This window comes from Leptospira selangorensis, from assembly GCF_004769405.1.
Classification (GTDB): Bacteria; Spirochaetota; Leptospiria; order Leptospirales; family Leptospiraceae; genus Leptospira_B; species Leptospira_B selangorensis.
On sequence record NZ_RQES01000005.1, the window covers coordinates 230,687 to 346,029 of the forward strand.

Annotated in this window: 109 protein-coding genes, 1 tRNA gene, 1 rRNA gene and 1 other RNA gene (2 of these 112 running past the window's edge); 70 read left to right on the forward strand and 42 right to left on the reverse strand. The window is 39.7% G+C overall.

Features of this window, described 5'->3' with window-relative positions; genetic code table 11:
- The 5 genes from flgK to EHO58_RS02695 form a co-directional block, all read left to right on the forward strand.
- A protein-coding gene (gene flgK / locus EHO58_RS02675; RefSeq protein WP_100708575.1) for a flagellar hook-associated protein FlgK crosses the window boundary here: on the forward strand, nucleotides 1-511 show its final stretch. The gene continues 1,400 nt to the left of window position 1, outside the view; 511 of the gene's 1,911 nt are visible here — the last part of the coding sequence; its start codon lies beyond the left edge, outside the window; its stop codon occupies nucleotides 509-511.
- A 32-nt stretch (nucleotides 512-543) separates the two neighbouring features.
- Complete coding sequence (locus tag EHO58_RS02680; protein WP_135628466.1) at nucleotides 544-1,809, forward strand: flagellar hook-associated protein 3; 1,266 nt, start codon at nucleotides 544-546, stop codon at nucleotides 1,807-1,809.
- A gap of 96 nt (nucleotides 1,810-1,905) precedes the next feature.
- Nucleotides 1,906-2,355, forward strand: a complete 450-nt coding sequence (gene fliW / locus EHO58_RS02685) for a flagellar assembly protein FliW (protein WP_135627853.1) — start codon at nucleotides 1,906-1,908, stop codon at nucleotides 2,353-2,355.
- Nucleotides 2,356-2,616 carry a carbon storage regulator CsrA gene (csrA, locus tag EHO58_RS02690; protein WP_020769544.1) on the forward strand — a complete coding sequence of 87 codons (261 nt, stop codon included), beginning with the start codon at nucleotides 2,356-2,358 and terminating at the stop codon, nucleotides 2,614-2,616.
- Complete coding sequence (locus EHO58_RS02695; RefSeq protein ID WP_425269422.1) at nucleotides 2,534-3,451, forward strand: SHOCT domain-containing protein; 918 nt, start codon at nucleotides 2,534-2,536, stop codon at nucleotides 3,449-3,451. The genes csrA and EHO58_RS02695 overlap by 83 nt, the downstream gene beginning before the upstream one ends.
- A 52-nt stretch (nucleotides 3,452-3,503) precedes the next feature.
- Here EHO58_RS02695 and EHO58_RS02700 read toward each other — a convergent pair whose 3' ends face one another.
- The 4 genes from EHO58_RS02700 to EHO58_RS02715 all read right to left on the reverse strand — a co-directional run bounded on the left by EHO58_RS02700 (nucleotide 3,504) and on the right by EHO58_RS02715 (nucleotide 9,547).
- Nucleotides 3,504-4,652: a hypothetical protein gene (locus EHO58_RS02700; protein ID WP_167483174.1), complete on the reverse strand. Its 1,149-nt coding sequence runs from the start codon at nucleotides 4,650-4,652 to the stop codon at nucleotides 3,504-3,506.
- A gap of 238 nt (nucleotides 4,653-4,890) precedes the next feature.
- The gene (locus EHO58_RS02705; protein ID WP_135627850.1) at nucleotides 4,891-5,574 is read right to left on the reverse strand and encodes an SIMPL domain-containing protein; all 684 of its coding nucleotides are present in this window, start codon (nucleotides 5,572-5,574) and stop codon (nucleotides 4,891-4,893) included.
- 108 nt (nucleotides 5,575-5,682) lie between these two features.
- A complete protein-coding gene (locus EHO58_RS02710) occupies nucleotides 5,683-6,567 on the reverse strand; it encodes a M48 family metallopeptidase (RefSeq protein WP_135678449.1) in 885 nt (294 codons plus the stop codon).
- Nucleotides 6,557-9,547, reverse strand: a complete 2,991-nt coding sequence (locus EHO58_RS02715; RefSeq protein ID WP_135678452.1) for a DUF2339 domain-containing protein — start codon at nucleotides 9,545-9,547, stop codon at nucleotides 6,557-6,559. Before EHO58_RS02715 ends, EHO58_RS02710 begins: the two co-directional genes overlap by 11 nt.
- Before the next feature lie 145 nt (nucleotides 9,548-9,692).
- Between EHO58_RS02715 and EHO58_RS02720 the strand changes: the two genes are divergently transcribed.
- Complete coding sequence (locus EHO58_RS02720; protein ID WP_135678454.1) at nucleotides 9,693-13,622, forward strand: PAS domain S-box protein; 3,930 nt, start codon at nucleotides 9,693-9,695, stop codon at nucleotides 13,620-13,622.
- Nucleotide 13,623: 1 nt separating this feature from the next.
- Here EHO58_RS02720 and EHO58_RS02725 read toward each other — a convergent pair whose 3' ends face one another.
- Nucleotides 13,624-15,426 (reverse strand): methyl-accepting chemotaxis protein, encoded by a 1,803-nt coding sequence (locus EHO58_RS02725; protein WP_167483175.1) that lies wholly within the window; start codon nucleotides 15,424-15,426, stop codon nucleotides 13,624-13,626.
- A 61-nt stretch (nucleotides 15,427-15,487) separates the two neighbouring features.
- On the opposite strand from EHO58_RS02725, the gene EHO58_RS02730 reads away from it, so the two are divergent.
- Nucleotides 15,488-16,849, forward strand: coding sequence for an alkaline phosphatase D family protein (locus EHO58_RS02730; protein WP_425269423.1), 1,362 nt, complete (start codon nucleotides 15,488-15,490; stop codon nucleotides 16,847-16,849).
- On the forward strand, nucleotides 16,846-17,703 hold the full coding sequence (locus EHO58_RS02735; protein ID WP_135678458.1) for an alpha/beta hydrolase: 858 nt from the start codon (nucleotides 16,846-16,848) through the stop codon (nucleotides 17,701-17,703). Before EHO58_RS02730 ends, EHO58_RS02735 begins: the two co-directional genes overlap by 4 nt.
- Here EHO58_RS02735 and mtnP read toward each other — a convergent pair.
- The 5 genes from mtnP to acs all read right to left on the reverse strand — a co-directional run bounded on the left by mtnP (nucleotide 17,694) and on the right by acs (nucleotide 24,714).
- Nucleotides 17,694-18,557, reverse strand: a complete 864-nt coding sequence (gene mtnP, locus EHO58_RS02740) for an S-methyl-5'-thioadenosine phosphorylase (RefSeq protein ID WP_100722441.1) — start codon at nucleotides 18,555-18,557, stop codon at nucleotides 17,694-17,696. The two genes, EHO58_RS02735 and mtnP, sit on opposite strands and share 10 nt — an antisense overlap.
- Before the next feature lie 79 nt (nucleotides 18,558-18,636).
- Nucleotides 18,637-20,226 carry a methyl-accepting chemotaxis protein gene (locus EHO58_RS02745; RefSeq protein ID WP_135678460.1) on the reverse strand — a complete coding sequence of 530 codons (1,590 nt, stop codon included), beginning with the start codon at nucleotides 20,224-20,226 and terminating at the stop codon, nucleotides 18,637-18,639.
- Between the two features lie 61 nt (nucleotides 20,227-20,287).
- Nucleotides 20,288-21,883 carry a methyl-accepting chemotaxis protein gene (locus EHO58_RS02750; protein ID WP_208728715.1) on the reverse strand — a complete coding sequence of 532 codons (1,596 nt, stop codon included), beginning with the start codon at nucleotides 21,881-21,883 and terminating at the stop codon, nucleotides 20,288-20,290.
- A 69-nt stretch (nucleotides 21,884-21,952) separates the two neighbouring features.
- Nucleotides 21,953-22,750, reverse strand: coding sequence for a cobalamin-binding protein (locus EHO58_RS02755; RefSeq protein ID WP_135678463.1), 798 nt, complete (start codon nucleotides 22,748-22,750; stop codon nucleotides 21,953-21,955).
- Nucleotides 22,747-24,714: an acetate--CoA ligase gene (gene acs / locus EHO58_RS02760; protein ID WP_135627840.1), complete on the reverse strand. Its 1,968-nt coding sequence runs from the start codon at nucleotides 24,712-24,714 to the stop codon at nucleotides 22,747-22,749. Before acs ends, EHO58_RS02755 begins: the two co-directional genes overlap by 4 nt.
- Nucleotides 24,715-24,868: 154 nt before the next feature.
- Between acs and EHO58_RS02765 the strand changes: the two genes are divergently transcribed.
- Nucleotides 24,869-25,609: a lysophospholipid acyltransferase family protein gene (locus EHO58_RS02765; RefSeq protein ID WP_135678465.1), complete on the forward strand. Its 741-nt coding sequence runs from the start codon at nucleotides 24,869-24,871 to the stop codon at nucleotides 25,607-25,609.
- On the opposite strand, the gene folE is transcribed toward EHO58_RS02765, so the two are convergent.
- On the reverse strand, nucleotides 25,566-26,117 hold the full coding sequence (gene folE / locus EHO58_RS02770) for a GTP cyclohydrolase I FolE (protein WP_008591026.1): 552 nt from the start codon (nucleotides 26,115-26,117) through the stop codon (nucleotides 25,566-25,568). The genes EHO58_RS02765 and folE overlap by 44 nt on opposite strands.
- A gap of 140 nt (nucleotides 26,118-26,257) precedes the next feature.
- Here folE and EHO58_RS02775 point away from each other — a divergent pair, with 140 nt between their 5' ends.
- Nucleotides 26,258-27,382, forward strand: coding sequence for a glycosyltransferase family 4 protein (locus tag EHO58_RS02775; RefSeq protein WP_135678467.1), 1,125 nt, complete (start codon nucleotides 26,258-26,260; stop codon nucleotides 27,380-27,382).
- 1 nt (nucleotide 27,383) lies between these two features.
- Here the strand turns inward: EHO58_RS02775 and EHO58_RS02780 are convergent, their stop codons facing one another.
- From EHO58_RS02780 to rocD, 4 genes are all read right to left on the reverse strand, one after another.
- Nucleotides 27,384-27,575, reverse strand: coding sequence for a DUF1289 domain-containing protein (locus tag EHO58_RS02780; protein WP_135678469.1), 192 nt, complete (start codon nucleotides 27,573-27,575; stop codon nucleotides 27,384-27,386).
- An 8-nt stretch (nucleotides 27,576-27,583) separates the two neighbouring features.
- On the reverse strand, nucleotides 27,584-29,362 hold the full coding sequence (locus EHO58_RS02785; protein WP_135678473.1) for a cation:proton antiporter: 1,779 nt from the start codon (nucleotides 29,360-29,362) through the stop codon (nucleotides 27,584-27,586).
- A 141-nt stretch (nucleotides 29,363-29,503) separates the two neighbouring features.
- On the reverse strand, nucleotides 29,504-29,833 hold the full coding sequence (locus EHO58_RS02790) for a hypothetical protein (RefSeq protein WP_135627835.1): 330 nt from the start codon (nucleotides 29,831-29,833) through the stop codon (nucleotides 29,504-29,506).
- A gap of 26 nt (nucleotides 29,834-29,859) precedes the next feature.
- A complete protein-coding gene (gene rocD, locus EHO58_RS02795) occupies nucleotides 29,860-31,095 on the reverse strand; it encodes an ornithine--oxo-acid transaminase (RefSeq protein ID WP_135678474.1) in 1,236 nt (411 codons plus the stop codon).
- Nucleotides 31,096-31,240: 145 nt separating this feature from the next.
- Between rocD and EHO58_RS02800 the strand changes: the two genes are divergently transcribed.
- From EHO58_RS02800 to EHO58_RS02810, 3 genes are read left to right on the forward strand one after another with little or no spacing between them, the layout of a single operon-like run.
- Nucleotides 31,241-31,567, forward strand: a complete 327-nt coding sequence (locus EHO58_RS02800) for a TRL-like family protein (RefSeq protein ID WP_425269428.1) — start codon at nucleotides 31,241-31,243, stop codon at nucleotides 31,565-31,567.
- On the forward strand, nucleotides 31,564-32,154 hold the full coding sequence (locus EHO58_RS02805; RefSeq protein ID WP_135627832.1) for a hypothetical protein: 591 nt from the start codon (nucleotides 31,564-31,566) through the stop codon (nucleotides 32,152-32,154). Before EHO58_RS02800 ends, EHO58_RS02805 begins: the two co-directional genes overlap by 4 nt.
- Nucleotides 32,135-32,524: a DUF423 domain-containing protein gene (locus tag EHO58_RS02810; protein WP_135678478.1), complete on the forward strand. Its 390-nt coding sequence runs from the start codon at nucleotides 32,135-32,137 to the stop codon at nucleotides 32,522-32,524. The genes EHO58_RS02805 and EHO58_RS02810 overlap by 20 nt, the downstream gene beginning before the upstream one ends.
- A gap of 5 nt (nucleotides 32,525-32,529) precedes the next feature.
- Here EHO58_RS02810 and EHO58_RS02815 read toward each other — a convergent pair whose 3' ends face one another.
- On the reverse strand, nucleotides 32,530-33,177 hold the full coding sequence (locus EHO58_RS02815) for an NADPH-dependent F420 reductase (protein WP_135678480.1): 648 nt from the start codon (nucleotides 33,175-33,177) through the stop codon (nucleotides 32,530-32,532).
- A 166-nt stretch (nucleotides 33,178-33,343) separates the two neighbouring features.
- Between EHO58_RS02815 and EHO58_RS02820 the strand changes: the two genes are divergently transcribed.
- Entirely contained in the window at nucleotides 33,344-34,159 is an 816-nt protein-coding gene (locus EHO58_RS02820; protein ID WP_135678482.1) for a PhzF family phenazine biosynthesis protein, read from the forward strand.
- Nucleotides 34,160-34,164: 5 nt separating this feature from the next.
- On the opposite strand, the gene EHO58_RS02825 is transcribed toward EHO58_RS02820, so the two are convergent.
- Nucleotides 34,165-34,815: a TetR/AcrR family transcriptional regulator gene (locus EHO58_RS02825; RefSeq protein ID WP_135678484.1), complete on the reverse strand. Its 651-nt coding sequence runs from the start codon at nucleotides 34,813-34,815 to the stop codon at nucleotides 34,165-34,167.
- Between the two features lie 121 nt (nucleotides 34,816-34,936).
- Between EHO58_RS02825 and EHO58_RS02830 the strand changes: the two genes are divergently transcribed.
- The 4 genes from EHO58_RS02830 to EHO58_RS02845 all read left to right on the forward strand — a co-directional run bounded on the left by EHO58_RS02830 (nucleotide 34,937) and on the right by EHO58_RS02845 (nucleotide 37,070).
- Nucleotides 34,937-35,362 carry an ABA4-like family protein gene (locus EHO58_RS02830; protein WP_135678486.1) on the forward strand — a complete coding sequence of 142 codons (426 nt, stop codon included), beginning with the start codon at nucleotides 34,937-34,939 and terminating at the stop codon, nucleotides 35,360-35,362.
- On the forward strand, nucleotides 35,349-36,158 hold the full coding sequence (locus EHO58_RS02835; RefSeq protein WP_135678488.1) for a hypothetical protein: 810 nt from the start codon (nucleotides 35,349-35,351) through the stop codon (nucleotides 36,156-36,158). Before EHO58_RS02830 ends, EHO58_RS02835 begins: the two co-directional genes overlap by 14 nt.
- Before the next feature lie 124 nt (nucleotides 36,159-36,282).
- Nucleotides 36,283-36,744, forward strand: coding sequence for a DUF1801 domain-containing protein (locus tag EHO58_RS02840; protein ID WP_135678490.1), 462 nt, complete (start codon nucleotides 36,283-36,285; stop codon nucleotides 36,742-36,744).
- Nucleotides 36,744-37,070, forward strand: a complete 327-nt coding sequence (locus EHO58_RS02845; protein ID WP_135678492.1) for a YnfA family protein — start codon at nucleotides 36,744-36,746, stop codon at nucleotides 37,068-37,070. The genes EHO58_RS02840 and EHO58_RS02845 overlap by 1 nt, the downstream gene beginning before the upstream one ends.
- A 19-nt stretch (nucleotides 37,071-37,089) precedes the next feature.
- On the opposite strand, the gene EHO58_RS19490 is transcribed toward EHO58_RS02845, so the two are convergent.
- Nucleotides 37,090-37,428 carry a hypothetical protein gene (locus EHO58_RS19490; RefSeq protein WP_167483176.1) on the reverse strand — a complete coding sequence of 113 codons (339 nt, stop codon included), beginning with the start codon at nucleotides 37,426-37,428 and terminating at the stop codon, nucleotides 37,090-37,092.
- On the reverse strand, nucleotides 37,425-38,957 hold the full coding sequence (locus tag EHO58_RS02850) for a carboxypeptidase M32 (protein WP_167483177.1): 1,533 nt from the start codon (nucleotides 38,955-38,957) through the stop codon (nucleotides 37,425-37,427). The genes EHO58_RS19490 and EHO58_RS02850 overlap by 4 nt, the downstream gene beginning before the upstream one ends.
- 64 nt (nucleotides 38,958-39,021) lie before the next feature.
- On the opposite strand from EHO58_RS02850, the gene EHO58_RS02855 reads away from it, so the two are divergent.
- A tRNA-Gly gene (locus EHO58_RS02855) sits at nucleotides 39,022-39,093 on the forward strand.
- Between the two features lie 63 nt (nucleotides 39,094-39,156).
- Here EHO58_RS02855 and EHO58_RS19705 read toward each other — a convergent pair.
- On the reverse strand, nucleotides 39,157-39,936 hold the full coding sequence (locus EHO58_RS19705; protein WP_135678494.1) for a ZIP family metal transporter: 780 nt from the start codon (nucleotides 39,934-39,936) through the stop codon (nucleotides 39,157-39,159).
- 132 nt (nucleotides 39,937-40,068) lie between these two features.
- Between EHO58_RS19705 and EHO58_RS02865 the strand changes: the two genes are divergently transcribed.
- Nucleotides 40,069-40,689 carry a DUF6935 domain-containing protein gene (locus EHO58_RS02865; protein WP_135678496.1) on the forward strand — a complete coding sequence of 207 codons (621 nt, stop codon included), beginning with the start codon at nucleotides 40,069-40,071 and terminating at the stop codon, nucleotides 40,687-40,689.
- A gap of 6 nt (nucleotides 40,690-40,695) precedes the next feature.
- On the opposite strand, the gene EHO58_RS02870 is transcribed toward EHO58_RS02865, so the two are convergent.
- On the reverse strand, nucleotides 40,696-42,489 hold the full coding sequence (locus EHO58_RS02870; protein ID WP_135678498.1) for a monovalent cation:proton antiporter-2 (CPA2) family protein: 1,794 nt from the start codon (nucleotides 42,487-42,489) through the stop codon (nucleotides 40,696-40,698).
- Nucleotides 42,490-42,584: 95 nt separating this feature from the next.
- On the opposite strand from EHO58_RS02870, the gene EHO58_RS02875 reads away from it, so the two are divergent.
- Nucleotides 42,585-43,868 (forward strand): porin, encoded by a 1,284-nt coding sequence (locus EHO58_RS02875; protein ID WP_244241043.1) that lies wholly within the window; start codon nucleotides 42,585-42,587, stop codon nucleotides 43,866-43,868.
- On the opposite strand, the gene EHO58_RS02880 is transcribed toward EHO58_RS02875, so the two are convergent.
- Nucleotides 43,858-44,217, reverse strand: a complete 360-nt coding sequence (locus EHO58_RS02880) for a hypothetical protein (protein ID WP_135627818.1) — start codon at nucleotides 44,215-44,217, stop codon at nucleotides 43,858-43,860. The genes EHO58_RS02875 and EHO58_RS02880 overlap by 11 nt on opposite strands.
- A gap of 208 nt (nucleotides 44,218-44,425) precedes the next feature.
- On the opposite strand from EHO58_RS02880, the gene EHO58_RS02885 reads away from it, so the two are divergent.
- The 3 genes from EHO58_RS02885 to EHO58_RS02895 all read left to right on the forward strand — a co-directional run bounded on the left by EHO58_RS02885 (nucleotide 44,426) and on the right by EHO58_RS02895 (nucleotide 45,789).
- Nucleotides 44,426-44,911 carry a glutathione peroxidase gene (locus tag EHO58_RS02885; protein WP_100708539.1) on the forward strand — a complete coding sequence of 162 codons (486 nt, stop codon included), beginning with the start codon at nucleotides 44,426-44,428 and terminating at the stop codon, nucleotides 44,909-44,911.
- A complete protein-coding gene (locus EHO58_RS02890) occupies nucleotides 44,908-45,357 on the forward strand; it encodes a MarR family winged helix-turn-helix transcriptional regulator (RefSeq protein WP_135627817.1) in 450 nt (149 codons plus the stop codon). The genes EHO58_RS02885 and EHO58_RS02890 overlap by 4 nt, the downstream gene beginning before the upstream one ends.
- A gap of 69 nt (nucleotides 45,358-45,426) precedes the next feature.
- Nucleotides 45,427-45,789 carry an LIC13410 family lipoprotein gene (locus EHO58_RS02895; RefSeq protein ID WP_100722467.1) on the forward strand — a complete coding sequence of 121 codons (363 nt, stop codon included), beginning with the start codon at nucleotides 45,427-45,429 and terminating at the stop codon, nucleotides 45,787-45,789.
- A gap of 58 nt (nucleotides 45,790-45,847) precedes the next feature.
- Here EHO58_RS02895 and EHO58_RS02900 read toward each other — a convergent pair whose 3' ends face one another.
- Entirely contained in the window at nucleotides 45,848-46,621 is a 774-nt protein-coding gene (locus tag EHO58_RS02900) for an LIC13411 family adhesin (RefSeq protein WP_208728717.1), read from the reverse strand.
- Between the two features lie 161 nt (nucleotides 46,622-46,782).
- On the opposite strand from EHO58_RS02900, the gene EHO58_RS02905 reads away from it, so the two are divergent.
- Entirely contained in the window at nucleotides 46,783-49,203 is a 2,421-nt protein-coding gene (locus tag EHO58_RS02905; RefSeq protein WP_135678504.1) for a 1-acyl-sn-glycerol-3-phosphate acyltransferase, read from the forward strand.
- A gap of 14 nt (nucleotides 49,204-49,217) precedes the next feature.
- Here EHO58_RS02905 and purT read toward each other — a convergent pair whose 3' ends face one another.
- Together purT and EHO58_RS02915 are read right to left on the reverse strand one after the other, a co-directional pair.
- A complete protein-coding gene (gene purT, locus EHO58_RS02910; RefSeq protein ID WP_135678506.1) occupies nucleotides 49,218-50,381 on the reverse strand; it encodes a formate-dependent phosphoribosylglycinamide formyltransferase in 1,164 nt (387 codons plus the stop codon).
- A gap of 96 nt (nucleotides 50,382-50,477) precedes the next feature.
- Nucleotides 50,478-51,593: a FecR family protein gene (locus tag EHO58_RS02915; protein WP_135678508.1), complete on the reverse strand. Its 1,116-nt coding sequence runs from the start codon at nucleotides 51,591-51,593 to the stop codon at nucleotides 50,478-50,480.
- A gap of 158 nt (nucleotides 51,594-51,751) precedes the next feature.
- Here EHO58_RS02915 and EHO58_RS02920 point away from each other — a divergent pair, with 158 nt between their 5' ends.
- Nucleotides 51,752-52,468, forward strand: coding sequence for a hypothetical protein (locus EHO58_RS02920; RefSeq protein ID WP_135678510.1), 717 nt, complete (start codon nucleotides 51,752-51,754; stop codon nucleotides 52,466-52,468).
- Nucleotides 52,469-52,472: 4 nt separating this feature from the next.
- Here EHO58_RS02920 and EHO58_RS02925 read toward each other — a convergent pair whose 3' ends face one another.
- Nucleotides 52,473-53,405: a glycosyl hydrolase family 18 protein gene (locus tag EHO58_RS02925; RefSeq protein WP_135678512.1), complete on the reverse strand. Its 933-nt coding sequence runs from the start codon at nucleotides 53,403-53,405 to the stop codon at nucleotides 52,473-52,475.
- Nucleotides 53,406-53,520: 115 nt separating this feature from the next.
- On the opposite strand from EHO58_RS02925, the gene EHO58_RS02930 reads away from it, so the two are divergent.
- The 6 genes from EHO58_RS02930 (at nucleotide 53,521) to EHO58_RS02955 (ending at nucleotide 58,893) form a co-directional block, all read left to right on the forward strand.
- The gene (locus EHO58_RS02930; RefSeq protein WP_135679096.1) at nucleotides 53,521-54,417 is read left to right on the forward strand and encodes a fructosamine kinase family protein; all 897 of its coding nucleotides are present in this window, start codon (nucleotides 53,521-53,523) and stop codon (nucleotides 54,415-54,417) included.
- 68 nt (nucleotides 54,418-54,485) lie between these two features.
- Nucleotides 54,486-55,175, forward strand: coding sequence for a TetR/AcrR family transcriptional regulator (locus tag EHO58_RS02935; protein ID WP_135678514.1), 690 nt, complete (start codon nucleotides 54,486-54,488; stop codon nucleotides 55,173-55,175).
- Nucleotides 55,172-55,834, forward strand: a complete 663-nt coding sequence (locus tag EHO58_RS02940; RefSeq protein WP_135678516.1) for a rhomboid family intramembrane serine protease — start codon at nucleotides 55,172-55,174, stop codon at nucleotides 55,832-55,834. Before EHO58_RS02935 ends, EHO58_RS02940 begins: the two co-directional genes overlap by 4 nt.
- Nucleotides 55,835-57,358, forward strand: a complete 1,524-nt coding sequence (locus EHO58_RS02945; protein WP_135678518.1) for an alcohol dehydrogenase catalytic domain-containing protein — start codon at nucleotides 55,835-55,837, stop codon at nucleotides 57,356-57,358. It begins immediately after the preceding gene.
- Between the two features lie 30 nt (nucleotides 57,359-57,388).
- On the forward strand, nucleotides 57,389-57,856 hold the full coding sequence (locus EHO58_RS02950; RefSeq protein ID WP_135678520.1) for an NUDIX hydrolase: 468 nt from the start codon (nucleotides 57,389-57,391) through the stop codon (nucleotides 57,854-57,856).
- The gene (locus EHO58_RS02955) at nucleotides 57,853-58,893 is read left to right on the forward strand and encodes a carbon-nitrogen hydrolase family protein (protein WP_135678522.1); all 1,041 of its coding nucleotides are present in this window, start codon (nucleotides 57,853-57,855) and stop codon (nucleotides 58,891-58,893) included. The genes EHO58_RS02950 and EHO58_RS02955 overlap by 4 nt, the downstream gene beginning before the upstream one ends.
- Before the next feature lie 4 nt (nucleotides 58,894-58,897).
- On the opposite strand, the gene EHO58_RS02960 is transcribed toward EHO58_RS02955, so the two are convergent.
- Nucleotides 58,898-59,998: a hypothetical protein gene (locus EHO58_RS02960; RefSeq protein ID WP_135678524.1), complete on the reverse strand. Its 1,101-nt coding sequence runs from the start codon at nucleotides 59,996-59,998 to the stop codon at nucleotides 58,898-58,900.
- 23 nt (nucleotides 59,999-60,021) lie between these two features.
- Nucleotides 60,022-60,645: a hypothetical protein gene (locus tag EHO58_RS02965; RefSeq protein WP_135627804.1), complete on the reverse strand. Its 624-nt coding sequence runs from the start codon at nucleotides 60,643-60,645 to the stop codon at nucleotides 60,022-60,024.
- A 40-nt stretch (nucleotides 60,646-60,685) separates the two neighbouring features.
- Between EHO58_RS02965 and prfA the strand changes: the two genes are divergently transcribed.
- Together prfA and EHO58_RS02975 are read left to right on the forward strand one after the other, a co-directional pair.
- On the forward strand, nucleotides 60,686-61,750 hold the full coding sequence (gene prfA / locus EHO58_RS02970; RefSeq protein WP_135678526.1) for a peptide chain release factor 1: 1,065 nt from the start codon (nucleotides 60,686-60,688) through the stop codon (nucleotides 61,748-61,750).
- A 77-nt stretch (nucleotides 61,751-61,827) separates the two neighbouring features.
- Complete coding sequence (locus tag EHO58_RS02975; RefSeq protein WP_135678528.1) at nucleotides 61,828-63,330, forward strand: aminotransferase class I/II-fold pyridoxal phosphate-dependent enzyme; 1,503 nt, start codon at nucleotides 61,828-61,830, stop codon at nucleotides 63,328-63,330.
- A gap of 53 nt (nucleotides 63,331-63,383) precedes the next feature.
- Here the strand turns inward: EHO58_RS02975 and EHO58_RS02980 are convergent, their stop codons facing one another.
- A complete protein-coding gene (locus EHO58_RS02980; protein ID WP_135678530.1) occupies nucleotides 63,384-64,280 on the reverse strand; it encodes a hypothetical protein in 897 nt (298 codons plus the stop codon).
- A gap of 167 nt (nucleotides 64,281-64,447) precedes the next feature.
- Between EHO58_RS02980 and EHO58_RS02985 the strand changes: the two genes are divergently transcribed.
- A complete protein-coding gene (locus EHO58_RS02985) occupies nucleotides 64,448-65,377 on the forward strand; it encodes an alpha/beta fold hydrolase (RefSeq protein WP_244241044.1) in 930 nt (309 codons plus the stop codon).
- 7 nt (nucleotides 65,378-65,384) lie between these two features.
- Here the strand turns inward: EHO58_RS02985 and EHO58_RS02990 are convergent, their stop codons facing one another.
- Complete coding sequence (locus tag EHO58_RS02990) at nucleotides 65,385-66,011, reverse strand: TetR/AcrR family transcriptional regulator (RefSeq protein ID WP_135678532.1); 627 nt, start codon at nucleotides 66,009-66,011, stop codon at nucleotides 65,385-65,387.
- A gap of 45 nt (nucleotides 66,012-66,056) precedes the next feature.
- A complete protein-coding gene (locus tag EHO58_RS02995) occupies nucleotides 66,057-68,183 on the reverse strand; it encodes a histidine kinase dimerization/phosphoacceptor domain -containing protein (RefSeq protein ID WP_244241045.1) in 2,127 nt (708 codons plus the stop codon).
- Between the two features lie 252 nt (nucleotides 68,184-68,435).
- Here EHO58_RS02995 and pabB point away from each other — a divergent pair, with 252 nt between their 5' ends.
- From pabB to EHO58_RS03020, 5 genes are all read left to right on the forward strand, one after another.
- Nucleotides 68,436-70,070 carry an aminodeoxychorismate synthase component I gene (pabB, locus tag EHO58_RS03000; protein ID WP_244241046.1) on the forward strand — a complete coding sequence of 545 codons (1,635 nt, stop codon included), beginning with the start codon at nucleotides 68,436-68,438 and terminating at the stop codon, nucleotides 70,068-70,070.
- The gene (thpR, locus tag EHO58_RS03005; RefSeq protein WP_135678538.1) at nucleotides 70,067-70,603 is read left to right on the forward strand and encodes an RNA 2',3'-cyclic phosphodiesterase; all 537 of its coding nucleotides are present in this window, start codon (nucleotides 70,067-70,069) and stop codon (nucleotides 70,601-70,603) included. Before pabB ends, thpR begins: the two co-directional genes overlap by 4 nt.
- A 33-nt stretch (nucleotides 70,604-70,636) precedes the next feature.
- Nucleotides 70,637-71,296 carry a leucyl/phenylalanyl-tRNA--protein transferase gene (gene aat / locus EHO58_RS03010; protein WP_167483187.1) on the forward strand — a complete coding sequence of 220 codons (660 nt, stop codon included), beginning with the start codon at nucleotides 70,637-70,639 and terminating at the stop codon, nucleotides 71,294-71,296.
- A gap of 81 nt (nucleotides 71,297-71,377) precedes the next feature.
- Nucleotides 71,378-71,665 carry a hypothetical protein gene (locus EHO58_RS03015; protein ID WP_100722490.1) on the forward strand — a complete coding sequence of 96 codons (288 nt, stop codon included), beginning with the start codon at nucleotides 71,378-71,380 and terminating at the stop codon, nucleotides 71,663-71,665.
- Nucleotides 71,666-71,862: 197 nt separating this feature from the next.
- Entirely contained in the window at nucleotides 71,863-73,920 is a 2,058-nt protein-coding gene (locus EHO58_RS03020; protein ID WP_135627796.1) for an AMP-dependent synthetase/ligase, read from the forward strand.
- A gap of 61 nt (nucleotides 73,921-73,981) precedes the next feature.
- Here the strand turns inward: EHO58_RS03020 and EHO58_RS03025 are convergent, their stop codons facing one another.
- Nucleotides 73,982-74,827 carry an MBL fold metallo-hydrolase gene (locus EHO58_RS03025; RefSeq protein ID WP_135678542.1) on the reverse strand — a complete coding sequence of 282 codons (846 nt, stop codon included), beginning with the start codon at nucleotides 74,825-74,827 and terminating at the stop codon, nucleotides 73,982-73,984.
- Nucleotides 74,828-74,906: 79 nt separating this feature from the next.
- On the opposite strand from EHO58_RS03025, the gene ssrA reads away from it, so the two are divergent.
- Nucleotides 74,907-75,253: a transfer-messenger RNA gene (gene ssrA, locus EHO58_RS03030) on the forward strand.
- 109 nt (nucleotides 75,254-75,362) lie between these two features.
- Here ssrA and EHO58_RS03035 read toward each other — a convergent pair.
- The 4 genes from EHO58_RS03035 to EHO58_RS03050 all read right to left on the reverse strand — a co-directional run bounded on the left by EHO58_RS03035 (nucleotide 75,363) and on the right by EHO58_RS03050 (nucleotide 79,560).
- Nucleotides 75,363-76,304: an alpha/beta hydrolase gene (locus tag EHO58_RS03035; RefSeq protein ID WP_135678544.1), complete on the reverse strand. Its 942-nt coding sequence runs from the start codon at nucleotides 76,302-76,304 to the stop codon at nucleotides 75,363-75,365.
- Nucleotides 76,305-76,367: 63 nt separating this feature from the next.
- The gene (locus EHO58_RS03040; RefSeq protein WP_135678546.1) at nucleotides 76,368-77,252 is read right to left on the reverse strand and encodes a patatin-like phospholipase family protein; all 885 of its coding nucleotides are present in this window, start codon (nucleotides 77,250-77,252) and stop codon (nucleotides 76,368-76,370) included.
- 8 nt (nucleotides 77,253-77,260) lie between these two features.
- Nucleotides 77,261-77,635 (reverse strand): transmembrane 220 family protein, encoded by a 375-nt coding sequence (locus EHO58_RS03045; RefSeq protein WP_135627792.1) that lies wholly within the window; start codon nucleotides 77,633-77,635, stop codon nucleotides 77,261-77,263.
- Nucleotides 77,632-79,560 (reverse strand): adenylate/guanylate cyclase domain-containing protein, encoded by a 1,929-nt coding sequence (locus EHO58_RS03050; RefSeq protein ID WP_135678548.1) that lies wholly within the window; start codon nucleotides 79,558-79,560, stop codon nucleotides 77,632-77,634. Before EHO58_RS03050 ends, EHO58_RS03045 begins: the two co-directional genes overlap by 4 nt.
- Before the next feature lie 99 nt (nucleotides 79,561-79,659).
- Between EHO58_RS03050 and EHO58_RS03055 the strand changes: the two genes are divergently transcribed.
- The 13 genes from EHO58_RS03055 to fumC all read left to right on the forward strand — a co-directional run bounded on the left by EHO58_RS03055 (nucleotide 79,660) and on the right by fumC (nucleotide 94,274).
- Nucleotides 79,660-80,916 (forward strand): pyridoxal phosphate-dependent aminotransferase, encoded by a 1,257-nt coding sequence (locus tag EHO58_RS03055; protein WP_135678550.1) that lies wholly within the window; start codon nucleotides 79,660-79,662, stop codon nucleotides 80,914-80,916.
- A 131-nt stretch (nucleotides 80,917-81,047) separates the two neighbouring features.
- A complete protein-coding gene (locus EHO58_RS03060; protein WP_135627789.1) occupies nucleotides 81,048-83,387 on the forward strand; it encodes a hypothetical protein in 2,340 nt (779 codons plus the stop codon).
- 9 nt (nucleotides 83,388-83,396) lie between these two features.
- A complete protein-coding gene (locus tag EHO58_RS03065; RefSeq protein WP_135678552.1) occupies nucleotides 83,397-84,230 on the forward strand; it encodes a DNA-formamidopyrimidine glycosylase family protein in 834 nt (277 codons plus the stop codon).
- Between the two features lie 57 nt (nucleotides 84,231-84,287).
- Nucleotides 84,288-84,404 (forward strand): 5S ribosomal RNA (gene rrf, locus EHO58_RS03070).
- A 139-nt stretch (nucleotides 84,405-84,543) separates the two neighbouring features.
- Nucleotides 84,544-84,705 carry a 50S ribosomal protein L34 gene (gene rpmH / locus EHO58_RS03075; protein ID WP_020769764.1) on the forward strand — a complete coding sequence of 54 codons (162 nt, stop codon included), beginning with the start codon at nucleotides 84,544-84,546 and terminating at the stop codon, nucleotides 84,703-84,705.
- A 9-nt stretch (nucleotides 84,706-84,714) separates the two neighbouring features.
- Nucleotides 84,715-85,035, forward strand: coding sequence for a ribonuclease P protein component (rnpA, locus tag EHO58_RS03080; protein WP_135678554.1), 321 nt, complete (start codon nucleotides 84,715-84,717; stop codon nucleotides 85,033-85,035).
- A complete protein-coding gene (gene yidD / locus EHO58_RS03085) occupies nucleotides 85,032-85,259 on the forward strand; it encodes a membrane protein insertion efficiency factor YidD (RefSeq protein WP_135627786.1) in 228 nt (75 codons plus the stop codon). The genes rnpA and yidD overlap by 4 nt, the downstream gene beginning before the upstream one ends.
- 2 nt (nucleotides 85,260-85,261) lie before the next feature.
- The gene (gene yidC, locus EHO58_RS03090; RefSeq protein WP_135678556.1) at nucleotides 85,262-87,115 is read left to right on the forward strand and encodes a membrane protein insertase YidC; all 1,854 of its coding nucleotides are present in this window, start codon (nucleotides 85,262-85,264) and stop codon (nucleotides 87,113-87,115) included.
- A 22-nt stretch (nucleotides 87,116-87,137) separates the two neighbouring features.
- On the forward strand, nucleotides 87,138-87,848 hold the full coding sequence (gene jag / locus EHO58_RS03095) for an RNA-binding cell elongation regulator Jag/EloR (protein WP_100722502.1): 711 nt from the start codon (nucleotides 87,138-87,140) through the stop codon (nucleotides 87,846-87,848).
- Between the two features lie 6 nt (nucleotides 87,849-87,854).
- A complete protein-coding gene (gene mnmE / locus EHO58_RS03100) occupies nucleotides 87,855-89,231 on the forward strand; it encodes a tRNA uridine-5-carboxymethylaminomethyl(34) synthesis GTPase MnmE (protein WP_135678558.1) in 1,377 nt (458 codons plus the stop codon).
- Nucleotides 89,232-89,290: 59 nt separating this feature from the next.
- Nucleotides 89,291-90,553: a malic enzyme-like NAD(P)-binding protein gene (locus EHO58_RS03105; RefSeq protein WP_135627783.1), complete on the forward strand. Its 1,263-nt coding sequence runs from the start codon at nucleotides 89,291-89,293 to the stop codon at nucleotides 90,551-90,553.
- A 137-nt stretch (nucleotides 90,554-90,690) separates the two neighbouring features.
- Complete coding sequence (locus tag EHO58_RS03110; RefSeq protein WP_135678560.1) at nucleotides 90,691-92,796, forward strand: hypothetical protein; 2,106 nt, start codon at nucleotides 90,691-90,693, stop codon at nucleotides 92,794-92,796.
- A gap of 83 nt (nucleotides 92,797-92,879) precedes the next feature.
- Nucleotides 92,880-94,274 (forward strand): class II fumarate hydratase, encoded by a 1,395-nt coding sequence (gene fumC, locus EHO58_RS03115; RefSeq protein WP_135627781.1) that lies wholly within the window; start codon nucleotides 92,880-92,882, stop codon nucleotides 94,272-94,274.
- Between the two features lie 89 nt (nucleotides 94,275-94,363).
- Here the strand turns inward: fumC and loa22 are convergent, their stop codons facing one another.
- Nucleotides 94,364-94,924: an OmpA family outer membrane lipoprotein Loa22 gene (gene loa22, locus EHO58_RS03120; protein ID WP_135627780.1), complete on the reverse strand. Its 561-nt coding sequence runs from the start codon at nucleotides 94,922-94,924 to the stop codon at nucleotides 94,364-94,366.
- Nucleotides 94,925-95,072: 148 nt separating this feature from the next.
- Between loa22 and EHO58_RS03125 the strand changes: the two genes are divergently transcribed.
- The 4 genes from EHO58_RS03125 to EHO58_RS03140 are packed head-to-tail and all read left to right on the forward strand — an operon-like array spanning nucleotide 95,073 to nucleotide 97,531.
- Entirely contained in the window at nucleotides 95,073-96,011 is a 939-nt protein-coding gene (locus EHO58_RS03125) for an RluA family pseudouridine synthase (protein WP_135678562.1), read from the forward strand.
- A gap of 33 nt (nucleotides 96,012-96,044) precedes the next feature.
- Nucleotides 96,045-96,386 (forward strand): YkvA family protein, encoded by a 342-nt coding sequence (locus EHO58_RS03130; RefSeq protein ID WP_135678565.1) that lies wholly within the window; start codon nucleotides 96,045-96,047, stop codon nucleotides 96,384-96,386.
- Nucleotides 96,387-96,398: 12 nt separating this feature from the next.
- The gene (locus EHO58_RS03135; protein ID WP_135678567.1) at nucleotides 96,399-97,214 is read left to right on the forward strand and encodes an inositol monophosphatase family protein; all 816 of its coding nucleotides are present in this window, start codon (nucleotides 96,399-96,401) and stop codon (nucleotides 97,212-97,214) included.
- Nucleotides 97,211-97,531 carry a DMT family transporter gene (locus EHO58_RS03140; protein ID WP_135627776.1) on the forward strand — a complete coding sequence of 107 codons (321 nt, stop codon included), beginning with the start codon at nucleotides 97,211-97,213 and terminating at the stop codon, nucleotides 97,529-97,531. Before EHO58_RS03135 ends, EHO58_RS03140 begins: the two co-directional genes overlap by 4 nt.
- A gap of 3 nt (nucleotides 97,532-97,534) precedes the next feature.
- Here the strand turns inward: EHO58_RS03140 and EHO58_RS03145 are convergent, their stop codons facing one another.
- Genes EHO58_RS03145 through EHO58_RS03160 form a run of 4 tightly spaced genes read right to left on the reverse strand, consistent with a single transcriptional unit; the run spans nucleotide 97,535 to nucleotide 101,985 of the window.
- Entirely contained in the window at nucleotides 97,535-98,830 is a 1,296-nt protein-coding gene (locus EHO58_RS03145) for a glycosyltransferase family 4 protein (protein WP_135678569.1), read from the reverse strand.
- Entirely contained in the window at nucleotides 98,814-99,887 is a 1,074-nt protein-coding gene (locus EHO58_RS03150) for a glycosyltransferase family 4 protein (RefSeq protein WP_135678571.1), read from the reverse strand. Before EHO58_RS03150 ends, EHO58_RS03145 begins: the two co-directional genes overlap by 17 nt.
- On the reverse strand, nucleotides 99,884-100,984 hold the full coding sequence (locus EHO58_RS03155) for a glycosyltransferase (RefSeq protein WP_135627773.1): 1,101 nt from the start codon (nucleotides 100,982-100,984) through the stop codon (nucleotides 99,884-99,886). Before EHO58_RS03155 ends, EHO58_RS03150 begins: the two co-directional genes overlap by 4 nt.
- The gene (locus EHO58_RS03160) at nucleotides 100,981-101,985 is read right to left on the reverse strand and encodes an LIC_10202 family protein (RefSeq protein ID WP_135627772.1); all 1,005 of its coding nucleotides are present in this window, start codon (nucleotides 101,983-101,985) and stop codon (nucleotides 100,981-100,983) included. Before EHO58_RS03160 ends, EHO58_RS03155 begins: the two co-directional genes overlap by 4 nt.
- Nucleotides 101,986-102,066: 81 nt before the next feature.
- On the opposite strand from EHO58_RS03160, the gene EHO58_RS03165 reads away from it, so the two are divergent.
- On the forward strand, nucleotides 102,067-103,011 hold the full coding sequence (locus tag EHO58_RS03165; protein WP_135678573.1) for a GDP-mannose 4,6-dehydratase: 945 nt from the start codon (nucleotides 102,067-102,069) through the stop codon (nucleotides 103,009-103,011).
- Here EHO58_RS03165 and EHO58_RS03170 read toward each other — a convergent pair.
- Nucleotides 103,008-103,670 carry a SanA/YdcF family protein gene (locus EHO58_RS03170; RefSeq protein ID WP_244241072.1) on the reverse strand — a complete coding sequence of 221 codons (663 nt, stop codon included), beginning with the start codon at nucleotides 103,668-103,670 and terminating at the stop codon, nucleotides 103,008-103,010. The genes EHO58_RS03165 and EHO58_RS03170 overlap by 4 nt on opposite strands.
- Nucleotides 103,671-103,919: 249 nt before the next feature.
- Between EHO58_RS03170 and EHO58_RS03175 the strand changes: the two genes are divergently transcribed.
- The 11 genes from EHO58_RS03175 to EHO58_RS03225 form a co-directional block, all read left to right on the forward strand.
- The gene (locus EHO58_RS03175; RefSeq protein WP_135627769.1) at nucleotides 103,920-104,498 is read left to right on the forward strand and encodes a hypothetical protein; all 579 of its coding nucleotides are present in this window, start codon (nucleotides 103,920-103,922) and stop codon (nucleotides 104,496-104,498) included.
- A 10-nt stretch (nucleotides 104,499-104,508) separates the two neighbouring features.
- Nucleotides 104,509-105,021 carry an RNA polymerase sigma factor gene (locus EHO58_RS03180; RefSeq protein WP_135627768.1) on the forward strand — a complete coding sequence of 171 codons (513 nt, stop codon included), beginning with the start codon at nucleotides 104,509-104,511 and terminating at the stop codon, nucleotides 105,019-105,021.
- A gap of 11 nt (nucleotides 105,022-105,032) precedes the next feature.
- Entirely contained in the window at nucleotides 105,033-105,413 is a 381-nt protein-coding gene (locus EHO58_RS03185; RefSeq protein ID WP_135627767.1) for a hypothetical protein, read from the forward strand.
- A 118-nt stretch (nucleotides 105,414-105,531) separates the two neighbouring features.
- Complete coding sequence (locus tag EHO58_RS03190) at nucleotides 105,532-106,902, forward strand: cytochrome P450 (RefSeq protein ID WP_135627766.1); 1,371 nt, start codon at nucleotides 105,532-105,534, stop codon at nucleotides 106,900-106,902.
- A gap of 46 nt (nucleotides 106,903-106,948) precedes the next feature.
- A complete protein-coding gene (locus tag EHO58_RS03195; RefSeq protein WP_135627765.1) occupies nucleotides 106,949-107,926 on the forward strand; it encodes a M23 family metallopeptidase in 978 nt (325 codons plus the stop codon).
- A gap of 16 nt (nucleotides 107,927-107,942) precedes the next feature.
- Complete coding sequence (gene ligA, locus EHO58_RS03200) at nucleotides 107,943-110,030, forward strand: NAD-dependent DNA ligase LigA (RefSeq protein WP_135678578.1); 2,088 nt, start codon at nucleotides 107,943-107,945, stop codon at nucleotides 110,028-110,030.
- A gap of 108 nt (nucleotides 110,031-110,138) precedes the next feature.
- Nucleotides 110,139-110,327, forward strand: coding sequence for a cysteine-rich CWC family protein (locus tag EHO58_RS19855; RefSeq protein ID WP_135678580.1), 189 nt, complete (start codon nucleotides 110,139-110,141; stop codon nucleotides 110,325-110,327).
- A gap of 147 nt (nucleotides 110,328-110,474) precedes the next feature.
- Nucleotides 110,475-112,367, forward strand: coding sequence for an AMP-dependent synthetase/ligase (locus EHO58_RS03210; RefSeq protein ID WP_135678582.1), 1,893 nt, complete (start codon nucleotides 110,475-110,477; stop codon nucleotides 112,365-112,367).
- Nucleotides 112,368-112,388: 21 nt separating this feature from the next.
- Nucleotides 112,389-114,011 (forward strand): acyl-CoA dehydrogenase family protein, encoded by a 1,623-nt coding sequence (locus EHO58_RS03215; protein WP_135627761.1) that lies wholly within the window; start codon nucleotides 112,389-112,391, stop codon nucleotides 114,009-114,011.
- Between the two features lie 27 nt (nucleotides 114,012-114,038).
- A complete protein-coding gene (locus EHO58_RS03220) occupies nucleotides 114,039-114,470 on the forward strand; it encodes a MaoC family dehydratase (protein ID WP_100708008.1) in 432 nt (143 codons plus the stop codon).
- An 18-nt stretch (nucleotides 114,471-114,488) separates the two neighbouring features.
- Nucleotides 114,489-115,343, forward strand: partial view of a thiolase C-terminal domain-containing protein gene (locus EHO58_RS03225; RefSeq protein WP_135678584.1) — the 5' portion only. The gene runs 687 nt beyond the window's last position; only the first 855 of its 1,542 coding nucleotides appear in the window; the start codon lies at nucleotides 114,489-114,491; the stop codon falls past the right edge of the window.

The following is a 115,343-nucleotide window of genomic DNA, read 5'->3' on the forward strand; positions in this document are numbered from 1 at the left end:
TTACAAACGTTTGGGTGAGATTACCAAACTTCAATCTAAGCCGGAAGATATTACTTTAACTCCACATTTCCATCCTTCTTCTCATTTTAAAGTGAATGAGCATATTGCGAATAACGTAGCAAATATCGCAGCAGCAAGAGGAAAGGACGTTGGTGGAACAGGAGATTATAATTCTCCTGGAGGTCATAAGGACGGTAGGAATGCTCTTTTAGTAGCTTCTTCCCTTAGAAATAATCCTGTGATGGTGGATTATTCCAAAACCACAGACGATTTTTATAATAGTCTGATCTCTAAACTTGCGACTGAAGCAAGAGAATCAAAACAAGAATTTGGGATCCAATCAGATCTTATGACCGAGCTCGAGAATATGAGACAGTCGGTGATGGGTGTAAGTTTGGACGAGGAAATGGCCAATATGGTCCAGTTCCAGCACTCGTACAATGCGTCTGCGAAGATGATCAATACTATGAATGAAATCTTAGATACGATCATCAATCGTTTGGGCGCGTAATTCCGCCGGAATAGCAAGGAGGCGAAGCCATGATGCGGATCACTAACATGATGCAAAATAACAGTCTGGTGAGGACGTTGAATCGTCACCAGTTGTCTTTGGACGAAACCCAAAACCAATTGGGTACTGGACAAAGAATTAGAACTCCTTCCGATGATCCTGGAAGAGCGACTAACCAAATGTTCTTCCGATCCAGGATGAACGAGTTGGATACTTTCCAAGCAAACATTGACGATGGCTTCGGAAGATTACAACAGATTGACGGAGAATTGGATAGAATAGGTAACCTATTCCAAAGAGCAAGAGTTCTTGCAGTCCAAGCTTCCAATGGTATTTACCAAGGTGATAAAGGTTTCGAATTAGAAGTCGCTGTCGGTAAAGAGATAGATGAATTACTAAGAGCGTTAGTCGATATTGCGAACACGAGAGATGCTACAGGAAGACCTCTTTTCGGTGGACATGTGATCGAAAGACCTCCTTTTGAACCGATTGAATCCAAAATTAAAGGACTCCAAGGATTGGAATTAAAGAACCAATACATCGGAGTAGAATACAGAGGAGATATCGGCGAGCAGATCAGAGAGATCGAAAAGGGAGAATATATCCCTGTTACTATTCCCGGAAACAAAGTGTTCTGGGGAACGAACATGAGCGTTACCAGTCGTGTGGATAACTCAGGTTACGTTGCGGTTTCCGATCAAAAGTTCAAGATAGACGGAGTAGAAGTTCAGGTTTCTGCCGGTGATACCATCGATGATATCATAGACAAGATCAATAACTCTCCGATCGAAGCTAAGGCAAATAAACTTGCCCAAGATAATATCAGTCTTAGTTCTACTGCTCCTCATCAGATCTGGTTGGAGGATGTGGATGGTGGAACAGTATTAAGAGATATCGGTTTGATCGATGCAGGCAATTCCGAACCTCCTAATAATTACAGCAAGTCTGCAACTGTTACCGGGCTTTCCGTATTCGATGTATTGATCCAGTTCAGGAACGATTTGATCCAGAAAGACCAAGAAAGAATTTCAGGTCGTGATATCCAGGACTTGGATCTTGCATTAGAAAATGTTCTTCGTTATAGATCCATAGTAGGTGCGAGGATGAATCGTATGGAGGAACATTCTCAAAGAGTTTCCTTCGATAAATCTTATATGACCGAACTGCTAGCTAAAAACGAAGGAATCGATTTCCCAGAAACTATCATGAACTTGAAGTGGCTGGAAACGATACATCAATATGCGCTTAACGTAGGATCCAAGGTAATTAAATCTACCTTGATGGATTTTCTAAGATAAGAGTGGAATTCACCGAAATTAAGTCGGGGAATTCTTCTTGTAGTGATTTGAAAAAAGTATAAACTTAGAGCCAAGCTCTGAAAAACAGGTCGGTCGATGTTAGAGATCCACAGCAAACCTTTCGGAAAAATAAAAGTTTCGGAGCGACAACTTATCAAATTTCCGGAAGGACTTCTAGGTTTCGGGGGATATAAAAGTTTTGCCCTAATCGAAGAAGATGAAGAGTCAGTATTCAAATGGCTGCAGTCCATCGACGAAGTGGACCTTGCTTTTGTAGTAATTCCACCTTCTCTATTTAAAAAAGAATATAAACCCGTTTTGAGCCAGGAAGAACTGTCTCAAATCGGGTTGCAGGATGTTTCGGAAGCTTTGACCTTAGTCATTGTGACGATTCCGAACGACGATCCGGCTTCTATGACAGCAAATCTACAGGGCCCTATTTTAATTAATAAGACTGATTTGACCGGTCGCCAATTCGTATCACGTAACGAGATCCATTCTGTTCGTGAAAGAATTTTGGAAAGCGCCACTGTGGAGATGTCCTAAGTGCTCGTACTAGCTAGGCGTACTAATGAATCCATTATTATAGGTGACGATATCGAGATCGTTATCGTGGATATCAAAGGGGATCAAGTAAAGATCGGGGTCAAGGCTCCTAAAGAAGTTTCCGTTCATAGAGCGGAAGTGTATCGTGAAATCCAGGCTGAGAATAAGAAAGCCGCCGGTGCGAAAATTAAGCCGGAGGAATTGGGAAAAATTGGCAGCATGCTTAAAAAAACCGATTCGGGCAAAAAAGAAAAATCTTAAACTTCTAAGTTTCTTTCTTACCCTTCTATTTACGATCTCCTGTTTGTCTTCCCAAAGAAAGGGAATGGCTTCCTCTTCGGATTCAATCGTATTATATTATCTTAAAAAAAGCTCGGAGACTCCTCTCTTCTTACAAGCAGGGACTTGGTTGCCTATTGCTTCGGGAGTTTTGGCCGGTGCCGGTCCGGATCAATTGGATAGGGCAGAGTTCATTTCGAGATGGGAAAAACTTTTTAAATTCACTGGAATTTCAAATACAGGCGTTTTTAATTCGGAACCGATCCGACTATTTACGGAAGATGAATCTTTTCGTTTGGGTGAATTATTATTCAGAGCAGAGTCTGAAATCCCGGACGGACTTCCGCAGGCATACCAAGTAATTATTAAAAGAGAAGATCCGATCCGTCCAGGACTCAGGATCAGAAGGACTATTTTTTATATTAGAAATAGCCCGGAAGGAATCGTATTAGAATTTTCTGAACTAGGACAGGTGCTCGATTTTCAGACTACTTATTCCTTTCAAGACTGGACATTAGTTCCTATCGTAAAGCCGGAACCTTCTTCCAATAACTCTATTTATCTTCCGGAGATCCGTCCTGAAGGTTTAGATTATCTTGTTTTACCAACGGAAGTAGAAGAAGTCAAAAATCGTATTCTTGTAAAAAACGGTTTTTGGACCGCAAATCCTTCTAAGAAAAACGTTGGAACTCCTACCAAAAAAATCCCTAAAACGATAGAAGATCGTTTGAGAACATTGCAGGAACTTTTGGATAAGGGATTGATCTCTAAACAGGAATACGAAAAGAAGAAGGCAGAAATTCTAAAAGAGCTGTAACAAAATAAAACCCGGAAACTTTTTCTGCCTCCGGGTTTTATCACGAAGAATATTAGAGATTTTTAACTAATCCTATGGTTCCGCCATAGTTTCCGAATTGTTCGTTGTCGGTAGTAGAGCTAAGGCTAGGCACTGCACCTGCCTCTACGATTTGGCCTCCAGAGATCGAAGGTCCTTTCACTTCTCCTACGCTAAAATAGGTAAGCTGGTAGAATCCACCGAATCGGATACCGAATGTTTCGAAAGGTTTAACTACGAAGCCTGTTTCGAAAGTCATGGTAAATCCGGAAGCTCCTGCAAAAAACCCGTCTTTCGATTTGAATGCATTAAAATCCAAACCGTTATACGCACCTGCAGTAGATCCGGTGTCTATACCGATCTGAGCTGAACTTAAAGATAAGGTTCCCCAGAAGAAGCTTGTATCTCCTCGGAAGTACCAGTTCATCCAGCTCGATATAGGGACTGCAACGCCATAATCTAAAGAGATAGTGGTGATATTATATCTAAGATCTCCGAATCCGATCGCATATCCCGAAATACCATCGGAACTTCCCGAACTAAAACCTGGAAGTTTGATCCCGAAGTTGGAATAATCTCCGCTAGTCTTTGCTTGTCCATAACCGATTGAAAATTCGTAACTTACATCATTCGAAGTGTTTAAGTTGAGAGGTCCCCAACCGTACTTTATCTTCCATTCATTAGTGGTTGTTGTAATTTTATCGGTGGTGTATCTGTTAGAAGTACTGGTAGTAGTGGTCTCCGTTGTGGACTTTTCTCCCAAAGAAGCGACGATACCTATGAACATATTATCAGATAGTTGATGAGAATATCGAATCTTCGGAAATCCTCCGCTCGGAGTAGTTTTACTATTTTCTTTGAAGAATTCAGGAGTTCCACCTAATGCGCTTCCGGCAATCCTTACACTATTTAAGATTCCGTTAATGGATTGAGGTCCGCCTTGGTTCAGACTTCCTGCGACTCCATCTAATTCTAAAATATGTAATAAACCGTTTCCGAGAGTACTACCATTTCCTGAGGAGGAGGAAGAAGAACCGGTGTCGCCGATAGGAGCTTGGTTCTGAGGTTGTTGGTTGTTCGTAGATTGATTTTTAGGTTGTCTTTGATTATTCGGAGGTGTTTGTCCGAACAAAGAAAAGCAAACTAGATAGGTTGCCAATAAAGCTAGGATCTTTTTTTTCATGAGGTGCCAGAGTAATAATTTTTTTCCCAAAACACCAATTATTCTGGAAGAGAGCAAGGAAAAAAACAAAAGACCGGAGCGGCCCCCGAAAGGGCCGCTCACGTAGTGAGAATAGTGAAGAGAATTGGATATATGTTAACTATTTACCGGGTTATTGGTACTTAGGTAACAATCCATAAATACCATACCCATATAACCGATTGAAAAGACAGATTTTTTTCACTTATTTACTGTTTTTTTAATAAGAAACCTTCAATAAGATCTTTGCTTCACGAAATAAATTTCCAGCTTCGATTGGAGTCGCAGATTTTGCGCTCATAGTTTGAAAACCATCCATGACAGGAAGTGGTTCGGAAATTTCTTGGAAGTCGGCTCTTATCTCTACAAAATCCTTAAATTTTAAACCGAGTGCTGAGAGAATTATATCAGCTTTTTTGCGAGCATCCTTCGCTGCTAATTGTAAAGCTTCTTGAGAAGCCTTTTCTAAATTTGCATCCGTTGCCTGTAATCGGATCCCTATGATTTGATTCGCTCCATTTTGTATGGATTCATCAATTAGTTTTCCTGCAGATTCTACTTTAGCTCTTATTAAAACTGTATTGGACGCTACATAACCTTTGATCTGTCGTCCTCCAGATTTAGGATATTCGTATATTGTTTGCAGACGGATTGCTTCCGTTTGTAATGAAAGTAAGGACTGCTTTTTGAGATATTTTACGAGAGTATCAGTCTTTGAAGAAGTTCTTTCATGAGCCTCTTCTGCTGTTTTAGATTCCGTTTCTACTCCGATACGGATCTCTACTAATTCCGCTGGTACTGCAACTTTGGAGAATCCGCTAACGATCAGGACTTTTTCTTGTTCTGCGAATGTGGAACCTAGGCTAGCGAATAATAATATGCACCCGAATAATATTTTTTTCATAAAAACTCCGAAGGTAAGACCTATTTCCATTCGGGAAAATTCCCGAATGGTTCGGATTTTTAGATTTTATTCCAAGTTATAAAAATTGAAATTTGTAAGAAGAATTTCTCAGTATTTTACGAATTCTTTATCAAGTTCGTCTTGGTAACGGCTAACCCGCTTTTTTAAGTTCTTCTTCCCTACATAATATTTTCCTTCTTCTTCTCGTTTCGCCTTCTCCGTAAATTTTTCGGAACGATGAGAAAGGTAAGGATGTGTCATAAAATATTCTTGGATGGGAGAAGTGGCATTTTCTTTTCCACCGCTTGCTTCTTGTAGTTTGAGGAAGGTCCTTCCCATTGCAAACGGATCATAATATTCTCTGAGCAGTAGGTCATAACCGTAGGAGTCGGCTTCATCTTCTTGATTTTTTCCGAAAGAAGGTTTTAGAAGTATGGCTGCGGTTAAATCTGCAAGCTCTCCTAGAGTAGAGGCACCGATCTTCTTCGCTAATAATTCTCCTCTCACCATGTCCATGCAGTGAGAAAGCTCTACATGGCCGATTTCATGTCCGATTACTGCGACCAATTCCGCTTCTGAATTTACCATGGAGAGAAGTCCCTTGGTTACGAATAAGACCCCACCGGGCATTGCATAGGCATTCGGAATGGAAGAATCCATTATAAAAATCCTATACTCGAATCTTTTATCTTTCCCGACAGTAAGATTGGAAACCAGACTTCTTAAATAGATCAGATCCGGATCTTTTTCATCTGCATAGGACTCGTAACGTAATGCAACTGAATCTCCTAACTTCTTCTCATCCAGATCGCTAATAGGCATAAGTTTTGTAAGAGAACGATCCAAGGTTTTGATCGGTTTTCCCAATAGTTGGAATGCGGGAGAAAGAGTGGCGGGCATTTCCACATTCGCCTTACTCTTTATCGCTAAAAATGAGATGGTGGCTCCGGACGCTAAAAGAATAACGAAGAATAATAATCGGTTACGGAGCATCTGTTTTCTCCTTATTTCCAAATTTGCCGTAAAGAGTGTTCATCAAGATCAGTATTCCCCCCACTCCTAAGAATACTAAAGCGCGAGTGATCGTGGAAGATTGAGAAAGATCCCAAAAGATCAATCTAAGTAAACATACGATCATTGCTACCAAGGATACATAACGAAAATGTTCTTTTTTCAGAATGAGTCCCATTGAGAAAACGATGAACACTTCTACCATCCATAACAGAGTTAATAAAGAAGAATCAAAACTCCAGAATAAGAAGAATGCTCCTGCTGCAAACAAAGGATAGAATATGGTATAGTCGGATCTTTGGTCCAATTTTTCGGAGAGGTTTCTGATCTTGCCGGGATAACCTTCTACTTCTATTCCTTGGAATGGAGGAAGAAGTTGGATCCTCACTAAATAAACAATCTGCAATGCGATCCCGATTAGTCCGCCTAACCATTCTTGGTTTGCCCAGTATTCAGAAGGAGTCAGTGCTGAACTGGAAATGAATGCCACATGAATACAAGAATACCAATAAAAGCAGAGAGAATAAAATCTAAATCTGGAAATTTCCCAAGAAGTTTTTAAACTGATCTGATTCAGGAAGAATGCCCAAACGACCCAGGCAACCGGCAACCATGTATTCGGAATTTCTAATGCGATGATGGCAGTGATAAATATTCCGGTTAATTCCCAGAACAAAGGCAAAAGAGAATTCCAGTAGTTTGGAGTTTCTTTTTTAGAATTCGGGCTTTTTGCCCAATATAAAAATACTCCGATGGCTAATGCTTGGATCAGGAATCTGATCTTGAAAATTCCCACATATAGTTCCGATTGAAGATGAACTAGAATATGAGCTCCTAAAAACAATCCTACGAATGTCAGTGCAAAAAATTGCCAAACGGGCCCTGCGGAATTAATAGAAGACTTCCAAGTGTTCTCCCATTCTTTCTCTCTTTCTGAGAAAAAGTTTTTTGTTTCCAAATATACCAACGAAAGAAGAAGCCAGAGTATTCCCGGTAAGAACGGAGAAAGGCTTTGGGTAGCCCAATATGCTAAGAATACGATATGTAAGGAAAGAAGTACAGCTCCTGGAGAAGAAAAATATCTGATCTTGTCTGGACTTAGTTTCACTTTGGAAAGTGGGATCATTAAGAAACAGAATAAGATCGTAGGAAGATCTCTAAGTAATACTTCCCATCTTTCCAAAGAATAAATTCTATAGATCACTTCAAAGTGTAATGCGGCGACAAAGAAGAATATTCCAACTCCTAAACCGTTCCAATTTCTGTTTTGTCGGATAACCAACAAAATGATTCCAAATGCAGGAAGATACAGCTCCGAATGTTTCCAGTCGAATAATTGGAAACAAATGGCAGATGCTAATAGCCCGGAAAAAAGACCTGCAGGAGAAATTCTATCATCTCCTCCTACTCCGTAAACATCGTCGCTTGCAGTGGAGCTTTCCTTATTTCTTATCTCATCATAGAATTGGATCAAGAATGTAAGGATGATCATTACGATCGTAGTGATGACGACTGGCCATGCTCCCAGATTCAATCCGCTGAAATACTTTATGATCAGAAGAAGAATATACCAGACCCAAGAGATATGAAGAAGCACTGCTCCTATATTCTTGAGTAGATTTTCTTTTTCTTCAGCACTCACAATAAAGAAGATAGAGAATAGAAGTGAAACATATACGTTAATCAGGAATAGATCCACTTCCCATCGAGTGAGTAATATTACTCCGATCGAAGCAAGGGCCAAGGATACTAAAGTATCAGTGAGGTAGAGCCAGCGTATATTTAACTTTTCTCGAGCGGTTCTTGCCCAGAAAAATAATCCGATCGAAACAGAGATTAGAACAGGAGGATTCCATTTGGATCCTGTCGAATACACCGATAAACCTAAGCCGATCCCTGCCCAAATGATCAAGTGAGTAATAAAAGGAAGTTTTTGGATATTTGCAGAAGAATATATTTTTCTATAATGAGCTAAGATGGATGGTATTCCGACTACAAGAGTTCCTAAAATTCCCCAGGTTCTGGAAAGAGGAGAATTTAACACATGTAATTGTTCTGTGAAATGTCCTTTATAAAGAAAATTTAAAATTAAAAAGGAGATCGCAGTTTGTATTAAATGAAATTCCCATTTAGTTCTATAAGATAAAACCACGCTAAAAGCGGAAACTCCAACTGCTAAGAAGAAGATCAAAGTGCTCAATGGAAGGATTGCCAGAGAGATTAAACTTAATACGATATGAAGACTTGCAAACTTTTGTTGAGAAGTCTGCCAAGCGAGTCCCAGGTTCACTAAAATTCCTGCAATGACTAAGATGAGCGCATAGAATTCAGACTCTATCCATTTCATTCCAGGAACGGAAACTGCAGCAATACAAGAGAATAATATGACTGCACCTGAACCGCTTCGGATCCAATATCCAATCTGCTCCCAGAATTCTTTTTTAACTAGAAGTATGGAAATAACGAATAAGCCGATTCCGATCCCTAATACCATTAAGAATCTAAAGAATGGTGACATGTTCAAGGCGGCATAAATTCCTAAGAATCCAACACCCATCACGAGTATGATTGTTCCTAAGATCCCGGTCCAATTGTTCGCGATTTGTTTTTCGAATTTTTCCCAAGCCTCTGATTTTTTAGCTATTAGTTGAGGTCCTTGTTTTATAATAGCAGGAGGTACTGCTGCAGGTTTTGGAACTTTCGGAACCGGCTTGGAAGAAGGGACTTCTTTTTTGGCTTCGGGGATTGTTTCCTTTACCAAGATAGGTTTTTCTTCTTTGATAGGCGGTTTTTTCTTTTCTGCTTGGGTTTCAGGAAGGGTAGAAGGTCCCTTCTCCTTTAATTGGTTCTCAAGATCTTGGATCCTTTCCAGGAGTCCGTTTATTTTGGATAGTAAAATGAATGGAATGATAAGGTAGAATATTCCCGCGAAGAATGCAAACAAACCGATCAAAAAATACATAATAGGTAGGCCTTTTCGAGTAACGCGTCCTTTAGGATCACAACTTTCTTAAATTTTAGAAAAAAAATGAAAGTTTTAGAAAAGTAGTTTCTAGCGTTATTTAGTCCATTAGTATTTGAGGGTTTATTCCCTTGGTGACAAAAGTTTGGAATCTTCCCTTTCACAGCTCAATATCCTCAAACAGTTTTTCGAAAGGATCGGGGACGGAGTTCTTGTATTCTCTTCTTCGGGAAATCTGATCGAAGCGAATCCTGCTGCATTACAGGTCTTGGGCTATTCTGCCAAAGAATTGAAAGAGATAGATTTTAATCTGATTTCCGATATTCGGAACGGGATCTTTGAAAGTCTCAAAAAAGAAGATAAAACAAATTGGTACTTAGGATATTTTTTACTTAAGAGTAAAGAGATCAGGACATTTTACTGCCAAGGTTTTAAGATCCAAGGTGAAACAGATTCAGAAACTACAACTTGGATCCATATTCGTTCTCCTAAACAACAAAGTGAACTTTCTAAAGAAGATATAACTCATCCGGAAATCGGATGGAGAGCTCTCGAAAAATTTTTCGATATGAATCCTTTGCCTATGGCGATCACAGAGATCGAAACAGGCAAATATCTAAAAGTAAACAGACAGTTTTGTATTCAGGTAAAATATTCCGAAGATGAAATCGTAGGCAAAAGTGCATTAGAACTTGGCTTTTGGAGTTCCGCAGAAACAAGAGCCGATATAGTAGAAGATATCAAAAAAGAAGGTTTCGTTCGAGATATAGAATTACGTTTTACGAATAAATTAGGGGAAGAATTTTGGGGACTCTTCTCCGCTCACCCTATCGAATATGCAGGTTCTTTAAAACTACTTACGATCACGGTTCCAATTACGGACAGAGTAAGAGAAGAAGTAGAAAAACAAAAACTTTTAGACGACCTAAAAGAGAACCAAGAGATCTTAAATCAGATCATCAAATTAAATCCTACCGCAATCACATTATCCAAATCTGACGGAACCTATTTGGACGCAAATGATGTGTTCTTAAGTTTGATCGGAAAAACCAATGAAGAGATCCTAGGTAAGTCTCCTGCCGATCTAGGCGTTTATTACGATCTAAGTGATAGAGAGATTATACGTGGGCTTCTAATCCAAAAAGGTGCAGTGGATAATCTAGAAGTGAAGATGGGGACGGCCGACGGAAAGATCCGGTCTATTCTATTTTCAGCTAGAGTGATAGATGCAGGCGGTGAAAAAAAGATCTTAGCTGTAGGTCACGACATTACTCATATCAAAGAAGCACAATCTGACTTGGAAAATCTTGCGACTGAACTTGAAAAGAGTAAGGAACTTTTCCAAAGATTATTCCAATTAATACCTTCGGCGGTTGTTCTTACGGATTTGGTCTCTAGAAAGATCATAGATGTGAACGAAAGATTTTTAGAACTTATAAAACTCAAAAGATCGGAAGTGATCGGAAAGCTCACTACTGATATTAAGATCTGGGACTATGATCCGGATAGAAGGGCTGAAATTTATAAAAATCTGGATGAGAAGGGAGAAGTCAGTAATATAGAAACGGTCTTCAGAACGGCAGATGGAATAGGGATGCCCGTTCTATATTCCGGAAGGATCGTAAAATTAAACGGAAGACCTCATGTTATTTCTCTCGCAACTGATATCAGAGAACGTCTAGAAGCGGAAGAAGAAACCAGAAGATTGAACGCAGAGGTCCGACATAATAAGGAGCTCTTTGAGAAAATTTTCCAAATGAATCCTGCCGCGGTTTCTCTTTCGGATCTGGAAACCGGAACCTACAGAGAGATCAACCAAGAATATTGCGAACTGATTGGATATACTAGAGAACAGATCATAGGAAAAACTTCCTTCGAGTTAGGGATATGGAAAGGTCCTTTAGATAGGGCAAAGATCCGTAAAGAATTAGAAGAATTCGGTTGGTCTAAAAATATAGAAGCAACCATCAATCGATCGGATAATACCGAAAGACATGTGATTTCGGGAAATAGGGTATTTAAGATCGGAGATAAGATGATGCTTTTGGCTCTTCTTATTGATGTTACGGATAAGAAAAAAGTGGAACAAGAAAGAGATCAGTATCTTCTACAACTAGAAGAAAGTAAGGATCTTTTCGAAAAAGTATTCGATCTAAACCCGGACACTATTTGTATTTCCGATCTGGAAACAGGCAAGTATATCAGTGTGAACTCGATGTTCTACGACTTATTCGGATATACAAAAGAAGAAGCAATAGGAAAGAACTCTGTAGATCTAGGAATTTGGCCTGATCCAAATCTAAAACGTAAATTAATCAACCAAATGAAAGAAGAAGGAATATTAAGAGATCTTGATATTCCATTTATTAGAAAAGACGGAAGTATTGTAGATTCAATTTTTTCAGGCCGTATCGTAAACTTAGTAGGAAGACCGGCGATAGTTGCGATTACAAAAGACAATACGGCTGGAAAAGCGGCAGCGAGGGAAAAAGAAGAAGAGAACTTAAAAGTTTCTGAACAGGCAAGAGTTCTTTTGAACATGGCGACCGATCCTGATTTTGCTTCAGGCAATATTTCCGCAGGTTTAAATAATATAGTCAAAATGTGCACGGAAACATTGGGTTGTGATCGTGCATCTATCTGGCTTTTTTCCGATAGAGAAAAAACAATCTGGTCTTTGGTCTCAGGATGGGATCAAAAATTTCTATCTTATATGGATCCATCCATAATGGATCTAAAAGAATATCCGAAATATTTCGCTTCGATGAAGACCGAAAGATTAGTGGATGCATACGATGTGTTGAACGATCCAAGAACTTCTGAATTTGCGGAGTCTTATAGTATTCCTCTTGAGATCCAATCCTTATTAAATGCTCCTATCTTTTTAAGAGGCGGAATTTACGGAGCCATTTGTTTAGAACATAGAGGTGCTCTTCGCAGATGGAAAGGTTTCGAGCAACAATTCGTAGTCACAGTTGCTGAACAAGTCACTCAACTAATATTAAATTCCGAAAGAAGAGAAGCTAAAGAAGAACTAGAAAATGCGGTTCGTATCCGAACTTCAGAGTTGGCTTCCGCTTTGGATAATTTGAAAAAAACTCAGGACCAACTTATCCTTTCCGAAAAAATGGCGGCGCTCGGACAGTTGGTTGCAGGTATCGCTCATGAGATCAATAATCCATTAGGAGCAATCTCAGCTTTGAGCGGCGAATTAAGGGCTTATTTAGATTCTTCCCCTGAACGTTTGAAAAAATTGGGTCCATTCTTTGCCGAAGCAGAACCAAGTTATATTAAACGATTATCCGAGTTTATTCGTGCAGGAATTTCAAATAAGGAAATTCAGGTCTCAAGAGAAGAAAGAAGGAATGTTCTCAAAAAATTAAAGAATACTCTAGGCGAACTTGGTTTTGAAAATTCATACGATCTTGCCGACAGACTGATGGATGTAGGCTTGTATCATTCTACTGAAGAATTCCCTGAAATTTTCGAAGCCAAAACAAATCTTGCTCTCTTGGATTTTGCGATCGAAGAGATCCAAACATATAAGAATGCAGCATCCATTCGTTTGGCGGTAGATAGAACTTCTAAAATAGTTTATGCTCTTAAAAGTTTTGCTCATATCGATTCTGGCGAAGGTAAGATCGAAACTGATCTTGCAGAGAATATAGAGACTGTTCTTACAATCTATCATAACCAGATCAAGAACGGAGTCGAAGTAGAATTGGATTTCCAAGCGAGACCGATCATCCATGCTTATCCGGATGATTTGATCCAGGTTTGGACAAACTTAATTTACAATTCCCTTCAGGCCATGCAGTTCAAAGGAAAGATCAAAATTTCGATTTTGGATTCTGACTCTGATGTTTCCGTTTTGATTTCAGACAATGGTCCAGGTATCCCTGCGGATATTAAATCTAAAATATTCGATCCTTTTTATACCACCAAGGCTCCTGGAGAAGGAAGCGGTCTGGGTCTGGATATTTCCAGAAGGATCGTTTTAAAACATGGAGGAAGAATAGAATTCAACTCCAAGCCAGGAAAGACGGTATTTAAGGTACTTCTTCCTAAGACTTGAATTAGGTTTTAAAGAATTCTACTTCTTTTTTCAAAGAGCTTGCCTGATGAGCAAGCTTCTCTGCAAGAGAATCAATATCGTTTACTATTCCGTTCAAAAACTCAGTAGCTTCTGAAATACTTCCGATCGTCTTAGAAAATTCCAAAGAAGTCTGGGATTGTTCTTTAGTATGATTTCGGATCTCCTCTGCAGATCGGATCAGTTCAGAAAACGCATTTTTTACCTGAGCGCTTGCCACCAATTGTGATTCAGATAAGGAAGAAACTTGTAATATTCTTTCGGAAGTATTTTGAGCAGTGTCGCCTATTCTTCTGAAAGCAACTTCCGTATTTCCTAAAACTTCTCTTCCAGAGTTGGTTGCCTTTACCGCTTCTGCCAATGTTGCCCGGATCCTTTTTGCATTCTCTTGGGTTTGTTCTCCCAATTTGGAGATCTCTTGGGCGACTACCGCAAAACCTTTCCCTGCTTCTCCTGCGCGAGCGGCTTCGATCGCAGCATTCAAGGAAAGAAGTCCGATCCTATCAGTAATCTCATGGATTACATTCACGCTCGCTTCCATTTTAGCAGTATTGGATTCTATCTCTGCCATTGCATCTCGAGTGGATTGTAAAGCGGATTCTCCATTAGAAGTTTCTAATCTCATTCTTTCCGCGTCGTTTTTTGTATCCATCAGTGAAGTATGAACATTTCGGATCCTATCCTCTAGTTCAGCGAGAGATGCAGATGCCTGTTTTACAGTATCTGATTGGCTCTCTGCTCTAGAAGAAGTGGATTGAATAGATGCAGCAATTTCTTCCACCCCAGAACTCATTTGTTCCGTAGAAGCAGCCTGTTCTTGCATTTTTATCGAAAGATCTTTTGTTTTTTCTTCTAAAACCTTGGAGCTCTGAGAAAGTTTTTCTGATTCTTTGATTACGGTTTTAACGACGATCCTAAGTCGTTTCACAAAATCATTTAACATCTTGCTACTTCTTCCTAACTCATCCGTAGAAACCATAGGAAGTAGGATATCTAACTCACCTTGGGACATCTCAGTAAATGCGTTCATCATATTTTTAGAGTTCCTGCGAATGCTAGAAGCTAACAGGTATGAAGAAATAGTGAGAGTGATCACCATAAAAAGTATGGTGAGAGAAAGAGCTAAAGTAACATCTCCCAATTTTAGCCAACCGGAAGTCTCCTCAACTAATAGATAACCGAAGATCACAACGGGTAATAAAGAGATGGACGCAATTGTAGAAATAATCCGCGCAAAAATAGAAACCTTACGAATATCTTTTTCTTCTAATGGAAGCCCATTCAATCTATCCGACTCCAATACTTCCGAGAGTACGGACTCAGTTAAAAAGAAATGTGAAATTCCCAAAGGAGGATAAATGATCAGAGGTAATAGTAAGAATGGAGCTGATTCGAAAAATTCCGGGATAAAGAAAAAATGCATTAATTTCCATGCAGCGGGAATTCCGTAACTCCATTGCACGATATAAAACGCCGTATTAAAAAGTGGGAAGTTTAGAAGTTTTTTCTTAACTTCTACTTTTCCTTTTGTGTTTAGCTTTTCCCAATTATTGGGTTCCAGGTTGGACAAAAGCCTTCCCAAATACAAAAATCGTATTGTGGGAACAATATAAGAGGTGGTAAGTACAACAGTGGAGGATCCGATCAAGGCGATCGCCTTATTGAAGTCATACGCTCCTGCTGCTATAATGAATAGAACTGCCAAAGGAACGGCAAGAATGGAAGTTAATAGCTCCAGACCTAAAGTCAGTCTCCATCTGAGTTTTCTAGATTCTCCCCTCGTCATTTCCGTTCTTTCCCTTTTTTTGATTTGAAAGAAGCATAAGGCTTCAAGATATTTCATGACAATGAGACGCAGATCGCTTTTATCATCCACCCCTTTGTTGATTTTACTGTTTGGATTCTTTTACATCGATTTTGCAATTTATGGAAAAAGTCAGTCAACCGACACAGCTTCGCCTTCTAGTATCCAATCGGGGCCTATGTTAGGTTACTCGACTCATAAAGAAGTGAAAATTTGGGTCCAGACTAAGAATCCTTCTAAAGTATATGCGAAATATTTTATTTCCGGAAGCCCGGAGCAAAGCCAAATAACTCGAGAAGTGAATACGGAACATCATAAAGGAAATGTCGCTCATCTGATCGCAGATGTGTTGGAACCCGGAAAAATATACGAATATATACTTTATATAAACGGAAAGTACCAAGAACCTAAGTCGGAGCAAAAATTTAGAACGCAACCTATTTGGATAGGCAAACAAAGCGGACCACCCGATATCAAATTCGCTCTGGGAAGTTGTGCATTTGTTAACGATCCTAAATATGATACACAAGCAAAACCATATGGAGGAGAATATTTTATCTACAAATCCATCTCGGCTCAAAAGCCGGACTTTATGCTTTGGATGGGAGATAATATTTATTTAAGAGAACCCGATTGGGAATCTAGGACAGGTTTCATTTATCGTTATACTGAGCAAAGATCCTTGGCGGAACTCCAACCGTTGCTCGCGAATGTTCACCATTATGCAGTTTGGGATGATCATGATTGGGGGCCTAATGATGGGGATGCTTCCTTTTGGATGGGAGCTACCGCCGAAGAAATTTTCAAACTATTCTGGGCGAATCCGAACTATTCGAAAAAAGGAATATACGGATCTTTCACTTGGGGAGATGCACAATTCTTTTTGATGGACGATCGTAGTTTTAGGACTGCGAATGATAATAAAACAGGATCCAGATTATTTTTCGGAGAAGAACAATTAGATTGGTTGGTGAACGGTTTGGCATTCTCCAAAGCGACTTTTAAGTTTGTGGTAGTAGGGGGCCAGGTCTTAAATCCGTTATCCGTTTTTGAAAATTATTCTACATATGCGGAAGAAAGGGAAAAACTTCTTTCCAAAATCGCCAAATTGAAGATAAAAAACCTGATATTTTTAACGGGAGATAGACATTTTACGGAATTATCATATATCCAGGAAGGATTCGAGTATCCAGTATATGATTTTACGGTTTCACCTTTAACTTCTTCTACTCATGCACCGATTACTGAAAAAAATCCTTTGAGGATCGAAGGTACAATGGTGGATGATAAAAGGAATTTTGGAACTATAGAAATTACAGGTCCTTTAAAACAAAGGAGCTTAGTGTTTAGAATTTTTGATTCTTCCGGAAAAGAACTTTGGTCCAGGGATATTAAGGCCAAATGAAAATCCAAAAGTTTATGTTATATCTTATCTCGGTTATATTCATCATTTTTCTGGGGCTTTTCGGGTTATTGTATTCGAACCAGGACAAACTGATCTTCTTTCCGGAAATTCTACCCGAGGACTTTCATTTCTCATTTTCTTATACATTTCAGGAAGTTTCTTTGGAGTTGGAAGACGGAGAGAAGATATATGCATTATTCTTCCCTGCCCAAGGACCTTCAAAAGGTACTGTTCTGTATTTTCATGGAAACGCAGGAAGTTTAAGAAGTTGGGGCGGAGTTGCAGAGGACTTTGTTCCGAGAGGCTGGGACCTTCTCATGACCGATTATAGGGGTTATGGTAAAAGTAGAGCCAAACTAACCGAGAAAGGAATGTACCAGGATGCAGAACGCTGGTACGAATATCTGAAAACGGATAAATTAAAAAAAGAGAATGAGATCATTCTTTATGGAAGATCCATCGGGACCGGAGTTGTTGTGGATTTAGGAACTAAAACGAATCCTGGCTATATTATATTAGAAACTCCTTATACTTCCTTGGCGGATCTCGCAAAGGAATATTATCCATTTGTGCCTGAATGGTTTTTGGCTTATTCTCTTAAATCGGAGGATAAGATCGGAAAATTACATTCGCCGGTCAGTATCATTCATGGGAATGAAGACGAGATTGTTCCTTTTAGACAAGGAAAGAAATTATTCAAAACCGCTTTGGAATCCGGAATAAAGATAGAATTTTTGGAAATAGAAGGGGGAAATCATAATAATCTCTCCTTCTATCCTGAATACCAAAAGGGGTTGGCTAATATTTTAGAGTCGGTCCATCTAAACCGAAGAAAATCAAACTCTCAGAGATAATCCGGAAATAAAACTTTTAGTTTTGCAACTGTGTCCGGATTTCTTCTCTCAGGAGCAGTAATGATAGAATACTTAGTGCTATTCTTCAGGCTCAAATCGTCTCCATTTCCAAGAGAAGGGATCAAAGCGCTCAAAAGTTTTTTAGCATTCTCTGCATTCTTTCCTAAGTTTGCCATTACCATTTCTGCAGTGACTGCTTCTTCATTCTCTCTCCAACAATCATAATCTGTGGACATACAGACCATTTGGTAAGCGATCTCGGCTTCTCTTGCAAGTTTAGCTTCCGGAAGAACACTCATATTAATGATATCTCCGCCCCAAGAACGATACATATGAGATTCAGCTCTTGTGGAGAATAAAGGACCTTCCATACAAACCAAAGTTTTGTTTTGGTGGATTGGAAGATTTACTTTTGCAGCAGCTTTATTAATTCTATCGCTTAAGTTTTGGGAAAAAGGATCAGCGAAAGGAGCATGAGCCACCACGCCTTTTCCGAAAAATGTAGACTCTCTTCCTCTGGTCCTGTCTATGATCTGACTTGGAAGCACAAAGTCCAAAGGTTTGATCTCTTCTCTCAAACTTCCGACGGAACTGAATGCTACGATCTCTTCTACACCTAAAATTTTAAGTGCACAGATATTTGCCTTCATAGGCACTTCGTGAGGCATAATAAAATGTCCCACACCATGTCGAGGGAGAAATGCGATTAATTTGTCGTGGATCTTTCCGATCTTGATCGTGTCGGAAGGTTTGCCCCAAGGAGTTTCCGGAAGAACTTCCTCTACAAGTTCCATTCCATCCAGACTATAGAGACCTGTGCCTCCGATAACTGCAGCTTTTACTTTAGTCCCCATATCTTCTCCTCTCGATTGGAATAAATTCCATATATCGAAATATGGGTCCGATTGTAAAGAAGAAGGAAACGAAAAGGTTTTAGGAATTATTGCTCAATACTTTTAGTTCAGAAGCCTTCGTTTTGATCCGATCAATTTCCGAGTTTAAGTTGGCTGAATCCTCGTTAATCTCATTAATATCTTTTTCTAATTGGGACATGGTCCGTATCATTTCCTTTTGCCCTAAGGATTGTTCTTTTTCGGATTCATGGATCTCATTCGAAACCGATTTGATACTTTCCAATTCACTTAAGAACTTACGGATAATGTTTCTCTGTTCCAGATAAAGTTTATTCATCTGGACGATCCTATCAGAAGTTTCCAGGATCTTAAATTTTTGTTTTTCAGTCAGATCTCCGGTTTCTGCAGAAGCGCTTTTTGCTTCTTGGATAAAACTCTGGGACTGCCTCACGATTGCTGAAATGGATTTTGCATTTTCTGAAGTGAAGTCCGCGAGTTTGCTGACCTCGTTTGCTACTACTGCAAATCCTCTTCCTGCTTCTCCTGCGCGGGCCGCCTCGATAGACGCGTTCAACGCGAGAAGGTTTGTTTTATCCGCAATTTCTCCCATGATTTGGTTGATCTGATCTACTTTGTCAAAGGAACCTGCAATGTCTGCCAAATAGGATTTTGTTTTTTCAGCGGCGATGGTAACATTCTCCATATCCGCCTTATTATCATTTGCGAATGTAGAAAGTGCTTCGCTATACCCCGTGATGTTTGAAACTATTTCCCCTAACTTTTTCGAATCATCCGCAAGCTCACCCAAACTTGCATTTTGTGATTTGATAGATCTAGAAGTATTTGTAGAGGCAGCGGAAAGTTCTTCTAATACAGCGTTGACTTCTTCCAAAGCTGCGGCTTGAGATTCCATCTTTTCTCCTGTCCGATTGATGAACTGAGCGAATTTAACGATAGAATCCTCTAAACTAATTGCAGAATCTTTAATGATTGTTTGGTTCTCACTTAACTTTTCGAGTAAATCTTTGGAATCGGTGTAGAGGCGATTTCCTTCTACAGTTAACCTTAAGAACAATCTCATTAGTTGGGCAAGTATCACGCTCGCAACAAATATGAATGCAATCTTGATTATCTCAGTAGAACCGCTCAGGTTATAGGGAAGTTTTGCTGCTTCCGGATCATTTACAAACCCTACTCCGTTCTGGAGTGCACATATAAGAGCGATGATAGCGCCTGCGGTGGAGAATGCTCCCACTATCAAAACGAAGATCCTTTCTCCTAAAAGGCAGGAGTAGATCATTATATAAAAATAAATGAAGAATAATACGACGTTCTTTAAAGTTCCGGCCGCCACATCAGGAGAAACAAAAGTATCTAAGATTAATGTGGCGCTTAGAACATTCACATCGAATAACACGAAAAGTTTGTGGAATCCGATGGACATATTCCTTTTGCGATTCACCGCAAAATTGAAGATACAGTAAAGGCCCATGAAAGCTGTGCCGCCTGCATGGACCATAAATTGTAGAGGCTGGAAACTTTTATAAGCTCCGGCTAAAGAAATGATAAAAAGTAAGACTAGGCCCAATCGTATTCTGTTAATAACGATAGCACCGTTCTTCCAGATCTGTAGGATCGTGGACTCCGTTTTTAGCTGGGAAGTTTCCATTCTTACCTCGATTAAGAGGAATAGACGGAATTTCCCTAGTCAGACTAACGTTGGTGTTCTTTTATTCGGAAGAATGTCCGCTCAGTACTCTTAACTCTGAAGCCTGGCTATTGATCTTGTCGATCTCAGTGTTTAGTTTAGTGGATTCTTCACTGATCTCGTTTATGTCTTTTTCCAACTGACTCATTGTTTTCATCAATTCGTTCTGGCCAAGAGTTTGCTCTTTGGTGGATTCCAGAATATCCGTGGAAGCAGACTTGATCGTATCCAATTCATTTAAGAAACTTTTAAGAATAAATTTTTGTTCCTTATAGAGTTCGTTCATTTGGACAATACGATCGGTTGTCTGGATCAATTTGAATTTTTGTTTTTCGGTAAGATCTCCGGTTTCTGCGGAAGCGACCTTTGCTTCATTGATAAAACTTTGGGATTGTTTCACGATAGAAGAAATGGATTTTGCATTTTCAGAAGTGAAGTCCGCGAGTTTACTGACCTCGTTTGCTACCACTGCAAATCCTCTTCCTGCGACACCTGCTCTTGCTGCTTCTATGGATGCGTTCAATGCGAGAAGGTTCGTTTTATCCGCAATCTCTCCCATGATCTGGTTGATCTCATCTACTCTGTTGAATGAATTTGCAATATCCGCGAGATAAGAATTCGTTCTCTCAGCGGCGATAGTAACATTCTCCATATCCGCTTTGTTCTCTTCTGCAAATACGGAAAGTGTTTCACTGTATTCAGTAATATCTCCGATGATCCCTCCCAGCTTTTGAGAGTTCGAAGAAAGCCCCGAAATACTTTCATTCTGAGTTTCAATCGACTGAGTATTATTAATAGAAGAAGCGGAAAGTTCTTCTAATACGGCGTTGACTTCTTCCAAAGCGGCGGCCTGGGATTCCATCTTCTCCCCGGTCCTTGCAATATAACCTGCAAATTCTTTAATAGATGTTTCTAAGTTTTCTGCTGAGTTGCGAATGATGTTTTGGTTATCTTTGATTTGAGTTAAGAATACTTGGGATTCTCCAAATAATCTAGAACCTTCTGCAGTTAGATTTTCGAATAATCTCATCAATTGATATAGGATCACGCTTGCAGTGATCATAAAACCGATCTTTACGATTTGAACAGAGAAGATCAGAGTGTCAGGATCTTTAGACTTGCTTGCATTCTCAGTTAATACCAGGCCACTTTTCCAGCCTACATAAAGTGCGATTGCAACTCCGATGGCGGTCAATAAGCCGACAAGAAGTACGAATTTTTTTTCTCCCAATAAAGAAGAATAGATCATTATATAAAAATAAATGAAGAATAGGATCATGTTTGCAAGGGTATCTCTCGCCACTATCGGACCGATACTACAGTCAGCAGCCATGATCGCAGAAAGAATGATTACGTCCAAAATCACTAATGTCTTTTGGAATCCGATCCCGACTCTTCCTCCTCTCGCTAGGAAAAATTCGAAGATACAATATAGTGCCATCAAACCTGTTCCGACAGAATGGGCAATTACCTGAGTAGGATGGTTTGTTTTAGAAACTCCGATCAGGGTTAGAATAAAAAGAACCACTAGTCCTAAGCGGATCCGGTTGATAACAATAGCACCGTTCGTCCAAATTTTTGCTATAGACGATTCTTTAGAGATCGCGGAATTTACCATGGAATTCATCATTCACCTTCCGGCAGATTTGATTTTGTTATTAAATTCGCCTAATATTATATCCGGAACTTAAGAAAGAGAGGTTCTCACTTCTTCTAAGATCCGGTTCATTTCCAGGATACCTTCTTCGAATAAGGCAGGCCCCGGTTGTAAAATGATCGCAGGATCCATTTCGAAAATTTTATCGTTTTTGATCGCAGGAATATCTTTCCATTCTTCCCTGGTGCGTACCCATTCGAAGTCCATAGGTTTTCCACACCAGCTTCCGATAATCAGATCCGGTTTTGCATCAGCTACTTCATGAAGACTTATAATCCTGTCTTTGGCCAAGGATTTTTCTTTCAAATGGCCGAAACAATCTACTGCTCCCACGATTTCCAATAATTCTGAAACCCATCTGATCCCTGTGATAATCGGATGATCCCATTCTTGGAAAAACACCTTAAGTTTTGGTTTAGAAGAAGAACGTTCTTTTATCTCGTTTAATCTTTTTTTATACGATTCAACAAGTTTAGAAACCTGTTCGGATTTTCCGATCAGCGATCCCACCATTAGAATGGTTTGGAAAATTTCCTCCAAACTTCTTTGGTTGGTGATCAGTACATTCAGTCCTTCTTTTACTAGATCATGGGAAAGTTGTGCCTGAATATCCGAAAAACCCACAACCAAATCAGGATCTAGTTCCTTGATCCTCTTTATGTTTCCGTTAATAAAAGCGGATACTCTAGGCTTTTCTTCTTTTGCCTGAGGAGGTCTTTCCGTATATGCGGAGATGCCTACGATCCTTTCTTCTTCCCCTAATAAATAGAGAAGTTCAGTAGTCTCTTCAGTTAAACATACGATTCTTTGCGGACCGATTTTACTCAACTGTGATACTTCTTCTTATCATCTATTAATTTTTCCACTACACTTGGATCGGCTAAGGTAGAGATATCTCCCAAACCTTCGAACTCACTTGAAGCGATCTTACGCAAGATCCTTCTCATAATTTTTCCGGATCTGGTTTTAGGAAGTCCAGGTGCCCAATGGATCACGTCAGGTCTTGCGATCTTTCCGATCATTTTTTCCACAGTTGCAATCAGTTCTTTTTTGAGAGAATCATTTGTAGTCACACCTTCTTTCACTGTGACGTATGCATAAATTCCCTGGCCCTTGATATCATGTGGAAATCCTACAACGGCTGCTTCTGCTACGGAAAGGTTCTCGACAAGTGCACTTTCCACTTCTGCGGAGCCGATCCTATGACCTGATACGTTAATCACGTCGTCCACACGACCGGTGATCCAATAATATCCGTCTTTGTCCCTTCTTGCCCCGTCTCCGGTAAAATAGTAACCTTTATAAATGGAGAAGTAGGTATCGAAAAATCTTTTCGGATCCTTAAACACTCCTCTCATCATGGAAGGCCAAGGAGATTTGATCGCTAAGTTTCCGGAAACTTCTCCCTTGGAGTTGATCTCTTTTCCTTCGTCATCTAAAAGAACAGGTTGTACCCCGAAGAATGGAAGAGTTGCAGATCCTGGCTTTTGAGCAATTGCACCGGGCAAAGGAGAGATCATGATCGCTCCGGTTTCTGTCTGCCACCAAGTGTCTACGATAGGACATTTGGATTTTCCGACATGTTTAAAATACCATTCCCATGCTTCCGGATTGATCGGTTCTCCTACGGATCCAATCAATCGGAGAGAACTCAGGTTTCTTTTTTCGATAGGATCTGTTCCTTCTCTCATTAAAGAACGGATAGCGGTAGGTGCCGTATAGAATACTGTGACTCCGTGTTTATCGATCACATCCCAGAATCTTCCCACATCTGGATAAGTAGGAACTCCTTCAAACATGATAGAAGTGGCACCATTTGAAAGTGGGCCATACACTAAATAACTATGACCTGTTACCCAACCGATATCCGCAGTACACCAATATGTATCCGTAGGTTTGATATCAAAAACATAATGAAAGGTCATATTGACCCCGAGAAGATATCCTCCAGTAGTATGAAGAACTCCTTTCGGTTTTCCGGTAGAACCTGAAGTATATAGAATGAACAAAGGGTCTTCCGAATCCATTTGTTCAGGCTTACAATATGCAGGAAGATCTGGATCATTCATTAGATAATGCCACCAACGATCTCTACCTTCTTTCCAATTCAGTTCCGTTTCTTGTCCGGTCCTTCTGACAACGATCACATTATTTACTTTTTCAGAAGATTGATCCAAAGCAGTGTCGACCGCTTTTTTGAGATCCAGACTTTTCCCACCTCTATAACCTCCGTCGGAAGTTATGATGAGTCTCGGTTTACAATCTTCTATCCTACTTTGTAGAGCTTCCGGAGAAAAACCTCCGAACACGACCGAGTGGATTGCACCGATACGAGTACATGCAAGAATTGTAATAGCAAGTTCCGGGATCATAGGCAGGTAAACCATGACCACGTCACCTTTTCGGATCCCTGAATTTTTCAGAACGTTTGCGAACTTATTTACTTCACGATAAAGATCGTAATAGGTATAAGTTTTAGATTCTTGAGGATTATCCCCTTCCCATATGATTGCAGCTTTGTTTTTTAAGGGAGTATCTATATAACGGTCCAGGCAATTATAAGAGACATTGATCTTGCCTCCTTCGAACCATTTTACTTTTGCATTCTTAAAATCGTGATCTAAAACCTTGTTCCATTTTTTGAACCAGGTAAGTCGGGTAGAAGCTTCTCTGGCCCAAAACTTTTTAGGGTTCTCTATGGATTCTTTGTATAATGCCTTATAATCTTTGAGGTTGATATTTGCCGTTTTTTTGAAATGAGCGAACGGCTGGACGATTCTTTCTTTCGACATGGCTTATTCCTTCGCAATCGAATACGAAACTTTTTAATTTCAGTATTGTCCACTCATTCTTCTCGTTAAATTGTATGAGAGTTTTTATATAAAATCGAGCCTGTTATGTAAAAAAAGAATTCTCCCCCGACCGCATTACAGCAGGCTCGCCTCAATGTCGGAAAAATTGGATACTCGGGAAAGTTTTAAGCGTAGGTTCTTAGTTTGGTTGGTGCCTACGATTGTAGTTTTTTTACAAAGGATCATCGGACTCACCTCAAGAAAGGTAGAATTAGGAAAGGAGCATTTTAATTCTCTTTATCCTCTGAAGAAGCCGTTTATCCTCTGCGTTTGGCATACGAACGTTCTTTATTCACCATACTTGAATAAGAATCGTAAATTAGCAGTATTGATCTCCGAATCTAAAGATGGGGATTTTATCACCGGAGTGGTGCATAGATTCGGTAACGGAAGTATTCGCGGGAGTTCCTCAAAAGGTGGATCCAAAGCTCTTAAGGCTATGATCGTTCACTTGAGAAAAAATCTTCCGGCAGCATTTACTCCCGACGGGCCTAGAGGTCCTGCTTGGATTGTTCAACCTGGAGTGATTGCTGCAGCACAAGTTTCCCAGGTTCCTATCTTACCTTTTCATTATGAATGTACAAAACAATGGATTGCGGAGAAGTCTTGGGACAAACATAGGATCCCAAAACCTTTCACAACTTTCGTGATCTCTTACGGTGAGCCTATTATGATTCCTAGAGATCTAGACGAGGCCGGCTTTGAAAGAGAAAGATTGAAAGTGGAGAAAGCAATGCTCGAAAATAAAAATCGAGCAGAGCAAAAGGCGGAAGAACTTAGATCTAAATCTTCTAGGTCGACCCGGTCCGAATTAAATCCAGAAACTCGCTCCTAGTAACCATATTCGTTTTAAATTCTCCGAGCATACAAGAGGTGAAAAGTTCTGAGTTTTGTTTTTCGACTCCTCTCATCATCATACAAAGATGTTTTGCTTTGATGACTACCGCAACGCCCAAAGGATCCAGAACTTCCATGAGGGCGTATGCTATTTGTTCAGTCATTCTTTCTTGAACCTGTAACCTTCTCGCAAATACGTCTACGATACGCGGGATCTTGGAAATCCCTATGATCTTTTTATTCGGGATATAACCTACGTGAGCCTTTCCAAAAAAAGGAAGAAGATGATGTTCGCAGAGAGAATACATTTCGATATCTCGGACAAGGACCATACCTTGGCTGTCCTCTTCGAAGATCGCTCCATTTACGATCGTATCAATGTCCGCTTTATAACCCGAGGTCAGGAATTCATAAGCTTTCCGGACCCTTTTAGGAGTGTTTAAAAGTCCTTCTCTATTCGGATCTTCTCCGATTGCTTTTAATATACTCGTTACTTCGTTTTCCAAGGTGTCTCTCCGTTCTTCGCTTCGAAAATGTATGTAGTTAGACTCGTCTGGACAAGTCTTGGTAATTTACTTCTCTTTTCAAGGGGAAAAGCGATTGGCTTGCCATTCCTACTTCAACTTGTACGATGGTTTAATTTTCAATGATGGCCAGAAGGATCAAAATCGGATTCGATGCAAGGATGATTGCCCATTCAGGGATCGGTTCCAGGATCAAAGGACTTTTGAATTGGTTAGGGGATACAGCCTCTAAAAAAGGGATTCAGATTATTCTTCTTGGAAATCCTGATCTTATAAAAAAGAATCTTTCTCCAAAGGTTTTATCTTCTTACGAAATTTTAGAATATAATGCAGGAATTTATTCTATCAAAGAATGGTTCGGCATTCCTGAGATGAAAGATTTCGATCTATTGGATATCCCACATTTTAACGCGCCTTTAAAATTCCTAGATCGTTGTGTTGTTACTATTCACGATATTATTCCATTTAGAATGAAACAGTTCCATTCTTCTTTTTTGAAACAATCCTATATGAAGATCGTATTTTTACTCATTAGGAAGAAGGCTAAAAAGATCATTACTGTTTCTGATTTTACGGCAAAAGATATTACTGAAGTTTTTTCATTTTCTCCATCTCAGATGAGGACCATCTATAACGGTTTAGATTCCAAAACGTTCTCCCCAAAGAGCGATTCAGAAAAGAAGAAGTTCCTGAAACAGTATGAACTCAAACCTGGATACTTGCTCAGCGTAGGGATAGGCAAAGAACATAAGAATTTAGGATTCGTACTTAGATCTCTCAAAAAACTTTGGTCCGAAAAAAGGATCAAAGCGGATTGGGTAATTGCAGGTTCGGGTGGAAAACTTCCCGACTATCTGGTTGAAGATGCAAAAGGTTGGGAAGATAGAATTAAATTGGTTCCTTACCTGTCTGAACAAGAATTGGCCACTTTATATTCTGCAGCAGAACTACTTGTTTATCCTTCCTTGTATGAAGGATTTGGATTTCCTCCTGTAGAAGCTCAGTCTTGCGGTTGCCCGGTATATTCTTCCAACTCAAGTGTTCTTCCTGAAATTTTAGAAGATACTGCATTCTTCTTTGACCCCAAAGATTCACTTTCATTTGAAACGGGCCTTGTTAAGTTATTGGATTCTCCTAAACTTCTAAGTTCTAAAACCAAAGAAGGTTTAAAAAATTCCAAGAGATTTGATTGGAAACAATCTGCAAACGAGATTGTAGAAGAATATTTGCAGTTATTGAAAAGCTGATTTAAGAATTTTTGAAAGAAGGTTTTCCGAGGGAAATTTTCCTTTCTTCTATTTTGAGTCGGATTGTCTTTCTTTCGTCTTCCGTATACATGGTCCATCTGCCGATCTCTTCTAGGGTGCGATAACAACCTTCGCAGAGACCGGTGTCATAGTCCATATTGCAAATTTTGATACATGGAGAGCGAACAATCATCCTAAGAACTACTTGGTCTTTTTGACCTTCTTCTTATTCGACGTTGTTTTTTTGGGTTTTGCTTTTGCAGATTTTACAATTGTAGCGCTTCCGTTTACATCCACCATTCCGGATAATTCCGTGAATAAAGAAAGTCCCGAAATTTTACCCGGAACGATCACGTGAGCCGCTCCGTTATTTCTAAGAACTTCCGCTTCTTTGGGATCATCCGTAGTTAAAATGATCTTAGGCTGGTGATGTCTACAGATACTTTTTAAGGATTCAAGCAATCTACGATTGGTAGTTCCTTTTAGGATCATATCGGAAACTGTACAAACAATATATCTTGCTTCTTCTATTCCTAAATGATGAAGGCTTTCCGGGTTCGCTAAGTCTCCGTATGCCCAACGAATACCTTTGGATTCCAAAGTTTGTCTATAGATTGGATTAAAATCCACAACCAACATTCTTTTGAGCCAGGAAGGTTTATCATCTTCTATCCCGTCGATCAAACCTTGAGCGATCCTGAAATATCCTAATACTACGATATCTCTTTTGGTCTCTCCGGTAACTTGAGACTCTAAAGGTTCTTTGTTTTCTTTCACTCCAAAGATAGATAAGAAGGAGATAATTCCTCTCGCGATCGTATCATTAAATAGGATCACATAAGTGGAAATGATAGAAGCAATGATCATAGAAGTGAGAACGATCGCTTGAAGTTCTTTTCCTATATGTTCCTTTTGTACGCCGAGCGCTAAGATCACCAAAGAGAATTCAGAAATTTGTGCCAAGTTCAGACCGGCAACAATCCCCGCTCTTAAACCCTTGCCTGAGAAAAATACTGTCGGAGCAATGATCAATACTCTGCTCACTAAAACGAATCCCACAGCTAAGAATGCTAATCCTAAATCACTCGCACTCGGAGCTTGGATTTTCATTCCAAGAGCTACGAAGAATAATGTAATGAAGAAGTCTCTGATCCCGGAAAGTTTGCTGATCACATCTGCGCCATAAGGAAAGGCTGCGATACTCACACCGGCGATCAATGCGCCCATCTCTTTAGAAAGTTGGAGTTTTTCCGCTACACCGCATAAGAAAAAACACCAAGCAATCGAAGTGATCAAAACCAATTCAGGTTTGGAAGCTGCGAATAGAAAAATTCTGGATAGAATATAACGGCTGACTACGAAAGCAACAGCAACAAGAGCGATACCTTTGACTAAAGAGCCAAGAACATTTAAGATTTGAGGATCTTGTAAGTCCGGTTGGATCCCCATAAATAGAATGGCCCAAATATCTTGTAAGACCAAAACACCTATCGTAAGTCGCCCGGCAACCGTACTGATCTCAAACTTATCATGCAGAAGTTTAACCACAATCATTGTGGAACTGAGAGAGAGTGCGATCGCAAAGTATAGAAGATCAAAATTTCCTGGAGCAGGAGGAAAGAATGTACGGAACGCAAACCAAGCGGCTGCAACACCCAAGAAAAATTGCAGAACTCCCAGAGCGAACATGGAACGACCCATTCTGGCCAATTCTTTTAGATCGATCTCTAAACCGATGATGAACAATAAAAGGATCAAACCGATCTCTGAGATCAGTTCTATACTTTCTTCACTTTTAACATAACCGATGGTTAGCTTTCCACCCACATAAGGTCCGAATAATGGGCCGATGATCAATCCAGCGATTACGTAACCTAAGACTAAAGGTTGTTTGAGTGCTTTTGCTATGATTGCGAAGAAAGTCGCGAAAATAATACTAAGGGCGATATCGACTAATAGAGTAAGTGAATGATGTTCCATCTTTTCGGTATGAATTCCCCTTAGATTAGTTTTGTTGGAAGGATATTACAAAAAGAAATTATTAAATGAATATAGTCCATTCACTTTTTAATACGAATTTTCGTATCCAGAGAAGGAGGGAGCAATGCCCCAAGAGAGATTTCAGTCGTTGGACTTAAATAAATCCTTAACGGCGTCTTTTGCTTTGGACAAAGTATAATCTTCTCTATCGATCAGTACAAAATCTAAATTCTCTTTTTCTATTCTAGCCAGAACTTTGGCGATGTCTGCAGGAGATTTTAAGTTCGTTGCCAGATATTTGAACTTGGTCCCACATTCAGGACATGACTTATCCTTAGTATAATTCAGTCCCAGATGTTTACATTTTCCGCAAGTTCCGTACAGATCATCTATGATCATCAATTGAGAAGAAACCTCGCTTACGCTCAGTTTTTGCCAAACTCGGATGTACTTTTTGTCTTCAGCCGACATTCTTTTAGAAAAACGAATTCGAAAGATTAGTCAAGGGTTTTACGGATTGTCTGAAGAATGAGAGAAGTCGCCTCTTCCAATTCAGTTTTGGAAATACAAAGAGGAGGAGCAAATCGGATCGTATGATCATGAGTTTGTTTTGCGAGAATTCCTGACTCTAACAGTTTATAGCAGATCTTTTTTGCTCTTGGTCCAGTCTCATCCGGAAAAAATTCCACTGCGTTTAACAATCCCTTCCCTCTGATCTCTTTCACTTTGCCAGGGTATTCCGATTTCAAAGTTTGCAAAGAAGAGCGGAATTCCGTTCCTCTAATATCCGAGTTCTCGGATAAATTCTCTTCTAGTAAGACTTGGATTGCGGTTTTGGCTACTGCTGCTGCCAAAGGATTTCCGCCGAATGTAGAGCCGTGAGTTCCCGGTTTTAAGGTAAGAATAATCTCATCAGAACCCAATACCGCGGAGACCGGCAGAGTTCCTCCCGATAATGCTTTGCCAAGCACGAGCAAATCCGGTTTTACATTCTCATGGTCAGCAGCCAAAAGTTTTCCGGTTCTACCTAAGCCGGTTTGCACCTCGTCCAAGATCAGAAGTACATTATGCTCTGAGCAAAGTTTACGTACTTCTTTGAGATAACCTTCTCTTGGGACGATTACTCCTGCTTCTCCCTGGATGGGTTCGACCATAAATGCGGCTACATTAGGATCTTCTAATTCTTTTTTTAAGGCTTCCGTATCGTTAAATGGAATGATAGAAAATCCGGGAACAAACGGACCAAAATCTCCTTTGCTAATGGGATCAGTGGATGCGGAAATTGCTCCTATACTTCTTCCCCAAAAATTTCCGGAAGCAAAAACGATCCTAGCTTTGTCAGTGGGAACTTTTTTAACTTGGTATGCCCATCTTCTTGCAAGTTTTACAGAAGTTTCTGCTGCCTCTACTCCTGTGTTCATTGGGACCATTCTATCGAATCCGAATGTATCACATAAAAATTTTTCCATAGGACCTAGTTGGTCATTATAGAATGCTCTGGAAGTAAGAGTTAATTTTTCGGATTGGGCCTTTAATGTTTCTATAATTTTAGGATGGCAATGGCCTTGGTTCACAGCGCTGTAAGCGGATAGAAAATCGAAATATTTTTTTCCATCCGTATCCCAAAGAAAGATACCTTTCCCTCTTTCCAGCACCACGGGAAGAGGTTCATAGTTATATGCTCCGTACTCTTTTTCGGTATCGAAGTAAAATTGGGAAGTTTGCGTATGCATCGTACTCGATTCTAACCGGTTCAAGAGTCACACAAGGAGATTTCGGTATTTTACCTTGACTTTTGTGTTTCAACTTGTTGAAATTTATCACATGCAATTCTCTTTCTGGAAAATATCCGCTTCCATACCGATCGTTTTTGCGATTATGTTCCTTACGAACTGTCTTTATACGAATATCAAATCTCCAGGTTGGTACTATTCTCAAAGTTATTCCGACGTAAGAGGAATGGAACCGGTAGGAAAATTAGAAGGTACATCCTGCGGAACTAGCTGGCTTTGGATGGTTTATACGGGAGACGAGAGTTACGAAGCAGCTGTCCAAAATGCGGTTAAGGATAAAGCGGACCTTCTATTCGATGTTCAAACGGACTATAGTTATAAATCCTTTATATTCGCTCTTTATTTTGAAAAATGCACCCGCGTTACCGGGATTGGAGTGAAACTTCCTCAAAGACTTCTGAAAAAAGAATGAAACCGATTCCTTATAAACGGATCCTTTTTCTAATTCTGATCTTAGCTGAGTTAGTCGGTTGTATCCAGATGGGAGCAAGTGGTAGGGCCTTGGTCCGCAGGAATCCAGAACCTTATCCAACCGGGATTGGAATTCCACCGGACAATGATGTTCATCTAAATGGTGCAAACTTCAGAGACCCTTCTATCCATTACGGAGAGTCATCCACTAAGTTGAGGACGGGAGGTTTTGACGGTTATATCCGAACTACAACTTCTTTTCCTCATAAGGATATGTTTCACGCTTCCTTAGATGGTTGGGATTGGTCTGAGCATAGGATCGTAAAATTCGAAGGAGAAAGTAAGGGCTGCCAATTCGGTGTACGTTTGTTTCTTCCGATTAAACGAGGGTCTAACGATGCATTCATTCCGATCCACTTTACTTTCGGAAATAAAAGTTTTTACGAAGACTTGGGTGAGCAGATGAAGGCGAATTCTATTGAAGCTTTATTTGATAGTAGGCTGGACGTGGAGTACACCGCCTATATCTTTGGATTATTCAGAAGAAAATGTCTGAGGTTTCAAAGTTATGGCATCCAAAAATTCTAACTCTATTCCATTATTCTTATCTGCTATATTAGGATTTTTAGCAGTGGCTCTAGGTGCATTTGGAGCTCATGGGTTAAAATCAATATTAACTCCTGACTTACTTGCGATTTACGAAACCGGAGCAAGATATCATCTCATTCATGCAGTAGTTTTACTCGTACTAGCATTGAGTGGAAAACTTTCAGAATCCAAGTTTAGAAGGATCGGTTTTTGGCTGATCTTCAGTGGGATCTTAATCTTCTCCGGTTCATTATATGCACTTTCTTTAACTGGGATCAGAGTTTTAGGTGCAATCACTCCTTTTGGAGGATTGGCATTTTTGACCGGTTGGGCATCGATCGCTTACTCCGCTTTTTCTGATAAAGAATAAGTTTTTTATCGGGTAATATGGAAATTAAAATCCGTATTGCCAAAAGTTCCGTATAATCTTAACCAAATTGGGAGTATCATTTCGGTTGCTCTTGCACCGGTGATATCTCCTAGGTCTATAATATTTTTCCAACCGAAATCCTTCGCGAGAAGGTCCGAAACTTTTTTCTTCGCTTCCGAATCGTTTCCGCAAACGAATACATCATGCTCTCCCGGAACTGCAGAAGCGTTTACCATAATAGTACAATTCATCGTGTTAAGTGTCTTAACTACTTTTAGATCTGGAAAAGATTTTTGAATTGTTTCTCCTAAAGAATCATTTGTGCCAAAAATTAAACCTGGTGGTCTTCCTTTAGAGAAATCGAGTGCGTTTGCGAGATCTACTAAAACTTTTCCTTTAAGTGTTTCTTCTCCGGCGGATTTTAAAACTTCTACACTGATCTCTCCTTTGGTACAATTAAATAGAATGTCTCCGAAAGAGGCTGCGTCTTTAAAAGTTCCTTGAGAAGCTTTACTTCCGGATCTAGAAACCCACTGAGCTGCTTTTTCATTTGTAGCGGAACGAGATCCCATTTTAACCTCGTGCCCTTTTTCGATTAGTTTACTACCGATGGTTTCTCCTACCATTCCGGTTCCTAAAACTCCGATTTTCATTTATTTCTCCAAAGATATAATTTCAAAATTGTCAAACCGGATCGGTTTAACTGTTCTTAGACAAAGGATCTAATGTATTGTTCTTTCTATTCTTTTTCTGTATTGGAAAAAAGAAATAAAACTGTAACTGTATTCCTTGTTAAAATTAGGTAATGATAACCAACGTATGAAATCAGAATATACTATTTTCCAAATAGATGCATTTACGGATTCCTTATTCAAAGGAAATCCTGCGGCGGTTGTTCCCTGGGAAGGAGAATGGTTGCCGGACTCCAAACTCATTGAGTTAGCAGCTGAGAATAATTTATCAGAGACTGCATTCTTTCGCCCCAGAAAAGAAAAGGGGGAATACGATCTGAGATGGTTTACTCCTGGTGTTGAAGTGGATCTTTGTGGTCATGCAACTTTGGCGACTGCATTTGCAATTTACGAGGTGATTGAAAATAGATCGGATATTTCTTCTTTAAAGTTCCATACGAAGAGCGGGGTCTTGGAAGTGTTTCGGGAAAATGGAACATACTATTTGGATTTTCCTGCGAGGCCCCCTGTAAAGACCGAATATTCTCAGGATGATGTGGCTTCTTGTTTTAATATAAAAGCAAAAGAGATTTTGAAAGCTCGAGATATCTTATTCGTTTTTGAAAAAGAATCAGATATTATAAATTTAATTCCGAATCATGACGCTCTTACAAAACTTCCATTCTTTGCTGCGATTGTGACCGCTCCGGCAGACAGCGGGAAGTCTTATGATTTTGTTTCCAGATTTTTTGCTCCAGCTAAAGGAGTTCCGGAAGATCCGGTGACCGGTTCTTCTCATTGTACATTGATCCCTTTTTGGTCGGAAAAATTCGGGAAGAAGGAACTAAATGCGTATCAAACTTCTGCAAGAGGTGGCCATTTAGTTTGCGAGAATAGAGGAGAAAGAGTTCGTATAGGCGGAAACTGCAAACTTTATCTAAAAGGATCTTTTTATTTAGAGTAGAAGTTTTACTTGTAAGATTTATTCTTCAAACCGGATTCTAAAATTTGCAAAATTTTATCTGCTTCTTTCATTGCATTGTTCTTATCTATTTGTAAGATAACATTGTTCAATTGGCATTCGTTTAACAAGACTGAATATCCATGAACGATGGACCAACTTGCAGTAGCCATTTCCCTTGCTTCGAATTTTGTTATCTTTTCGGACTCACAAGCGAGTACGGTTTCCCAAAGTTTTAAAAAAGCATTCTTGCCCGCTTCCGAAAGATCTTCCGAATTTCCTATTGGCCCAAGATCTATATGCCACATTGCTCTATAATAACCCGTGTTTTCTAAACAAAAAGAAATATAGGCTAAACCGATCTTTCTTAAACGTTCGAATGGGTCTTTTGTAGAAACTTCTTTTTCTGCCTTAGTGAATTCTTCAGTGATTTTTATGAATCCGTCTTTGGAAATTTCCTCCAGAAGATCTCGATGAGAAGGAAAATGTCTGTATGCTGCGGCATGGCTGACTCCGGCTTCTCTTGCGATTTCGCGGATCGTAAACGCAGAATCTTTACTTGTTTCTATTCGTTTTAACGCCAATGCTTTTAAGGTTTCCGCCAGATTCCCATGATGATAGGAACCTTCCGGTTTTTTCATTTTTTTCTTTGTCGGCATAAAAAATTTCCTAAAAAATGTTGACGTTGGTAACATTTGGTGTTACCAATAGTAACATTATCGGACCGACAATAGATTTTTCAAGTAAATCCCGGATTAAATCGGGAAATTAAGAGGTTTTATGACTCCAGAACTAACATTTAAACTAGCCAGCAATTTTGCGATTATAGGCTGGTTATTACTCGCTGGTCTGCCAAATGCAAAGGTAACCAAATTATTGGTAAGGAATGGTATATGGCCTTTGATCCTTTCCGGATTGTATTTGTTGATACTTGTATTACATGCAAGAGGAGGATTCGATTTCGGATCTTTAGAAGGTGTGACAAAACTCTTTTCTAATCCTTGGGTCTTGCTCGCGGGTTGGGTTCATTATCTTGCATTCGATTTATTCGTTGGAATTTGGGAAACAAAGGAAGCAGAAGTTTTGGGAATCTCCAGATGGATACTTATCCCTTGTTTGTTCTTTACTTTAATGTTCGGACCAATCGGTTATTTATTATTTCAAATCGTTCGTTGGAGAAAAGGAGGAAGCCATGCAAGCATCTAATGTTTTAAATTATAATAATGCAACTGGAGTAAATTTCTTTTCTTCAATCAGAAAGAATCGCCCTCTTAGTTTTTACGTGGGGCTGGTTTCCTTTTTAATGATACCGGTCTTTATCTTTTTTTCTCAAATAGATTCTAGAACCGTTTTGGGAATTAACACTTGGATAAAGCCGATCAAATTTGCCATTTCGATTGGGACCTTTCTTTGGACTATGGCTTGGTTTTTGGAATTGCTGGGAGATTTTCCAAAATTCAGAGATAGAGTAGAAAAATATTTTGTCATCTCTACCGCTGTGGAATTGGTGCTTATAACTTTACAATCAGCGAGAGGAGTACAGTCACACTTCAACCAATCTTCTGCACTTGATGGAGCGATTTATAGTATTATGGGAATGTTTATCTTTCCAATGATCCCTGTTTCGATCTGGATGGATAGAAAGTTCAAGTTATTAGTTTCTAAATTGGATTCTAGAACTCTTTTAGCTATCCGGTCCTCTCTTTGGATATTTGCAATCGCATCTATCATTGGAGTCTTTATATCGGCGAGACTTGCTCATTCAGTAGGAGTTCCTGACGGAGGTCCAGGTTTACCTTTGGTGAATTGGAGTAGAAACGGGGGAGATATTCGAATTGCACATTTTGCAGGAATACACGCGCTTCAAGTTCTTCCTTTGTTCGCGTTCTTTGCGATTCGAAAAGATTGGAAAACTACAAGTGTCAAAATCGTTTCTATAGGATACGCGCTATTGGTTGGATTTGTATTTATCCATGCAATGCTTGGAAGGCCTCTGATTTAAATAAAACCCGATCCGAATCTGTCATGTTTTGATTTGGTTCGGATCGATTTTATTATTCTAATTTTTCACTATATTCTAAATTTGATTTCCGATTCTTTTCTTCTTGATTAGTTTCGGAAATTGAATGGTTTCTAAAAAACTCAAACAAACTAAAGATAATTCTGAGATCATTTCAGAAATACTAAAGCCACATACAAAGGGGGTTTTAGAGATTGTAAATTCTCTCAGGAGTAAAATCAAAAAAGAATTTTCTGAATTCGAAGAAAGGGGTTATCCGGTTTGGAAGGCGATCGGTTTTAGAGATAAAAATTCGGGTTATGTATGTGGTATATTTCCATTTGCGGAAAATGTACGTTTAATCTTTGAGTGGGGAGTTTTGCTCAAAGACCCCGATAGAATTTTGTTAGGAGATACAAAACAGATTCGTTATTTAGAATATTCTTCTAGCAAAGAAATAGATATAAATGTTATCAGAAACTTTTTGGAGCAAAGCTTGGGATTGCCAAAAGGTAAAAAAGAAAAAGAAATGATCATAGATAGTATGAATTCTATAAAAAAACCTGTTCTTAAAAAAAGGAAATCATAATGGAATATTTTAAATCAATAATGATCTTTCTGTTCGCAGGTCTATGTGAGATAGGCGGCGGGTATCTTGTTTGGCTTTGGTATAAGGAATCCAAATCGGTAATCTATTTGATTGTTGGTGGATTGATCTTGGCCTTGTATGGAATAGTCGCCGCTTTACAATCTTCTTCTTTTGGAAGAGTGTATGCTACTTATGGTGGGTTTTTTATTGTGATGTCTTTGCTTTGGGCCTGGAAGATGGATGGGTTCCAACCGGACAGATACGATATAATCGGATCATTAATCGCTCTATTCGGTGTAGCAGTGATTTATTATACACCCAGATGAAGATCTGTCGGCTTAAGACTTAATCTCTTTCTGTTCCGAAATAAAATTTTCCCTGTTTACGGATCAGGTTTCTTTGGATCAATCCGTCAGCGATAATGAGTAATCCTTGCGCGGCCGCATGTTTCTTTTCATCCGGAACATCGTTTTGTTTGGACATCAATTCGTGAACATAAGCCCTACGTTTTGCATCCATAACTCCCAGCATGGAGCCGCAAACTTTTTTATCTCCTACCAAGAATGCTAATGCCAAGGTTTGAGGTGGAGTTTCATTGCATAAATAAAACAATGCAAGATTATCAAAGAAGGACAATTCTTCGAAAGATTTTAAAGTTAATTCTTCCTTATCTTCTCCGCTCATACTGACTCCTGTTCTTTGATCTTAGAATCCAGATATTCTACTAAATATTTGGAATTTGGTTCTTCTCCAGTTGCTTGTCGGATCAGTTCCTTTGCTTCCAAACTTCTACCCTTACTGTGAACATGTTTTCTAAGCCAATCAAGGAGAGAAGAAGTTTCTTTGTTTTTCAATTCATCCTTAAACCTAGGATTTTGTTTGAGGAAGGCAGAATAGAGTTGGGCCGCATAAATATTCCCCAAAGAATAAGTGGGGAAGTAACCGAAAGCTCCACCACTCCAATGAACATCCTGTAAAAATCCTTTGGAATCATCCGGAACATCAACACCTAGCAAAGATTTCATTCCATCTTTCCAAGCGCCCGAAAGAGCTTTTAATGCAAGTTCCTTTTTGAAAATTGCTCTTTCGATCTGGAATCGTAAGAGCACATGCAGATTATAAGTGATCTGGTCAGCTTCCACTCGTATCAAAGAAGGTTTGGATTTATTCACAAAAGAATAAAGTTTAGAAAAAGGAAGAGAAGATTCCGAAATACCCAAGTTTTTCAGAAATAAAGGATAGATCCCTTCCCAAAATTCTTTAGATCTTCCCACTTGGTTTTCCCAAAGACGGCTTTGGGATTCGTGAATACCTAAAGAAACGGAATCTTTTAAAGGAGAAGGACCTCCTAGAATCAAAGAAATGCCTGCCTCATACAATGCGTGACCGGTCTCATGCAAAACGGAATAGACGGAAGAAAGAGGATCAGACTCTTCATAACGAGTAGTAATCCTTTTATCAAAAGAACCTAAGGAAGTAGAGAAAGGATGAGCGCTTGAATCTAAACGAAATCCGGATTCAGGCAAACCTAAAAGAACAGGAAGACTTGTATTAAAAGGAATCTGAGAATCGATCGGAAAATTTCCCTGAAAAGGAAAACTTGCGTCTTTCGCTTTTGCAATCAAAGGCACTAAAGATTTTCTAAGATCGGCAAATAGAACTTCTAAATCGGCTGCTTTAGCTTCCGGTTCATATTCATCTAAGAGAGCGTCATACACTTCTGTAGAATAACCGAAATAGTCGGCCTTCTGAAAGACTAGATCTACTATCTTTTGTAAGATAGGAAGAAAAGAAGAAGCATCATTCTTCTTTCTTGCATCTACCCAAATAGAATGAGCCTGGCTAGTGACCTTAGAAAACTCTTCTACCCAAGAAATTGGTAAACAAGAAGAACGATCTAAATCTTTGAATAATAAATGTAGTTCTCTTTCTCTAAGAGATTTACCCGGAGCATCAGAGCGAGAGTTTTCTTCTCTGGCCTTCTCCGCTAGACTGCGAAATGAATCGCCGATAAAAGATTTATGAGCAAGCCCGGAAAGAAAACTAAGTTGATCACCTCTTTCGCCTAAGCCGTCGCTTGGGATACCGATTTCCATATCCCAATGTAATACACTTCCAATGTTTCTAAGATGATATATATTATGGAATTCATCCCTATAGGCTTTGAATGCCGGAAGGATATTTTCCCAATTTTGAAGCTCAGATTCCCACATACTTAAAAAACATTCTTTTCGATTGACATCTCGCCCACCAACCAAAAACTGACTTTTGTCTATCGCGGGCATGGTGTAATGGCTAGCACCGTAGCCTTCCAAGCTTCTAGTGAGGGTTCGAGTCCCTCTGCCCGCAAAAATTTTCCCCTTTAAATCAAAACGAAATTTTCAAGTTCATCTCTATTTGAGGGACTCGAACTTACCCAAAAATCGTATCTAAATACATCATAAACACAAACCCAAAGATCAGGGTCAAAGCAGAGAAGTCATGAAATCCTCGCTTATGAGTTTCCGGAATGATCTCACCTACTATAATAAACAACATAGCACCTGCGGCAAATCCCATCGTCCAAGGCATCATCGGTCCTGCGATAGAGACCGCAAAACTTCCGACCAATCCTCCGATCGGTTCTATCAATCCGGTTAAGAACGCGATGGTGAAAGATTGAAGTTTAGAATATTTTACGGATAGAAGTGAAACTGCAACCGCCAATCCTTCCGGAATATTTTGGATACCTATACCTGTTGCAAGAGAGATCCCTGAAGATAAACCGTCTCCAGCGAATCCAACCCCAACCGCCATTCCCTCCGGAAAATTATGAAGGGTGATTGCTACTACAAATAACCAGATCCTGCTGAGGGCTTTTGTATCAGGTCCTTCTTTTCCTGAAATGAAATGTTCGTGAGGAGAATATTTGTGGATCAGAAATAGAATTCCAACTCCAAAGAGTAAGCCTAAGATTACGATACCAGCAGCAGAACTTTTGTCCTGAAAATGAATTTCACCAATCTCTAATGCAGGTAATAATAAAGAGAAGAACGATGCAGAAAGCATGATCCCCGCTGCAAAACTTAAAAGCCCGTCTTCTAATTTTGTAGAAAGTTGTCTGATCGCAAAAACACCTGCTGCTCCAAGACCAGTGCAGAGTCCTGCGACTAAACTTGCTAAAAATCCGGATAATATGATATTAGAAGACATGGACCAGGTTTGGATTTTCCCAAATGAATCCGCAATAGAATTTCCAAATCTTATTTTGTCAGAAAGTTTTTTCTGGACTTGTTTTTACTTCCTGTTTAAATCTGACCTCATTCTTTATATTGGTGGGGAATTATGGATCGAATTCTAAAATACGTTTCTATTCTTTCGATTTTATTGTTCGCGGCGACTTTATCCGCTCAAAATGAAACCTATACTGTAACAGCAAATTCTTGGCCTGCTGATTTTTCTTCTTTCGAGTCGTTTAGAGATGCGAATGCAAGTACTTCCCAAGGAGCGGTTATCGTTCTTTTGGCTGCACTTTCTATCTATTCCAAAAATGCGGAAGAAGGTAAGAAGGCGTTAATCATCTGCTTGGACGCTAATTCTCTCATCTCGGATACTTCTCCCAATGGGTACAAAGGTTTTAATATCAATCGAAACACGATCGATTTAGTGAAAAGACAGTTAGAGCAGCATCCTTATTTAATAGGTTCTTATCTTCCTGGCTCTTCTTTCCAAAACGGTTACAAACCTTCTAACCCTCCATATAACTTTACCCTGACTTCTAATCGATTCAGTGGAACAGAAGAATCCGGACAGAAAAAATTATTTCTTCCTTCTTCCGGCGCGGACACTCCAAGGCCTGTAACTGTAAAAAGAAACGCGAAAGGTGTGTGGAAAGCTTCCGAGTTTTCCAGTTTATTAGTAGGAATTAAAAAGCCTGCGACTTCTAATCCTGCGGACGATCTTTGATCGTCCTTAAGAAGCTTCTTTCTGTAACATATCCGCAGCGAAAGCTTCTTCTAATTGACGAACCGCATTTTTGGAATAAGCGATCAGTTCTTTTTCGTTATGTCTGAGTTTGAATTGATCTTCGACCATTTTCTCATCATAATCCCTGAACTTTTGGATAAAGTATTTTACTTCCGAAGGTAAAAATCCCAGATCTTTTAAAGTTTCTTCTGCAAGTTCTAAGGAAGAAGCAAAGGTATCCCTTCGTATTGTTTCAATACCCAGTTCCATTAGATCGAAGTAATGGGATCTATTTCTGGCTCTAGCAACGATCCTTAAGTTTGGAAAATTTTCTTTAGCGATCTTGGCGATTTTTACGGATAACTCTGCATCTTGAATGGCAAGTACAAGTATTTCAGCTTGGGCTGCTCCTGCAGCATTCAATAGATCTAGTCTACTTGCATCTCCATAATAGATCTTATGACCGAATTTTCTGGCAGCATTTACCTGGTCTGCATTATGCTCTAATGCGGTGAATCGGATCTTATGCAGATACAACATCCTGGAGATGATTTGTCCGACCCGTCCGAAACCAGCAATGATCACACGGTTCTTTTCATAAATAGGATCAGCCGGTCTTTCTTCTTCTTCGTGTATATAAGGATCTATTACTTTTTCTTTAATAATCCCTACAAAAGGAGTGAGTATCATAGAGGCAGTAACGATTACGATAGAATAATCGGTCGTTTCTTTAGAAAGAACACTGAGTTGAGCAGCCACATTCAGGATCACGAACGCGAATTCTCCACCCTGGGAAATACTTACCGCAAGATTGGAAGAAGAATCGGAAGTAAGTTTTGCGATCTTTCCTAATACAAAAAGAACAATCCCTTTAACCGACATTAGTCCGATCGCAAGACCGAAAATCAAGAACGGATGATTGATCAGAATTTCCAGATTCATGGACATTCCAACCGCAAGAAAGAAGAGCCCTAATAATAATCCTTTAAAAGGTTCTAAGTTTGCCTCTAACTCATGTCTGTATTCGGAATCTGCGAGTAATACTCCCCCCAAAAAAGAACCGAGCGCCATGGAAAGCCCAACCTTCTCCATTGCAAAAGAAACTCCGAGCACTAGCACCAAAGAGAGAGCTACGAAAATTTCGTGATTACCGGTTGCGGCGATCATTCTGAAAAGAGGTCTCATCAAAAAACGCCCGCTTAGGATCACTAAAAGAATAGCTGCAACCGCAGTTCCTAATTTATAAAAATTTAATCCATTATGAGCGGTTTGTCCAGGTTCTAAAGCTGCCAAAGGAAGAATTGCCATTACGGGGATCACTGCTAAATCCTGGAAGAGAAGGATCGCAAATGCAGATCTTCCATAAGAAGTATTGAGTTGGTTTTTTTCCGCCAAGGATTGAAGAGCAAATGCAGTAGAAGAAAGTGATAAACTAATCCCTAATATGATCGAAGGAATAAGACCTAATTGGAATAGATACCCGATCAATCCACCTAATAAAAGTGAAGAAACTGCTACTTGGAAAAATCCCATTCCAAAAACTGGTTTTCGAAGCACCCAAAGAGTTTGAGGTCGGAGTTCTAGCCCGATTAAAAAAAGAAGAAGGACCACACCGAATTCTGCAAAATGCATGATCTCGGTCCCACCGGTCACAAGTCGGACTCCATGGGGGCCGATCAGAATTCCTCCTACGACATAACCTATGATGGATCCTATTCCTAACTTTTTGAAAACAGGAACACATAGAACGGCTGTGCTTAATAGAATAATGGCGGTAACGAGTAGACTTTTCTCTTCCATCAATGCTCTTCCTTTTGATTTGAATTAATTTTCATTAGACATTTTACGGATATGGAATAAAACCACTTTTCCAAGACATGTTCCAGAAATTGCGATTGTCCAGGTTTATTTTTTTACTTTGTGTTTACTCGTTTTTGGAGCCTATTTTTTCCGAAGAACTTAGGACCCAGGAAACCTCAGATAAACCTAAAGACAAAATTGTTCAGAATAAAGAAGAAAAGACAGATCTTAAAAATTCTTCGGAAGGAAAAGAAGAAGAAGAAGTAGAAGGTCTTAAAGCGGAAGAATTAAATCCTAAAAAGAAAGAGAATCTGGTAATCCCGATCCAATTCGGTTTTTTCGTTGATGGCTATTATAATGCAAGTTTGAACCGACCTGCATCTAAAGAACTATTATATACAACCCAAGCAACTCGAACCAACGAATACAATATCAACCTGGCATATCTAGATGCCAAAGTGGAAACCGATAAATACAGAGGAAGATTTGCAGTCCAATTCGGTACATCGGTCGTAGCAAATTATTCGGGAGAAGGGACCACAGGCAAAACTTCTAATGAATCTTCTATCCGAAATATGCAAGAAGCGTATGGAGGTGTTCGATTAGGAAAATCCACTTGGCTGGATGCGGGGATCTATTTCGGACATTTAGGATACGAGTCTTGGATTTCTCATGAGAATTTCGTTTATACTCGCGCATTCTCTCTCGATTACGTACCTTATTATGTTTCAGGAGCAAGATTGAGTGGTAAGATCACAGATAAACTTTCTTACCAACTTCATTTGAATAATGGATACCAGGTAGTCACGGACAATAACAAGGATATCTCTGGCGGTTTTCGATTGGAATGGAATCCTCTTGGAAACTTGATGTTTCGTTGGAATACCTTTATAGGCAACGAACAACCGACTACTACCCCGAAAGAAACCAGATATTATAATAATTTTATCGCAGAATGGAAACCATTCCAACGACTTACATTAGCTTCTTCTTTTGATGTGGCTTACCAGGAAAGAGCAAGCAGAGAAGATCTGGTATATACTCCTGAGGGTCCAATCTATCTTCGTCGAGATGGCACAGCATTTAGACAAACCTATGTGGGAAACTTCTGGCTCGCGTATCGTTTTTTACCCGATTGGAGAATCGGTATGCGATTGGAAAGATATCTAGATCGGGAACAAATGATCATTGTCACGAATACTAAGGATGGTTTCCAAACAAGCGGTGCAACTGCTACCTTGGATTATCATCCAGATCCTGCCATTTTAGTAAGATTTACCTACCAGTACAGAAGATCCATGGATTCCATATATCCTCATGAGAATAATACATCCAAACTAGATCGTATGTTTATCTTCTCACTTTCTATTAAGATCTAAATCGATCCGGTAAAATTATGGGGAGAAGTTTTTTCCCGGATATGCCGGGAGGGGATAGAAGAATATTCTTACCCATTTTAGAATTTACACTGGAACCGATCGCAATGCGATTTCTTTCGCAAACATCTAAGCACGAAACTTCTAGAACCTTAACTCCGTGGATCCCTTCCGACCGAAGAGCGTCTTTTAACTCGGATTTCAGACGGGTTTTTCTACCATTCGTTTCCCCGTTTATTTTCATCGCACATTTGCTACATACGAAAATTGCTTCTTCCCAATCTGCTGAAACAGATTCCACATTTTGTATCTGGCCTTCTTCTCTTCCTTGAAATAAAGAAATTAAATTCATTTTGATTCCTCTTACATCATGTTGGAAGAAGAGCCCGATCCTTGGATTTATTTTGCGCCTTTTTATTGAATTCCGATTTTTTCAGCTAGACTCAGGTCTTAAATTTTTTCGTTTTTTCAATATATACTTTTAGAATTTTTCTAAAAAAGATTGAACAAAATTAAATTGTATGCAATCTATTTACTACGTAACTAGGAGGTGCCCAACTGTGGCCCAGAATTTATACGAACTAACCGCTACTTTAAACAATGGATCCGAAAAAAAATTACAAGATTATAAAGGAAAGGTCCTATTGATCGTTAATACAGCGAGCCAATGCGGATTTACTCCTCAATATAAAGGCCTTCAGGAAATGTACGATAAGTACAAGGGAAAAGGTCTGGAGATATTAGGATTCCCTTGTGACCAATTCGGTCACCAAGAGCCGGGAAGTGACGCTGAGATCGAAAGTTTCTGCCAGGTGAATTTCGGAGTGAATTTTCCTCTTTTCAAAAAGATAGAAGTGAATGGAGACGGAGCTCATCCGGTTTACCAATATCTTAAAAAACAAGCTCCAGGGCTTTTGGGAAAATCCATTAAATGGAACTTTACCAAATTTTTGATAGATAAACAAGGAAACGTGATCAAAAGATTCGCTCCGATGACTCCTCCGGAAAAATTGGACAAACAGATCGAGGAACTTCTTTCCAAGTGAATTACGAATCCTTAAAGTTAGAGAAACAGATTTGTTTCCCACTTTACGCCTCTTCCAGAGCGGTGACTGCTTTATACAGACCGCTTTTGGAAGAGTTCGATATTACTTACCCTCAATATCTTGTTCTTCTGGTCCTTTGGGAAACCGATAGAATCCCTCTAAAAGAAATTGGGGATAAATTATTTCTGGACTCCGGGACTCTGACTCCTCTTCTCAAAAAAATGGAATCTTCCGGTCTTTTGACTAGAGATAGATCGGATCTGGACGAACGTTCTCTTGTGGTTAGCCTGACCACAAAAGGAAAAAAATTGCAAAAAAAAGCGGTTTGTATTCCGGAACGATTGTTGGAAGAATCAGGTCTCACCGCTGAAAAGGTGCAAGGCCTGAAACGGGATCTGGACGACCTTCTTATTATCCTAGAACAAAAATTAAGAAATTCGGCGTGACAAATCCGTTTTATCGAAAACTATAGAGCCGCTTTTTTAAATAGTGCGCTCGCGCTAAGGAGTTTAAAAATGAAACGCCAATTATCCGCAATATCATTTGCTGCGGTACTTATTTTCGGAGCTTGTTCTTCCGAACAAAAAAAATCGGAGCCGGCTTACGTTCCGAATTCGGATATTCGTGTTGTAGAAGCGAATATGATCAAGGAAGGAGATAAAAGAATTAAAGCAGAAGCTGTTTTAGGAACTCCTACTTTCGAAGAAAACACCCAAGACGGATCCGTTTTAGAATGGTATCTTGAATCTACTACTTACCAAAAAAATTCTTACAAAACTTTGGCAGAGAAACCTTCCAGAGTTGATGATAGTACTAAGTATATCAAAGTGATCGTTGATAAAAAAGGTGTGATCAAAAAATACGAATACAAACTCTAATTCGAATATAGATTAACATCTACAAAAAAGGCCGCAGGTATAGCGGCCTTTTTTATTTTTAGATATCGTCTTCCATTAGATCGATTCCGGCAAATCCCAAGAGAAAGTCTAAAAATTCCCCGAAATTAAATCCTAATCTGATCCCATATCGAATGGAAATATATAACTCCACTTCGAATAAAAACGCGGAAGGATAATCGTCTTTATTTTTAGGGTTTTGGGCTAAGAATGTTTGGATCGCTTCGTTCCTTTTATCCGGATCTAAACTTTCCAAGTATTTTCGAAAGAATGCTTCCTTTTTGGCCTTTCTTCTTTCGGAGACTGGATTATTATAAAAACGTAAATATCTGATTTCATAACTTTTAGAATTTAATCTTTCGTCTGAAAGTTCCGGTGTAGGGTTTGGATCCTGTTCCGATTCCGGTGTTTCAGGCAGAAGTAAAAAGTTATCGCTTGTTGAAGAATTTGATGCAGGCGTTTTGGTTTCTTCTTTTTTGGGAGAAGTTTCTATGGGAGGCATGGAGTGGAACTTTTCCCCACCTAAAAACCCAAAGATCAATTGTTGAGATCTGTAAGGTCCGTAAGTTCCACCTCTTAATCCGTATCCGGTTCCTAGGTCTCTTTTACCCGGTTCGGATTCCCCACCTTGAAAAACAAATCCGGTTGCAAGAGGTCCTATTCTAACTCCGATCCCATAACCTGGAGTTTCTACTCCTGCGGTAAAAACGTCCCCTAAATCTTTTTTTCGATGGGACCAGTATGTTGAACAATCGATCACTATGAGACCCAAAAGAAAAATACAGAAAAAATGTATGCTGAGTCTTTTTTTCATTTCGGGAAATAGTCTGACTTTAGTCGCCAAGATCGGCTTTCCGCTAAGCTCTCGGTTTCATCAGGAAACGCAATCGTAAAAGTGGAGAAATTTTATTGGTTTTCTTCCTCTAGTCTTATTGAAAAGTATCCCGATAGAAAAATTAAAATTGGAATGAATAGATGAACGAATTGGAAGAAACTCGAGTCCGTCATAAAAACATCGCCGTCTTTGGAGGCGGGCCGATGGGAGTTCATCTTTCTGTATCCCTAGCCGAAAGAGCTGATAGACTTTTTCTTTGGTACTTTGATAAGAAGAAGGCGGATCGACTTCAAAAAGATAGGTCCGCAGAATTATTGGAAGAATTTGTTCCTCTTGCTGATAATATAATTGTTACAAACGATTTCGATTTTTTATCACAAGGTTCTTGGGTCATTGTTATCGCAGTTCCTTCCAGACAAAAAGAAAATGTGATCGATAAGATCTCTTCTTATCTTTCAGAACAAGAAGAACATACGATCATTTCTTTTACTAAAGGTCTGGTTTCCACTTCTACTCGTAAAAAAACAAATGCTATTACTTTCTCGGACTATGTGATCAAGGTCAGAGAGATGAAAGAAAGTCTGAACATGGAATATGTTGCCGTGGCTGGACCTAATCTTCTTTCAGAGATGGCAAAAGGAAAACATAGTTTTTTCTCGATCGCATCTACTGGTGAAAAAGCTTCCGAAGTCATGGAAGATCTTTTTTCAGGACCTAGAAATCATATTAAAACTTTTGAGGATATCAGGACCTTAGAATTATTCGGAGTGATGAAAAATCCGATCGCGATTGCCTGTGGTCTTGTGAATGGAATCCCTGAATGTGGATCCAATTTTGAAGGTGAATTGATCAGTTTAGGTTTTTCGGAAATATTAACTTTATTAAATGCATTAGAACTTCCGATAAAACCTGCGATGGAATTCGGGTTGGCAGATCTGATTACCACTGCAACTTCTCGATCCAGTCGGAACAGAGCTTATGGACAAAGATTTATCCGTAAACTAATCTCCGGAGAAGACTCTCCCAATTTACTCGAAAGAATTGAACTATTCTTAAATCCAAAAGAATTCATCCAAAAGGAAATGAGCCAGAGTGAAACACATGTAGAAGGAGCATATGCACTTTCTACCATTCTGGATCTGGCTGAAGAGAAAAAAGTGGAACTCCCACTTTTTACTACTCTTTTCGAAGTTCTTACGAGAAAAGTTTCTCCTACGGAAATGATCCGATTCGTTTCCAAATCTACTAGCGACGATATCAGAAATATTTCGAGAACAGCTCGCAAAAGATTCGGTCTGTCTTTAGCATCCGGGAAGGAATTCCAACAGGCTTTAAGAAGAAGGGTGCTTCGACATGTTCATTCTCAACCTGGATTGTCAGATCGGATCTTAAAACAATCCGGATTACAGATCAAATCTTTGGAAAAAAGATATTCCGAAGCAGTGGAGACTGAAGCTGGAACTGATCTAATGCTTCTTCCTCGAGAAATTGCGTTATGGCAAGAAACGGAAGCCGCCTACGAAAACGGAAAGAGTAGAAACTTGGAACGTTTAGTAGAATTTTATGTTTCTGAAATTGCGGACGAATACAGTCCTCTTTTTAGAGAATCTCTTATTCATTTAGTAGCTCCTGCACGTTTTGCAATAGGTGGTTTTAAACCTGGAGGAGGACTTCCTAAGATCGGAGGTAATATAAAAGAGATCAAAGCTTTAGCTTCCAGATACGATATCTTATATACTCCGACTCATAGATCTCATTTGGATTCTATCGAAGTAGCTTTCGGTTTAAGATGGCTTGGACTTCCTGTTCCAAGATATGCAGCTGATAAAAAAGTAATGGGAACACCGGGACTTGCCAGGGTTTTAAAATCCTTGGGTGCTTACATGGTGGATCGAAAAAGAAATCGAAATCTTCTCTATTTGGAATGTTTGACCCAATATTCTACAATGATGTTAGAAGCTGGAATTCCAACATTGGTATATCCTGAGGGAACCAGATCTAGAACCGGCGGGATCATTCCGATCAAAACCGGAATTCTTTCCACATCCGTAGATGCATTTAAACATACTGGAAGTGAAGTGATCGTAGTTCCTATCGTTCTTTCCTATGAGAATGTTCCGGAAGATGTGGAGTTTGCAGGAAAGGACACCCATCTTTCTTTTAGGGATTTTTTATTCAAAAGAACAGAAGTGTATATGGATCTTTGCGAACCGATCCCTGTTTCCAGATATATCCAAGAAGATGATCCTACTCTTTCCATTTCTATGGAGATTTCCAGATCTTGGCAGGCCCATCATAAAATTCTTCCGAATCATATAGTAGCAAAACTTTTGATGGAAGCGGATGGAGAAATCAGTTCTTCCGATCTAAATAAAATGATAGAAGAAATGATCCTGACTAGAAAAGGAAATTATCTGACCAAGGATGTTTCTGAAATTTTAGATCGGGGACTCAAGGTTTTAAATTCCAGAAAGTTTATCAAAAAAGAAAACGGCCAGATCAAGGCATTAGAGCCTGAACTTCTGCAGTATTACGGAAATATGGTACCGGACCCGACCTAGTCGGGTCGGTTTCGTTAATCCACTTTGATCTTAGATGCGATCAATACCGCTCTTTTGCGAAGCATAGAAATGGATTCATCCTTATCTGAATAAGTAAGCGCCACTCCCATCCTTCTGTATTTTTTAGTGACCGGTTTTCCAAAAATCCTAAGATCCGATTCAGGCATCTCGCAAGCCTTGTCTAATCCTTGGATATTAGGGATCTGACCTTCTGTTTGAGCAAGAATTACAGCGCTTGCTCCTTTTCTCACTAAAAGAATTTCAGGAATTGGAAGACCTAAAACTGTTCTAACATGTAACTCGAATTCGTTAAAACTTTGAGTTCCAGCTAAGGTAACCATTCCAGTATCATGAGGTCTTGGAGAAAGTTCCGAAAAATAAACATCATCCTTCGTTAAGAAAAATTCTACTCCCCAGATACCTGCGCCGCCTAACTCTTTAGTGACCTTCTCCGCCATTTCCTGAGCAGACTTAAGTTGAGAATCACTGATCTCCGCAGGTTGCCAACTTTCTTGGTAATCTCCTCTTTCCTGTCTATGACCGATCGGAGGACAAAACAAAGTTCTTCCGGATTTTTGAGTTACGGTTAACAAAGTGATCTCGGATTCGAAAGAGATAAATTCTTCGACTATGATCTCGGAAGCACCGGTTCTTCCTTTAGTTTGAGAAGCGATCCATGCCGGTTCAATATCTGATTCGGTTTTAATTACGGATTGCCCTTTGCCGGAAGAAGACATCAAAGGTTTTACAACACAAGGAATTCCTATGGTTGAAATTGCCTCTTTCAAACCTTCTAAGGTAGAAGCATATTTATACTTTGCTGTTTTTAGAGCCAAGGTTTGAGAAGCAAGGTCTCTGATCGCTTTACGGTTCATCGTAAAGTTTGCAGCCTTAGCGCTTGGAACTACTTGGTAGCCTTGTTTTTCGTATTCGTAAAATCTTTCGGTTCGAATTGCTTCAATTTCTGGAACGATCAGATCGGGTTTATGTTTGGCAACGACTCTATCTAATGCGTCCCCATCCAACATATCGATGACTTCTTTTTCATGAGCTACCTGCATTGCGGGTGCGCCGTCATAACTATCAACCGTAATTACATATTGGCCTAATCTTTGGGCTGCGATTACGAATTCTTTTCCAAGCTCACCTGAGCCGAGTAGAAGTATTTTCTTTCTCATAGGTTCTTGGAAGAATTTCCGAAGAGGAAGGAGAATGGAAAGGAAAAAATGAGGACTTGGCCGATTTGCATTGAATACAAACCGGCCTTAAGGAGTTTACTTTTTCTTTTTAGTGATCACGTCAAAGTTTTTGTATTTGATGTATTCCACTTCGGAGACATCCAAACGAAAGGTCCCTTTGGTGGAATGGACCAACATCGTATTTCCTACTTGAGTTACTACAGCTCCGTGTAAAACCGTTTTGTCCAGTTTATGAATGGATTCTAAGACGCTGTAATATTTTTTGATCTCTTCTTCCGAGTCCAGTTTTTGGGAACCTGCTATCGACTCTACTTTGTCCAAGGCGATATTCAGTTTTTCGCTTTGGTCTTTCTCTATTTCTTTTGTTAAGGACTTGTTGTTTAAGCTACCCGAGATCAGATCCTCGTCTATTTTTACTAAGGTTTCCAGATCAGCACTTTCTCTAGGATCTCTTTCGAATTTTCCTCTTTGGACAGTGCGAACTAAATCGTCTCTAAAACTTTCAATACTTTGCGCGATCGCAGCGTCATCCAATTGATTCAAAATTGTTTGAGCAAGTTGGTCGAATTCAGGTTTAACTTCCGCCTCTTCTTCCTCGGAGATCACGATCTCGTTTTCTTCCAATAATTTCTGGAGTTTTTGGTAGTTTGGATTTTCTGAAATTTTATCCGCAGAGATTACCTGACTGACCGGAGCCTTTAAGGTCATGGCAACCATTCCCTCATAAACTTTGATCTTAGGAAGTGTACCTTGAACTACTTCGAAGGAGAAAGCAGTTCCTCGAACTCCGGCGATAGCAGTAGGAGTCGAAATTTTGAACTGCTCTTTCTGGCTTAATTTATTGGTTTTTACAAGTAGAAGTCCCGTTCTAACGGCGAGGGAAGTTTCTTCCGAGAGATCTCCGTGAAGAGACTCAATGCTTAGATTTGTATAAGGTTTTAAACGGATTACATGGCCAAGGCTTGTTTGAAGATCCAAGGTCCCGCTATTCGTTTTGATGGTATCGTTCTTTTGAAGGACACTTCCTAAAGAAAGAGAGACGAGTTTTCCATTTCTTTCTACTTCAACTTTTCCGGTTAAGAATATGACTACTAAACCTGGTTTGGATTTAGTGTTTAGAATTTTAGAGCAGAAGTTTGAAGATCCGATGAATGTTACAATTAGGAACAGAAGAAAGAGTTTTCGATTCATTTGTTTATTCCGCCTGGAAATAGAATTGTTCTGATCTATTTGGAACGAACAAAATATATTTCCAATTATAAGTAACAAACTGAGACTTACGTTTTTGCAAAAATTTTGAAAATTCGTTTTTATAGAATAGTTTTCTCCGGTAAATAGGTTTTACCCATATGTATAACTCGATTTTCCTCCTTATCTTTCTGTTTTTAGTATTTCCTCTCGGCTCTAATGATCTGGGAAAAATTAGATTTAACGGAACTGCAACCGATTTGGAAACCGGCAATTTGCTGTATAAGGATTTTCATGAGGAAACTTGGGAAAATGGAAAACACGTTAGTTCTATTATCCTATATAAGGATCCGGAAGGAAAAATTTTCGCAAAGAAAAAGATCAATTTTCTAAAGAATAGAACTCTTCCGGAATTTCAATTGGAGGATTATAGAGACGGATATCTGGAAGGAGGCGTGTTACAGAACGGGAATTCGGTTAAATTATTCGTCCGCAGAAAACTTGAAGATATAATCCAAGAGAAGGTTATAGAGGCTGGGAACTTATCCGCCTTAGATGGAGGTTTTGATTATTTCGTGATCGATCATTGGGAAGAACTCAAGTCCGGCAAAAAAATAAATTTTCATTTTTTAGTTCCGTCAGAAAGAGATAAGTTCCTCTTCTCGGTAGAAAAAACAAAAGAAGGGGAATATAAAGGTAAACCCGCTATGTTTCTAAGACTGAAAATAGCGAGCACTATTCTTTCCATGTTCGTGAAACCGATTGATTTAGTATATGATATAGAATCCAAAAGAATTATGGAGTACAAAGGTACCAGTAATATTAACGATGAAAACGGGAAGAGTTATAAAGTAAAAATCGTTTACGGGTTTAGATAAAATTCTAAAACCCAAGTCTCCAAAATGCCAGTCCTTTTAATTTTATGTTTTTTGCATATTCTTCCCAGAGTTTAAGATCCAAAATTAGGCTGCCTTCTCCTTTGTCCGTATGGATCAGATAGATCCCGTCCTTTTCTTTTCCGTTTTGGATTACGAAGTTTTCGTCAGAGGATTGGGTTAGAAGTTTAGGGCGTTTTGCATCCTTCTTCCAATAATAGCCATAAAGAGGAATTCCAAACCAAATCTGCTCCGGCTTGTAAGTTTTAAGAAGATATTCAATATTTCGTTTTGCCCAACTGATTTCGGTCACAGGTCCCGGAGCAGTTTTAGTAGAATGTAGATCGTAAGCCATGAGCACGATCTCATCTGCGAGATTCTTTTTGTAAATTGCGGAGTGAAAGCCGGAAAGTTTAGGATCGAATCCTTCTGCCGGAAATACAGCCAATGTAAGAAGTTTACTTTTTTTCCTTAAAGCCGGTTGGAGTTCCAACAAGAGCTCTTTATAATCAGAAGAGTATTCCGGTCCTAAACCTTCAAAATCCAAATGAATGCCTGAATAGAAAGAATGATTCTCCAAATAGAATTCTAGATTTCGAACGAGGGCCTTTCTGAGTTGAGGAGAAGATAGGACCTTCTTCCCAACAGATTCTGATCTAAAAGTAATGAGAGGAAACCACCGGATCTCATTCTTATTTCCAATTGTTTGAAGAGCAGAAGGTACCGAAACCCCGGTAACTTCTCCATTAGCTCCGATATAATTCCCTGTAAAACAAATGCTGGTTCCGGGTTTGAATACCTTCTCCCAATAAGTTGACGGCTTGGAGCTTAGATCCTGACTTATAGTATACTTCCAGGTATTCTCCTGAGCCGATAAGGGACATAGGGAAAAACAAATGATGTAGGTAAAAATGGATCTGGGTCTTGAAAAGATCTTCATTTATCCGTCCTGTAATATTAAGGAAACCGATCCTTGATTTTTCTTCAATCCTGAAGGTTTGTTCTCCGATTTTAAATACATAGCCAGGGTCGAAAAATTAGGTAGGATGCGAATGATGGCAATCACGAATACAGGAATGGGCGAATTGATCCGAGACGGATTAGATCGTCTTGGTATTTTATCCTCCTCCAAAAGGGCGGAGATTACCCATCATTCTACCAGCTTATTCGAGCTCTATAAGGCAAGATTGCCTGACGGTTCTCAACTTGCCATTAAGATCATTCCTAAAAAAGAAATGGCCGAGACTGAGGCAGAAGGTTTGGAGCAACTTTGCAGACTTGGTGTGAGGGTGCCTGAATATCTAGGAACTGTTCACCTAGGAAAAGTTTCACTTCTTGCAATGGAATTTGTACAAACAGGTTCTTCTGCCGGGTTTAGAGAAGATCTAATTGCCAGTTTAAAAAATTTATATAAAAACGAATTCGGTTCCTGGGGTTGGAAGAAGGATAACTTTATCGGAACACTCAACCAAGCTAACGGATGGTTTTCCACCTTCCGTGAATTTTATTGGGAAAGAAGATTAAAACCTCAGATTGAACTTGCACAAGCTCGAAAACTTCTGACAGACAAAGACTTATCGGCAATCCGTGGGATCTTTGATAAGTTTTCGGAAGATTGGGGATTGAATCATGTAAAACCTAGAATGGTCCATGGAGATCTTTGGTCCGGGAATGTTTTGCAAGGTAAGAACGGTTTCGCTTATTTGATAGATCCGTCTGTGGCTTATTCTCATCCGGAGCAAGACCTTGCAATGTTGCAATTATTCGGAAGTCCTTTAAATTTGGAAGAGATGCAAGATATTCTGGCCACTGCAGGCTTAGATGATCCCGGCAATTTGAAGGATAGGATCCAGTTCTGGCAATTATATCCGGTGCTTGTTCATATCAATTTATTCGGAGCCTCTTACCTGACTAGTCTCCGGCATATTCTTCGCTATTATGGCGTGAAATAGTTTTCTTGATAGAATCCAAGTTTTCTGTTCTTTAGTAAGAAACCGACTTAGAACCGGGGAATAACTCTTTGCCCAAAATCGCAAAAAAGAAAACGCAAACTTCCTCTAAACCAAAAGAGAAAAACTCTAAGTTAAATCTGAGAAAATCACCTTCTCAAAAAAGAGCTATAGAGAGGGTCCAGTATATCCTGGATATAGTCGCAGATCTTTTGGATGAAGTCGGAACAGATGGTCTGACTACAAACCTGATCGCTCAAAGAGCTGGGATACCTATCGGTTCCTTATACCAATATTTTCCGAATAAACATGCCATCCTAAAAGCTGTTGGACAAAGGCATTTGGAAAGAGTGAACTCAATGATCCTGAACTTTCTGGATACTCCTCCGAACAAAGCGGAATGGGAAAATATAGTAGATAAACTCATAGATGCGTTCGCTCAACTTTATAAATCCGAACCTGGGTTTATACCAATGTGGTCGAATAAAAACTTAGATCCGGAACTTGTAGCTATAGATAGAGAGAATAACAGAGCAATCGCCAATTTTATCGCGGAGCTATTTTTCGGGGTCATTCCTTGGATGAAGAAAAAAGAGGAAATGATGGTCATGTCCAGGATCATGGTAGAAGTATCTGATTCCGTTCTAAGTCGCTGGCTACGAGAAAGGCAAGATAGTGCGCTCGCAGATGGGATCTTACAAGAATTGAAAACGATGCTTAAGGCTTATATGAATTATTATATCCAGAGAGGATCTAAATGAAGGCCTTTCTATTCGAATTTCCTTTAACCGCTTTTATCGTAGCTCTGATCACTATTTCTCAAATATTTCTTACTATATTCGTTCCGGAAGAAATTATAAACGCGTTTTTCATTAGTCGTCCCGGAGAATTCTATCCTTGGAAATGGATCGGAATGGTCTTCTTACATGCAGACTTCACTCATTTGTTTTGGAATATGATCTTTCTATTTTTTTTAGGAAGGATCGTGGAATACAAAGTAGGCCAAGTAAAATGGCTTCTGTTCTTTTTTATGGGCGCTCTTGTTTCCGGGGGTTTGGATTCTTTTGTAAGAGGAATGATTTTAGGAGAAAATCAACCTGCTATCGGAGCGTCAGGCGCTGTGTCCGGACTCGCTGCAGTAGCCGCTTTACTTTCTCCTTTTTCTATTCGAGTCAGAAAGAGAAGTTATCCTTTTCCTGTTTTCGCAGTAGCTTGGCTTATGGTATACTCTGATATCACCAATTTATTTTCTAGGGACCAGGTTGCACATTGGGCTCATTTAGGCGGATTTATCTCAGTAGTATTCACTGCATATTTTTTGAATAATAAGATCAAACGAGAACTACATACAGGATTTGCATTAAACTTAGTATTTGTTGTTTTACTCTTAATCTTGGGATTTTTTGTCGGGGCGAGATAATTGATAGAAGTTCGATTTACTGCTTACGAATATAATTCTAACGATTCTTTCTCTAATTCAGTTTATGAAATGAAAGGTTCGGAAGAATCCGGATGGCAGATTTTGCGAAATTCCTCTCCTTATTTAGAACTCGGAAAAGGTTATAGACTTCTCAAAACAGAACTTTGTGGGATCTGCTCCACTGATTTGGATCGCAGATTTTTGCCATTTCCACTGCCTCAGATCATCGGTCACGAAGTAGTCGCATCCGATTATCTTACCGGAAAAAAATACGTATTAGAAATTAATGATACAGTAGTTTCCAGAGGAGAAGAAGCGGATCCTTTTTGCCGAGTTGGAATTCCAACACATAGTCCAACCAGAATGGTTTTGGGAATAGATCGTTTGCCTGGGGGATTCGGGCCTTATATACTCGCACCTAAAGGGAACTTGGTAGAAACAAAACAATTAGAAGATATGGAAGCAGTTCTATTAGAACCGTTCGCTGCTTCTTTGCATGGTGTAGAAGTTTCTATTGATCGGGCCGGATCAGATTTCAAAAAGATCGCAGTTTTAGGCCCAAGGCGTTTAGGCTCTTTAGTGATAGCTGCTTTAGATCTATATCGAAAAAGAAATAATCTAAACTACGAAATCGTTTCTTTCATTCGGCACCAAAACTTAGCGGATCTATCTTTGAGAATGGGTGCAGATCAGGTTTTATACTTTTCCAATTTGGGAGAAACTGATATTAAAGAAGGTCTTTTATTCGAGAAGAATGTAATAGCTCCTACAACTGCGTCTTGGTCCGATTACAAACATTCTTTTGATCTAGTATTCGATACCACCGGTTCTATTTCCGGATTGGAAACTAGTATTCATCTTACCCAAAAAGAAATTCATAGAAAGACTACGAATGGTCAGGCATCTCTCGGAATTACACATCTGACTGAGCTAGTAGTGGATGAGATTTCTATTACAAATCTAAGATCCGATTTTTCAGAATTGGTCTGGGGAATTGAAACGATCTCGCCGGCATGGGTTTTTGTTTCTTCTTCTCTTTCCTTAAACAAAGAAGAAAAGGAACTATTAGCTAATCTGGAAAAGAAGGATAAAATTAAGATCTTTATAGGTTCAATCGAAGAAGGAACCAAGTTTTTAGGATCTAAAGAATTCGCAGGTGCTTTGCCACGATTCGATTTTGCAATCGTAGATTCTTCTTCGGAACTGGACTTAGTGATCCGCCCTGATGCAAAGGAAGAAAAATCCTTGGTTCGACCAAGAGGTTTTATTCTCGTTTCGAAATCTGCAGAGCGGGAATCCAATTTGTTTTTAGATTGGATTACAAGAGGCGGAATTTTGAGCACAAGTAGATGTGGGGACTTTGTTCGGACCAGAGAGCTTCTTGCATCCGAGCCTGGATTTATAAAATCCGTTTCTGAAAATTTGATTAGCAAAGAATTCGATTCCGGATCAATCCCGGAAGCGTATACAGACGCAAGAAAACCGGAGAATATAAAAGTGGTTGTCAGGCATAAAGCTTCCTGAGCGAGTATTTAGTGACTTGCGAGGACGGCTTTGAGCAAACACGGTTTTTTTCAAATCACACAAAAGGTTTTTTTGCGAAAAGGAAAAGAACTTCTCATTCTTAGAGACCGCAAATCCGGATTCGGGGATCTTCCCGGCGGAAGGATGAACGAGGACGAATTTTACGGAGATTGGTTGGAAAGTTTGTCCAGAGAATTAAAAGAAGAAATGGGAGAAGCTTGTGAGATCAAGATCCACCCACGGCCCATCCTAATCCATAAACATAGGGTCAGCGATGGAAATCATCCATGTGTGATTGTAGCTTATCATGGAGAATTTGTATCAGGAGAGATTACTCTTTCAGATGAGCATGATTATATTTCTTGGGTGGATGCTGCGACTTACGATCCTAAACCTTTATTTTTCGAATACATGTTGGATGCTCTGCAATTGTACCAAAAAGAATATGTTCCCCAGATACCTGATGGTAAATTAAATCCTAAAGGTTGGTTGGTATGAGCCCGTTCGTCAGGAATGCACTTGCGTCTTTAGTTTTAGTTCCGATCTTCGCATTTATCGGATGGCTTCTCTCCGGAGTTTCTTTAAGTGAAGAAGATTTCCAAAAAAGGATCTCTAAAAAAGAAACCAAATCCGTTTCCTTAGGTTGGGATAGAAGGTCCGGAAATTTACTTATCGTTCAGTTGGAATTCAAACCAGAATATTTTACTAGAGAAGATAGATTCAGAGCTTGGTTAGAAGAACCTCTCGCTCTTGCAAAAGAAAAAGGTTGGTTACAAAATTCCACGATCGTTGCATTTCCTCCCGAGATCGGAAATTACTTTTTCCTAATGGATTCCAGAAAGGAACTTTTGGATTCGGAGAATATCGACTCTGCTTGGAACTGGGCATTATTCTTCCAAAGGATTTCTATTAAAAACTTCTCCCACATATTGGATGGAGAAGCAGTATCTTTTACGATTGCTCAAGATTCTAAGGAAAGATACGAAAGGATTTTTGGAGACCTGGCAAAGATGTATGGGGTTTCCATTTTAGCAGGATCGATTTGTTTACCTTCTCCTGAAGTGAAGGAAGGAAAACTTTCTATCAAACCAGGTGAATGGCAAGAAAGAGCATATATATTCGATTCTTCCGGAAAGTTTGTAGAAGGTTCTTTACTTAGAACTTCCAATCAAAAATCAGAAGCCGCACAAATTGCAGGTTCCGAAAAAGAAATTCTTCCCGAAGTCTGGGTAGCAAATCTGTCTTCAGGTAGATTGGGGATCTTATTCACGGAAGATCTAAAATCTCCTCAAATGGAAGAGATTGTTAAAAAAACTTATGTAAGCAAATTGATCGGACTTGGTTCTCAAGAAGACGAAGGCAAGTTTAGAGAATGGATTAAAAATTCTTCCTTTGAATCCAGCGGACAAGTTCAGTTTTCCGGAAAAGTTTGGAACCAAGAATTTCCAGCAAAAAGTTTTGCAAAGACACGTTATGGATCCCCGGAGCCGATAGAAGGCCAAAAGGGAAATCTGATCATCAATATCTTTTTCTAAAAAATTATTTGTCTCTTGCTTCTTCGTACAATTTGAGGATTTTCCAGTCTTCTTCCGGAAAATCCAAATTGGTTAGATACAATCCACCTTTTTCATTTTCGCAAAGAACTTTGTTTTGATCCACAAGCCAGATCCTTTCGCAAAGTATAGGCAAAACTTGGCTTTTGCGAGAAGGTCCCCAAAGATGTACTTTGCCTGAATAGTTGGAAACAAATTCGTTTTTACCCGGAAGTTTCCAAGGATTGATCTCTTTTCTGCTGATCGTAAATAATTTACTACTAGAAGGTTTACCTTTTCCGAGTTGTAATCTTCTTAAATGAAGTCTACCGATGGAGCCGCCCAGATAGTACGCAGAGTCTCCGGTGCCGTAATAGATCAATGGGCTGATGACTTCTTGGTCTATCTTTTCCACTGATTTTTTTTCAGGTTGGAAATAATATAAATAGTAAGAGCCTGCATTTCCGGAGAAGAGTAAAAAATCTTTTCCAATCGGATATAAATAGAATCTAGCCTTGAGTCCTGCAAAAGGTGGAACGATCTTTTCTTTAGAGACAATCAGTTTAGGAGTTCTAGGTTCTATGGTTTTTTCTTCATAGAGTTGGTTATCTACAAAGTAGTAAATTTTGGAACCGTCGTCTGAGATCCCACCTCTATTCCTACAAGAGATCTGCGCGCCTGATTCGTACAAAAGATCATTATTTTTTAATGATATAGCAAATAAACGACAACCGTTTGTCATCGGATATTCCGCTAACGCAAAGTTTGCGTTTAAGGAAACTGCAAGAGAAGCTGGAACTTCGTCCAAACTTTTGGAACCGTTGGATCCATCGCTTGCATCTCTCCAATTTAGTTTACTATCTTCTAAATAGATTAATCTTTTTCTGTCATACGAGAGTTCGACTATTCTGGGAGTTTCCGGTTTTTCGGAAGAAAGGACTTCGTCATCGGATTTAGGTTTTACCAGATAATCCTTTAACATACCGGAAGCTTTTTCATAACTTTGCTCTTCCAGCAACTCTTGGATCTCTTCTATTAAACTTTCCTGTTTACTTTTGCAATTCCAGGAAAGGAAAACTAATAATAAGAAAGATAAGACTCTGATCATTTGATAGAACTTAGATTTTGAGTTCAGGCAGTTTCCTCAGCCCAAGGCTCGTCCGATTGGACGCTAATAATATCTTTAGAAAATAATTTCTGAGCTCTGGAAGCAACATTACGAGTTTCCAAAAAGGAATATCCTCCAGAAAGTAAGGATCCAAAAATCGGAAGCCAAAATCCGTTTTTAGGTTTTGCAAACTTCTTCCCTTTGATGAGACCCTTTGCGATCTGATAAGTTGCTTCTTGTAGAAGTTTCCAAGCTATAGGTCGGATCAAGACCCTAGCACCGGCATCTTTAAGAACATTCCTGAAAAATGAGGTCTTGTCATTGAATAAACAATAAGCCATAAGTTCCGGTGTCACCTGATGCTCTTTTCCGTATAAAGCGGCGATGTCTTTTACCAATTTACCTTGGAGCCTTAAGACTAGAATAATTTCGGGAGCCAATGTAACAAGTCCCAAACGTCCTTGGGGGAGGGCAAGAGCCGCGCTCGCCGCTCCGGTTTGGAGAGAAGATTTTTGGGTCAGCTCTTGGATGAGCTCATCTGGCGATCCTATGGTCTTAGCATAGGGGCTACGATAAGAATGAAGACCGGATAAAAGATTCAGTATCTGATCGGAAACTGCTGAAAGAATCGAATTGTAGTTTTCCATGTAGAGGAGTAAGGTACCAAGGCAATGGGATACGGTTTCTATGTTAGACAGACTAGAAAAAATACAACAAAAATACCTCAAAATATCGGACGAACTCACAACTGCGTCCAATCCGGATGATTTAAAACGACTTTATAAGGAACGTTCCCGACTCACTCCCTTATTCGATAAAATTACCGAATACCAAAAATTAATTCAGAACAAAAAAGACGCTGAAGAACTTTTAAAAACCGAAAAAGACGGGGATATGCGCTCCATGTACGAAGAAGAGCGCAAAGAAGCGGAAGAAAGGATCGAAAGTTTAGAGAAGGAGTTGGAAATCCTACTTCTTCCTCCGGATCCGAATTCAGGCAAAAATATATTACTCGAGATACGAGCAGGAACCGGCGGAGAAGAAGCAGGACTATTCGTTTCCGACCTGTTCAGAATGTACACCAAGTATGCGGATAAACAAGGCATCCGTCATGAGATCATAGATTCTTCTCCTACTGGGATAGGCGGATTAAAAGAGATCATCTTTGCGATGGAAAATGATAAGGCTTACGATCTTTTCAAATTCGAAGCAGGAACTCATAGAGTGCAAAGAATCCCTGCAACCGAATCCGGAGGAAGGATCCATACAAGTGCTGTGACCGTCGCAGTTTTGCCGGAAGCAGAAGAGTCCGAGATCAATATTAATGAAAACGATCTGAGAGTGGATGTGTATCGTTCTTCCGGATCCGGTGGTCAGCACGTTAACACCACTGACTCTGCAGTTCGTATCACTCACATTCCGACCGGGATCGCAGTTGCATGCCAGGATGAAAAATCCCAGCACAAGAACAAAGCAAAGGCGATGAGGATCTTGAGTGCTAGGATCTTGGAAAAGCAGGCGGAAGAAAAGAAAGCCGCGGCAGATGCTCTAAAAAAACAGATGGTCGGTTCAGGAGACAGATCCGAAAGAATACGAACTTATAATTTTCCGCAAGGAAGATGTACGGATCATAGGATTGGATTTACTAGTCATAATCTTTCTGCTATAATGGAAGGAGATCTGGATGACCTGATCAATGCCTTAACAGAAGAAGACAGAGTCAAGCGCCTCGCAAATTCACAGACAAATTAGAACCGTTTTAGACTTCTGTTCGTCCAACCGAATAAAGTTGATGTTTCTGCCTAAAATTTTGCGATGGTAATCAGAGTATGATACTAGAGATAGAAGAACCGCATCGAAGGATCTGCGGGGAAAGAATACCATTTGAAAACATACATGCGGTTTCCATGAGCCTTCCGGAAGTCGCCGACGTAATCGGATACGAAGAAAAAAGAACCGAAACTCTTTCCAGATTAAAAGCGGGATATCCTCGTTTTGTAGCTCATGCTTATATAGAAAAAATTTTAGATTATAATAGAGAAACTAAGGGAGTCGACGGCCCTCAATTTATTGTAAACTCCCGCAAAGCCGCTGATCATATCGTTTCATTCTTCCAGGTAGAAGGCACAAGAATTATAGAGGACGAAGGTATTATTACCTTAACCGTACCTTCTCATAAGGAAAACGAATCCAAAATATTGTCCTTCATCCAACATACAGGATGTTTATTATCTTCTCGTAAGGCAGAAGATTACTTATTTAAAAAAGGACTTATCGATTCTATATACAAAGAAGAATCCAGAAAAGAAAAACCTTATGAAACGGTAGAAGCATCATTATCCGCTTTATATCCGGGCAAAAATCTACAGGTATATCTGGCAACTTCCGGAATGAATGCGGTTTATGCCGCTTTTAGAGCATTAGATAAAGTTCGTGCAAAAGAAGGAAAAGATATCTGGCTCAGACTCGGATGGTTATACGTAGATAATATTAGAATATTAGAAAAATATTCTAGAGGCTCTCATATATTCCACGATGTGGTCGATCTAAAAGAATTGGAAGAATTCCTTTCTAAAGAAGGCCATAGAGTAGCCGCAATCCTTACTGAATCCCCTACAAATCCTCTCATCCAAGTTCCTGATTATCCTGAACTCAAAAAACTTTTGGAAAAATATGGAATTCCATTAGTAGCCGATATTTCCGTGGCGGGTTCTGCAGTTGTGGATCTTTCTCCATACGCGGATGTGATCGTCGAGAGTTTGACAAAGTTTGCATCCGGACATGCAGACGTGATGATGGGCGCTTTATTTTTGAATCCTTCTTCTGCATATTTTGAGAAGTTGAAAAAAGATTCTCCTGAATTTATAGAAATTCCTTATATCAGAGATTGCGAACGTATGGCCTTCGAGTTGGAAGGTTATATGGAAAGAGTTAAAGAGATAGGAAAGAATGCAGCTAAACTTGCAAACTTCTTCTCAAATCATCCTAAGATCAAAGCGGTTCATTGGAGTGGTTCGGAAGAAAATCACGGAAATTTTTCCAAGATTGCAAGGGATAAGGATCTGCATTGTGGAGTGATCACGATCGAACCTGGAGTTCCTTTGGAACCATTTTACAATTCTTTAAGATTGTTAAAGGGGCCAAGTTTCGGAACAGAATTCACTCTGAACATGTTGTACATGTACCTGGCTCATTATGAATTAGTTTCTACGGAAGCTGGAAGAGGATTTTTGAAAGAAGTAGGATTAGATCCAAGTCTTATCAGAATTTCTATCGGAAGAGAAAATCCGGATCTTTTAATTGCAGAATACAAAAAAGCTCTGGGGGATTAATCCGCCAGAGCCAAAAATTTGAACGGTTCTAAAGAAGACAATCGTCGGACAATTTATGCCGCAGAACGAATATTTTGTAGTTTGCCACCAGTTTTAATTTCCGATTGTAATACACTTTTATAGAAGATTTGGAATAACCCAAATTTAGAAATTCCTAAAGTATAAATCACTAGGGCGGAAACGATAGCCCCGAGTGTCCAACCCAGTTGATGAATGATCACGCTGGAGATTATTGCAAATCCCAACGCACCTACAAACACAGTTGCTAAAAACGCAATTGTAGAAGCAAAGCCGGAAGGAGATTTTCTGACTGAAAATTCTCCGGCGCCTCCTAATTCCCAACCTTCTTTTTCGATCTTTAGAAGTGAAACGATCAGAACTGGAATTAGGATCACGCCCATTACATACAATGTGATCGCTACATCCGACGTTAACCAGTTGATTGCGGTTCCCCAGGTCCATGTATGGAATTGTTCTACAGACTCTGAAAAAAATCTTTTATAACCGGTTCCGTCCCATCCATGAACTAAGATGAAGAACATTCCAAAATATCCTGCAGGAACTTGTAGATAAGCTAAGAAATTTTTTCCTGCTTCGATCAATTTCCAGACTACCCAGAAACCTAAGATCCCTTGGGAAATATTCGTTAAACCGAATAAAGCCACAAGCCAACCAGGCATTGTCTTATCTCCAGCATGCATTGTTTCCCAACTAGTAAACTGCCAGACAAGATACAAACCTGATGGAGCGAATAATAAACCTAGATAAAGAAGATTCGAGATGAAGTAGGTATTCTTCCAAAATGGGACCTTACCTTTCTCTTCTTTTTTGATGGAAGGGAGAGAACCTGCTGTGGTTTCTCCTGCCTGCAATTTTTTAATTTGGCGAGCTGCGGCCATTGCATAACCGGCTCCCAGGCCGTAGGCCCAAAAAACATCCACTTGAACCATTGGATTCTAAACTCCTCACCTTAATTGAATATAAGAATGACACGTCATTCAGTTTTTGTCAATAGGGGAAACTTAAAAATTTCAAAGAAAAACGTGTTTTACTTTGGGATTGGAATGACGTATCTGTCATTCCGATTGGGTGGGAATTTTCATTAAACAGGGAAATTATGAAAAGAACAATAATAAGCTTAATGTTACTTCTCATCATTCTACTTGATTGTAGATTTTTAGGGGTCGGTTCCGATTCCTTAGAGGATTTGAAAACGAAATATGCGAACTCAGAATCCAAGTTCGTGCAGGTTGGGGATCTGAATATCCATTACAGGGACGAGGGTCAAGGTCCTGTAATTATTCTATTACATGGGGTATGCTCTTCTTTGCATACTTGGGATGCTTGGGCAGAATTATTAAAGTCTCGTTATAGAGTGATCCGCATTGATCTTCCAGGCCATGGACTTACAGGTCCTCCTGAAGATTTAGAAAAGTTAAATCTGGAAGAAGGTGTAGAAGTACTAAACCAATTCCTGGAATATCTAAAAATAGATTCTTTCTATCTGGTAGGGAATTCTATGGGAGGTTATATCACTTGGAATTACGTATTAAAATATCCTAATAAAGTCCAAAAATTGGTATTGATAGATGCGGCCGGATACGCGCAGCCTATGCCTCCTATGATCGCTTTAGGGAGTAACCCGATCGTAAGTCCTTTTGCACGACATATGCTTCCAAGTTTTATGGTAGAAAAAAGTGTAGATGAGGTCTACGGAGATCCTTCTAAAATTACTCCGGAGATTAAAACAAGATACGTGGATCTTTCCAGAAGAGAAGGAAATAGGCAGGCTTATAATTATTTTTTCAGAACTGCTAGAGAGAAGTTCACTGACCCTAAAATTTCAGAAGGGATTAAGTCTGTAAGAACTCCTACATTGATCATGTGGGGCAAGGAAGATCATTGGTTAAAATTGGAATACGCACAAAACTGGACTAAGGATCTTCAGAATTCTAAGTTCATTTCCTACGAAGGAGCGGGTCATATTCCTATGGAAGAAATTCCTGATATTACCGCAAAAGACCTAGTGCAGTTCCTTACTTTATAAAAAGTAACTAACGTTTGCCCATTCCTTCTAACATAAGGGTGGGCATTTCTTCCAGCCAACGTTTTGCAAATTTAGAATCCACTTTTGAAGATAAATTGATCCGTATCCCTTCAAACATCATCGCATTGACTGCTTGAGATGCGATACGAGTATCCAATTCTCTTCTTAAAAATCCTTTTTTCACACCGTTCTTCAGATACAACTCTGTGAGCCTGGCGCTTTTATCAATCCCAAGCTGCACTTTTCTTTTTACAGTTTCATCCAAAGCCATTGCTTCGAAAAAAACGATCTTTGCCTGTCTTGGGTCTTTGCTGAAAAGTTGAAATAATTCCCAGCCGATATTCTTGATCTGGTTTCTGTATTCTTCGATTGAGTTTGATTTTTCGGGACTTTCTTTACGAACCACTTCTAATAGTCCTAGAAGGATCCGGTCTACTAACGCATGTAAGATATCTAATTTATTTTTAAAATAACGATAACAGGTCCCATGGCCTATATTTAATTTTCCGGCTATGTCTGCGATCCCCGCCTCATGATATCCTTTTTCGGAGAATACGTCTAGTGCCGCTTCTAGGATTTGTTCTCTTCTTGCTTCCGCCCTGTTGGCGATCGGACTAGGAGGCTTTGTTCTCATGTTCTCCTTACTCCGATTTGGAGAACTAGTTCGCAAGGAATTTTCCTAATTCGGAAGTTCAAAACGGATTTGGAAACTGGCTCCATGATCTTTTGAACTGGAAAAATCCAATTTTCCCTTTAGCTGTTTTGTCAGGACTTGGACCAAGGTTAGGCCGAAAGAATGAGTTGCGATCGGATTCAATTCGTTAGGTAAACCGACCCCGTTGTCTGAAACTTCTAAAATTACTACATTTTCCTTTTTCTGGAGTCTGACTTGGATCTTTGGTCTTTCATCCGTAGGAGAAAAATTATGAGGGAATGCGTATTTAAAAGAATTTGTGAGTAATTCATTTAATGCAAGTCCGAGCGGAATTGCGATACTGATCTCTAAATGGATAGGATTTGATATCACATCCACTCTTGTTTCCGCTCCGATTTTATAGGCGGACCTGATCTTCTCCGCAAGCCTTTTGGAATATCCTGAAAATTCTACATTTCCCAAATCATTGGATTGGTACAACTCATCATGGATCAGCGCCATGGTTTGGATCCTGTTTTGGCTTTCTGTAAATGCCTCGTGGATTTTAGGATCGTTTTCGTATTCCGACTGAAGATTGAATAAACTGGAGATCACTTGCAGATTGTTTTTTACTCTGTGATGGATCTCTTTCAACATCACTTCCTTTTCTTTTAAGGAAGATTTTAGCTGTCTCTCTGCCTGCTTTTTGTCAGTGATCTCTGTGACAGTAATAATGGTAGAAGAGAATGAATCTTCAAATTCCGGTGCTAAGGACCAACGAATGGATGCTTCGATTTGTTTTCCGTTACATGTGGATAATGTAGTTTCCGTATGAAGTACTCTTGCTCCAAAACGAATTCTGGTCAGAAGTTTTTTGAAATAATGATCATTTCCCTTTCTGAAAAAATTTCTGGCGAGAAATAGGACTTCTTCCTTTGAACTTGCTTCAAATAATCGAACGGATTCCTTATTTGCGTCTACTACACTTACTGTTTCATAACATTCCGAAACGAATTTAGGATTCGTCTTCAGGAATTTAGCGAATTCCTTTGTAGACATCTTAGGTACTTCGCCCAACATTCTTCGTACTTCAGAGTAATCACATTCTAAAATTGCGATCGGAACGTTTTCGAATAAACCTTTATAGATTGCTTCACTTGCTCCTAAAAATCGATATGATCGATCTAGTTCTTGTGTCCTTTCTGCAACCAGATCTTCTAATCTTTTATGGGAGAGATAGATCTCATCTTGCGCATCTACTCTTTCCCTTATTACTGATAAGGCGAGAAGGGAAGCGACCGAGATCGCAGAAAGAAAACTTTGCAAAAGAAGAAGGGACACTTCTTTGGAAGCAGGGAAATTATACGAATCTCCTTGTGCCGTTCCTAAGATAGATATTATTGAAACTATGATGAGTACTAAAGAAGATTCTCTTCCTCCGAATCTAAGAGAAACAAGTGAGATAACAGCGATCAAAAGATAAGAGAGTGGGAAATATGCCGGTATCTGATTGATACTAAAGAAGTAGAATATTCCCCCACCTAATAAAATTAAGAAGGAGACGAGTCCCACACTTTCTTTCCAAGAATGTACTTGGAATCTTGCAACCCTTGGTCCTAACCAACTTAAGAAAAACGGAAAGTATACGAATACCCCTAAAGAATCTCCCATCCACCAAGTGATCCAAGTAGGAAAAAGCGAATTTAAATCCAGGATATTTAAGAGTAGAAGTCCGGAACACGCGATCGTTGCTGCGATAATACAAACTAATGTTTCTATCCAAAGAAATCTAAGAACGAAAGAAGTGTTCTTTGTAAGATCTAGATCAGGAACGAACTTTTTATATAAATAGGCTCCTGTGAAAGATTGTAATGTGCTTCCAATAGCGATGAGTACTGCGGCCCCAAAATAAATGCTTAGATCTTGTCCCGGAATATCTTCATGTCGTATCTGGCAGTTGTATAAAAAGGAACCTGTAAAAATCCCGAAATAAGAAACTCTTCCGAATAATAAAGGAGTGATCAATCCCCAACCGGATGCAGGCCAAATAGGAGAGGCGTAATCCGAAAAAGTCCCGAAGGATTCTCCGAATTTTCCCAAGAGAAAATAAACGGAAGCTACCAGAAGAAATTTAGCGGCAGTTTGAACGAATTTTAGGGATCGAGATAACATTAATCTTAGAATCTTATTCATTTCGCTTTTAGGATTCGGAAGCAGCTGAGAATAAGGTTTTAAGACCTTTTCCAAATGATTTCCGATCTATTTCAAAACTCCAGGAAACCCTTTATTTATTTAGGGGAAGGTTTCTCTGAAGAGGGACGCCTAGTTCTAACGGAGCCGAATGAGATTCTTACTACTAATCGACGAAGTGAAGCAAGGAAATTCTTCTTAGAAATTCAAAACAAGGTCTCCCAAGGATTCCATGTGGCCGGTTGGATTTCCTACGAAGCAGGGGATTTATTTTTAAATCCTGACAATATGGAAGAAGTTTCGGAAGATCCTCTTTTCTGGTTCGGGATTTTTTCCAAACCGAAGGTCTTAAACCCCGCTGAAATTTCGGAATGGGAATCCAAATTTAAGGACAAAGGTTATTCTGCAAAAATCAGATCCGAGATGGATCTTAAAGAATACCAAAAGATCTTTCACAAGATCCGGAACTTTCTCTACGAAGGTGATATTTATCAGGTCAATTTTACATTTCCTTTGGAGATAGAATTAGAAGGTTCTCTCGGAAGATTGTTTTTTGAACTCAGAAAAAAACAGCCTGTTCCATACGAAGCTTGGATACATACCGGAGGGTCCCTCCAGACACAAAGAGATATTCTCTCTTTTTCTCCGGAACTGTTTTGGGAAAGAAAATCCAATCAGATCAGAACTGTTCCGATGAAAGGAACCAGGCCCAGAGGAAAAGATCACGAGGAAGATGAAAGATTGAAATTAGAACTTGCCGGTTCGGAAAAAGACAGAGCAGAAAATTTAATGATCACCGATCTTCTCCGCAATGATTTAGGAAGGATCTCTTTACCTGGCTCTGTTGGAGTTTCTAAACTTTTCTCTATCGAAGAATATCCGACAGTTTTCCAAATGACCAGTGAGATAAGATCCGAACTTTCTTCGGATATAAAATGGACGGATATTTTAGAGGCGTTGTTTCCGGGAGGTTCTATCACTGGGGCTCCTAAAAAAAGATCCTCGGAGATCATTCATAGTTTGGAAAAAAATAGAGGAGTTTATACAGGGGGGATCTTCTATCTGTCTCCGGGAAAAGAAATTTCTTCCATCGCGATCCGTACTCTAGAGTTTTTACAAGATCCTTCCGGACAAAAAAAAGGAAGAATGGGAGTCGGTTCCGGAATTACGATCGGTTCCGATCCGAATGCGGAATGGGAAGAATGTTGGTCCAAGGCAAAGTTTTTGAATAATGCCAAAGAGAATTTTCATATATTCACAACTACGATCTGTAAAAGAAGAAAGATCTATTTTTTAAAAGATCATAAAGAAAGAATGAAAACCTCCGCTAATGAACTCGGATTCGTTTGGAAAGAAGAGGGTTGGGGATCCGTTATTAATGAAATCGCAAGCAAAGTTTCTTCCGACAAAAAATACAGAGTGAAAATTATTCTTTTATCTAATGGAGAATTCCAGTCTGAAGTTTCCGAATTCCATCCAGGCCCTAAAGAGGGGAAGGTTCTGGTTAGCGGAACTTCTACCAATAAAAAAAATCAGTTCTTTTATCATAAAACAAATATCAGAGAACTCTTTTCGGCCGGTTATGAATCTGCTATTTCTAAAGGGTATCTGGATCAGATTTATACAAACACAGATGGTCATTTGACAGAGGGATCCATTCACTCTATCTTCCTTTTCTTAAATAAAGAATGGATCACACCTTCTCTGGAAGAAGGAATTCTTCCCGGAGTAGCCCGCAAACAATGGGTCCGAAAATTGAAAGCAAAGGAAATGAAAATTTCTAAACAAGATCTAAGTCTTGCTTCTAAGATTATTTTAGTAAACTCGCTCAGAGGTATTAGAAGGGTTTCCGGGGTAGATTTCGAATGAGAAGTTTTTTAGGATTGGTTCTTCCAGATCCCATAAAATCGGATCTTGAAAAAATTTGCTTCGGGTTGGAGGAGATCCGCTGGGTTTCTCCCGAAAATTTTCATACTACCTTGGTCTTTCTGGGAGAGTTAAAACCGGAGGAGATAGAAAAAGTTTCGGAGATCTGCGGCCAAGTTTCTGAAAAAAGTTTTTCCCTAGAGATCAAAGGTGTCGGTTTTTTTGGTAATAAATTTCCCGAGATTTTGTATGCGGGTGTAACTCTTTCGGACGAACTGAAAAGGCTTCAAAAAGTTTTAGAATCCACTCTCAGAAGGGAAGGTTTCTCCATCGATAAAAGAGATTATAGACCTCATATAACGATAGGGAGATTCAAAAGAACCCCGGAAAAACGTTTGGATCTTTATTTGAATGAATTCTCCTCTTTCCAAACGGACATAGTTCCAGTGTCGGAATTCCATCTATTTTCTAGTCGCAGCGGAGCGAACGGTCAGATATACTCGGTCGAAGAATCATATCCTCTTCTCTTGGAATAAATGGAAAACCCTAGACAAAATCAATATTCTCCTATTCGGGACTTTTCCGATTTTTTCGCAGATCCTAGACATTCGGTAGAAGAGGTTGTCGGTATTGGCGGAGATCTAAAACCGGATCGCCTTCTTTATGCGTATACTCGAGGAATATTTCCTTGGGCGGATAAACCTCTGCTTTGGTTTTCTTTGGATCCGAGGGCTATCTTTGACCTAAATGTTCTTCATATTAGTTCCAGAGTTCACCGAAGAATTCGCCAAAAAAAATTTACGGTCACATTCAATCGCGCATTTGAACAAGTTATGCGATGCTGTGCATTCAGAACCGAAGAACAAACATGGATAACGGAGAACTTTTTGCGGGGTTTTACCAATTTTCATAAGGAAGGTTATGCTCATAGTATAGAGGTCTGGGACGAAAACGGAAGGTTAGGCGGAGGAGTTTATGGCGTGGCCATCGGTAAATTTTTTGCCGGAGAGTCCATGTTCTCCTTTTTACCTGATTTTGGGAAGATCGGGCTCTACTTTCTATTTGAAGCATTGAAGAAGGATGGCTTCACATTATTCGATACCCAGCAGATGAACCCGGTGACTTTGAATTTGGGAGCGTATGAGATCCCGAAAGATAAATTTTTGGACCGTCTGTCACTCGCTGTAGCAGTTCCGAACAAATGGGTCCCACCAGCGGATGAAATCTGATTTTTCTTTAAAATGCATTTGATTTGTCTCGCAGAACAATAAAATTACGACACAAACCAAAGTTTCTATAGGAAGATCATAATGAACCTATTCAAAAAAATTCTTGTTACCCTTCTTGTGTCTGCAATCGCTCTTTTCGGTTTCACCGGAGTTAGCGCACAAGAGACTACCGGCGATGCTCCTGCAAAGACTGAAGATGCTGGTGCTTCTAAAGCTGAGAAAAAAGAAAAGAAAGCTAAGAAGAAAAAAGGTAAGAAAAAACACCACAAGAAGCATAAGAAAGATTCCAAAAAAGGAAAAGAAGAAGGAACCAAGTCTGACTCTACTCCTGCTCCTGCAGAAGAAGGCGCTGGCGAAGAACAACAGTAATATTTTTCCTTTCGCACTCCGTTCGAGGTCCTCTCGAGCGGAGTTTTCTCTTTTTACATATCTCTTCTTCGATTTTGCACTGCACCTACGCTTTGACTTCTTCTAAAATTTAGTTGACGGGTCATCTTCTCACATTAACGTAAACGCGCTTTATTGAGATAAGCGTAATACACCCCTTCTTCAAAGGAATAACTCCAATGTACAAGAATTTAGCAGACATGTACCTTAAGGCCGCTGAGTCTTATGGGGACAGACCGGCGTTTTGGTCGAAGGATGAAAATAAAGAATATCAATCGACCAACTTTAAACAATTAGTAGATCTAGGTCTCTGTTTATCAGAGGCTTTAATAGATCTAGGTGTGAAGGCCCGCGAACATATCGGAGTGTTAGCGGATAACCGTTTGGAATGGATCATAGTTGATGCGGGAGTTTTACTCTCCGGTTGTGCAAACGTTCCAAGAGGAACTGACGTAACCGATTCTGAGATGGAATATATCTTAACCCACTCCGAAGCTTCCGTAGTTTTCTTAGAAAACGATAAGATGTACGAGAAGTTCCTTAAGAACAAAGCCAAATTGAAAGGCGTTGAAACCGTCATCATTATGGATAAAGATAGCAAAACAAAAGCGAAAGGCGTTTTGCATCTTTATGATCTGATCGAGACAGGAAAAGAGTTAAGATCTAAAGGCGGACACAAGACTGAAAAAAGGATCGAAGGTATCAAACCTGATGATCTATTCACTCTGATCTATACATCTGGAACAACTGGAATGCCTAAGGGTGTAATGCTCATGCACTCCAATATGGCTCACCAGATGGAACATGTTGTTCCTTTGATCCTAAAAAAATCAATTATCCGCGACGACGACAGTATGTTGTCAATTCTACCTGTATGGCATATTTTCGAAAGAGTGGTGGAATATTCTGCGATCTCTCTCGGGATTTCTACTTTCTATACCAAGGTTGCTGACCTAAGAAATGACCTGGCAAAAGCCAGACCTTCTTTTATGGCTTCTGCTCCAAGGGTTTGGGAAAGTATTTATACAGGGATTTACAATAAGATCAACGATCCTAAACAAACTCCTCCAGTTCGTAAATTCCTCTTTAATACAGCTTATCTGTTCTCCAAGAACTATAATGCTGGGGTTCGTTTCCTAACCGGAAAAGAAGTGGATTACGAAAACCGTAATATCTTCCAATCTTTAGCACTTGCAGTTAAGGCGATTGCTCAGGTGATACTGTTCGGGCCATTTACAATTTCTCTGATCAGTGCAGTGGGATATTCTTATATCAAGATGTATAAGCCTGAATTGGCATTTTTAGCGCCGGTTCTTCTTACTATCGCGATTTTAGGGCTTATCTTCAACTTCAAGACCTTGGACACTATCGTTCTTTCCAAAATCCGCCAAGCAACCGGTGGACGTCTGAGAGGAACATTATCCGGAGGTGGAGCTTTACAACGTCACGTAGATAATTTCTTCAACGATATCGGACTTCTAGTATTAGAAGGTTACGGAATGACTGAAAGTGCTCCTGTGATCTCGGTGCGTCACTATGATCATCCGATCATCGGTTCCGTAGGATATATCGTTCCAAAAACTGAACTTCAGTTGAGAGACGATCATGGAAATGTGTTAACTCATATCAATGATCAAAGACAAATTCTTGCCGGTAAGCTTGGAGTAAAAGGTATCGTTCATATCAAAGGGCCTCAAGTGATGAAAGGATATTATAAAAATCCTGAAACCACTAAGAAGACCATTGTAGATGGATGGTTGAATACCGGAGATATCGGGTTCATCAACTACAAACATACTCTAACTCTTACAGGAAGAGCAAAAGAAACTGTGGTTCTTTTGGGCGGAGAAAACGTAGAGCCGGTTCCAATAGAAAACCGTATGGACGAATCTCCTTATATCAAACAATCCATGGTATTTGGTCAGGACCAAAAAGTTTTGGGAGCAATTATTGTTCCGGATCTAGAAGTTCTTCAACCTTGGTTATCTCAAAACGGTATCCAAGCTAAAGACATTAAGGATCTGATCGACAATCCTAAGGTAATCGATTTCTTTAAAAAAGAGATCAGAGAATACAATAGTACTAAACACGGATTCAAATCTTTCGAGTTGATCCAACATGTAGTACTTGCTCAGAAACCTTTTGAGATAGGCGATGAATTAACGAACCTACTCAAAATGAAAAGGCACGTGATTACTGAAAAATACCAAAAGAGAATCGATAAAGTTTATAAATAAGAACTTAGATCCTAATCAGTGTTTTAGAAAATCCCTCGGCCTAATAACCGGGGGATTTTTTTTAATCTAATTTATAAATCCTCGGAAACACTTCTTCTCCCGAAGATAAAATGGCGGGATCATGCATGGTCAGAATTTTTGTCCCGCTCGAAGATAGAACGGAAACATAATCTAAAAATTCCTTATTATTAGGAAGGGAGAAGGTCCCCTCCGAAGAAAGACCCTGGCCCTGTTTGCAAAATTCTACCCAATAACATTCATCTCCTGTGATTAGGAATCTTTTACCCGGAGACTTTAACCACTCTACTGCAACTGAACCTTGGGTATGTCCTCTGGTTAATAAGATCCGAAAATTCTGAAAAACTTCTAAACTCGAATTTATGAATTGGATCTTTCCTGATCTTTCTTTGGCTAATAGTTTAACATTTGTGGATCGATTCTTTTTTTTAAACGAATCCCAATCTTCCGGTGTAATATAAACCTTTGCATTTGGAAAAAGGCCAATTCCTCCCGAATGATCCGAATGAAAATGTGTGAGAATAATCTCTCCGATCATTCCGGATTTAATCCCTGCAGACCTTAAAATTTTATCCGGGGAGATCCAATTATGGACGGTAATTTCAGGAGTTGATATGGAAGAAGTTCCGGCATCGACCAGAATATAACGTTTATCTAATTTTATTAGGTAAAATAAAAATGCGATCTCAGACTCACCTTCCTGTTTATCCGAATTTGTGAGTCGATTTGGATAAAATGATTTTCCGACTAGGATCGCATACAATCCATCCTGCAATTCAGTTGGAGCTACGGAGCCGTAAACTTCCTGACTTGAATTTTTGATTTTTGGGGAAGAAGAAGTCCCGCAATAGAAGAATAAAACTGAAATCAACAGAATGAAAATTTTCAAAATAGAAGCACCAACTGATCTACTTTTTCTTGATTTCCTGACTAGCTCAACGGATTTTTAGTCTAATCATTAAATCTACGGGGACGAATTAGGTTTCGACTGTTGTAGTTTAGATGTGGTGGCATGTAGGGGTGAGGGGCCTCTTAAAAACCTTCAAAACTTTAAACGCTAACAACGAATTAGCACTAGCAGCTTAATCGCTACTACGGAAGAAAGGCTTACTCTCCCGGTGGTTTTTCTTCTGCCTTAAACGGGAGACTTTTTAGATCGGTTTTCGGTTCACGATTTAAAGAGTATTTGGATCGAATAGGAAGGACACGCCTGCTTGTGGGCTAAGGCCTTCCGAGATTTAAAACATAAGACAAACATGTAGAGGCCCCATTGAGGCACAATAGGACCCGGGTTCGAACCCCGGCGTCTCCATTGCAATCTTCCAAATAAAATAAAATCTGAGGGGTTCGAAGCGAGACTGCGTAACGCCGAACCTTTCTTCCAACGCAATCTTTCGTAACTAACAAAACGGGGTGATGGCCTACTATCTTAAGTTATCTAAAAAGGCGCTGACCTTTTTCTCATACTCTTGCGGATTTATTTCCCTCGCAGTTCCATGTTCTCCTCTTTCTAAAATCCAGATTTGTTTCGGACCCAAATACAAATTCGCTAAATCTAAAGTCTGTTGAAAAGGAACTACCTGATCTTCTTTGCTATGAATGAATAAGATCTGCGCAGACTTTGTATTTGCCAAAGAACTTGCAGGGCTGGGAGAAGTTTCAAACTTTCCTCTGATTTGAGTGAGTTTGATCAAAAAATGAGAAAACAAAGCCGGAATATCTTTTGCCGTACCGGGGAATTCTAAGATCAATCTTTCAAAATTATACATTGGATTTTCTGCGATCACCGCGGAAAGTTTGGGCATCTCAGGCAAAGAGATCAGAATGGAAGAGGCTCCCACGGAACTTCCTAATGCGTAGATTCGATCATATCTTTCTGAAAGGTAATGATATACAGACAGCACATCTTTGGATTCTCTATAACCGTAACTAAGTCCCGGTATTAAACAGTTTGCTTCTCCATGACAACCGAAATCGAAACTGAAAACGTCCAATCCTCTTTCCAGAAAGAAACGGATATGTTTTGTCATTTCTCTTTTATCACTTCCTCCTCCGTGGACTAAAAAGATCGCACCTTTTGATTTTCCTTTTCGATTTTCAAAAGTTCCAATTTTCCAAGTCGGAAGATCGAACCCATTTCGGGATGGTATTTTTAGTTCTTCGAATTTGAATTCATTAGAATTCCTTAAATTTCCACAAGATATTCCCCAATGTTTTTCTGTTTCAGGGCTACATGCGGAGAAGTCCTGGTTATCTCTCCAAATGGGGAATAATAACTGGTTGCTTGCGGACCAAATCCCGAAGCTCATAAAAATCGGGATGAGTAGAATGATGGTCAAGATGGACCATAGTAAGATACGTTTCATAAAACCTCTATTTTCATTCTTATATCAATTGAGGTTTCGGAAATTGGACAGTTTTAGAGAATTTTACTTAGGAAAAACCTTCTTTCCAAGTTCGATTCCTAACCGAACGTTTTCGGTCAGTAAATTTGCATTTGTGGTCATTCTTCCTGCAGGAAGTGTTTTTTCAGGAGCTATAATTTCGAAGCGGATCCCTTTGGGTGGATCGTTCAGTATTTCCATGGCTCGATTATAACGATTGTATCTTTGTTCTATAAATGCTTTTCCCATTTCCGGAAATTTAGGAAACGCCAAACTTCCCAACAGAGGACTTGTAGGGGTTAATCTAAAATCCATTGGTTTTGTAAGAATAACAGTTATATCTTTATAACCTGCGGATAATACTGCTTCGACCGGAATAGGATCTAGGACCCCGCCATCAGTATACTTTGAATTTTCCAAAAGACCATATCCTTTGGTGGCGATCGGTAAAGAAGTCGCAGCTCTTAAGAGTGGAAAAAGATTTTGAGAAGTGGCCCTTATATATTCCGGTTGTAAGGTCCTAAAATTACTGAGCACAATATAAAAAGGTACAGTCTTTTTTTGTTTCAGCACTTCTACTTTGATCGGTACCTTCTCTTGGAAAATATGATCTATCAGATAATCTTGGTCTAATATTCTTTTTCCTTTAAAAAGATTCCAAAAAGAAATGAGATGATTTCCTGCTAATTCCTTTCTCCAAATATCCAAGGCTCTTTCGATATCTTCTGAAGAAGGATTCGGTTCCGTAACATAATATGCAGAAGAACAAGAACCGGAGGAGACTGCAACGATCAGATCAAATTCGCTAGGAGGATATATTGGAGCCATAGAGGAGAGGACTCCGCCTGCAAAGGAACCTCTCATTCCTCCGCCTTCTATGATCAGGGCTTTTCCTTTTTTCTTTTTGGTATATTTTGGAAGAGACGACATTGGATGGATTATTTAGAATTTTTAGTACGTTTTCTATACCAAAGCCAAGTAATGACTACAAGGCTGATCAGCGCACCCAAAAATTCCCTTCCTAATTCTATATAAGGTTTTTCGTCGGTCATCTTTGCAGTGATCAGATTTTCATTACCTGTTCTCAACCAATCAAGGAACCCGTCAATGGTCGCCGCGATCTCAATTCCGGCCATACCGATAATCGCATATAATAAAGGAAGTTTATCCTTATCGAGTGCCGCAAGTATACATGCTAGAGAAGAAGTAAAATACAGAAGCATCCAATGAAGTGGATCAGGATCGTTATACTGAACTGCTCCTGCAAAAATGAAATAAGCGGCTAAAAGGAGAGAAACTATTTTAAAGATCATATTTTTGCACCGTTAAATACTAATTTATAAGCCTGGGTTTCTTCGTTGATCCAGCTTTGGTTGAATTTCACTCTTTTTACTTTCCAACCTTTTTCTGTCATCAATTGGCGGAGTTGTTTTTCTCTAAAGACAACCTCTGAGAATACTACTTCTCCCCCATCTGCGATTGCTTGTAACTTTGCCGCAAAGTTTACTGTGTTCCCGAAATAATCTATATTACTATTTAGGTTCACAGCCAAACAAGGTCCCGTATGTAAACTGATACGAATCCTGATGGGAGTCTCGGTATTTTCTTCCGAGAAAAATTCTTGGAGCCTGACGGAAGCTTCTACTGCTGCACTGGGAGAAGGGAAGGCTGCCATCACCGCGTCTCCTATCGTTTTCACAACGGCGCCTTGGAATTCTCTTACTACTTTATAAACTTCTACGAAATGATATCTGACTTCGGAGAATGCACCGGAGTCTCCTTTATTATAATAGAATTTTGTAGAACCTACTATATCAGTGAACAAGATCGTCTGCATTCCGATATCCAATTGTAGATCGGTGGAAAGAGCCTCTTGAGAGAATAGATCTCGGAAGTCTTGAAAATTGAATAGATCAGTCGGCCTAAGACAATCTTGGTCTTCTTTTCTTTCTTCTATCACAAAACCTTTTCTGGAAGAAGAAAGATTTTCTAAGATCAATTTTGGATGATCGGCGATCTCTATCTGTTCCGGAGTCTCGTCGGTTTTCCAGACTAAGGTTTCATTTGGGACTTCTTCTTTAATTTCCAATAGAGAATAATTTTTTTCTCCGTTTACTCGGAGTCTATAAACTCCGGGAGAAAGTAGAAGTTTGGAATTATATGTTTCCCCGGAATCCAAATATTTTTGGAATCTGATATGACTTTTGGTGGCAGGTTCCGCAGCACAGAACATTCTTTTCTGAACTTCTCGGATTGAAGGATGTACATGGAAAGTGATCTCAATAGAATTTAATTGATTTGCTTCGAATTGTATCTCACAAACTTCGCATGTATCTCTTGTAGGAAGATCTCCTAAATGTTGAGCTTCTGTTCTGACTCCTCTACAATGCGGACAAACCACATCCCAGCTCATTGTAAATAGTCCCAATCTACATCCGTGTAAAAATACGAGTAGTAGTTCTTTTTCCGGGATTTTCCACGCTTTAGATAATGATTTGATCCTGATCCTATACAGATCGGATTCATCCGCATCTAAAATATAATTTAAAACTTTATCTACTAACTCTCTAGGTTGTCCTTCTCGAATATATCCAACTCGTATCTGCTGCATTCTTGCGGGGAAGACCGGATTTTTTTCCGATTTGGATTCTTTGATTACACTTAATGCGCTTGGTCCTAACCAACTATAAGATCTTGTTTTGATTAAGTCTTCTACTACTCCTTTTAATCCTTTGGTATATGCTTTTTCGAGTTGTATCATTACGAACTTTAACAGGTTTTTTCCGAGCCAACCTTTAGGAATCCAGCCGAAGTAAACGAATAACCTGGTGGAACTTTCTCCCAATGGATAAACAAGGTATCTTGTTCTTACATAATAAGCGAATCCCTTAGAATAGATCCTGGCATTATTAAGCTGTTTACAATATTCCCATTCCCAAGGAACTTCTTCCCATTCTGAAACGATACCCGCGTTTTTGGACTTACCAAAGAGGCGACCGTTGATCTCCTGAAATTTCATTTCAGGAATATCTATCCTTTTATTAAAAGAAGAAGTGTCTATCAGCCAAGGCCATACTTCTTGGGGAGAAACATCCAAGTCGAATTTCCAGAGCTTTTCAATTGGCTCTCCTAAGGAGGTCCATTTTTCCTCCCAAGGATATTTTTCTAAATAGGTCTGAAGGTCCAGGGTATTCGGATCCAACATATCATTGTAGTAGATGGAATCGATCGCTTGCATCGGTCTCTCCAGAGAGGTGTTAGGAGAATAGAAAAAAATTCCTTCCTCTCTTAGATTATCTTTTCGGCAGTTTTGCAAAAAGAAAAGTGGAATAACCTTATGGGCGAAGATTTCCTTTTTTCCAAATTCGGAGCCAAATTCCGTAACCAAACCGGGATCGGCCAATTGATGGAGGACCTAGGTAATCTTGCTCCAGGAGTCTCCATGTTGGGTGGCGGAAGCCCTTCTTTAATCCCTGAGGTGGAAGAAGTTTGGAGAAAGATCCTGAACAAATTCTCAGAATCTGGAGCCTGGGATTCTATTCTAGGAAAGTATGAAACTCCTACAGGCAAAGAGGAAACATTAGAAATCCTCGCTTCCTTATTAAGATCCGAAACAGGGGCTCCGGTATCTAAGGATCAGATTGCAATTACAAACGGTTCCCAAAATGCGTTTTATCTTTTATTAAATTTTTATTCGGGAAGATTCGAAGATGGGACATTCAAAAAAATATTCTTACCTGTTTTGCCTGAATATATCGGTTACTTGGATCAACCTATAGACCCGGATTCATTTTCTTATTCTTTTGGCAAAGAAGTTGTTACGTCAGATGATGGATTTCGTTACGAGTTGGATCCTTCTTCCTTTGATAAGATAAAGGAAGATCTTGGATGTGTGGTTTTGTCCCGTCCTACAAATCCCACGGGAAGAGTAGCTAAAAAAGAAGAACTACAACAGATACTTAAGTTTGCGAGAAGTCGAAAGATCCCATTCTTATTAGATAATGCGTACGGTTTTCCTTTTCCTGGTATCGTATTTTCAGATGAGAAACTTTTTCATTCGGAAGGAATTATCCAAAGTTTCAGTTTTTCTAAAATAGGTTTGCCCGGAGTTAGGACAGGTTTTGTTTTAGGGGATCCTGAAATTGTAAAAGCATTAAATAAAGCGAATGCAGTTCTAAATTTGGCCGGAGGAAATCTGGGCCAATACATTGCTTTGGAATTTGTAAAATCCGGAGAATGGCTTAAGCTCTCTCGAGACATAGTAAAACCGTATTACCTTAAAAAACGGGAACTTGCAATTTCTTCCATTAGAAGAGAATGGAAGGGCAAATTAAATTATAGGATCCATGAAAGTGAAGGGGCCTTCTTCCTTTGGGTCCAATTCGCAGGACTTCGCAAAAAAATTTCTGAAATATATCCCCTATTAAAAGAAAAAGGGGTCATTATCGTACCAGGTAAATATTTCTATCCTGTTACTAATTCAGGAAATAGTTACGGTGAGGATTCCGTAAGGATTAGTTTCGCCAGAGAAGATTCGGAAATCCAAGAAGGAATACGAAAAATCGGCGAAATTCTAAGTAATTATACGGATTGATCCGATCTAATTTCAGTCGATACCGAGTGGAATAAAATTGTTTCATTCTCTCTTTCTTTTATGGATCTTGGTTGGAAGGAAACGACAGAAAATTTCCTAACTCGGATTGTTGTTCCGATACGGTGCAAAACATGGAAACCTTGGAACAGGAAATATCCTTTGAGGAGCTGGCTTCTAGTCAGAACAAGGCCCCGGACTTGGAGGCCCTGGCACCGGATTATATCTTCTTAAACGACGGAGCTGTTGGACTATCTGCTACTGCTCGTTGTATCCTGGATGAACTTAGAGACTGGCATAAAAAGACCGAAAAACACGGCTCTAAAAGTGTTCACCCATCTTATCTTCTCACCCTGGATAAACTAGGGGAACTTCTGAACAAATATAGGAACTTGAGCGAGCAAGCAAAGTCTCCTCCTTCTATCGATATGGCTCTTCGCCAAGTGATGGATCTAGAAAAGAGGGGAAGAAACAAATCCGCCTTGGTCTATCCATTCTTGGTTCGAAATGGGAACAAGGTTTTAGCTCGGATCTCATTGGCTTCTCCCCAAAAAGAAGCTAAGACTGACGTTACTCCTTATAGAAAGGCATGTTTTTCTTTTTCAGAAGAAACAATCGATCTGATCTTAAATAATAGAGCTAAGAAGCCGAGAGCTTTAGAAGAAGATCGTCCTGGAGCGATGCTTCTTCATAAAAACAAAAGCGGACAGATCTGGTTATATCCGAAACTTGCTTCTTTACAATCTGAGATGGCAAGTCTTCTAAGACGTGGTTTCCAACCTTATAGTTATATTCCTATGAATGATTTCCTCGCCGACTTTGCAAACTATGCAAAGAATAAGGGCGCAGTAGTAGAGATCCTTCCTGATTATCATTTGATCTTGGATGATCTGCAACTCAATCCGGACGGTACTTATGTAAACCAACCGGAAGTGATCGCACATTATAGGGCGCAAAGTGATGCTTTGGAAGTATTTGCTCTTACTTATCTTAAACAACTTGCGGAAAGAGCAGGATACAATTTGTTTCGGGCTCGTATCCAAGATTTTGAGACTCTACATGGAAATGCGGAACCTGGCAAAAAACAAAACAGCGAAAAGGTAGAAGCGCTCATCCAACTTGTAGAAGATTTTCCTTTTGATAAGGAAAAAGACGATCTTGGAAAAAGGGTAGCAGAGACCTGCCAACAATCCATTCGAGTCATTCGAAAATTGATCCAAGAAAAAGCCTTATTGAGTGAAAGAAAGATAGAAGGTGCCTTCAAAAGTTTGAAGAACCGTCTGAATATCCAAGTTAAAGATCATTCTCAAAACAATTTAACCTTATATAGATTCATACCCGAAAAACGTTTGGATGCTGTAGGTATCTCAGACCCTGAACTTGTTTCGAAATATACGAATGAGATCGTTGCAGACTTAAAAACCAAATTCGGTTTGAAAGAAACCAAAAGAGAAGATGGAACCACCGAAGTTTATGTGGTAGATCCGGGTTATATGGCTGCGGTTTTACATAAGTTAACTGCTGATGCGAAAATTAGTCCCGCTGCAGAAAAAGAACTCACCATAGCCAAAGAGATCCATGCTTCCTTACTAAGTTCCAAGAACCCGGCACTCAACTCCATGCTCAAAGCGGATTACGTAGTAAAACTACAACAAGACGCAGCCTTAATGGAAAGAGAAGTAGAGGATCGTCAAAAAAGCGAGGCACTCGCTAAGAAGTTCAATTTGTCCATGGGACTTTTAGGTTTTGTGGGTACCATGCTCTTCTTCTTGATTGCGAGCGTTCACTTTAATGCTGCGGGCGTGATCTTGGTTGGACTTCCTGTAGGACTTGTGATTGGCGGACTACTCGCCGTATTCTTTAGAGATAGAGAAAAATCGGATATTGGTCCTGGTGGAGTTCCTAAATCTTCCGGTGGTGGAGGATTTGCTGCGAGTTATTCCGGAATTTCCACAGTTAGTGATTATTATCCGAGTGGCGATGATGAGGATGCTGACGAACATTTCGGAAAGGCAGAAAGCCCTAAAGAAAAGAAAGTAAGCCTGATCGCAAAAGGTGCGGAACGTTTTGTATTCCCGAATCGATTTACTAAAATCCAAGATAAGATCCACGATTCCAAGTCTATGCGCAAAAAGATCTGGGACAATATAGATAATATTCGCCAATCAGTAGCTCATCTAAGAACTGAATCGGATGACGATAAGGTAGCATCTACAGTAGAGTATGCACTCCTTCAAAACTCCGCTACGATTGCAATACCGGATGAGATTGTTCCGGTCGGAATGCCAAGCACTATCATTTTAAGCCATACGGATCTAAAGGCTCCTTTGATCAGAGACCAAATCTCCGAATTTTTAAGGAACGAAGCTCAAAAGAAAAAATACGACAAAAAGCTCGTTAAATATTATACTTTCTTAATTAATACGATAGAAGTGGAATATTATAAATATCTTCCTAGCCGTAAAAAGAAATAGGGAAAACCTATGCCTGAACTTCCGGATCTGGTTATCATTCGAGAGCGTCTTTTAAAAGAACTTCCAGGCGAGATAATTCAAGAGATAGAGATCTTAGATCCTCTAGTAGTTCGCAATCTTAGCGGCGGAAAATCGGAAACTTCTTTTATAGGCTCTACCTTTGAAAGTTTAGAGAGAACAGGACCTTTTCTGAATTTTAAATTCGGTCCTAGAAATATAGTCATCCATCCGATGCTTGCCGGCCGCTTCTCCTTAGATCCAAAGTATAAAAAAAAGGACTTAGCGGTTCGGATCAAATTCCAGAATAAGATCCTGAATTATGCGGATGATGTGCATATGGGGAAGGTATATTTTACCGAGCCTGAATACTTTTCCCAGATCCCGAAGTTTACGGACCAAGGAGTAGACCTTCTTTCCGAAAAATTTACCCAGGAAGAATTTTTAAAAAAAATGGAGAAGAATCGGCAGCAAACCCGTGTCTTTCTCATGGATCAAACCAAACTCAGCGCCCTCGGCAATGCATATGCCGACGAAGTACTTTTTGATTCTAAGATCCATCCCAAGACTCCATGTAATAAACTTTCGGAAGAAGAAAAGATACAACTCTATCAGAGTATCAAATCCGTCTTAAATGATTCTATAGATTATATCCGTAAGAAGCAGGCGCCTCTGGATTTTAAAGTCCGCGACCATGTGAAGGTTCGTAATCGAAAGAACGAACCATGTCCTCGCTGCGGAACCACAATTCGCAGGGCAAATGTTTTGGGTCACGATTCCTTCTTCTGTCCCAATTGCCAGAGAGTGCCTGGAGAACAGTTCATAGATTGGAATAAAACCTTCTGAACCAGGAATAAATCGCGCTTGACAGTACAAGCAAATTTTTCAAACTGTCCATAGATTCTCGGTGATTATAGAGAGAGGGTCACACCCGTTCCCATCCCGAACACGGAAGTTAAGCCTCTCATCGCTAATGGTACTGCATGGTTCGCTGTGTGGGAGAGTAGGACGTTGCCGGGTTGCCATTATTTATTCCATTATATTTAATAGTGAAAATCCGCTAAAGAAACGGATTGACCCTCGGTTCTCCGGAAAAAATGTAAACCGGTAAGACTTACCCAGGGTCTTAAAACGCAATCTTAGAGATACAGGGAACCATATGAGAAGAACATACCAACCCAGCCGGATTAAACGTGCCCGTACCCACGGATTCCGCGCCAGAATGGCGACTGCCGGCGGAAGAAAAGTCCTTTCCCGCAGAAGAGCTAAAGGCCGTTACAAGCTGACCGTTTCTGACGAAAGAACTGGTAAAAAATTCTAACGAACCCATATAGAAGAGACACTTACATCCAAGAAGGATATCCGGGAACTTTTTGCTTCCGGAAAACGGGTAACCAATCCTCCTCTCACGGTGATTTATCGGGGAAACGGCCTGGAACAAAACAGGTTTTTATACTGCCCTGAACGTTCGGTCGGAAAGGCCGTTCGCAGAAACCGGATACGGAGAAGATTAAGAGCCGCCGTGGCCGAAACGGCAGGCTTTTTTCCAAAGGGTTTCGATATCGCGATACTTGCGAAACCGAGCCTATTCGAAAAAGATCATACCGAACTTCTGGCTTGTTTGGGTCTATTAGCTCGTAGATTAAAATGAACCGACTAGCCATCTTTCTGATCCGATTTTATAAACGTTGGATCTCACCTATTCTTCCGCCTTCCTGCAGATTTCATCCAAGCTGTTCTGAATATGCAATGCAGGCTTTCCAAGAATATGATTTCTTGTCGGCGACTTTTCTAAGCACTAAACGAATCTTAAAATGTAATCCACTATTCGCCGCTGGCGAAGACCCTTTACCACCCAACCCTAGAAGGAATTAGGAATGGAAGATAGACAAAACAGACTTTTTCTCGCGTTAATTTTATCCATGGGAGTTTGGTTCTTAGTAACCTATTACTTCAACCCGGAAGCTGGAAAACCGAAACAGCAACAGAAGACAGAACAAACTCCTGTTGAAAATAAGGAAAACGTAAAACAGGAAACTAAGGTAGAACCTAAACCTGTTGTTACGGCTACGAATCCTAAGGATGTAAAAACTTTTACATTCAAAACGGAAGCGCATATAGTTGTTCTTTCCAGTTTAGGCGGAAGGATCGAAAAATTCTATATTCGCAATTACAAGAATGTAGAAGGAACCGAGATCAACATCACCAGAGCTGATTTCCAAGAGATTGAAGTAGAAGGTGAGAAGATCAAGGCGATCGAACTTTCCAGAGGAAAAGGTTTCGATTTCAACTTCTCTCATAGAAAAGAAGATGTAGCCGCTTCCGAATGGAACCATCTGAATTTTAAAGCAGAAGAAAACAAAGAAGATCAAAGTATTACATTCACTGCGACAGAGAAAGGTGTTCTACTTAAAAAAGTATTTAGATTCTTCCCTCACGAAAATTATTTCAAAACAGAGATCTCCATCACCAACCTTGGAAAAGATAAACTCTTTTTTGGGGATCGCGAAAAACCCGCTTACTTAAGAACTTTCGGAAGTTTGGGACCTCTTCCATTAGAAAGAGAAGCAAACACTCAGGAATTGTCTAAATTCTTCCGTGTATATAGAATGGACGGAAGCGAAAAAGACTTTGCTGACGGCGGGGATGCTTGGGGATTCTGGGAAGGAATTCGTAACTTCATCTTCGGACATCCGAACGGAAACGAATTTTATAAGGAAGTTTGGAGCAGCGGAGAAGGTGTCGACTATATCGGTTCCGGTAGCCGTTACTTCTTGGCAGCAGCTGATACTTTGAATCATCCTGCAGAAGGAATTCTTTTAGATAACAGAAAGAAGAACGAAACAGGAACTATCTTAGCTTATTCTAATATCACTTTAGATCCAGGGAAAGAAGAAACTCTGGAATTTGCAAACTATGTAGGTATCAGGGAATGGGACGGGATGTTATTTAGAGATCCTAAATTGGATCCTTTCAAAAATCCTAAGTCCACTTTTATAGGTTTAAGTGCCGACCTAAACAAATCATTCAACCAAGGTATTTTCACTCCGATCCGAAACGGTATCGTTTGGTTTTTACAACAATCCTATAAATATACCATTCCAAGTTATGGTTTCGGTATTCTACTCTTTGCGTTAGTATTCAAATTAGTCTTCTATCCTCTTAACCAAAAACAGGCAGAGGCAATGAAGAAGATGAGCGCACTTTCTCCTGAACTTAAAAAGTTAAATGAGAAGTATGCTAACGATCCGGCAAAAAAACAAGAGAAGATGTTGGAGTTATACAAAAAGCATAATATGAATCCACTCTCTCAATTGGGCGGATGTCTTCCTATGCTGATCCAACTTCCTATCTTCTTCGCATTATACGTTGCGTTTGCAGATACGATCGATCTTTGGAAGTCTCCATTCCTTTGGATCTCAGATTTGAGCGAGCCTGATTTTATCTGGACTTCTCCAGCAATCCCTTATCTCGCAGCAGCCGGACTTTCTATTAATTTACTAGTATTATTGATGGTCGGAACTCAGTTCCTTTCTATGAAACTGACTTCAGTGCAAACTGATCCGAACCAAAAAATGATGATGTATTTAATGCCGGTGATGATGGTGTTCTTCCTTTGGAGTATGCCATCCGGACTGACATTGTATTGGACTGTGACTAACGTCCTTTCCATTGCTCAACAGTGGGTAACCAATATTCGTAAGAAAGACGAAACCCCTGTAAAAGTGTGAATTCATATATCGAGGATACGATATGGAAAACTATATTTTCGAAGCCGAAGGAAAAACAAAAGCCGAGGCTGAAGAGATCGCGTTAGAAACCTTAAGACTAGAACCCGGAGACATTCGTTTTGAAACTGTCGAATCCGGTAAGTCTGGATTTTTAGGTTTAACACAAAAAAAACCGGCAGTAGTTCGAGCATTTGTTACGAACTTCGATATTCCGGCTGAAAAGATCATCCACGGAGTAGTACTTACACTTCTCCGCAAGATGGGAGTAGAAGCGGAAGTTGTCGGAATGGGAGATGTGGATGGAAAGATCTATATTGAACTTACCAGCCGCGAATCCGGACTGATTATCGGAAAGAGAGGAGCTACTTTAGACGCCCTTCAATTTTTGGTAAACCTGATGGTAGATTCAAAAATCCGTCACGGTCGTAAGATCGTATTGGATACTGAATCTTATAGAGACAAAAGAGAACTGTCCTTGATCAGATTGAGCAAGTCAGTAGCTTCTTCTGTAGCAAAATCAGGTAAGTCCAAATTACTTGAGCCAATGAATCCTTTCGAAAGAAGGATCGTTCACATGGCTCTTCAAGAGAACGAAAAAGTTTTCACCAGATCGGAAGGAAATGGAACTTACAAAAAAGTTCGTATCATTCCGATGAAAGACAGACACAAGTACAAAGACGTCGTCGAAAAAAGCCCTAACGGGGACTTACTCGAGGAAGTAAACGACTACTGATCAGTCGTGGCTGATACGATAGCAGCTATCTCCACAGCTTCCGGGGCCGGTGCCATTGGCATTCTCAGGTTATCCGGACCGGAAGCACTTCCTATCGCTTATAGGCATTTATCCTTTTTTGAGGGAGCCCTTCCTCTTTCTTCTATCAAACCTCGTAATGCATATACCTGTCGTTTTGTAGATGGGGAGAAAAAATTAGACCAAGTAGTTTTTATCTATTTCGCAGGACCGAATTCTTTTACGGGAGAGGATCTTTGCGAGATACACACTCACGGAAATCCTATCTTACTCAGAGAAGCTTTAGAATGTTTGTTTCGTTCCGGAGCAAGGCCAGCCAAACAAGGCGAATTCACTAAAAGAGCATTCTTAAATGGTAAAATAGATCTGAATGAAGCGGAAGCGATCGGAAGAATTATAGGCGCTCGTTCTAGATTCGAATTGGAATTGGCCCAAAAAAATGCATTCGGAGAAATTTCCAGACTCGCTTCGAATCTTAGAAGCCAATTGATCTCTCTGAAAGCGGAATGCGAAGCTGAGATCGATTTTTCCACAGAAGATCTTACCTTCGAATCCCTTGAAGAAAGAAAAAAAAGAATTCGTTCTATTTCAGATATTTGTTCCAACCTCCTAAAAAGATCCAGCGATACAGAAACTCTCTTGGAAAGAAGCAGAGTTGTTCTGTACGGAGAACCGAATACGGGCAAGTCTAGTTTGATGAACCTGATCCTGGGAAGAGATCGTTCTATTATTTCTGAAATTCCTGGAACTACTCGAGATTATATCAGTGAGGATTTTTTGCTTTCCGGAGTTCCAATCAGACTCATCGATACCGCAGGTGTTCGAGAGACCGGCGATAAGATAGAGAAGATGGGAATTGAAAGAAGTGAGAAGGAGTTCTCCCAAGCGGACGTAAGACTTTTTGTGATAGATGTCTCTCAAAAGAATGATTGGGACAAGTTTGCAGAAGAGAACAGATCCAAACTAGAAGGCGCCATAGTTGCAGCAAATAAATCAGATATAAGGGACCAGAGCTGGGATTCTCAATTTATCTTAAAGAAAAATTATCCTGGAACAGTCTTGGTCGAAGTTTCCTGTAAATCGAAACAAGGATTGGATACTTTGGTTTCTGAAATTTCCACAAAACTGCAAGGTTTGGAAAGTTCTGAAGATTATGTCCTTTTGGAAGAAAGGAACAGATTTCATTTTTCTTCTATCACTCGAAGCCTGGAAAACTGTCTGACTTTAATAGAAGAAGGCGCCCCGGCTGAGATTTACATCAAAGAAATAGATTCCGCATTGGAACAAATCGGAGAAGTAAATGGAAGAGTGGACACCGAAGAAATTTTAGGAAGAATTTTTAGTAAATTCTGCGTTGGGAAATAAGCTCTTTCAGAAATAGAATAGAACCTAGGCCCGATCGTCGAAAAATTGGTTTTATCGTTATGAGAGAAAAATCCCTCGAATATCATTCCCTTCATCCAAAGGGTAAAATACAAGTTGTTCCGACAAAGCCGACTAAAGATTCATTCGACTTATCCTTAGCATACTCACCGGGAGTTGCTTACCCTTGTCTGGAAATTAAAGAAAATCCGGATCTGGTGTATGAATACACCAATAAAGGAAACCTGGTCGGAATTATCACTAATGGAACCGCAATTTTAGGTCTGGGAGATATCGGACCTGCCGCAGGAAAACCTGTGATGGAAGGTAAGGCGGTACTTTTCAAAAAATTCGCAGGGATAGACGTTTTTGACATAGAAGTCGATGCGAAAGATCCGGATGATTTTATAAAAGCAGTCAAAATGCTTGAGCCTACTTTCGGCGGGATCAACCTAGAAGATATTAAGGCTCCTGAAAGTTTTTATATAGAAGAAGAACTCATCAAAGCGATGAATATCCCTGTTTTTCATGATGATCAACATGGGACAGCGATCATCACCGTTGCAGGATTGTTGAATGCGTTCGAGATCAATAAAAAACGTCCGAGCGATGTAAAGATGGTGGTCTGTGGAGCTGGAGCTGCAGGGATCGCGATCGCAGAATTAGTCCAACATATCGGTATCCGAAAAGAACATATTTTCTTAGTGGATACAAAAGGTGTGATCCATACCGAAAGAACCGATCTAAATTCTACCAAACAAAAATACGTTCAGAAGACTAACGCTCGAACTCTTGCAGACGTTATGCAAGATGCGGATATTTTTGTGGGTGTTTCCGTAGCCGATATGGTAACCGAAGACATGGTAAAATCCATGGCTCCGAACCCGGTTATCTTTGCTTTGGCAAATCCAGATCCTGAAATTCCGTATGCGGTAGCTAAAAAGGTTCGTCCTGATATTATTATGGGAACTGGAAGAAGCGATATGCCGAACCAGGTGAATAACGTATTAGGTTTCCCGTTTATTTTCAGAGGAGCTTTGGACGTAAGAGCTAAACATATCACTCTGGAAATGAAATTAGCTGCGGCTCGTGCTTTGGCAGAACTCGCTAGGATGGAAGTTCCGGATGCGGTTAGTCTTGCGTATGGCGGAGAAAAATTCGTATTCGGTCCTGATTATCTGATCCCAAAACCTTTTGACCAAAGGGTATTATATCATGTGGCTCCGGCAGTTGCGGAAGCTGCAGTCCAAAGTGGAACAGCAAGAAGACCTTATCCCGGACGGGAAAATTACGTTTCCTTCTTAGAAGGTTTGATGAGGTCTTAAAACCGGGAATCTTCAGAATTTGGCGTCTAAACCCTTAGAACTTGCTCAAGAAAGCATGTGTTTGTTTCCGAAAATATTATACTAGCTCAGCTTAGAACAAAAAGCTAAATCAAGATCGGAGCAAAAGGGAAGAATTTATGCCCGAAATGGAAAATAATTCCACGCCCCCGGCTTCGAATCCACTCTCGGAAGAGGGTGTAATTCCGGTAGATCGTGTCGATCTGATCCCGGAAGAGGAACTTCGTAATCTTCTTCTCCAAACAACTCCCAAAGCGATGAGGGATTTGGATCTAATTGAGAAGGGAGTAGAGAACTTCTTCTTATTCAATTATTCTCCTTTCGCTCTCGCAAAATTCGAGCAGTTACAATTCTTAAAACCTGCGGATCTAAAATATTTCGAAGATAAGAACGGATTCGTTCTCTATCAATATCTATTCGTTTCGGAAGAAACAAAAGAATTAGGATTAGCTAATGTAGCTATTCGTCCGGCTTCCAGAAGAGCGGACCAGATCCAAAAGATCAAATCCGCTTGTTTGGCTCAGTCTGCGGCTGCGTTTTTACAATTCATTGTCCGAAGAGATATCAATCTAGCGGATAGAAGGTCTGCCGGAGAGTTAAGGGACTGGGTAATCAGACAATATCTGAATACCGATGAGAAAGGAAATCTTTTGGATTTCCAAGATTCCAGAAATCTTCCATATTCTATGAGGAATGTTAAAACTCTTTCTGTAGAATCCTTTCTGCAAAGGAATTTTAAGATCAGAGAAGATATACTAACTTCTTTAATTTCTCTTTTGAGCAAAAAACCGAACGAGATCGTAGCCTTTTTATCTCAGATCAAAGCAGTTCCGGATGCGTTGCTTGCATTAGAAAAAAGAGGGAACCGCTCTCCTTTATTAAGACTTCATTTGGAATTTCATGTTATCCAACCTTCTTTAGAAGAACTTGTAGGTGAAATTTCTGTTGATACTAAAAAACCGAATGCAAACGAAGAGACTGAGTTAGAGATCATTTTCGAATTATTCATAGGTTTGTCTAGAAAGATCTTAATTTCGCTCCTTCCCGGAGAACAGGCTGGGTGGATCAAAGCGTCCGGTACGGAACAAGGTGTGGACTATTTAAGAGAATTATCCAAACACCCGGCGTTTACTTCGGGAAAAACTTGGGAAGGCTCGGATATATTCTTACAAGCTTTCGATATATTATTAAGTTCAATGTCTTCTCTTTCTAGTTTGAGAAAAGAATCTCTGATTAATTTAGCTTTTAGTGATATAGTAATTCGTATTAGAGAATCTAAAGAACCGCTTGTTGTGGACGCAGGCGCTTTAAAGATCAAAGACTCATCTATCCAAGCAGCAGGCCTTACTAAAACGGAAGTTTTGAGTCAGGTACTGGAAAGATTCAAAACTCGAAATGATATTCTTACCAGAGAAAAAGTGACAGGTGCAGGTCCCGGTATAGTGGCGCTCGCTTTAGAAAATGTGGTTTCTTCTTTCTTAACGAATAAGGAAAGAAGGACCTCTATCCACACTTTGATCCGTAAAAACGGACAGCCTAAAGGAATTTACGCTTTTTTAAAGGATGTCACTGAAGGTGTGGATTCCGAACTAGTGATAGATGATCAGATCCGACTTTCTAAAGCGATTGCTGATTGGGAAAAAGAAACTGAAAAACAAAGACTGAAAGCGATCCAGGATTCAAAGTCTATCTTGGTAAAACTTTTGGAATGGTTACTTGGTTTGTTCGGTGTGAATATTTCTCCTTCTCCTAAAAAAGACATAGAGCCTGCAGACGAATTCCAATCTTCCAAACAGACTAAGAAATCCCAAACTAGCGGACCTTCTGCGGAGCCCGAAAAGGAAGCTCCTAAAAAGAAAAAGTCTTTGGGCGTATTAATGGGCCCTAAAGAGAAATCTACTTTGATCCCAGCTAAGGTTCAGAAAGCGATAGATTACGTGGACCGTAAAAATAACGGAATAATCTGGCTGGATGAAGTAGTGAATGCTAGTTCTTCTCCGGAATTCGGAAAAGACAAAGTAGCCGACCTTATGTATTATGACCAGAAGCGGAGATATATCGAGATTCGCTCCATGAATTCTATCCGGCATGTATTTATACGGAAAGAGTTGGAATCCGATTCCGCCTGGTTGGATTCTACCTTGGAATATTTGGAGAATGTCACCGCCAAAAAACCGGAGTTTGCAGCCCTAGCGGATACTCTTCGCAAATTCCGAGACGAGTGATCACTCCAAGTTCTGATTAGGACATTCGTTCCGATCCCGGAAAATCCAACCCGATCAATTCATTACTATTGAACGGAGGATTCATGAAAACTAGAATCGAAACCGACTCCATGGGAGAAATCCAGGTAGACGATTCCAAATACTGGGGTGCTCAAACCGAAAGATCTCTTCATCACTTTCATATCGGGAACGATCGTTTCCCAAGGGAAATGATCCGTGCTCTTGGAGTTCTTAAAAAATCAGCAGCAATCGTAAATGGTCAGCTTGGTCTTTTGACTGATGAGAAAAAAAATCTGATCGTTCAAGCTGCAGACGAAGTGATTTCAGGAAAATTGGATGAACATTTTCCTCTAAGCGTTTGGCAAACAGGTTCCGGAACTCAAACTAATATGAACTCTAACGAAGTGATCTCTAATCGTGCGATTGAGATTGCAGGTGGGGTAAAAGGTTCTAAAAAACCAGTCCATCCGAATGATGATGTAAATAAGGCTCAATCTTCTAACGATACTTTCCCAACAGCTATGCATATTGCTGCTGCGGAACAATTAGTGAATAAACTTTTGCCCGCATTAGAACAATTGAAGAATACTCTAAAGAAGAAGTCTGAAGAGTTCAAAGATATCATCAAAATCGGAAGAACTCACTTACAGGACGCGACTCCTTTAACTCTTGGCCAAGAATTCTCCGGTTACGTAAAACAACTAGAGTATAATATTGAAAGAGTGAAGTCCGTTCTTCCTTCCGTATACAGATTAGCTTTAGGTGGAACTGCAGTTGGAACAGGATTGAACACTCATCCTGAATTTGCCGTAAAAGCTGCAGCTCAGATCGCTAAAGAAACCGGACTTCCTTTTACTTCTGCGGAGAATAAATTCGAGGCTTTAGCCGCTCATGATTCTTTGGTAGAAACTCATGGAGTTCTAAAAACGATCGCTGCTTCTTTTATGAAGATTGCAAATGATGTGAGATGGTTATCTTCCGGTCCTAGATGTGGAATTGGTGAGATCTCTATCCCGGAGAATGAGCCAGGCTCTTCTATCATGCCGGGAAAAGTGAACCCTACTCAGTCAGAACAAATGACTATGGTAGCCTCTCAGGTGATCGCGAATGATGTGGCTGTGAATATAGGTGGTGCTTCCGGAAACTTCGAACTGAACGTTTTCAAACCTTTGATCATTCATAATGTTCTGAATTCTATCCGTCTATTAGCCGACTCTGCAGTTTCTTTCGAAGAACATTGTGCAAGAGGGATCGAGCCTAATAAGGAGAACATCAAAGAACATTTGAAGAATAGTTTGATGCTTGTGACTGCGTTAAATCCGCATATCGGTTATGATAATGCGGCTAAGATCGCTAAGAATGCTCACAAGAAAGGAACTAGTCTGAAAGAATCCGGGATTGAACTTGGCTTATTGACTTCCGAGCAATTTGATCAATGGGTTCTTCCGGAAAAAATGATCTCCCCAAGTGTAGATTGATCCCTTCTAAAAGATCTAAAAACCGTATAGGTATAAAAAAAGGCAGTGTGAAAACACTGCCTTTTTAGTTCGGATCGAAACCCTACTGATTATTGTTGTTGAACAAATTTGAAGGTTACTCTGCGGTTTTTAGGGTCTTTTGCATCCAATCCGGAAACTGGAGAAGAAGAACCAGCACTCTTTGTAACGATACGTGCTGCAGGAATTCCTTGCTTAACTAAGGATTGTTTAACCGCTTTTGCACGAATTTCTCCGTAGAAAACGTTTCCTTTTTTATCACCTTCTGCTTCTTCAGGTCCTACTTGGTCAGTGTGACCAGTGATCTCTAATGCCCAAGAATCAGGAAGTTTAGAAATTCCGTCTTTAAGAACAGAAATATTAACTTTTGCCCACTCGCTGAAATCTCCCGCGCTAACATCAGCTTTTTTGTAGCTGAATCCTGGACGAGTGATCCCGTCTGGATAACGGAAGTCTTTAATTTGATTATTGATAGCGTCTGCAGGAGAGTCTACGTTGACGTTACGAGAAGCTGCGGAATTTTGTTCTCCAGGCTCAGGAGCCGCTTGGTCTTTGTTGTCTGCAGAAGAGCAAAGAGCTAAGGAAAAAACCGTTGCACCGATGAGCAGGATATTGAGAATTTTTTTTACCATGTTGTATTCCTTCCTTGATTAGGGTAGGGGTTTATTTCGATGAATTTATCCAAAATATACCTATTCTCGCAAAATGGGAAATCTTTTTTAGACCTCTGTGCGAAAGGGACACGTTTTCCCTGCTTATATATTTCTTAGGAGAACTATTATGAATCTGGAACTTCATGCCGAAGTTAACGCCGACTCTGAGGGATCCAGACTCGATCGATTTTTAAAGGATTATCTAGGAGATGAGATCTCCAGAGCTTCCATACAACATTGGATCGATTCAGGTTGGGTTAAAGATGGTTCCGGAAAAATTCTACTGAAATCATCCTACAAAGTAAGTTCCGGAGAAAACTTTCATATATCAGTTCCTCCTAAACCTCCATTGAACTTAACTCCTGTAAAAATGGACATAGAAGTTTTAAAAGAAACTCCGCAGTATCTGATCATTCGTAAGCCCGCAGGTATTGCGTCTCATAGCGGTCCTGGAGATAGATCTGCTACTTTGGTTAACGGACTTCTCTACAAATTTAAGGAGCTTTCGAGTATTGGAGGAGAATCAAGGCCTGGTATCGTGCATCGTTTAGACAAACCGACGGAAGGGATCATGATTGTAGCTAAGAATGATCAAGCACATGCAAAACTTTCCGAGTTGTTTAGAAGAAGGAATATTACCAAGAAATATCTTGCCTGGGTTCAGGGCACACTTCCGGAAGGAGAAGGTACGATAGATAGGCCGATCGGGAGACATCCGATAGAAAGATTGAAGATGACTGTGACTACAAAAGGTAGAGCCTCAGTTACTCATTACAGGATCTTAAAAACTGCGGTTTCCAAAAACGGTAGAAAGTTCTCTTTAATCGAAGCTGATTTGGAGACAGGAAGAACTCATCAGATTAGAGTCCATTTTCAGAGCTTAAGATGCCCTGTGGTTGGGGACCTTCTTTATTCTAGAAATGCCGCACTTTTTGAGAACTACGGACTTTTACTTCTTTCTTATTGGTTAGAATTCAAGGATCCTTTTACAGGGGCAGAAGTGCAGATCGTTTTAGATCCTCCCGAAAGATTCGAAAATTTCGAAAGTAATTTGGAGAATTTTTAACAGAATTCGGATCGTATATAATAAGTAATACTTATGGAAGAAGATAAGATAGAAAAGATCAAACAAGGTTTTTGGCCTAAGGTGAAGAAGGTTGCGGGAAAGGTTCCTTTCCTTGCGGATGCGATCGCTTTATACTATGCGATGTTGGATCCTTCTACACCCCTAAAAGCAAAACTTACGATTGCAGGTGCACTTGCTTATTTTCTTACCCCTTTTGATGCAATCCCGGATATTTTATTTGGAGCAGGTTATATAGACGACGCAGGAGTAGTCGCTGCTGTTTTAGCAGCTGCATCCATGTATGTAAAAGAAGAACATAAGAAGAAGGCGGCGGATTTTTTAGATTCCAATCCTGAGGGTACCCTGGAGAATTGAAAAACTTCTCCAATGAGCTACCAAAACGAAATCAAAATAAGATACCAACATTTCCTCAACTTCGTCCCTACTATTTCGGAGTTCCTGAAAAAAACTCACGAAAGAGAAGATCTACAAATTTCCTTTAAAGGGAATATAGAATCGGACTTAGTCACGATCGCAGACAAGGGTTCCGAAGAATTGATCGTCTCCGAGATCAGAAAAGCATTCCCGAATGATCATATCTTAGGAGAAGAAGGAAGTAACTACGAAGGAAATTCACAATTCAAATGGATCATAGATCCTTTGGATGGAACCGTAAATTATTCTCATCGTATTCCTCTCTATTGCTGTTGTATAGGATTAGAAGATCTAGAAAATAAATCCGCAGTGATGGGTATCGTTCCTATGCCGGCATTAGGACATGTATACCACGCAATGTTGGGCGAAGGTGCGTTCAAAGATAAAACTCCTATCAAAGTAACCGAAACCAAAGAGATCAAAAAAGCTCTTCTTTGCACAGGTTTTCCTTATGATAGAGAAGAGAAGATAGAACAACTCATGTTCAATTTGAAAAAATTCATCTTAAGATCCAGAGGTGTGAGAAGGACTGGATCCGCAGGTTTAGATATTTGCTGGGTGGCCGAAGGTAAGTTCGATGCATTCTGGGAAGAAGATCTAAAACCTTGGGATATGACTGCAGCAGCAGCTATTCTTCAGGAGGCAGGCGGCAAGTTAAGCACTTATGCGAACAATACATTTCATCCGTATGTGACCAGTCTAATTGCGTCTAACGGAGTATTGCATGAAAAAATGGTCGAGATCTTGCAGGAGTATTTAGATATATGAGTTGGGTTTTATTGGTATTAGCAGGATTTTTCGAAGTAGGATTTACTACTTGTATGAAATTATCCGACGGTTTTAAGGACTGGAGATATGCTCTCGGGTTCTTTGTATTCGCCGTTTTAAGTTTTTACTTTCTGAACAAGGCAACTCAGAATATTTCTCTTGGAACTGCGTATGCAGTTTGGACCGGAATTGGTGCTGCAGGAACCGTGATCATCGGAATTCTTTCCTTCGGAGATTCTATCAATACTTGGAGGATCTTTTTCCTTTCTACTTTGATATTATCGGTGATCGGATTGAAGTTTTTAGGCGGGGACTAAATTTTACTCGGAGTATCTTCTTCTGATACATCTTTCTACGATATGGGCGATCTTTTTTTCCACGATATCAGGATTGAAGTTCGCTTGAACGTATCTTTTACCGTTTAAGCCCATCTCTTCTCTTTCTCTGCTATGATTTACTAAGTATTCTGCAACTGCACAAAAGCTGTCTAGATCCGAATAATATAAACCACCATTACTTCTGAGACAATGTCCTCTCAGAACATCTGATCTTCCGTTAACTAAGACTGCCTTTTTGCGGATCCAAGCCTCCATGATAATAATGGAAAAACTTTCCATAGGAGAAGGGTTGATCAGGATATCTGAAGAACGGATGATCTCGTCCTTTGCCTCTTCACTTACGAAACCTAAAGGAGATACATGAGAAAACTTTGATATTCTTTGTAGAAGTTTGGAATCTCCTCTTCCTGCCAGAAGCAATTTGTCGTTTCGGCCGCTTCTTTTTTGCCATTCGGAAAAGTATTGGGCCATTTCCAATACTCCTTTTCCTTCATCTATCCTGCCCACATACAAGAACTGGAATGAGTCTTGGGGATTTTTTTTCTCAGGCGTTCTCTTCTCCGTTTCTTCCGGAATTTCCAAATGCATTCCGATCACATTTCCAAGGCTTGGCTCGTATCCGTATAATTTATGAAACAGATCTTTTTCTTCGGGAGTATTGAAACAATAAGCCGAGTCGTCTTTGAATAGATTGGAATATACGGATAATTTTGCGGGAGGTTCGTCATGCAATGTGGGAATTACAACAGACTTCTTTGCGACTAAAGGAAGTCCATAAACCATAGGGTAATATAAATAAGAAACGAAGACGAATACATCGTAATCCCTTTCGTTTGTCTCAATGTATTGGATCAAGTCGGGGCAATAAGGGCCTTGCATATCGACCCATATCCTTTCTTTTTCTTCTTGGGAACTTATACTTTTTCCCGGTTCGGAATTTCGGAATAGTTTGTCCGAAAATCTATTAAATTTAGAGATATTCCTTTCTTTATCTACGGAAAATCTTAAAACTCGGATCCTGTTTCCAGGCTCAGGTTCTATCCATTCTCTACTCACCTTCTTCTCCAAATCTTTTCCGAGAAGCACAGGTTCTAAGTCTTTAATCGGGATTTGGTTTTTCCAAGTGATATAATCGAGGGAGCGACTCGCAAGAACGGTAACCTCGTAAAACTTGGATAATATTAGAGTATATTGATAGATTAATTTTTCGGAACCACCTGAGATATGATCCGAAAAAATTGGAGTAACTACGGCTAATCTTCTACGAGAGTCTAGCAAGGACCGGCCTCAATACTGTTTCTGCGTTGATCTGTGAAAAGGAAGATAATCGTCTTTGTTGGGTCTCAAGTATTAAGTCTTTCCAGCCTCGATCTGTAACCATCTTGTGGGCGAGTTCCACGATCATATCCATTCTTTTTTCTTTGAATAAGATCCCGGCACCGGAAAGAGTTTCCCCTACCGCGCCACCATCGAATGCAAGGATCGGAATATTATGCACCATCGCTTCCAATAACGGAACACAAAAACCTTCGTGCTCGCTCATGGACAAGAAAAGATCGCAGTTCAAATACATAGATTTCAATTCTTCGTCGGATAAAAAATCAGTGATGATCACATTCTTTCTCAATTTATAAAAATCGAGCATACGTTCCAATTCTTCTCTATATAGATACAATTCTTTGGAACTGAAACCTACCATAAAAAGTTGGAACTCAGGACCATATGCCTTGAGGTAATGGAATGCAAATCGGATGAGATCATCTTGCTTTTTGTTCGGAGCAATCCTTCCTACAAATAAGAAACGGGGAATATTGGGTCTATTCTTAGGAAAATTTTCCTTAGGACTTTGTCTTCCTTGCGGAAGTTGGTAAGTGATTGGAAGAACATCCACATTTTCGAAACCCAGATCCACAAGCTCCGACTTATTGTATTCCGAAACAGCAAATACCTTATCGAATTTGTTTCTTAAAGATTCTAATTCCTCTCTTCCTTTGCGGAGAAGATACGTAAGCTTTAGATCATATTTTTCGAAAAAATGACCCGGAGTTACATTATGATATATTAGGACTTTAGAATTCTTCGGTTTTATAACAGTTTCCAAAACATCCGAATGGATAGAATGGTGATAAACTATAATATCTTTGCTATTGGAAGAATATGCCTTATATTTTTTTACAAATGCATCCGTTCCTGGGCCGGTATTTTCCGCATAAATTTCGGAAGAATACCCTATCCTTTTAAAAACGGATTTTAAGGAATTCATTTCATTGGAAATTGCATCCCCCAAATTAAAACCGGCAGCGAATTGATGAACTCCTCTTTTCCTGAAGATCATGAGGCGGCCGTTTCTTTAAATGTGAATATCTGTTTTAAAACTCTTCCGTAAGGCATGGAATCATAATCCATACATACTTCTCTTCTTTTGGAAGAAGCATGAGGGCCATCCACAGGGCGCGAGGAAGATTGGGATTCTAATATAAAATGGATCCACTCTGCTAATTTTTCTAAACTGCTTATATCTTTTTTTCGAAAAAGATATCCTGCATCCTTTAACGTTTCCGGAACGGCAGTGCAAGCGTATGCAAAAACTGGAATATCATAACTCAATGCTTCTACAAGAGGGATCCCGAAACCTTCGTGTTCACTCATGCTTATATAAGCATCCATCTCTTCCCAAAATCTGGGTAGTTCGGAATCTTGGACCCCCATTCTGAATTGAACGTTTCCTCCGATCCCGAGTTCTCTTGCCATCTGCTTTAAGTTGGTAAAATAATCCTCGAAAATACTTGGAACATTTCCGATCAGTAAGATCCTGTATTTAGGTTCTATTCTTTTCAGAAAATAAGCTAAGAACAGGATATCTTCTATCTTTTTGCTTGGGACCAGTCTTCCCACATAACCGAGAGTATAACCGTTCTTACGATTTCGTTTTTCTCCCTTCCATCCGTACTTTCTAACAATCGGTAGAACGCTTGAATTTACTATGTTGAGATCTTCCAAATTAGAGGCGCTATATTTGGAGCTGGGAAGAAAACGTTCTATGGATCTTTTTAGTTTATGTAATTCTAATATGGATTTTTTATAATCCAGTTCGAAACTTCTGAATATATCCTGAGAAACGAAAGGTTTGAAAAACTTAGGAGGAGTTATATTTTGATAACGAACAAATTTTCTGCCGGGAAAAGACAGAAAAGAATCAATCGGATATCCGGAACCTCCATACTCTAAAATATGCATGGAATTCGAAGATAAACTACTTTCGTTACGAAGCTCTTCTGTTTGTAAAGTTTTGATAGAGCCGTCGCTCAGATCATTTTGGCAGACGATCTCCGTTTTGATACCGGAAGAATTTAAAACTTCTCTTAAACCTTTGATATCGTTCCCGATCCCGTCCTTATCCCTAAATTCGGAAATATGGAGATAAGCGTTCATTTTCTGAAACTAAACACCGAAAAACCGTCTCCGGCTTTGGTATCCACTATATTCTTAAAACCTAATTTTTGTAAGAACTCTCTGAATGCGGACTCACTGATCTGAGTCAGGAGGATCGGTTGAAAAGGAGAGACCATTCTATTCGAATAATTGGAATATCTAAAAATGAACTCTGTCCCACTTGAAGTTTTAGAAGCTAAGGATTTGAAAAGTTTTTCTAAAACCCAATTTGGCAAAAGACATAGATTGGTATTGGAAATAATTTTAGAAGGAAGAGGGGACTCGGGTAGAACTTCTTCAAAGGATAGAAGGGACACTGAGTTCGTTATATTTTCTTTGATATAAGAATACTGGGATTTATTCCAAGTGACAGCTTTGAATTCTATCTGCGCCTTTAAGAGTTGTTTTAGAAATTTTCCCCATTCAGGATTGATCGCAAGAACTGAATCTCCAGGATTCAATCTGGAAAGAATGAGAGTCTCACTTTCTTCTAGAGTTTCTTCTTCGTATAAAAACTCGTTGGACCAAACGAATTCGGGACTGATCTCTTTTTTAAGAGTATAATTTAGCTCTACAAACTCATTATAGAATTTTTCAAACTTACGTTTTAATTTTTCATGATCTCCTCTTAAGAGAATCAATTCATTCAAAACACTGTAGAATGCGCGAGTTCTGTTTTCAGAAAGTTTTTTATCTAGAAACGCATACAACTCGATCAGTTTGATGAACAACCAACGGATCGGGCCTCGGATGTACTTAAATTTAGGATTGGTGAACTTAGGAGGGGAGATCCCTTTTTCGAATAAATGAGCTGTTTCTGCAGCGTCAAATTCTCTGTATCCTTCAGGGGACTGAGGAGAAAACTTCCAACGAGAAAGACGTTCTAATTCTTCCTTGGAAACTGGTCTTCTGGCAAGCCTGGATTCTATTTCTTCCATGAGCTCGCGGACATTGATCGAGCTGTCCTTGATTTCTATAATATCTGAAGATCTTTCTTCCATGGGAGCCCGGACTTTTATTCGATTGTTTTTTTCTTATTCGACAAAACAATCGTATTTTTACTTCGATTTATCATAACAAACATGAAATACTTGGTCACAGGAGCGGAAGGTTTTGTAGGATCTTATCTGGTCCGAGAACTTACACAAAAATCAGAGTCCGAACTTCTGGGCCTGGGAATGAATCCTAAAAATACGGAGTTTTCCTTTCCTTATAAGGTTTGTGATATCAGGGATATCCAATCTCTCCAACAAGTATTCGAGTCCTATTCACCAGATGTATTATTCCATTTAGCAGGACAAACATTCGTTCCTAGATCAATCGAAAATCCGGAAGAAACATTACTGATCAATGTGGCAGGCACATTGAATATTTTAGAATGTTTTAAACGTTCCGGTAAAAAAGTGAAACTAGTCTATATATCTTCTTCTGAAGTATATGGAAATATAAAAGAAGAACAACTTCCAGTTTCAGAGAATCTTCTCCCAAGTCCTGTGAATCCATATGCTTCTTCCAAACTTGCTGCAGAAACATATTGTCTTCAGTATTCTCGTTCTTATCAAAATATAGAAACTGTGATCGCAAGACCTTTCAATCATATAGGTGTTGGGCAGAATCCTAACTTTGTGGTCCCGAATTTTTGCAAACAGGTATTGGAGAATATTTCCAAAAACGTTTCTTCCGAAATTTTAGTAGGGGATTTAACTCCAACACGAGACTTCTTGCATGTCACTGATGTAGTGAAAGCTTATATTCTTCTAGCAAACAAAGGAATAAACGGAGAAGTTTATAATATATGTTCTGGCGCCGAGACTTCCATCTCTCAAGTCTTACAATGGATCTTAGAATTTGCGGATTCTAAATTAGTTTCTAAACAAGATCCCGCAAGATTGAGACCTGCAGAAATGAAAAGATCTCTGGGAAATAATTCTAAATTAAAATCTTTAGGATGGGCTCCTGGAATTTCAGTAAAAGAATCAGTCAGAGAAATTTTCGAGCATATTCGAAAAACAGAATATTCTTCTTAAATTACGGAACCCTTCCAGGTTTTGACTCCGCTTCCTTCTATAGGAAACGGTTTCCCCAAATATTTTGGGGCAGTATTAGTCAGGTTCATATCGATCCAGGCCAAGGTTCTTGCAAAAAATTCTCTGAATCTACTTGTGGGTCCGCTAATATAGATCCTTCTATCCGATTCATAAGATTGTAGATCTAATCCTATTTTTTTAGAAATGAAAGCAGCTCTAGGTTGGTGAAATCTTTGGCTCACGAAGATCGCGTCCTTAACTTGGAAAATTTCCTTTGCTCTTACCAAAGTATCCAGGGTTCTAAAACCTGCATGATCTACGAACACGTCTTTTTCATCGACTCCTCTTTCTAAAACGTACAACAGCATCGGTTTTACTTCATTGTAATAGCTGGTTCCGTTATCACCTGAGAGAAGAATTTTACGGACCTTCCCCTGTTTATAAAGTTCTATCGCGCAATCTAAACGGTCCTGCAAAACGGGAGAAGGAATTCCTTTATAAACGGAAGCGCCCGGAACAATTGCAACTGTCGCAGGTTTGAGAGAGCGATAATTTCCCGCATGAATACTTCTGTTTTCGTAATCCCATTCGATAGAGAGATCTATGGAAGCAGGGATGCCAATGCATATGGCGACGGCGAGTAAAACCGCAAGTCTCATCCTTCCTCTGGAAAAGGCTCCGGGAGTTTTCTGGATTTCCTGGTTTTTTAGTCCAAAGTCCATAGTACTTTAAGGGGAGAATATGCCAAAGATCCGGTTCTGGAAAAGGAATTTTCCCCAAAATCTCGATTTTCCCCCAAATTATGTTCTCTTTACGGGATACAGGATTTCTTTTTTCTCCGGACCAAAAATTTAGATCGATATTTGGAAACATGGCGGCTACCTTGGGGTCTTAGGATACACTAGGTTATGAACCGAGTAAGACTCATGAATCTCCTGAATTCATTCGTCAGAGTTGCTCTGGCCGGTGTGTTCCTCACGCCGGCGTATCTTTTCTCAGAAGATACTAAAACTAGTTTTCATACTGCCCGACCTATTCGCACCGTCTCCTTCTACCGTAATGAAAGAGCAGCCGGAGTAGTTTTCGGTGACCTAGATTCATTTAAAAATCGTTATATTCTTACAGACACCCAACTCGAACGTATCGCTGAGCTGAACCGGAGATATAAAAACGAGCATGAAAGATGGCTTCGTAGATTATCTCCGAAACAAGTCGAACTCGAACTGGTATTAATGGATGAAAATCCTGACCTGATCAAAGTTCGACTTCTCGTTAACGCGATTGCAAAGTATACATCCGAAATCCGGATGAATCAAATCGCGCATCGGCTCGCGATCGAAAGGGTTTTATCCTCAGAGCAAAAAAAGAGGGGAAAGGAAAGGGAAATAGTTACCCTACCCGAGGAGCATAGGGAAGCTCCAGGGTTCCCCTTGAATCTGTTTGTTCCCGAGAGAATAATTTTGCCTGTGCCGGGCATCCTGAGATAAGGAAACTAAAATGGACCAAAGAGAATTTGCCGGACTAATAGACAGTACGAAACATATCGTACTCTCCGCGATTAAAAAGAATTTATACGAAGAGTTTTACGATACCATCGATGATGTTGTTCAAGAAACTTATATCCGTGCTTATAAAAGTTTAGCAGCTAATAAGTTCAGGGGAGATTCTTCCCATAGTACTTGGTTGTATACAATTGCAAGGAATGAGTCCTTGAGAATGAACCAGAAGCGTATGCGCCAGGCAAACCTTGCGATGAAGCTGAAGGAAAAAGCTACTCAAGATTCTATTCTAAACCCAAGAGAAGAATATGCTGATTCTGGAATGGATATCGAATTACAGGATCTGATCTCCAATCTTCCTTGGAAATACAAGTCTGTGCTTGCATTAGTTTCCGAAGGATATAAAGAGCAACAGATTGCAGAGAAATTGGGAATTCCGGAAGGAACAGTTAAATCCCGATCTTTCCGAGGCAAACAAATGCTAAAGAAGTTATTTTTTCAAGAGACCTGAGATAATCGGAAATGGAAGATAGAAACAAAGAAAAGTTAGACCAAGAGATTTTCCGTCGTTTAGAAAGTTACGAATGGAGTGATAATATCTCTGCAAAGATAATGAGAAGGCGCAAGATCGCTAGCTTTAAGCGATTTTTCATCTTCTCGTTTAGCGGACTTGTTATCGTAGGTCTTGGTCTATCTTCTTTTTATTTTCAGCCTGAGGGAGAATCCGAATCCGGAGACTGGCAGGTCTTGATAGAAGAGCAGATCGAAGGAACTTTCGAGGATGCGGAGACTAGTATGCAAACTCCTGATTTGAATCAGGAGGATACTAGTTCTTCCACTGTACCTTCTTCTTCCTTAATGGATATGGATGCGTTGATCGAAACTTCTTTCGAACGCAGATAGGTTTTTAAAAATAAATACAAACTCAGCTTGCTAATATAGCGGTTGTTACATAGAATTGCGGCAAGGATTGGTTGGGTGAAACTAATCCAAATGTCCTTCTTGGACTAGGAGTACACTCTTGTTTTCCTTGCACGAACCGACTTCAGGTCGCACCAAAAAAAATAAACCGAATCTTCCTCCTGGAGTTTTCGGAATCCGGGCACTTCCTTACGTTTCTAAATTGGCAAAAGATCCGATCGGATTTTTCCAATTGATGCAGTCCAAATTCGGAAATTCAGCACGATTCGGATTAAGACAGGTTGTGTTTCATTTAATCACACAGCCGGAAGATATCAAAAGAGTCCTTCAAGAGAACAACCAGAACTATCATAAGGGAGTTTTTTATAAGGAGCTCGGTAGGATCTTAGGTAAAGGTTTACTGAATAGTGAAGGAGAATTTTGGAAGAAGCAGAGAAAACTTATCCAACCTTCTTTCCATAAGCAAAGGATCTCTGAGTTCGTAGAGATCATGGCCCAAGAAACCGAAAAAACTTCCGAAAATTGGAAGAAGATTTCGAGCTTAGATATTTCTAAAGAAATGATGCGACTAACGTTTGCAATCGTAGGCAGAACTTTATTCAGAACTGAAGTAGAAAGTTACGCTGCCAGGATAGAACATTCTTTAAAGATCGCACTTGAGTTGGTCACTAAAAGAATCACTCGTATTTTTCCATTTCCTTTCAGTTGGCCTACTCCTGAAAATTTAAAACTCAAACGCGCCTTGAAAGATATGCATTCTGTAGTAGATGAGTTAATTGCAGAACGTAAAAAAAATCCTTCGAACGATTTGATCTCTATGCTTCTGGAAGTTCGAGACGAAGAAACAGGCGAAACTATGAGTGAAAGTCAAGTTCGAGACGAGGCAATTACACTTCTTCTTGCGGGACATGAAACAACTGCAAATGCATTGTCTTGGGGATTTTATCTTCTATCTAAACATTCTGATATTTGTGAAAAAGTAAGAGAAGAAGCAAATAGAGTTTTGGGAGATAAGACTCCTAGTTTGGAAGATGTTCAAAAATTGACATACACTCGCAAAGTATTGGATGAGGTTTTGAGATTATATCCTCCTGCTTGGGTGATCGAAAGGACTGCAATGGGTCCTGACCAAATTGGTGGTTATGATGTGGAGACCGGAACTAATATCTCCATCTGTATTTTTAATATTCATCGAAATCCAGATTTTTGGGAAAATCCTGACAAGTTTGATCCGGATCGTTTTGATGAAGAAAGATCTGCAGATAGACCTAAATATGCATATCTTCCATTTGGAGGAGGACCAAGGATCTGTATCGGTAATATTTTTGCATTAACGGAAGCTACACTGATACTTGCAATGTTGGTCAAAAACTACAAATTCCAAACGGTTTCGGATCATCCTGTCGTTATGGAACCTTTAGTCACATTAAGACCGAAGTATGGAATTCTATTAAACATAGTTTCCACTTGACCCTATCTTTCCCGGCCGGAATCCTTCTACCAGAGGGATTTCGACCATGGAAAAGATGATAAAAAAACGCATCGACCAGGTAAAAGAAAAAGGTCACCAAAGGCTGACGGTTCTTTTAATCCCTCATGGATTCGATAAGTCATTTCACTTCCAAATTTCTATCTTCACAATCTTCTTCTTAGTAGGATTATTGTTTGCAATCGTTGGGATCGCAGTTTTAGGAATCGTTCGTTATAATAATACCAGGATCCAGATCAACGCACTCGCTTCCGTTTACGGAAAATATTTCGATGAGTATATCGAATACAGCGAAAAGTTAGGAGATATCCGGGACGATTTCGCGAGTCTGAACGAAAATTTACAAGAAGTTCATTCTTTGATTGATGGCGAGTCGGATGAGTTGCTTAAACTTCCTGATGAGTCAGACTCAGAGGACTTAGCTGCTACTGAATTAAAGGTAGAAGAGGCAGTAGATAAGGATCTAATGCTCGGAAGATCTTATCTTTCTGAAATTTATGGATATCGCGCAGTAAGAGTTTCTATGGAAAAGAATAAGGCTCTTGTGGATTCTGTATTTAACTTTTTGGATTCCAGATACGGCATCATGAATTCTCTCCCATTCGGAGAACCATTATTATCTTATAATTTAACTTCTTATTATGGAATGAGAAGGTCCCCTACTTTTGGGTACATGGAATTCCATGACGGAGTGGACTTAGCAAACGTCCCTGGAACGGATATCGCGGCCACCGGAGACGGAAGAGTTTACAGAGCAATTTACTCCAACAGAGGATACGGAAATCATATTGTGATCGCTCATGCAAACGGATACTATAGTTTGTATGGTCACTGTACTTCCTTAAAAGTGAGAGAAGGTGAATATGTCCATAAAGGGCAGAGGATTGCTACTGTGGGAGCCACAGGAAACGTAACTGGTCCTCACCTTCATTATGAAGTATGGATCGGAGAATCGAACCGCACCGATCCTATGGATTATATGAAAGTAGGTTTCGGCCAATATTAATTTTATATAATCGACTATGCCTAAAAAAGTCCCGGCTAAAAAAACCTCCGCTAAAAAAGCGGAGCCAATCGAAGTATCTAAAAAAGTTTCTATAGATCTGCCAAAGGATCCTAAGCAGGCCGCAAAGGAAATGCGCTCTCTGGAAGAGCAGCTTCGCCATCACCAATATTTATACTACGTTAAGAACACTCCTAAGATATCTGATTATGACTTTGATCAAATGTTTAAAAGGCTCCAAGCTTTCGAAGAAGCGTTCCCTAAATTGGCGGACCCTGCTAGCCCGACTTTGAGTGTTGGTTCCGATCTAGACAAAGACTTCGAGAAGTTTACTCATAAGCTCCCGGTTCTTTCTTTGGAGAACACTTATAATGAAGAAGAGTTAATGGAATGGATCCAGAAAACGGGATCCGACGAGCTCTATTCTGTCGAATGGAAGATAGACGGCGCTTCCCTCATGCTATATTATGAAAATGGAATTCTTGCTAATGGTGTAACCAGAGGTACAGGAGGGATCGGAGATGATGTTACAGAAAATATCCGAACCATTCGATCTATTCCACTCAGGTTGTCGGAAACTGTTTCTATTTATTTAAGAGGAGAAGTTTATATGACTTTCTCCGATTTCGATGAATTTAACGAAGCTTCCGAAGGAAAATATGCAAACCCTCGAAATCTATCTTCTGGTTCTTTGAAGCAGAAAAATTCTTCAGATGTAGCAAAGCGACCACTTAGAATATTCACTTACGACGCATTTTTTCCAGGTTCCAAAGTAAAATTCAAGACTCACCAAGAAGTAATGAAGAAGGCAGAAGATCTGAAATTCCCTCTTCCACCGGATACTAAATTACTAAAAGGTTCTGAGATCCCTGCAGCGATCAAAGACTTTAAGAAGAAAAAAGAGAATATTGGATTTCCTACGGACGGACTCGTGATCAAACTAAACGATCTTTCTAAAAGAGAAGCTTTAGGTTATACGTCTCATTCTCCTCGTTGGGCTCGTGCTTATAAATTCGATGCTTTGATGAAAGAAAGTAAGATTGTGGGCATTGATTATGCAGTGGGAAGAACGGGAAAAATCACTCCAAGAGCTCAAATTGAACCGATCAGTTTGGCGGGAACCACAGTTACATTCGCAACTTTGCATAACCAAGATTATATAGATGAGTTAGGGGTTGGGATCGGAGCAATCGTAAGAATTTCCAAAAGAGGGGAAATCATTCCTGCAGTGGAAGAAGTTGTCACTCCAGGAAAGGAAGTTTTTAAGATCCCACTTCGTTGTCCTTGCTGCAGCACTAAAACGGAAAAGAAACAAGACTCCGTAGATTATTTTTGTCCGAATCCTGAATGTCCTGATCGAGTTAAGAACGGAATTATATTCTATTGTTCTCGAAAACAAATGGATATAGAAGGCTTGGGAGAAAAGCAGGTAGAATTTTTATACGATCAAAAGTATATCAAAGATATCGCAGATCTTTATTCTCTTAATAAACATAAAGAAAAGTTAATGGAAGAGGAAGGATACGGAGAAAAAAGCGTATCTATCATTTTAAAGGGAATTGAAGAATCAAAGAAGAAAGATTTTAGATTTGTACTTTCTTCTTTAGGTTTGAGAGAGATTGGTCCTAAAGTGTCGGAACTTCTGACAGAGAACGGATATGATACGATCGATTCTATTATCTCTGTGGCCAAAAATCCTAAGAAGCTGGAAAATGTTTTGGAAATTCCGGGTATAGGACCTTCTACAATTGAAGCGATCCAAGAGAATTTCACTGATAAAAGAATTCTTTCTCTTATTGATCGTCTGAAAAAAGCCGGACTCAAGATGAAGGCGGACCCGATAGAAAAATCGGATAAACAACCATTTGCAGGACAAAGCTGGTGTGTGTCCGGCTCCTTTGAAAACTTCCAACCTAGAGATAAGGCAATGGATCTGGTTGTTTATTATGGCGGGAAAAAAGTAGGATCTATTTCTTCTAAAACGACTCACCTGCTGGCAGGACCGGGCGCCGGTTCGAAATTGGACAAGGCTCAAGAGTTAGGAGTACAGGTTGTTTCCGAGGATGAGTTTTTAAAAATTCTAAAACAAAACGGGATCAAGATTTAAAAGCCTTCTCACAAACTTATACGTCGCGTATAGTTTTATTACCTTCTCTCTTTTTATATCAATATCGCTAAAGGATTGAAAATTCCTCCCTTTCATTACTATAGAACTATGACGCAAAAGAAATGCCCTCAATGTTCAAGCATTTTAGAATGCGGAGTGGACCAAGGAACTTGTTGGTGTTTCGATATTCGTTTAGATGTGGAAGCTTTGAAAAATATAAGAGAAATGTATGAAGACTGCTTATGCAAAGATTGTTTAACTCGTTTTGAAACGAACGTAGTTAATCAAAAAATTTGAATAACGGCCGTATAATATGTGAACGATTGTTCAACACATTTCAGTTTTTTTAATCTAAATAAAAATCGATTGAAGCATAGGTCCTTCAACGTAGTGTTTCCGCCGTAGGGAAAAAATCCTAGTTTATAGTGTTCTCAGGGGGAGTTCTTGGAAACTGATCAAAAATATTTTTACGATATGCTAGAAAAGACGGCATCTAAATTTCCGAATAAGGAAAGTTTTTCCCGTAGAACCAAAGATGGAATTAAAGGAAGGACTTTTTCGGAAATGAAGTCCTTAACAGATTCTTTAATTGCAGGTCTGATCGAAGAGGGAGTCCAAAAAGACGATAAGATCTTATATCTTTGTGACTCTAGTCAGAACTGGATCATAGGTGATATTGCGATCATCTCCGCAGGCGCTGTTTCCGTTCCAAGAGGAACCGATGTAGTAGACGAAGATATATTATATATTGTTAATCATTCTGAAAGCAAATACGCGATCGTTCAAAAAGAAAAAGACAAACAAAGGTTGATCAACCTAGGTTCCAAACTTCCTAGTCTAAAAAAAGTTTTTGTGATCGAAGATGATATTGGCGATCTGAAATCCGGAGCTGATACGATCCAAGGCCTGATAGAAAAAGGAAAATCGAATCTTTCAAAAGATCCTGATATTGTTCGCAAAAGACTCAGAGAGAAATCTCCGGATGAACTTGCTACTTTGATCTATACATCCGGAACCACCGGCGCTCCTAAAGGAGTGATGCTCACCCAAACAGGTTGGATCTCCGCTGTGGAAAAAGTGATCGGGTTTGTTCAATTAACTTCTGCGGATTCCGGTGTAAGTCTTCTTCCTCCTTGGCATGCGTTTGAAAGAGCGATCGAATATTGTATCTTAGAATTAGGCGCAGGGTTTCTGGTTTCTAATATCAGCAACTTAAAAGAAGATCTTAAGGAATTTCAACCTACGCTATTCCCTTCCGTTCCAAGAATTTGGGAATCCTTATATAATGGAATTATGAATAAGGTCTCCAAGGAATCCGGTTTAAAAAAGGGAGTATTCAATTTCTGTTTGAAGATAGGAAATCTTTGGGCTGTTCAAAAAGGAGTTTTATTCGGTTATGATTTCAGGATAGAAAAACCGAATTTTATCGTTTGGACCTTCGCTAAAGTATCTTCTTTGGTCTTTCTTATATTATTATCTCCTCTCAAGTTACTTGCACTTTTGGTATTTAAACCGATCCACAGTGCTCTTGGTGGAAAGTTAAGAGTTTCCGTTTCTGCGGGAAGTGCACTTCCGTCGGTAGTGGATAAATTTTTATCTTCTATCGGGTTAATCGTTTTGGAAGGATACGGAATGACGGAAACTTCTGCAGTCCTTTCCATTCGTAAACCTAAACAACCTTCTCCCGGAACTGTTGGAACTCCGATACAAGGATATGAATGTATCTTAAAAGATGAACATGGGAATCTTGTTCCTCAAGGAGGAAAAGGAAGTCTCTGGGTAAAATCCAAACAGGTTCTTATGGGATATTACAAACGTCCTGAATTGAACGATGTTGTTTTCGATAAAAATGGATTCTTTGATACCGGAGATATCATGCGTTTCAATTATAGAGGCGAATTGGTATTTGCAGGAAGAGCAAAGGATACTATAGTGCTTGCCGGAGGAGAAAATGTGGAGCCTGTTCCTATTGAGGACCAACTTTTAAATTCTCCTTATGTGAACCAAGTTATGGTTACTGGTCATGAGGCAAAACATTTGGTGGTCTTGATCGTTCCGGATTTCGAAAGATTGAAGGCTGAGTTTCCTGATCTACCTGAGGATGCGAATGTTTGGAATTCTCATCCTAAAATTAGAGAGATCTTTAAGAAGGAAGTTTCGGATAGAATATCCCGTAAAACAGGATTCAAAGCTTTCGAACTGATCCCTCAAAATGCGTTTTATGTCATTCCAAGACCTTTTGATCCGGACAAGGAAATGACTAGGACCTTAAAGATAAAAAGAAACGAAATATTAGAAAGTTTTAAAAAAGAAGTTTCCGATCTAACCAAAAATTAGAATCGGATTGGGAGAAAGAACATGTTTTTAAATCCGTATTTAACGTCCTCCGACCTGGAATTTTACGAAACCGTAAAGGACTTTGCAAAAGAAAGAGTATTACCTTCGGTAGAAGATAGAGACGAACACGGCGTATGGGGAGACGATATCTGGAAGGAAATGGGAAATATGGGCCTACTCGGCATTCCTGTTCCGGAAGAATTTGGAGGCCAAGGTGGAACTTGTCTTCAATGTTGTATCGCTCAAGAAGCGTTTAACGCTGGTTCTCTAGATGGAGGATTCGGACTTTCTTGGGGAGCCCATATGATCATCGGGACTCTTCCTATTCTTTTCCAAGGAACAGAGGCTCAAAAGAAAAAATACCTTCCTAAACTCGCATCGGGAGAATGGATTGCAGGTCTTGCATTAACTGAACCTGATTCTGGTTCAGACGCAGCTGCAATGAACACATTCGCAACCAAAGTGGATGGAGGTTTTATTCTAAACGGAAGCAAATTATTTATCACAAATGGACCGAACGGACAAGTGTTCATCGTAATGGCGAGAACAACTAAGTCCAGAGGACCAATGGGAGTTTCCGCATTCATAGTAGAGTCTCATATGAAAGGATTTCATATAAGTAAAGTTCTTAAGAAGTTAGGGCATAACACTTCCATGACTGCGGAACTTTCTTTTCAAGATATGTTCGTGCCTGATGAAAATCTTTTAGGGCCTTTAAATTCCGGTTTCGTTCGTATAGGAAAGGGAACTCTGGAATGGGAAAGGACAGTTCTTGTCGCAGCAGTTCCAGGCGGAATGGAATTTGGATTGGAACTTTCTTTGGATTATGCATGGAAGCGCCATCAATTCGGAAAACCGATTTTATCCTTTTTTGGAGTACAAGAGAAGATCGCACGTAACTGGGCGTATCTATGTGCTTCCAGAAGATTGATCTATTTCGTAGCAAATAAGAAAGACCAAGATCCAACAGCGAGCCTTCCATTTGAGAGTTCTGCATTAAAAGTGTTTGTTACAGAAACCGCAGAAGAGGTAGCGAGCGACGCAGTTCAGATCCACGGCGGAATGGGTTACATGAGAGAATGTCATGTAAGTCGCCAATACAGAGACGTCAGACTTGGCACAATCGGTGGGGGAACTACTGAAGTTCAAAAAAGTATTATCTCTTCTACCTACAAAGGTTTCGAAAAGTTGATGGGAGTTTTAGAACAATCCCAACCAGAAGATATCAGAGCTAAGGCTGAAAAAATTCTGGCAAATACTCCTGAAGAAAAAGTTCTTACTGCGGCAAAAGAATTACTCAAAGCAGCGGGAGAACATTCTGATAGAAAGAAAAAACAAGCTTTAGAATTCGGATTTGCTGACCTTGCAGTATTCGTCACCACTGTTCAATTAGGATTCTGGGACACTGCAAATTCTACTTCAGAATACAAATCGGAAGATAGACAAAGAGATCTAAAAATACTTACCTTCTACGCTGGTTGTAGATTTTTCAAAAGTGTACATTTCTTAAAAGAACTGGATGCAGAAAAAACTAAAAATCTGATGAGACTTTTCTCCGAACTTCCTTCTGTGGAAAAAGAAGTGGCTGATTGTGTAGAGTTCCTGAAAAACGGGGTCTTAGGCGCACAGTTAGAGCTAGCTTAATCCACAAAAAAGAATAAGGAAATCGGAATGTACGAAAGAGGAAAGACTTACGACGAAATACAAATAGGAGATAAGGGAAGTTTCACAAAAACGATTACTGAAACAGATATCTATCTGTTCGCAGGGATCAGCGGGGATTTTAATCCCCTGCATGTGGACGAAGAATATGCAAAGACCACAGCGTTCGGAACAAGGATCGCTCATGGTGGGCTTGCAGCTTCTCTATTAGCTCCTGTACTCGGGATGAAACTTCCCGGGTTAGGTACAGTCGCTTTAGAAACATTAACAAAGTTCCGCAAACCTGTGTATCCCGGAGATACGATTACTTGCACAGTCACGGTGAAAGAAAAAATCCCAAGACTGAAAGCTGTCTCCATGAACATAGAGTGGACCAATCAAAAAAAAGAAATCATCGGCAAGGGAGAATGTAAAGTTCTACCTCCTTCTGCCCAAGCTTAGAATTTTCAGGAGTTATACATGAGTTTTCCCGTTCTATTAGGAGTCGCTGACAGTACTACCAAAGATTTTTCGGAAGAAGAATATAAATCGTGGAGCGGGTCTCAAAAAGTTTTTCAACATTATAAAAAATCCATAAGTACACTTTTGGATTTTCTTGGAATGAAGAATGAAACATTATCTTCTGAGATCACTGACTTTGTAAGTATAGAAGCGGCCTCTTTAGGAAAGGGAGGTTATGGACATACAGTTCGTATCGCTAATGAACTAGGATACACCGGAATGAAAGCCCATGTGATTGACTTGGGGGGTGCGAGTGTTACTGGAGCAATCGGACAAGCAAGGACTATCTTAGTAGATAATCCTGATGCTGTCGTATTAGTTGCAGCTGCGGATATTCCTAAATCAGCATTTCGTCAAGTTTCCGATCTAAAGATGGTAAACGAAACGGTATGTCATCCTGAATTCGAATTAGATAATGGTGCCACCCTCATTGCAATGTACGGACTCATGATGAAAAGAATGATGTTCGAAGACGGGATCAGCTTAGACGATCTAAAAGAGATTACTCAAAAATTCAGATCCAATGCGATTGGGAATCCAAGAGCATTCTATTATGGGCAAGAGATTACAGAAAAACAAATGTCTCGTCCTATCTCTGATCCTTACCCAACTCCAATGATTGCAATCGTAACAGATCATGGATTTGCTACCATCTTAGTATCCGAAAAAAAAGCAGAAGAATGGAAATCAAAAGGTCTGATCCGAAAAGATCTAAAACCTTTACATCTTGTGGGAGCTTCTCATGCGGCTCATAGTGAATATTTCATTTTGAAAGGTGGATTTGATTCTCCTTCTAGAAATTCCGCCGAAAGA

Bases quoted from the DNA above. Each gene is read 5' to 3' on its own strand.
- EHO58_RS02680 (WP_135628466.1), top strand. From the start codon at position 544: ATGCGGATCACTAACATGATGCAAAATAACAGTCTGGTGAGGACGTTG.
- fliW (WP_135627853.1), top strand. From the start codon at position 1,906: ATGTTAGAGATCCACAGCAAACCTTTCGGAAAAATAAAAGTTTCGGAG.
- EHO58_RS02700 (WP_167483174.1), bottom strand. From the start codon at position 4,652: ATGAAAAAAAAGATCCTAGCTTTATTGGCAACCTATCTAGTTTGCTTT.
- EHO58_RS02705 (WP_135627850.1), bottom strand. From the start codon at position 5,574: ATGAAAAAAATATTATTCGGGTGCATATTATTATTCGCTAGCCTAGGT.
- EHO58_RS02710 (WP_135678449.1), bottom strand. From the start codon at position 6,567: ATGCTCCGTAACCGATTATTATTCTTCGTTATTCTTTTAGCGTCCGGA.
- EHO58_RS02715 (WP_135678452.1), bottom strand. From the start codon at position 9,547: ATGTATTTTTTGATCGGTTTGTTTGCATTCTTCGCGGGAATATTCTAC.
- EHO58_RS02725 (WP_167483175.1), bottom strand. From the start codon at position 15,426: ATGACGAGGGGAGAATCTAGAAAACTCAGATGGAGACTGACTTTAGGT.
- EHO58_RS02730 (WP_425269423.1), top strand. From the start codon at position 15,488: ATGAGACGCAGATCGCTTTTATCATCCACCCCTTTGTTGATTTTACTG.
- EHO58_RS02735 (WP_135678458.1), top strand. From the start codon at position 16,846: ATGAAAATCCAAAAGTTTATGTTATATCTTATCTCGGTTATATTCATC.
- mtnP (WP_100722441.1), bottom strand. From the start codon at position 18,557: ATGGGGACTAAAGTAAAAGCTGCAGTTATCGGAGGCACAGGTCTCTAT.
- EHO58_RS02745 (WP_135678460.1), bottom strand. From the start codon at position 20,226: ATGGAAACTTCCCAGCTAAAAACGGAGTCCACGATCCTACAGATCTGG.
- EHO58_RS02750 (WP_208728715.1), bottom strand. From the start codon at position 21,883: ATGGTAAATTCCGCGATCTCTAAAGAATCGTCTATAGCAAAAATTTGG.
- acs (WP_135627840.1), bottom strand. From the start codon at position 24,714: ATGTCGAAAGAAAGAATCGTCCAGCCGTTCGCTCATTTCAAAAAAACG.
- EHO58_RS02765 (WP_135678465.1), top strand. From the start codon at position 24,869: ATGTCGGAAAAATTGGATACTCGGGAAAGTTTTAAGCGTAGGTTCTTA.
- EHO58_RS02775 (WP_135678467.1), top strand. From the start codon at position 26,258: ATGATGGCCAGAAGGATCAAAATCGGATTCGATGCAAGGATGATTGCC.
- EHO58_RS02780 (WP_135678469.1), bottom strand. From the start codon at position 27,575: ATGATTGTTCGCTCTCCATGTATCAAAATTTGCAATATGGACTATGAC.
- EHO58_RS02785 (WP_135678473.1), bottom strand. From the start codon at position 29,362: ATGGAACATCATTCACTTACTCTATTAGTCGATATCGCCCTTAGTATT.
- EHO58_RS02790 (WP_135627835.1), bottom strand. From the start codon at position 29,833: ATGTCGGCTGAAGACAAAAAGTACATCCGAGTTTGGCAAAAACTGAGC.
- rocD (WP_135678474.1), bottom strand. From the start codon at position 31,095: ATGCATACGCAAACTTCCCAATTTTACTTCGATACCGAAAAAGAGTAC.
- EHO58_RS02800 (WP_425269428.1), top strand. From the start codon at position 31,241: ATGTTCCTTACGAACTGTCTTTATACGAATATCAAATCTCCAGGTTGG.
- EHO58_RS02805 (WP_135627832.1), top strand. From the start codon at position 31,564: ATGAAACCGATTCCTTATAAACGGATCCTTTTTCTAATTCTGATCTTA.
- EHO58_RS02810 (WP_135678478.1), top strand. From the start codon at position 32,135: ATGGCATCCAAAAATTCTAACTCTATTCCATTATTCTTATCTGCTATA.
- EHO58_RS02815 (WP_135678480.1), bottom strand. From the start codon at position 33,177: ATGAAAATCGGAGTTTTAGGAACCGGAATGGTAGGAGAAACCATCGGT.
- EHO58_RS02820 (WP_135678482.1), top strand. From the start codon at position 33,344: ATGAAATCAGAATATACTATTTTCCAAATAGATGCATTTACGGATTCC.
- EHO58_RS02825 (WP_135678484.1), bottom strand. From the start codon at position 34,815: ATGCCGACAAAGAAAAAAATGAAAAAACCGGAAGGTTCCTATCATCAT.
- EHO58_RS02830 (WP_135678486.1), top strand. From the start codon at position 34,937: ATGACTCCAGAACTAACATTTAAACTAGCCAGCAATTTTGCGATTATA.
- EHO58_RS02835 (WP_135678488.1), top strand. From the start codon at position 35,349: ATGCAAGCATCTAATGTTTTAAATTATAATAATGCAACTGGAGTAAAT.
- EHO58_RS02840 (WP_135678490.1), top strand. From the start codon at position 36,283: ATGGTTTCTAAAAAACTCAAACAAACTAAAGATAATTCTGAGATCATT.
- EHO58_RS02845 (WP_135678492.1), top strand. From the start codon at position 36,744: ATGGAATATTTTAAATCAATAATGATCTTTCTGTTCGCAGGTCTATGT.
- EHO58_RS19490 (WP_167483176.1), bottom strand. From the start codon at position 37,428: ATGAGCGGAGAAGATAAGGAAGAATTAACTTTAAAATCTTTCGAAGAA.
- EHO58_RS02850 (WP_167483177.1), bottom strand. From the start codon at position 38,957: ATGTGGGAATCTGAGCTTCAAAATTGGGAAAATATCCTTCCGGCATTC.
- EHO58_RS19705 (WP_135678494.1), bottom strand. From the start codon at position 39,936: ATGTCTTCTAATATCATATTATCCGGATTTTTAGCAAGTTTAGTCGCA.
- EHO58_RS02865 (WP_135678496.1), top strand. From the start codon at position 40,069: ATGGATCGAATTCTAAAATACGTTTCTATTCTTTCGATTTTATTGTTC.
- EHO58_RS02870 (WP_135678498.1), bottom strand. From the start codon at position 42,489: ATGGAAGAGAAAAGTCTACTCGTTACCGCCATTATTCTATTAAGCACA.
- EHO58_RS02880 (WP_135627818.1), bottom strand. From the start codon at position 44,217: ATGAATTTAATTTCTTTATTTCAAGGAAGAGAAGAAGGCCAGATACAA.
- EHO58_RS02895 (WP_100722467.1), top strand. From the start codon at position 45,427: ATGAAACGCCAATTATCCGCAATATCATTTGCTGCGGTACTTATTTTC.
- EHO58_RS02900 (WP_208728717.1), bottom strand. From the start codon at position 46,621: ATGAAAAAAAGACTCAGCATACATTTTTTCTGTATTTTTCTTTTGGGT.
- EHO58_RS02905 (WP_135678504.1), top strand. From the start codon at position 46,783: ATGAACGAATTGGAAGAAACTCGAGTCCGTCATAAAAACATCGCCGTC.
- purT (WP_135678506.1), bottom strand. From the start codon at position 50,381: ATGAGAAAGAAAATACTTCTACTCGGCTCAGGTGAGCTTGGAAAAGAA.
- EHO58_RS02915 (WP_135678508.1), bottom strand. From the start codon at position 51,593: ATGAATCGAAAACTCTTTCTTCTGTTCCTAATTGTAACATTCATCGGA.
- EHO58_RS02920 (WP_135678510.1), top strand. From the start codon at position 51,752: ATGTATAACTCGATTTTCCTCCTTATCTTTCTGTTTTTAGTATTTCCT.
- EHO58_RS02925 (WP_135678512.1), bottom strand. From the start codon at position 53,405: ATGAAGATCTTTTCAAGACCCAGATCCATTTTTACCTACATCATTTGT.
- EHO58_RS02930 (WP_135679096.1), top strand. From the start codon at position 53,521: ATGGCAATCACGAATACAGGAATGGGCGAATTGATCCGAGACGGATTA.
- EHO58_RS02940 (WP_135678516.1), top strand. From the start codon at position 55,172: ATGAAGGCCTTTCTATTCGAATTTCCTTTAACCGCTTTTATCGTAGCT.
- EHO58_RS02955 (WP_135678522.1), top strand. From the start codon at position 57,853: ATGAGCCCGTTCGTCAGGAATGCACTTGCGTCTTTAGTTTTAGTTCCG.
- EHO58_RS02960 (WP_135678524.1), bottom strand. From the start codon at position 59,998: ATGATCAGAGTCTTATCTTTCTTATTATTAGTTTTCCTTTCCTGGAAT.
- EHO58_RS02965 (WP_135627804.1), bottom strand. From the start codon at position 60,645: ATGGAAAACTACAATTCGATTCTTTCAGCAGTTTCCGATCAGATACTG.
- prfA (WP_135678526.1), top strand. From the start codon at position 60,686: ATGTTAGACAGACTAGAAAAAATACAACAAAAATACCTCAAAATATCG.
- EHO58_RS02975 (WP_135678528.1), top strand. From the start codon at position 61,828: ATGATACTAGAGATAGAAGAACCGCATCGAAGGATCTGCGGGGAAAGA.
- EHO58_RS02980 (WP_135678530.1), bottom strand. From the start codon at position 64,280: ATGGTTCAAGTGGATGTTTTTTGGGCCTACGGCCTGGGAGCCGGTTAT.
- EHO58_RS02985 (WP_244241044.1), top strand. From the start codon at position 64,448: ATGAAAAGAACAATAATAAGCTTAATGTTACTTCTCATCATTCTACTT.
- EHO58_RS02990 (WP_135678532.1), bottom strand. From the start codon at position 66,011: ATGAGAACAAAGCCTCCTAGTCCGATCGCCAACAGGGCGGAAGCAAGA.
- EHO58_RS02995 (WP_244241045.1), bottom strand. From the start codon at position 68,183: ATGTTATCTCGATCCCTAAAATTCGTTCAAACTGCCGCTAAATTTCTT.
- thpR (WP_135678538.1), top strand. From the start codon at position 70,067: ATGAGAAGTTTTTTAGGATTGGTTCTTCCAGATCCCATAAAATCGGAT.
- EHO58_RS03015 (WP_100722490.1), top strand. From the start codon at position 71,378: ATGAACCTATTCAAAAAAATTCTTGTTACCCTTCTTGTGTCTGCAATC.
- EHO58_RS03020 (WP_135627796.1), top strand. From the start codon at position 71,863: ATGTACAAGAATTTAGCAGACATGTACCTTAAGGCCGCTGAGTCTTAT.
- EHO58_RS03035 (WP_135678544.1), bottom strand. From the start codon at position 76,304: ATGAAACGTATCTTACTATGGTCCATCTTGACCATCATTCTACTCATC.
- EHO58_RS03040 (WP_135678546.1), bottom strand. From the start codon at position 77,252: ATGTCGTCTCTTCCAAAATATACCAAAAAGAAAAAAGGAAAAGCCCTG.
- EHO58_RS03045 (WP_135627792.1), bottom strand. From the start codon at position 77,635: ATGATCTTTAAAATAGTTTCTCTCCTTTTAGCCGCTTATTTCATTTTT.
- EHO58_RS03050 (WP_135678548.1), bottom strand. From the start codon at position 79,560: ATGCAAGCGATCGATTCCATCTACTACAATGATATGTTGGATCCGAAT.
- EHO58_RS03055 (WP_135678550.1), top strand. From the start codon at position 79,660: ATGGGCGAAGATTTCCTTTTTTCCAAATTCGGAGCCAAATTCCGTAAC.
- EHO58_RS03060 (WP_135627789.1), top strand. From the start codon at position 81,048: ATGGAAACCTTGGAACAGGAAATATCCTTTGAGGAGCTGGCTTCTAGT.
- EHO58_RS03065 (WP_135678552.1), top strand. From the start codon at position 83,397: ATGCCTGAACTTCCGGATCTGGTTATCATTCGAGAGCGTCTTTTAAAA.
- rpmH (WP_020769764.1), top strand. From the start codon at position 84,544: ATGAGAAGAACATACCAACCCAGCCGGATTAAACGTGCCCGTACCCAC.
- yidD (WP_135627786.1), top strand. From the start codon at position 85,032: ATGAACCGACTAGCCATCTTTCTGATCCGATTTTATAAACGTTGGATC.
- yidC (WP_135678556.1), top strand. From the start codon at position 85,262: ATGGAAGATAGACAAAACAGACTTTTTCTCGCGTTAATTTTATCCATG.
- jag (WP_100722502.1), top strand. From the start codon at position 87,138: ATGGAAAACTATATTTTCGAAGCCGAAGGAAAAACAAAAGCCGAGGCT.
- EHO58_RS03105 (WP_135627783.1), top strand. From the start codon at position 89,291: ATGAGAGAAAAATCCCTCGAATATCATTCCCTTCATCCAAAGGGTAAA.
- EHO58_RS03110 (WP_135678560.1), top strand. From the start codon at position 90,691: ATGCCCGAAATGGAAAATAATTCCACGCCCCCGGCTTCGAATCCACTC.
- fumC (WP_135627781.1), top strand. From the start codon at position 92,880: ATGAAAACTAGAATCGAAACCGACTCCATGGGAGAAATCCAGGTAGAC.
- loa22 (WP_135627780.1), bottom strand. From the start codon at position 94,924: ATGGTAAAAAAAATTCTCAATATCCTGCTCATCGGTGCAACGGTTTTT.
- EHO58_RS03125 (WP_135678562.1), top strand. From the start codon at position 95,073: ATGAATCTGGAACTTCATGCCGAAGTTAACGCCGACTCTGAGGGATCC.
- EHO58_RS03130 (WP_135678565.1), top strand. From the start codon at position 96,045: ATGGAAGAAGATAAGATAGAAAAGATCAAACAAGGTTTTTGGCCTAAG.
- EHO58_RS03135 (WP_135678567.1), top strand. From the start codon at position 96,399: ATGAGCTACCAAAACGAAATCAAAATAAGATACCAACATTTCCTCAAC.
- EHO58_RS03140 (WP_135627776.1), top strand. From the start codon at position 97,211: ATGAGTTGGGTTTTATTGGTATTAGCAGGATTTTTCGAAGTAGGATTT.
- EHO58_RS03150 (WP_135678571.1), bottom strand. From the start codon at position 99,887: ATGATCTTCAGGAAAAGAGGAGTTCATCAATTCGCTGCCGGTTTTAAT.
- EHO58_RS03155 (WP_135627773.1), bottom strand. From the start codon at position 100,984: ATGAACGCTTATCTCCATATTTCCGAATTTAGGGATAAGGACGGGATC.
- EHO58_RS03160 (WP_135627772.1), bottom strand. From the start codon at position 101,985: ATGGAAGAAAGATCTTCAGATATTATAGAAATCAAGGACAGCTCGATC.
- EHO58_RS03165 (WP_135678573.1), top strand. From the start codon at position 102,067: ATGAAATACTTGGTCACAGGAGCGGAAGGTTTTGTAGGATCTTATCTG.
- EHO58_RS03170 (WP_244241072.1), bottom strand. From the start codon at position 103,670: ATGAGACTTGCGGTTTTACTCGCCGTCGCCATATGCATTGGCATCCCT.
- EHO58_RS03175 (WP_135627769.1), top strand. From the start codon at position 103,920: ATGAACCGAGTAAGACTCATGAATCTCCTGAATTCATTCGTCAGAGTT.
- EHO58_RS03180 (WP_135627768.1), top strand. From the start codon at position 104,509: ATGGACCAAAGAGAATTTGCCGGACTAATAGACAGTACGAAACATATC.
- EHO58_RS03185 (WP_135627767.1), top strand. From the start codon at position 105,033: ATGGAAGATAGAAACAAAGAAAAGTTAGACCAAGAGATTTTCCGTCGT.
- EHO58_RS03195 (WP_135627765.1), top strand. From the start codon at position 106,949: ATGGAAAAGATGATAAAAAAACGCATCGACCAGGTAAAAGAAAAAGGT.
- ligA (WP_135678578.1), top strand. From the start codon at position 107,943: ATGCCTAAAAAAGTCCCGGCTAAAAAAACCTCCGCTAAAAAAGCGGAG.
- EHO58_RS19855 (WP_135678580.1), top strand. From the start codon at position 110,139: ATGACGCAAAAGAAATGCCCTCAATGTTCAAGCATTTTAGAATGCGGA.
- EHO58_RS03215 (WP_135627761.1), top strand. From the start codon at position 112,389: ATGTTTTTAAATCCGTATTTAACGTCCTCCGACCTGGAATTTTACGAA.
- EHO58_RS03220 (WP_100708008.1), top strand. From the start codon at position 114,039: ATGTACGAAAGAGGAAAGACTTACGACGAAATACAAATAGGAGATAAG.